This window comes from Marinobacter sp. LV10R520-4 (assembly GCF_002563815.1).
In the GTDB taxonomy this organism is placed as follows: Bacteria; Pseudomonadota; Gammaproteobacteria; order Pseudomonadales; family Oleiphilaceae; genus Marinobacter.
In genome coordinates, this window is sequence record NZ_PDJM01000001.1 from 1496554 (window position 1) to 1611896 (window position 115343).

The 115343-nt window shown below is 56.2% G+C and carries 98 protein-coding genes, 1 tRNA gene and 5 pseudogenes (2 of these 104 only partly in view); 52 read left to right on the forward strand and 52 right to left on the reverse strand.

Going from position 1 to position 115343, the window contains the following annotated elements; all coding sequences use genetic code 11:
- Positions 1-566, reverse strand: partial view of an MFS transporter gene (locus ATG98_RS07115; protein WP_098420235.1) — the 5' portion only. The gene continues 760 nt to the left of window position 1, outside the view; 566 of the gene's 1326 nt are visible here — the first part of the coding sequence; its start codon is at positions 564-566; its stop codon lies off the left edge, out of view.
- A gap of 283 nt (positions 567-849) precedes the next feature.
- On the opposite strand from ATG98_RS07115, the gene ATG98_RS07120 reads away from it, so the two are divergent.
- Both ATG98_RS07120 and ATG98_RS07125 read left to right on the forward strand, forming a co-directional pair.
- Positions 850-1752, forward strand: coding sequence for a helix-turn-helix transcriptional regulator (locus ATG98_RS07120; protein ID WP_098422503.1), 903 nt, complete (start codon positions 850-852; stop codon positions 1750-1752).
- A 21-nt stretch (positions 1753-1773) separates the two neighbouring features.
- A complete protein-coding gene (locus ATG98_RS07125; RefSeq protein WP_228706051.1) occupies positions 1774-3543 on the forward strand; it encodes an ExeM/NucH family extracellular endonuclease in 1770 nt (589 codons plus the stop codon).
- A 9-nt stretch (positions 3544-3552) separates the two neighbouring features.
- On the opposite strand, the gene queE is transcribed toward ATG98_RS07125, so the two are convergent.
- Complete coding sequence (gene queE, locus ATG98_RS07130) at positions 3553-4209, reverse strand: 7-carboxy-7-deazaguanine synthase (RefSeq protein ID WP_098422504.1); 657 nt, start codon at positions 4207-4209, stop codon at positions 3553-3555.
- Complete coding sequence (queC, locus tag ATG98_RS07135; RefSeq protein WP_098420241.1) at positions 4209-4877, reverse strand: 7-cyano-7-deazaguanine synthase QueC; 669 nt, start codon at positions 4875-4877, stop codon at positions 4209-4211. Before queC ends, queE begins: the two co-directional genes overlap by 1 nt.
- Positions 4878-4956: 79 nt before the next feature.
- On the opposite strand from queC, the gene ATG98_RS07140 reads away from it, so the two are divergent.
- Positions 4957-5505: a hypothetical protein gene (locus tag ATG98_RS07140; protein ID WP_098420243.1), complete on the forward strand. Its 549-nt coding sequence runs from the start codon at positions 4957-4959 to the stop codon at positions 5503-5505.
- A gap of 295 nt (positions 5506-5800) precedes the next feature.
- The gene (locus ATG98_RS07145) at positions 5801-6145 is read left to right on the forward strand and encodes a hypothetical protein (RefSeq protein ID WP_098420245.1); all 345 of its coding nucleotides are present in this window, start codon (positions 5801-5803) and stop codon (positions 6143-6145) included.
- 24 nt (positions 6146-6169) lie between these two features.
- Here ATG98_RS07145 and ATG98_RS07150 read toward each other — a convergent pair whose 3' ends face one another.
- From ATG98_RS07150 to ATG98_RS07160, 3 genes are all read right to left on the reverse strand, one after another.
- Positions 6170-7468 carry a serine hydrolase domain-containing protein gene (locus tag ATG98_RS07150; RefSeq protein WP_179888077.1) on the reverse strand — a complete coding sequence of 433 codons (1299 nt, stop codon included), beginning with the start codon at positions 7466-7468 and terminating at the stop codon, positions 6170-6172.
- A gap of 156 nt (positions 7469-7624) precedes the next feature.
- Entirely contained in the window at positions 7625-8593 is a 969-nt protein-coding gene (locus tag ATG98_RS07155) for a PA2778 family cysteine peptidase (protein ID WP_098420246.1), read from the reverse strand.
- Between the two features lie 10 nt (positions 8594-8603).
- Positions 8604-9005 (reverse strand): PA2779 family protein, encoded by a 402-nt coding sequence (locus ATG98_RS07160; protein ID WP_098421771.1) that lies wholly within the window; start codon positions 9003-9005, stop codon positions 8604-8606.
- A 619-nt stretch (positions 9006-9624) separates the two neighbouring features.
- Between ATG98_RS07160 and ybaK the strand changes: the two genes are divergently transcribed.
- The gene (ybaK, locus tag ATG98_RS07165) at positions 9625-10095 is read left to right on the forward strand and encodes a Cys-tRNA(Pro) deacylase (RefSeq protein ID WP_098420248.1); all 471 of its coding nucleotides are present in this window, start codon (positions 9625-9627) and stop codon (positions 10093-10095) included.
- A gap of 120 nt (positions 10096-10215) precedes the next feature.
- On the opposite strand, the gene ATG98_RS07170 is transcribed toward ybaK, so the two are convergent.
- The 4 genes from ATG98_RS07170 to ATG98_RS07185 form a co-directional block, all read right to left on the reverse strand.
- Positions 10216-12456 (reverse strand): NADP-dependent isocitrate dehydrogenase, encoded by a 2241-nt coding sequence (locus ATG98_RS07170; protein ID WP_098420250.1) that lies wholly within the window; start codon positions 12454-12456, stop codon positions 10216-10218.
- A gap of 196 nt (positions 12457-12652) precedes the next feature.
- Positions 12653-14659 carry an acetoacetate--CoA ligase gene (locus tag ATG98_RS07175; protein WP_098424399.1) on the reverse strand — a complete coding sequence of 669 codons (2007 nt, stop codon included), beginning with the start codon at positions 14657-14659 and terminating at the stop codon, positions 12653-12655.
- A gap of 55 nt (positions 14660-14714) precedes the next feature.
- Positions 14715-15986: an RNA-guided endonuclease IscB gene (gene iscB / locus ATG98_RS07180; RefSeq protein WP_098422505.1), complete on the reverse strand. Its 1272-nt coding sequence runs from the start codon at positions 15984-15986 to the stop codon at positions 14715-14717.
- 305 nt (positions 15987-16291) lie between these two features.
- Positions 16292-17071 (reverse strand): 3-hydroxybutyrate dehydrogenase, encoded by a 780-nt coding sequence (locus ATG98_RS07185; RefSeq protein WP_098420253.1) that lies wholly within the window; start codon positions 17069-17071, stop codon positions 16292-16294.
- Between the two features lie 251 nt (positions 17072-17322).
- Here ATG98_RS07185 and ATG98_RS07190 point away from each other — a divergent pair, with 251 nt between their 5' ends.
- Entirely contained in the window at positions 17323-18246 is a 924-nt protein-coding gene (locus ATG98_RS07190) for an alpha/beta hydrolase (protein ID WP_098422506.1), read from the forward strand.
- A gap of 24 nt (positions 18247-18270) precedes the next feature.
- Here the strand turns inward: ATG98_RS07190 and ATG98_RS07195 are convergent, their stop codons facing one another.
- A complete protein-coding gene (locus tag ATG98_RS07195) occupies positions 18271-18630 on the reverse strand; it encodes a DUF6164 family protein (RefSeq protein ID WP_098420256.1) in 360 nt (119 codons plus the stop codon).
- An 87-nt stretch (positions 18631-18717) separates the two neighbouring features.
- Between ATG98_RS07195 and ATG98_RS07200 the strand changes: the two genes are divergently transcribed.
- The 4 genes from ATG98_RS07200 to ATG98_RS07215 all read left to right on the forward strand — a co-directional run bounded on the left by ATG98_RS07200 (position 18718) and on the right by ATG98_RS07215 (position 23296).
- Positions 18718-20169, forward strand: a complete 1452-nt coding sequence (locus tag ATG98_RS07200; protein WP_098422507.1) for a DUF2868 domain-containing protein — start codon at positions 18718-18720, stop codon at positions 20167-20169.
- Positions 20166-21617 (forward strand): GTPase/DUF3482 domain-containing protein, encoded by a 1452-nt coding sequence (locus ATG98_RS07205; protein ID WP_098420260.1) that lies wholly within the window; start codon positions 20166-20168, stop codon positions 21615-21617. The genes ATG98_RS07200 and ATG98_RS07205 overlap by 4 nt, the downstream gene beginning before the upstream one ends.
- 85 nt (positions 21618-21702) lie before the next feature.
- The gene (locus ATG98_RS07210) at positions 21703-22098 is read left to right on the forward strand and encodes an ectoine synthase (protein ID WP_018403276.1); all 396 of its coding nucleotides are present in this window, start codon (positions 21703-21705) and stop codon (positions 22096-22098) included.
- Entirely contained in the window at positions 22088-23296 is a 1209-nt protein-coding gene (locus tag ATG98_RS07215) for a CynX/NimT family MFS transporter (protein ID WP_098420261.1), read from the forward strand. The genes ATG98_RS07210 and ATG98_RS07215 overlap by 11 nt, the downstream gene beginning before the upstream one ends.
- An 83-nt stretch (positions 23297-23379) precedes the next feature.
- On the opposite strand, the gene ATG98_RS07220 is transcribed toward ATG98_RS07215, so the two are convergent.
- Positions 23380-24555 (reverse strand): type III PLP-dependent enzyme, encoded by a 1176-nt coding sequence (locus tag ATG98_RS07220; protein WP_098420263.1) that lies wholly within the window; start codon positions 24553-24555, stop codon positions 23380-23382.
- 213 nt (positions 24556-24768) lie between these two features.
- The gene (locus tag ATG98_RS07225; RefSeq protein ID WP_098422508.1) at positions 24769-25587 is read right to left on the reverse strand and encodes an ATP-grasp domain-containing protein; all 819 of its coding nucleotides are present in this window, start codon (positions 25585-25587) and stop codon (positions 24769-24771) included.
- 150 nt (positions 25588-25737) lie between these two features.
- On the opposite strand from ATG98_RS07225, the gene ATG98_RS07230 reads away from it, so the two are divergent.
- On the forward strand, positions 25738-26109 hold the full coding sequence (locus tag ATG98_RS07230; RefSeq protein ID WP_098420267.1) for a DUF6746 family protein: 372 nt from the start codon (positions 25738-25740) through the stop codon (positions 26107-26109).
- Between the two features lie 28 nt (positions 26110-26137).
- Here ATG98_RS07230 and hrpB read toward each other — a convergent pair whose 3' ends face one another.
- The 7 genes from hrpB to ATG98_RS07265 all read right to left on the reverse strand — a co-directional run bounded on the left by hrpB (position 26138) and on the right by ATG98_RS07265 (position 34322).
- Entirely contained in the window at positions 26138-28630 is a 2493-nt protein-coding gene (gene hrpB / locus ATG98_RS07235) for an ATP-dependent helicase HrpB (RefSeq protein WP_098422509.1), read from the reverse strand.
- A 183-nt stretch (positions 28631-28813) separates the two neighbouring features.
- Positions 28814-30049: a YbfB/YjiJ family MFS transporter gene (locus ATG98_RS07240; protein WP_098422510.1), complete on the reverse strand. Its 1236-nt coding sequence runs from the start codon at positions 30047-30049 to the stop codon at positions 28814-28816.
- A 43-nt stretch (positions 30050-30092) separates the two neighbouring features.
- Positions 30093-30761, reverse strand: coding sequence for an SCO family protein (locus tag ATG98_RS07245; protein ID WP_098422511.1), 669 nt, complete (start codon positions 30759-30761; stop codon positions 30093-30095).
- Between the two features lie 19 nt (positions 30762-30780).
- Positions 30781-31749 carry a heme o synthase gene (gene cyoE / locus ATG98_RS07250; RefSeq protein ID WP_098422512.1) on the reverse strand — a complete coding sequence of 323 codons (969 nt, stop codon included), beginning with the start codon at positions 31747-31749 and terminating at the stop codon, positions 30781-30783.
- Positions 31746-32891, reverse strand: coding sequence for a COX15/CtaA family protein (locus ATG98_RS07255; RefSeq protein WP_098422513.1), 1146 nt, complete (start codon positions 32889-32891; stop codon positions 31746-31748). The genes cyoE and ATG98_RS07255 overlap by 4 nt, the downstream gene beginning before the upstream one ends.
- Before the next feature lie 11 nt (positions 32892-32902).
- Complete coding sequence (locus ATG98_RS07260; RefSeq protein ID WP_098422514.1) at positions 32903-33553, reverse strand: hypothetical protein; 651 nt, start codon at positions 33551-33553, stop codon at positions 32903-32905.
- Between the two features lie 55 nt (positions 33554-33608).
- On the reverse strand, positions 33609-34322 hold the full coding sequence (locus tag ATG98_RS07265) for an SURF1 family protein (RefSeq protein WP_323807750.1): 714 nt from the start codon (positions 34320-34322) through the stop codon (positions 33609-33611).
- A gap of 44 nt (positions 34323-34366) precedes the next feature.
- Between ATG98_RS07265 and ATG98_RS07270 the strand changes: the two genes are divergently transcribed.
- Positions 34367-34570, forward strand: a complete 204-nt coding sequence (locus ATG98_RS07270) for a twin transmembrane helix small protein (protein WP_014869383.1) — start codon at positions 34367-34369, stop codon at positions 34568-34570.
- A 54-nt stretch (positions 34571-34624) separates the two neighbouring features.
- Here the strand turns inward: ATG98_RS07270 and ATG98_RS07275 are convergent, their stop codons facing one another.
- The 3 genes from ATG98_RS07275 to coxB form a co-directional block, all read right to left on the reverse strand.
- On the reverse strand, positions 34625-35512 hold the full coding sequence (locus tag ATG98_RS07275) for a cytochrome c oxidase subunit 3 (RefSeq protein ID WP_098422516.1): 888 nt from the start codon (positions 35510-35512) through the stop codon (positions 34625-34627).
- A 2-nt stretch (positions 35513-35514) separates the two neighbouring features.
- Positions 35515-37122: a cytochrome c oxidase subunit I gene (gene ctaD / locus ATG98_RS07280; protein WP_098422517.1), complete on the reverse strand. Its 1608-nt coding sequence runs from the start codon at positions 37120-37122 to the stop codon at positions 35515-35517.
- Positions 37123-37190: 68 nt separating this feature from the next.
- Positions 37191-38321, reverse strand: coding sequence for a cytochrome c oxidase subunit II (coxB, locus tag ATG98_RS07285; RefSeq protein ID WP_098422518.1), 1131 nt, complete (start codon positions 38319-38321; stop codon positions 37191-37193).
- A gap of 161 nt (positions 38322-38482) precedes the next feature.
- On the opposite strand from coxB, the gene ATG98_RS07290 reads away from it, so the two are divergent.
- From ATG98_RS07290 to ATG98_RS07330, 10 genes and pseudogenes are all read left to right on the forward strand, one after another.
- Complete coding sequence (locus tag ATG98_RS07290) at positions 38483-39826, forward strand: MATE family efflux transporter (RefSeq protein WP_098422519.1); 1344 nt, start codon at positions 38483-38485, stop codon at positions 39824-39826.
- Between the two features lie 192 nt (positions 39827-40018).
- Positions 40019-40672: a hypothetical protein gene (locus ATG98_RS07295; RefSeq protein ID WP_098422520.1), complete on the forward strand. Its 654-nt coding sequence runs from the start codon at positions 40019-40021 to the stop codon at positions 40670-40672.
- Positions 40673-40776: 104 nt separating this feature from the next.
- Positions 40777-41163, forward strand: a complete 387-nt coding sequence (locus tag ATG98_RS07300) for a DoxX family protein (protein ID WP_098421774.1) — start codon at positions 40777-40779, stop codon at positions 41161-41163.
- Positions 41164-41567: 404 nt separating this feature from the next.
- Positions 41568-42050, forward strand: coding sequence for a methylamine utilization protein (locus tag ATG98_RS07305; RefSeq protein WP_228706052.1), 483 nt, complete (start codon positions 41568-41570; stop codon positions 42048-42050).
- On the forward strand, positions 42050-44152 hold the full coding sequence (locus ATG98_RS07310; protein ID WP_098422522.1) for an EAL domain-containing protein: 2103 nt from the start codon (positions 42050-42052) through the stop codon (positions 44150-44152). Before ATG98_RS07305 ends, ATG98_RS07310 begins: the two co-directional genes overlap by 1 nt.
- Positions 44149-44682 (forward strand): annotated as a pseudogene (locus ATG98_RS07315) (DUF3034 family protein). Before ATG98_RS07310 ends, ATG98_RS07315 begins: the two are co-directional and overlap by 4 nt.
- Positions 44657-44839 (forward strand): DUF3034 family protein, encoded by a 183-nt coding sequence (locus ATG98_RS22930; protein ID WP_416376569.1) that lies wholly within the window; start codon positions 44657-44659, stop codon positions 44837-44839. The pseudogene ATG98_RS07315 and the gene ATG98_RS22930 overlap by 26 nt, the downstream one beginning before the upstream one ends.
- 2 nt (positions 44840-44841) lie before the next feature.
- Complete coding sequence (locus ATG98_RS07320; protein WP_098422523.1) at positions 44842-45291, forward strand: group I truncated hemoglobin; 450 nt, start codon at positions 44842-44844, stop codon at positions 45289-45291.
- Between the two features lie 88 nt (positions 45292-45379).
- The gene (locus tag ATG98_RS07325; protein WP_098420292.1) at positions 45380-45610 is read left to right on the forward strand and encodes a DUF1653 domain-containing protein; all 231 of its coding nucleotides are present in this window, start codon (positions 45380-45382) and stop codon (positions 45608-45610) included.
- Positions 45611-45724: 114 nt separating this feature from the next.
- The gene (locus tag ATG98_RS07330) at positions 45725-47047 is read left to right on the forward strand and encodes a Na+/H+ antiporter family protein (RefSeq protein ID WP_098422524.1); all 1323 of its coding nucleotides are present in this window, start codon (positions 45725-45727) and stop codon (positions 47045-47047) included.
- Between the two features lie 264 nt (positions 47048-47311).
- On the opposite strand, the gene ATG98_RS07335 is transcribed toward ATG98_RS07330, so the two are convergent.
- Entirely contained in the window at positions 47312-47557 is a 246-nt protein-coding gene (locus ATG98_RS07335) for a YheV family putative zinc ribbon protein (protein ID WP_098420295.1), read from the reverse strand.
- Positions 47558-47627: 70 nt separating this feature from the next.
- Entirely contained in the window at positions 47628-49673 is a 2046-nt protein-coding gene (prlC, locus tag ATG98_RS07340; protein ID WP_098420297.1) for an oligopeptidase A, read from the reverse strand.
- Positions 49674-49880: 207 nt separating this feature from the next.
- Between prlC and ATG98_RS07345 the strand changes: the two genes are divergently transcribed.
- Complete coding sequence (locus ATG98_RS07345) at positions 49881-50432, forward strand: gamma carbonic anhydrase family protein (RefSeq protein ID WP_098422525.1); 552 nt, start codon at positions 49881-49883, stop codon at positions 50430-50432.
- Between the two features lie 41 nt (positions 50433-50473).
- Here ATG98_RS07345 and ATG98_RS07350 read toward each other — a convergent pair whose 3' ends face one another.
- The 7 genes from ATG98_RS07350 to ATG98_RS07380 all read right to left on the reverse strand — a co-directional run bounded on the left by ATG98_RS07350 (position 50474) and on the right by ATG98_RS07380 (position 56833).
- On the reverse strand, positions 50474-51313 hold the full coding sequence (locus ATG98_RS07350; RefSeq protein ID WP_098420301.1) for a flagellar motor protein MotB: 840 nt from the start codon (positions 51311-51313) through the stop codon (positions 50474-50476).
- Positions 51314-51316: 3 nt separating this feature from the next.
- Positions 51317-52090 (reverse strand): MotA/TolQ/ExbB proton channel family protein, encoded by a 774-nt coding sequence (locus ATG98_RS07355; RefSeq protein WP_098420302.1) that lies wholly within the window; start codon positions 52088-52090, stop codon positions 51317-51319.
- Between the two features lie 64 nt (positions 52091-52154).
- Positions 52155-52982 (reverse strand): shikimate dehydrogenase, encoded by an 828-nt coding sequence (gene aroE, locus ATG98_RS07360; RefSeq protein ID WP_098422526.1) that lies wholly within the window; start codon positions 52980-52982, stop codon positions 52155-52157.
- A 10-nt stretch (positions 52983-52992) separates the two neighbouring features.
- A complete protein-coding gene (gene hemF / locus ATG98_RS07365; protein ID WP_098420306.1) occupies positions 52993-53913 on the reverse strand; it encodes an oxygen-dependent coproporphyrinogen oxidase in 921 nt (306 codons plus the stop codon).
- An 8-nt stretch (positions 53914-53921) separates the two neighbouring features.
- Positions 53922-54494 carry an L-threonylcarbamoyladenylate synthase gene (locus tag ATG98_RS07370; RefSeq protein WP_098422527.1) on the reverse strand — a complete coding sequence of 191 codons (573 nt, stop codon included), beginning with the start codon at positions 54492-54494 and terminating at the stop codon, positions 53922-53924.
- Between the two features lie 41 nt (positions 54495-54535).
- Complete coding sequence (dprA, locus tag ATG98_RS07375) at positions 54536-55747, reverse strand: DNA-processing protein DprA (RefSeq protein WP_179888080.1); 1212 nt, start codon at positions 55745-55747, stop codon at positions 54536-54538.
- A 66-nt stretch (positions 55748-55813) separates the two neighbouring features.
- The gene (locus tag ATG98_RS07380; RefSeq protein ID WP_098420310.1) at positions 55814-56833 is read right to left on the reverse strand and encodes a LysM peptidoglycan-binding domain-containing protein; all 1020 of its coding nucleotides are present in this window, start codon (positions 56831-56833) and stop codon (positions 55814-55816) included.
- A gap of 421 nt (positions 56834-57254) precedes the next feature.
- Here ATG98_RS07380 and def point away from each other — a divergent pair, with 421 nt between their 5' ends.
- From def to ATG98_RS07425, 8 genes are all read left to right on the forward strand, one after another.
- Positions 57255-57758, forward strand: coding sequence for a peptide deformylase (def, locus tag ATG98_RS07390; protein WP_098420313.1), 504 nt, complete (start codon positions 57255-57257; stop codon positions 57756-57758).
- Between the two features lie 167 nt (positions 57759-57925).
- On the forward strand, positions 57926-58891 hold the full coding sequence (gene fmt / locus ATG98_RS07395) for a methionyl-tRNA formyltransferase (RefSeq protein ID WP_098422528.1): 966 nt from the start codon (positions 57926-57928) through the stop codon (positions 58889-58891).
- A gap of 1 nt (position 58892) precedes the next feature.
- Complete coding sequence (gene rsmB, locus ATG98_RS07400) at positions 58893-60191, forward strand: 16S rRNA (cytosine(967)-C(5))-methyltransferase RsmB (RefSeq protein ID WP_098420317.1); 1299 nt, start codon at positions 58893-58895, stop codon at positions 60189-60191.
- Positions 60188-61579, forward strand: coding sequence for a Trk system potassium transporter TrkA (gene trkA / locus ATG98_RS07405; RefSeq protein WP_098420319.1), 1392 nt, complete (start codon positions 60188-60190; stop codon positions 61577-61579). The genes rsmB and trkA overlap by 4 nt, the downstream gene beginning before the upstream one ends.
- A 114-nt stretch (positions 61580-61693) precedes the next feature.
- Positions 61694-62746, forward strand: a complete 1053-nt coding sequence (glyQ, locus tag ATG98_RS07410; protein ID WP_098422529.1) for a glycine--tRNA ligase subunit alpha — start codon at positions 61694-61696, stop codon at positions 62744-62746.
- A gap of 2 nt (positions 62747-62748) precedes the next feature.
- The gene (gene glyS, locus ATG98_RS07415) at positions 62749-64827 is read left to right on the forward strand and encodes a glycine--tRNA ligase subunit beta (RefSeq protein WP_098424400.1); all 2079 of its coding nucleotides are present in this window, start codon (positions 62749-62751) and stop codon (positions 64825-64827) included.
- A 23-nt stretch (positions 64828-64850) separates the two neighbouring features.
- Complete coding sequence (gmhB, locus tag ATG98_RS07420) at positions 64851-65411, forward strand: D-glycero-beta-D-manno-heptose 1,7-bisphosphate 7-phosphatase (RefSeq protein ID WP_098420323.1); 561 nt, start codon at positions 64851-64853, stop codon at positions 65409-65411.
- A gap of 35 nt (positions 65412-65446) precedes the next feature.
- Positions 65447-65523, forward strand: a tRNA-Pro gene (locus ATG98_RS07425).
- 110 nt (positions 65524-65633) lie between these two features.
- Here ATG98_RS07425 and ATG98_RS07430 read toward each other — a convergent pair.
- From ATG98_RS07430 to ATG98_RS22290, 3 genes are all read right to left on the reverse strand, one after another.
- Positions 65634-66473, reverse strand: a complete 840-nt coding sequence (locus ATG98_RS07430; RefSeq protein ID WP_098420325.1) for a PEP-CTERM sorting domain-containing protein — start codon at positions 66471-66473, stop codon at positions 65634-65636.
- 195 nt (positions 66474-66668) lie between these two features.
- Positions 66669-67409 (reverse strand): competence/damage-inducible protein A, encoded by a 741-nt coding sequence (locus ATG98_RS07435; RefSeq protein WP_098422530.1) that lies wholly within the window; start codon positions 67407-67409, stop codon positions 66669-66671.
- Positions 67410-67485: 76 nt separating this feature from the next.
- Positions 67486-67662, reverse strand: a complete 177-nt coding sequence (locus ATG98_RS22290) for a gamma-glutamylcyclotransferase (RefSeq protein WP_228706053.1) — start codon at positions 67660-67662, stop codon at positions 67486-67488.
- 617 nt (positions 67663-68279) lie between these two features.
- Here ATG98_RS22290 and ATG98_RS07445 point away from each other — a divergent pair.
- The 4 genes from ATG98_RS07445 to ATG98_RS07460 all read left to right on the forward strand — a co-directional run bounded on the left by ATG98_RS07445 (position 68280) and on the right by ATG98_RS07460 (position 72211).
- Complete coding sequence (locus tag ATG98_RS07445) at positions 68280-68672, forward strand: RidA family protein (RefSeq protein WP_098420328.1); 393 nt, start codon at positions 68280-68282, stop codon at positions 68670-68672.
- A 539-nt stretch (positions 68673-69211) separates the two neighbouring features.
- Positions 69212-70315, forward strand: coding sequence for a TRAP transporter substrate-binding protein DctP (dctP, locus tag ATG98_RS07450; protein WP_098420330.1), 1104 nt, complete (start codon positions 69212-69214; stop codon positions 70313-70315).
- Between the two features lie 67 nt (positions 70316-70382).
- Positions 70383-70883 carry a TRAP transporter small permease subunit gene (locus ATG98_RS07455; RefSeq protein WP_098420332.1) on the forward strand — a complete coding sequence of 167 codons (501 nt, stop codon included), beginning with the start codon at positions 70383-70385 and terminating at the stop codon, positions 70881-70883.
- Positions 70880-72211 (forward strand): TRAP transporter large permease, encoded by a 1332-nt coding sequence (locus tag ATG98_RS07460; RefSeq protein WP_098420334.1) that lies wholly within the window; start codon positions 70880-70882, stop codon positions 72209-72211. The genes ATG98_RS07455 and ATG98_RS07460 overlap by 4 nt, the downstream gene beginning before the upstream one ends.
- A gap of 116 nt (positions 72212-72327) precedes the next feature.
- Here ATG98_RS07460 and ATG98_RS22295 read toward each other — a convergent pair whose 3' ends face one another.
- The 4 genes and pseudogenes from ATG98_RS22295 to ATG98_RS07475 form a co-directional block, all read right to left on the reverse strand.
- On the reverse strand, positions 72328-72711 hold the full coding sequence (locus ATG98_RS22295; protein ID WP_228706291.1) for a hypothetical protein: 384 nt from the start codon (positions 72709-72711) through the stop codon (positions 72328-72330).
- A 160-nt stretch (positions 72712-72871) separates the two neighbouring features.
- Positions 72872-73186 (reverse strand): annotated as a pseudogene (locus ATG98_RS22830) (molybdopterin-binding protein); the annotation flags it as partial.
- Entirely contained in the window at positions 73146-73700 is a 555-nt protein-coding gene (locus ATG98_RS07470) for a gamma-glutamylcyclotransferase (protein ID WP_098420338.1), read from the reverse strand. The gene ATG98_RS07470 and the pseudogene ATG98_RS22830, both read right to left, overlap by 41 nt.
- Before the next feature lie 14 nt (positions 73701-73714).
- On the reverse strand, positions 73715-74536 hold the full coding sequence (locus ATG98_RS07475; protein WP_098420340.1) for a hypothetical protein: 822 nt from the start codon (positions 74534-74536) through the stop codon (positions 73715-73717).
- Positions 74537-74813: 277 nt separating this feature from the next.
- Here ATG98_RS07475 and ATG98_RS07485 point away from each other — a divergent pair.
- The 4 genes and pseudogenes from ATG98_RS07485 to ATG98_RS07495 form a co-directional block, all read left to right on the forward strand.
- Positions 74814-76526 (forward strand): annotated as a pseudogene (locus ATG98_RS07485) (DEAD/DEAH box helicase family protein); the annotation flags it as partial.
- Positions 76518-77354: a type I restriction-modification enzyme R subunit C-terminal domain-containing protein gene (locus tag ATG98_RS22835; RefSeq protein ID WP_416376591.1), complete on the forward strand. Its 837-nt coding sequence runs from the start codon at positions 76518-76520 to the stop codon at positions 77352-77354. The pseudogene ATG98_RS07485 and the gene ATG98_RS22835, both read left to right, overlap by 9 nt.
- An 85-nt stretch (positions 77355-77439) precedes the next feature.
- Positions 77440-78711 (forward strand): Fic family protein, encoded by a 1272-nt coding sequence (locus ATG98_RS07490; protein ID WP_218925846.1) that lies wholly within the window; start codon positions 77440-77442, stop codon positions 78709-78711.
- A gap of 116 nt (positions 78712-78827) precedes the next feature.
- Positions 78828-80117, forward strand: a pseudogene (locus tag ATG98_RS07495) (HsdM family class I SAM-dependent methyltransferase); the annotation flags it as partial.
- Positions 80118-81013: 896 nt separating this feature from the next.
- On the opposite strand, the gene ATG98_RS07505 reads toward ATG98_RS07495, so the two are convergent.
- The gene (locus tag ATG98_RS07505; RefSeq protein WP_179888082.1) at positions 81014-81727 is read right to left on the reverse strand and encodes a hypothetical protein; all 714 of its coding nucleotides are present in this window, start codon (positions 81725-81727) and stop codon (positions 81014-81016) included.
- 312 nt (positions 81728-82039) lie between these two features.
- Between ATG98_RS07505 and ATG98_RS07510 the strand changes: the two genes are divergently transcribed.
- Complete coding sequence (locus ATG98_RS07510; protein ID WP_098422533.1) at positions 82040-82741, forward strand: DUF433 domain-containing protein; 702 nt, start codon at positions 82040-82042, stop codon at positions 82739-82741.
- Here ATG98_RS07510 and ATG98_RS07515 read toward each other — a convergent pair.
- A pseudogene (locus ATG98_RS07515) lies at positions 82732-82911 on the reverse strand (Txe/YoeB family addiction module toxin); the annotation flags it as partial. The gene ATG98_RS07510 and the pseudogene ATG98_RS07515 overlap by 10 nt on opposite strands.
- Positions 82896-83144 (reverse strand): type II toxin-antitoxin system Phd/YefM family antitoxin, encoded by a 249-nt coding sequence (locus tag ATG98_RS07520; protein ID WP_098420351.1) that lies wholly within the window; start codon positions 83142-83144, stop codon positions 82896-82898. The gene ATG98_RS07520 and the pseudogene ATG98_RS07515, both read right to left, overlap by 16 nt.
- A gap of 143 nt (positions 83145-83287) precedes the next feature.
- On the opposite strand from ATG98_RS07520, the gene ATG98_RS07525 reads away from it, so the two are divergent.
- Together ATG98_RS07525 and ATG98_RS07530 are read left to right on the forward strand one after the other, a co-directional pair.
- Positions 83288-84430 (forward strand): XRE family transcriptional regulator, encoded by a 1143-nt coding sequence (locus ATG98_RS07525; protein WP_098422534.1) that lies wholly within the window; start codon positions 83288-83290, stop codon positions 84428-84430.
- A complete protein-coding gene (locus ATG98_RS07530; protein ID WP_098420354.1) occupies positions 84427-84918 on the forward strand; it encodes a DUF4411 family protein in 492 nt (163 codons plus the stop codon). Before ATG98_RS07525 ends, ATG98_RS07530 begins: the two co-directional genes overlap by 4 nt.
- Positions 84919-84985: 67 nt before the next feature.
- On the opposite strand, the gene ATG98_RS07535 is transcribed toward ATG98_RS07530, so the two are convergent.
- From ATG98_RS07535 to ATG98_RS07545, 3 genes are read right to left on the reverse strand one after another with little or no spacing between them, the layout of a single operon-like run.
- On the reverse strand, positions 84986-86104 hold the full coding sequence (locus ATG98_RS07535; RefSeq protein WP_098424402.1) for an ABC transporter permease: 1119 nt from the start codon (positions 86102-86104) through the stop codon (positions 84986-84988).
- Between the two features lie 2 nt (positions 86105-86106).
- Positions 86107-88920: a ribosome-associated ATPase/putative transporter RbbA gene (gene rbbA, locus ATG98_RS07540; protein WP_228706054.1), complete on the reverse strand. Its 2814-nt coding sequence runs from the start codon at positions 88918-88920 to the stop codon at positions 86107-86109.
- Complete coding sequence (locus ATG98_RS07545; RefSeq protein WP_098420356.1) at positions 88913-89911, reverse strand: HlyD family secretion protein; 999 nt, start codon at positions 89909-89911, stop codon at positions 88913-88915. The genes rbbA and ATG98_RS07545 overlap by 8 nt, the downstream gene beginning before the upstream one ends.
- A gap of 246 nt (positions 89912-90157) precedes the next feature.
- Here ATG98_RS07545 and ATG98_RS07550 point away from each other — a divergent pair, with 246 nt between their 5' ends.
- The 5 genes from ATG98_RS07550 to ATG98_RS07570 all read left to right on the forward strand — a co-directional run bounded on the left by ATG98_RS07550 (position 90158) and on the right by ATG98_RS07570 (position 94506).
- The gene (locus tag ATG98_RS07550) at positions 90158-90712 is read left to right on the forward strand and encodes a rhodanese-like domain-containing protein (protein ID WP_098420358.1); all 555 of its coding nucleotides are present in this window, start codon (positions 90158-90160) and stop codon (positions 90710-90712) included.
- 40 nt (positions 90713-90752) lie between these two features.
- Positions 90753-92381 carry a tetrathionate reductase family octaheme c-type cytochrome gene (locus ATG98_RS07555; RefSeq protein ID WP_098422535.1) on the forward strand — a complete coding sequence of 543 codons (1629 nt, stop codon included), beginning with the start codon at positions 90753-90755 and terminating at the stop codon, positions 92379-92381.
- A gap of 2 nt (positions 92382-92383) precedes the next feature.
- A complete protein-coding gene (locus tag ATG98_RS07560; protein ID WP_179888083.1) occupies positions 92384-92995 on the forward strand; it encodes a cytochrome b/b6 domain-containing protein in 612 nt (203 codons plus the stop codon).
- A gap of 176 nt (positions 92996-93171) precedes the next feature.
- Positions 93172-94047 carry an NAD(P)/FAD-dependent oxidoreductase gene (locus ATG98_RS07565; RefSeq protein WP_098422537.1) on the forward strand — a complete coding sequence of 292 codons (876 nt, stop codon included), beginning with the start codon at positions 93172-93174 and terminating at the stop codon, positions 94045-94047.
- Positions 94048-94134: 87 nt separating this feature from the next.
- Positions 94135-94506, forward strand: a complete 372-nt coding sequence (locus ATG98_RS07570; RefSeq protein ID WP_098420367.1) for a VOC family protein — start codon at positions 94135-94137, stop codon at positions 94504-94506.
- A 28-nt stretch (positions 94507-94534) separates the two neighbouring features.
- Here ATG98_RS07570 and ATG98_RS07575 read toward each other — a convergent pair whose 3' ends face one another.
- The 6 genes from ATG98_RS07575 to ATG98_RS07600 form a co-directional block, all read right to left on the reverse strand.
- The gene (locus ATG98_RS07575; RefSeq protein ID WP_098422538.1) at positions 94535-96799 is read right to left on the reverse strand and encodes an ATP-dependent DNA helicase; all 2265 of its coding nucleotides are present in this window, start codon (positions 96797-96799) and stop codon (positions 94535-94537) included.
- Positions 96796-98499, reverse strand: coding sequence for a VRR-NUC domain-containing protein (locus ATG98_RS07580; RefSeq protein ID WP_098422539.1), 1704 nt, complete (start codon positions 98497-98499; stop codon positions 96796-96798). The genes ATG98_RS07575 and ATG98_RS07580 overlap by 4 nt, the downstream gene beginning before the upstream one ends.
- 70 nt (positions 98500-98569) lie before the next feature.
- A complete protein-coding gene (locus ATG98_RS07585) occupies positions 98570-99862 on the reverse strand; it encodes a type II toxin-antitoxin system HipA family toxin (RefSeq protein ID WP_098422540.1) in 1293 nt (430 codons plus the stop codon).
- A gap of 6 nt (positions 99863-99868) precedes the next feature.
- Positions 99869-100117, reverse strand: a complete 249-nt coding sequence (locus ATG98_RS07590; RefSeq protein WP_098422541.1) for a helix-turn-helix domain-containing protein — start codon at positions 100115-100117, stop codon at positions 99869-99871.
- Between the two features lie 95 nt (positions 100118-100212).
- Positions 100213-100677 (reverse strand): DUF4864 domain-containing protein, encoded by a 465-nt coding sequence (locus ATG98_RS07595; protein ID WP_098422542.1) that lies wholly within the window; start codon positions 100675-100677, stop codon positions 100213-100215.
- 79 nt (positions 100678-100756) lie between these two features.
- Positions 100757-101191: a hypothetical protein gene (locus ATG98_RS07600; protein WP_098424404.1), complete on the reverse strand. Its 435-nt coding sequence runs from the start codon at positions 101189-101191 to the stop codon at positions 100757-100759.
- A 132-nt stretch (positions 101192-101323) separates the two neighbouring features.
- Between ATG98_RS07600 and recC the strand changes: the two genes are divergently transcribed.
- The 3 genes from recC to recD are packed head-to-tail and all read left to right on the forward strand — an operon-like array spanning position 101324 to position 111038.
- Entirely contained in the window at positions 101324-104890 is a 3567-nt protein-coding gene (recC, locus tag ATG98_RS07605; RefSeq protein ID WP_098422543.1) for an exodeoxyribonuclease V subunit gamma, read from the forward strand.
- Positions 104887-108639, forward strand: a complete 3753-nt coding sequence (gene recB / locus ATG98_RS07610; protein WP_098422544.1) for an exodeoxyribonuclease V subunit beta — start codon at positions 104887-104889, stop codon at positions 108637-108639. Before recC ends, recB begins: the two co-directional genes overlap by 4 nt.
- Positions 108636-111038, forward strand: coding sequence for an exodeoxyribonuclease V subunit alpha (gene recD, locus ATG98_RS07615; protein ID WP_098422545.1), 2403 nt, complete (start codon positions 108636-108638; stop codon positions 111036-111038). The genes recB and recD overlap by 4 nt, the downstream gene beginning before the upstream one ends.
- 219 nt (positions 111039-111257) lie before the next feature.
- Here recD and ATG98_RS07620 read toward each other — a convergent pair whose 3' ends face one another.
- Positions 111258-113069: an ABCB family ABC transporter ATP-binding protein/permease gene (locus ATG98_RS07620; protein WP_098422546.1), complete on the reverse strand. Its 1812-nt coding sequence runs from the start codon at positions 113067-113069 to the stop codon at positions 111258-111260.
- A 132-nt stretch (positions 113070-113201) separates the two neighbouring features.
- On the opposite strand from ATG98_RS07620, the gene ATG98_RS07625 reads away from it, so the two are divergent.
- The gene (locus ATG98_RS07625) at positions 113202-114941 is read left to right on the forward strand and encodes an ABC transporter transmembrane domain-containing protein (protein ID WP_098422547.1); all 1740 of its coding nucleotides are present in this window, start codon (positions 113202-113204) and stop codon (positions 114939-114941) included.
- A 96-nt stretch (positions 114942-115037) separates the two neighbouring features.
- Positions 115038-115343 carry the start of a 4-aminobutyrate--2-oxoglutarate transaminase gene (gene gabT / locus ATG98_RS07630; RefSeq protein WP_098422548.1) on the forward strand. Its footprint extends 972 nt past the window's final position, so only the first 306 of its 1278 coding nucleotides appear in the window; it begins with the start codon at positions 115038-115040; the stop codon falls past the right edge of the window.

The following is a 115343-nucleotide window of genomic DNA, read 5'->3' on the forward strand; positions in this document are numbered from 1 at the left end:
GGTGAAGGCGCAATTTCTGGCGCCTCCATTCGCGTCATTGCCAGGGGCACCAGGGCCAGCACTAACAAAATCGCAGCCAGGGAGTAAGGCACGTAATCTGCGGGATTGCCCACATTGATCAATAACTGGCCACCAACAGCCGCCAGCAAATACACCACCTGATACACCGCAAACAGGGTACTGCGATTGGCGTTGGTCGCGCGGCTGGAAAACCAGCTTTCGATGACCACCAGAACGCCAGCCATACTGAACCCCGAAACCGCTCGCAAAATTGCCCAGAAAACCATGTCAACGGCCATGGGATACAGCAACGATGCCACCGCGGCGATGGTCGCAAACACCGCAAAGGCCCGAATATGCCCTACCCGCGATACCACTTTTTGCACAAACAAAGTGCCCAGTACAAAGCCGATGGAGTAGCACACCAAAACCGTACCAATGGTATCCGGCGCCACACCCTCAATGCTCAGGCGAACACCCAGCAACGTCATCAAAAACGCGTTTCCGCCGTTCAAAAGCACAATGCTAAAAAGCAGCGCAAATAATGAGGCGACCATTCGGGTCATGGCGGAACTCCGGAATTACCAGGTGAAGACAGATTGTGATGTTGGTGATCGCAGCAACAGGTGTTTTCCGGTAAAACTGCAAAGCTTTTCGAGCGCCGCCATTAAACCAGCAGCAACATCGCCAATGCACTAGGCACTTGCCGCTGTTACTAGGTGTTACCTGGTGTTTTAGCCAGCGAGGAGACGGGATTTTACAATTTTTTACATTAATGCGCCGTAACAGATCACATGATTGCGAAAATGTACCATAATAAACTTACGCACAATTGATGAGTTCATCGTTATGAAAAAAACAGAATGGCCCATCCGTTGGGATTTGTTGGTTCGATACCGCCTGATTGAAGCCGTTGCGTTGTGGGAAGGTCGGCTGACAACCAACCACATTTGTTACAGTTTCGGCATTGGCCGCCAGCAAGCATCCAAAGACATTAACACCTACCTGCGTGAATTAGCGCCTGGTAATTTGGAATACGACCGCCACTTGAAAGGCTACGTGCCAGCCAGCAATTTCAAGCCGGTGGTTACCCGCGGCGAAATCTGCGAATACCAGGACCTGGTGGCCAGCCAGCAACAGCTCAGCAGTGTGTTTGCCTCGCTGGAAGTGCGGCTACCCGGCAGCCATTCGGTTTCAAGCCCCGGGCGGGTGATTGACCCAGCCACCATGCGCGCCGTGGTCAGCGCTATTCGCGGTGGCCGACAACTGCGAGCCAGCTACGTATCTCTCAGCCGCCCGGAAGCGGTTCACAGCGTATTGGAACCGCATACGATGGTGTGCGCAGGTAATCAATGGCATGTTCGCGCCTGGTGTGATGCCAATCGCGAATTCCGCGACTTTGCCATCAGCCGTCTACGCAGCGTTCCTGAACTGCTACGCCAGAAAGTTCGCCACGGCGTTTCCCAAGACGACGACTGGAACCGTGAGGTTACATTAGAAGTGGCGCCGGACCAGCGCCTGTCCCCGCCGCAGCAGCTTATTATTGCCAACGATTACGACATGCAATACGGCAAATTGACGGTAACAAGCCGCGCGGCACTGGCGCCCTATGTTCTGGCGCAGCTGGGCATCACCGTAAACACCCAGCACCCTGACCCACTGGTGCAACAGCTGGAACTGATCAACCCGGACAGTCTGGGCTTTGGTAGCAAACGCGAGCAGGCACTTAAAACCATCGCCGCCTGTGGTTAAGGTTAAGTTAAGCGCTCGAATGTGTCATACGTTCCGGGCGTGATCACACCTTCCGGATCGATTCTCATCCGCTTACTCTGCTGTTCGGTGTTGGTACTCCCAGCGCTGGCAGCAGCGAGTTCCTGTGGCCAATCTGCAACAGTCATTACTGAGGTTCAAGGTAATACAGACACCTCGGCGCTGGTGGGTCAAACCGTTACCGTTGAAGGCGTATTAACCCAGGACTCACGCCAGGCCGGCGGCTTTTCCGGGTTTTACCTGCAGCAGGCGAATACGCCTGCGGACTCTACTCGCTCTTCCGCACTGTTTGTATATACCCGTCATAAAGGGGGCAGCTCGGGCCAACGGCTGCGCGTTACCGGTAAGGTTAAGGAACACTATGGGCTGACAGAGCTGGTGGCGGTAAGTGATTTACAGGTGTGCGGCACCCAGGCACTCCCAGCTCCGGTGGAGGTGTCTTTGCCTTGGACAAGGGCGCCTGAAAGCCTGGAAAACATGCGCGTCCGCATTAACGGCCCGCTCAAGATTACCGACAGCCATCAGCTAACGCGCTTTGGTAACGTATCGTTGGCAGCCAAAGACCCCTTGATATCTACCGAGTTCATGGCTCCCGGAACAGCTGCCCTGCGCCACGCCAGGCTGACTTCCATGAACACACTGGTTCTCGATGATGGCCACGCTCGACGCAACCCGCCCTCACTGAACTGGCTGCCAGCCTACAACGCCACACAGCCGGGTTCAGCCGCTTCCAGTCTGGTGGCCGGCACCCAGGTTCACGGCCTGACCGGCGTGTTGGACTACCGCTACGGCGCCTGGCGCCTTCAACCCGATCAGGTGCCCAGCCTGGAACCTCCGTCGCTACCCGAGCCGGCCCCGGCAAAGCCAACCGGCTCGAATCTGCGGGTTATGACCCTGAACCTGAACAACCTGTTCAACGGTGATGGCCGCGGCCAGGGTTTTCCAACCAAACGCGGGGCAAAAACACTGGCCCAGTACCAGCGCCAGCTGCAACGTTTAAGCGCGGGCCTGAATCAGGCCGGTGCCGATCTGCTGGCGCTGTCTGAACTGGAAAACGATGGCTACGGCAGTCACAGCGCCATCGCCCAGCTAGCCGCCAGCCTTGGACCGCAATGGCGTTTCATTGCGCCAGTTAACCCGGCTGCGCAAAAAGACGCCATCCGCGACGGTTTGCTGTACCGCGAAGATCGGGTGAAGGCGCTTGGGCCAGCACAGTATCTGTCTGCTGGCGGCCGCCCCGCGCTAACCCAGCGTTTTGTACTGAAAAGCGGAGGCCTTCCGTTCAGGTTGGTGAGCGTACATCTGAAATCAAAATCTTGCCGTAACGCCCGTGGAGAAAACGCCCAACAGAACGATGGACAGGGTTGCTACAACGGGGCGAGGGTAAAGCAGGCAAACGCACTGCATCAGCAATTGGGTCAACTAGACAACAGTAACGCCTCAGCGGGCACCCTGATCACCGGTGATTTCAACAGCTACAGCAAAGAGCAGCCCATCAGCGAACTGGCCCGCGCTGGTTACACCAACATGGTCGCGCACTTCCACCCGTGCACGCCGGTGCGCTGTGAACATTACAGCTATCGCTTTAAAGGGGCTCGGGGGTCTCTGGATCACGCCTTGGCATCCGCGGCGTTAAAACCACGGGTGCTATCGGCAAGGGTCTGGAATATCAACGCGGATCAACCCCGAATGGTGGATTACCGCAGCCATTCAAGCCCGCAACCTTGGCGTTCTTCCGATCACAACCCGTTGATTACCGATATGAAGCTGTAAAGTCAGCGCTCAATCAATACCGATAATTTTGTGCATCTGCAACGTCAGGCGCCAGCGTGGATTCGCCAGGCAGTAATCGGTCGCTTTACGGGTATTACTCTGCTTGATTACATCCGTGCTGGTTTCCGGCACCGACGGCGAGGCCATGGGCGATAAAAAGAAATGCTCGGCCTGTATGTGCAAAAAGCGCTCGGGCAGGGCCTTTTGCTGCGGGTACACCAACTTGAGCTCGTTGCAGCGTTCAATGATCACTGGGGCATTGGCTTTGGGGCTCACGCACAGCCAGTCAATGCCGGCGGGCGCCGGCAAGGTGCCATTGGTTTCTACGCCAATTTCAAATCCGGCCTGGTGCAGGGCATTAATCAATGGAGCATCTAGCTGCAGCAGCGGCTCGCCGCCGGTGCACACCACATAGGGCTTGCCGGGTGCTGCAGGCCACAACCCCGCAATGTGCGCGGCCAAGGCCTCAGGCGTAGCAAAAACGCCGCCATTCTGGCCGTCGGTACCCACAAAGTCGGTGTCACAAAAATCACACACCGCGGTGGCACGGTCTTTTTCCCGGCCGGTCCACAAATTGCATTTACTGAAGCGGCAAAAAACCGCTGCTCGACCAGCCTGGGCACCTTCGCCCTGCAAGGTATAAAAGGCTTCTTTGACCCGGTACATCAATGGTGCGCCTCGTAGGCAATGGGGTCTTGCTGCTGATGCTCGGCAAACGCCTGCAGGCGTTCGACACAGGAACTGCAACGGCCACAGGCTTTGCTACGGCCGTTGTAACAGGTCCAGGTATGGCTGTAATCCAGGTTCAGCTGTAAACCGAGGGCTAGAATGTCTGCTTTGGTGAAGCGCATGAACGGAGCCTCCACTGCTACCGGCTGGTAGTTCGCAACTTTGCACACGGCGTCCATTTTTTCCACAAACTCGGGACGGCAATCCGGGTAAATCGCGTGGTCGCCACCATGGGCACCGAACCAGACTGCGCTGGCTTCTACGGTGACGGCATAGCCGGTGGCCAATGCCAGCAAGATCATATTGCGATTGGGCACCACGGTAGATTTCATAGAATCTTCCTGGTAATCCCCCTCGGGCACGTTAATAGTTTCAGACGTTAGCGCGGAGCCTGCCATCACGTCGCTCATGGCGCGAATATCAATCACCTTGTGTGGTACGCCCAGCTGCTGACAAACCTCTCGGGCACAGTCCAGTTCGCGCACATGGCGCTGGCCGTAGTTGAAAGATATGGCATGAACGTTCAAGCCGTCAGCACGTGCCTTGTGCAATAAAGTGAAGGAGTCCATGCCTCCGGAATAAATTACAACCACGGTGTCAGTCATTCAGGCGTCCGTTAGGTGGGCGGTCGATGTGCTTTGATGTGCTTTATTGTAACAGCGTGCCGGCAGTTTGGGTTCGCACATGCACCGGCGGCAAGGTAAACTCGTTTTTAAATGCATCCCAGCTATAACAGGTGACGTTATAAGTAACCAGATTCCGGCCTTTATTGATTTCGAAGCGTCCAGCCTTGATCTTATCTCAAGCTATCCTATTGAGGCTGGCCTGTGCCTTAACGGTAAATACCTGCATAGCTGGCTGATAAAACCCTGTGAGTCCTGGCTGGACTGGTCAGAGAGCGCAGAGCAAATTCACGGTATTGAACGCGATGAACTGACCCAGAACGGCGAAGATGTGGTAACCGTAGCGCGTGCGCTAAATCGCTTGCTGCCGGAACAGGTGTTCTGTGATGCCTTCACCTTCGATAGTTTCTGGCTGCACCGGTTATTTCGCGCGGCCGCCATAGAACCGGAGTTTCAGCTGGAATCCGTGTCGGTGCTACTCAACAGGCGGCAGGTTAAGCTGTGGCCCGATGCCCGCCAACACGTTATCAGCGAACTGGGTTTGCCGGTGCACCGGGCCGAAAACGATGCCCTGATTCTATCGCACACCTGGCAACGGCTTAGCCGCTAACACTCCAAAAAAAAACGCAGCCCTAAGGCTGCGTATAAAAGGAGAGATCCGCCCAATACCCGATAAACGGCATGGTGGATAGCACAACGTAAAAACATGACTAAGCTAATTATGATCGCGGGCCAGAGTGTCGTCTGTAAGGGTTTGCCACAAGCTGCAAGAGCAGATTCTTAATCCGGTCTGGCCACTCATTAGTTCACGCCAGGACGGGTTATGATTTACGCCCTTGGCCCGGCAGCCACTGCTATAATCCTATGGTTGTGTTCTGATTCATCACCCTTGCCGAGCCCGAGCCATGCCGCAAACCTCTGTTACCGATACCCTGCGCGAATACCAGTCGTTACTGGAACTGCTCGATGACGCCTATTGGGAAGCCAGCTGTATCGAACACAAAGACATGCTCTACGACATCATCAGCATTTTCAGCCAGGAAGTGGCCGAGCTGAACAAACTCAGCGTTCAGGACCACCACTACCCCTACGAAGTGATCACCGAGGGCATCCGCCGCATAGTGCCAAAACTCGAGAGCCTGGACGAAGCCCGCGAACTGATCATTCAGCGCACCCAGACCCTGACCGACTTTCGCGACATTCTTTCTTCTGTACTGGGCATTCTGGAAGACCAGCTGCGCACGCTCTAGAACGCTGTCTGAAACAGCTGTAAATTACACGCCAACGTGCACCCGCTGGCCTTCAGGCAATTGCGGAAACGCTGTGCTGACCTTGTACAGAAATTTTCCCAGCGCCGGTAAATGATGGCCCACAATCGGGAATCCGGTGGTCAGCAGGCTGACTGAAATATCCCGCGCCGAATCTGCCCAGCAAAACTTGTTGATGAGCCCCACGTGGCCAAACGCATAACGGCTGTTTGGCCCCCATACCCCGACCGGATCGCCCCCCAGCATCATCCCGGCACTGAAGCGCATAGGCAGCATCAGGATGCGATCGAGTTGTAGCGATCCGAACTGCTGGATTGCGCGCTGTACCGTAATCTCGCTGCAGATACGCTTGCCATTCCACACGCCACCATTGAGCATCATCTGGAAAAACCGCCCCATTTCCTCGGCGGTACCGTACAAGTTGCCGGCAGGTATCACCGCCTGCTGGAAGCGGGGGTCATTGGTCACCGCTTCCACCGATTTGATATCGCCGCCCAGGGCTCGCTTTACAACCCGCGACACCGGCCAGGTAGGCCGCGGGCCCGTGGCGTAGTTAGCCGCCGGTACGGTCAAATCCGCCGCTGCAACGCCATAGGTAAACCAGGTCATCTCCATGGGCTTGCGAATATAACGGTCCAGATACTGCTGTATTGTCAGGCCGGTCACGGTTTCCAGAACCCGCTGCAGCACAAATCCGCCGGTAATAGCGTGATAGAAGACTTTTGAACCGTCTACCTGCATCGCCCGTTCCTCACACAGTAGGCGCCAGACTTCTTCCGGATTCCACAGCACCTCGGGTGGCGTGTCACCGGGAATCGCCGGAATACCGCCGCGATGGGACAGTATCTGGTGCAGGGTGATGGTGCGCTTGCCGTTATGGGCAAATTCCGGGCAATAATAAGCCACCGGGTCCATCAAATTGACCAACCTTTGTTCAGCCAGCAAGTGAATCAAAAAAGCCGTCACCGCTTTCGACGCAGAGAAATAACAGACGGGTGTGTCTGTGGTCATCGCTACCCGCGGCGTATCAACGCTGTCGTCCGGGCCGTTACCGCGGGCATGACCGATAGCGCGGTGCAGCACCGACTCGCCCCGGTGACGCAATGAAATCTGGATACCCGGATGCACGCCGGTACGGTAGAGGCTCTCGACACTGCGCCATACCTGCTCCACCGACTCTGGTCGCAACCCTACAGACACAGGATTTTCCCCGGCCGTATCACGGCAGGTAACGCTGGCAAGATCCTTGGGCACTCTGCACGTGTGAAGGGCGCGGCGAGTGAGTGCGTTGATGGGGCTGAGCATGTTATTTCTCCATGAGGGCACGGCGCCGCAGCTGCGCGCTTATCGCGTGGATTAAATTGTTATACGGCCTAGCCCAAAATACACCAATTATTACGACTGAGCAGATGGCGCTGCGCAAAAGAATCCTGGTGCACAACCCGAAGCGTGAAACTTCTTTTAATACGCTGACGGTGCCGAGCAATCGCGGGTCATGCTGACATCCGATGACTTGGGGGCCGACGATTCCGGGGTGATCACAAAAAAACGGTCTGGGGCCAGCCGCTTCGCGGTGGTCGAGGCCGCCTCAGCCGCCTCGGTACAACCTTGCTTCAGCCTCGCTTCGGCGAGGTTGTTCCAACCCGATGCAATGTCTGGAAACCGATAGGTCATGGCCTGATAGTGTTCGGCTGCCGCGGCCCACCGGCCTTGCTGATAGGCAATGTTGCCCAGCCCCAATAACGCAGCGGGCTGATCCGGCCAGGCTTTTGCGGCGGCCAAATAAGCAGATTGCGCTGCAACAGGTTGCTGTGTGGTTTCCAGATCGTGGGCGGCCATCAGGTAAGGCAACGGCTGTGCGGTTATTGGGATTTGGCCCGGCGGCACTATTACTCGCGCCCACCGGCCTGAGCGGTTCCAGGTCGCCATGAAAACGGAGACGTTCTGCCGGTAGCCCTGTTCCGTTCCGGTGTGAAGAATCAACGCTTCCTGGGCACTGTCAAAACCGATAACAACAGCAAAGTGCCACTGCGGCCACCAGTTGAACCGCAGGTTTTGCAGCACCAGTACCGGGTGGCCTTCGCTCACTTCGGATAATACGCTGGTTAAGTCGGGCTCCAGCGGATACACCAGCATGCCGTATTGGCGTGCAGCGGCGACCATTTCAACCTGCAACGCTCCTTGACGCTCTGGCAGGTACACCCGGTCGATCAACTCATCAGGGGTGGCTCTCACATTCTGTGCGTTCAGCATCATCGCTAACGAAGCTGGGCCACACTGATACTGTTCCTGAGGATGAAATGGCACGTTCGTCAGCTCAGCGCTTGCGAAGCCGGTTGGCCACTGCGGCCCGTTGGCGCACCCTGAGAGCAGAACTCCCAGGAGTGCGGCGGTAAGTAGCCTGCTTGGTTTCAGTAAAAAAATGAACATGCTGAAGCCATTACCGCAGGCATCTGACGAACGGGAAGATATCCGTGGCGCAAAGCATATCGGTGATGATGAACACCAGCAAAAACAGCACGACGATTCCGACAACGCCTTCACCAGCCGGAGCCGCCGCCAGCTGTTGTTTGAATTCCGCCAGTTCAGAAGGTGTTAGGCTTTGAATACGGTCACGCACCTCCTGTTCTCCAACACCCATGCTGGCCAGAGTACCTTTTACATCATCGCGCTCCAGCATCTGCATCAGGGCCTGGCGGTCAATATCGGCACGCTGCTCTGTTAATAATTCGCCGGTGCCGACAATGCTGGCAGAGGCGGGTATTGCCCACATTGACGCCAACATCATAACCATCGCCATAATGCCTGAAATAGATTGCGTGTAGCCTCTGATTGCCTGCACGGTTTGCTCCTCATGTTCTTCTGTTGTTTCGGTGTATTGTTTCGGTGTATTTTTTTGGATCACTCAGTACGACAGTGAAGCCGCTTGTGGAACAGTTTCCGTTAAAATCAGGTTATTCACAACTAGCACCCGGCCCCATTAATAATCTTGCCATGGCCGGCACCAGGTAAGAAAATCATCGCGCCTTCACCCCTACGTCATGGGTCAGCCATAGACGTTGACGCTCAAACACAGAACGGACGGCCTGACTGAAAAAAAACCCAACGGGCTTCGGGTTAGCGTCTTGGGATGGTCGGCACTTCGTATCTTTCTTCAGCACCCCGTTCTGTACTTCCAGTTATTCGTAATTGGGGCCATACTGAATTTTGGGTCAATCAGTTGTGGCTAGAGGCAATAGACATGAGCAAAGGACAAGACAGTAAAAAAGCTGAGAAAAAGAAACCGCTTTTGACCGCAAAAGAAAAGAAAGCGGCCAAAAAATCGAAAAAAGGTGACACCAATGTGTTGGGAAACTAAAAAGCTCTGATAATAGAGAGCTCTAATCTTAGAGATTTCTGACAATAGAAAGATCAGACAACAGACAGATTGGATAATAGACAGATCGAATAACGGAAGCGGCATGACCCCTGCTATTGATGTCGCCCGCGAGGCGGGCATTGAACACCAGGTACATCAGTATCACCACGACCCAGCCAGCACTGGCTATGGCACCGAAGCCGCTGAGAAGCTCGGTCTGAATCCGGCCTGCGTGTTCAAGACTCTGGTAGTGGCGGTGGATACCAGGACTTTAGTGGTGGCCATTGTACCGGTGAATGCCATGCTCAGTATGAAGCTGATTGCCAAAGCAGCGAACGGCAAAAAAGCCAGTATGGCAGACAAGCAGCAGGTACAGCGCAGCAGTGGTTATGTTCTGGGTGGGGTTAGCCCGCTGGGGCAAAAACGGCCGCTGACGACGTTCATTGACGAGTCAGCGCAGCTGTTCGAAAGGATTCATGTCAGCGCCGGTCGGCGAGGCCTTGAAATTGAGCTGGCACCGGAAGATCTGGCTGCGCTCACCCAGGGGCATTTTGTGGCGTTGCGTCAGGAGTGATGCCCGACTGACTGGGTAAAATCTCTACCCATAAAAAAACCCGCAAGACGGTGACCGTTTTGCGGGTTTTTCAATTCAGCGGCTCGGGTTATTGACCGGGCCGCTGCCACACCAAGGGTGTTAAACCGAAGCGCGGGCTTCTTCCATCAGCTTGTTCAGCGTTGCGCTGGGCTGCATCACTTCGTTCACTTTTCCTGCGGGCGCGTGGTAGTAACCACCCAAGTTTACTGCTTTGCCTTGAATCACTCTCAGTTCTTCAAGAATCTTGTCTTGGTTGGCTCCCAGCTTTTCTGCCAGCTTGGCGAAGAAGGTTTTCAATTCCTTGTCTTCGTCCTGCGCGGCCAGTTCCTGTGCCCAGTAATGAGCCAGGTGGAAGTGGCTGCCACGGTTATCTAGCTCGCCGGTAGAGCGCGACGGAGACTGGTTGTTTTCCAACAGGGTTTCGGTCGCTTTATCCAGGGTTCGGCCCAGCAGGCGTGCACGGTGGTTGTTGTGCTTTGCACCCAGCTCGTCCAGCGATACCGCAATGGCCAGGAACTCACCCAGTGAATCCCAGCGCAGGTGGTTTTCTTCAACCAGCTGTTGCACGTGCTTGGGCGCAGAACCGCCAGCACCGGTTTCATACAAGCCACCGCCGTTCAGCAGCGGTACGACGGACAGCATTTTCGCGCTGGTGCCCAGCTCCAGAATCGGGAACAGGTCCGTCAGGTAGTCACGCAACACGTTGCCGGTTACCGAGATGGTATCCAGGCCGCGGATCAGGCGCTCCATGGTCCAGCGAATAGCACGTACTGGCGACATGATGCGGATGTCCAGGCCATCGGTGTCGTGGTCTTTCAGATAAGTGTTTACCTTCTCGATCAGCTGGGCGTCGTGGGCGCGTTCGTCGTCCAGCCAGAACACAGCCGGCATGCCGGTAGCGCGGGCACGGTTAACGGCCAGTTTGACCCAGTCACGGATGGGCAGATCTTTGGTCTGGCACGCGCGCCAGATGTCGCCCTTCTCGACGTTGTGCTCTGTCAATACCGTGCCGTCTTCAGTGATTACGCGCACAATACCGTCTTCTTGGATTTCAAACGTTTTGTCGTGGGAACCGTATTCTTCGGCTTTCTGCGCCATCAGGCCCACATTTGGCACTGTGCCCATGGTGGTCGGGTCAAACGCGCCGTTGGTTTTGCAGAAGTTGATAGCTTCCTGGTAGATAGTGGCGTAAGTCGACTCTGGCATGACCGCCTTGGTGTCTTTCAGCTTACCATCACGGGCCCACATCTTGCCGGAGTTACGGATCATCGCAGGCATGGAGGCGTCTACGATAATGTCACTGGGCATGTGCAGATTGGTGATACCTTTGACCGAGTCCACCATGGCGATTTCCGGGCGGTGCTCGTAGGTTTTGTGCAATGTTTCCTGAATTTCTTCCTGCTTTGACTCTGGCAGCAGCTTGATTTTCTCGAGCACGGATGACAAACCGTTGTTCGGGTTTACGCCGATCTCGTCAAACACGTCGCCAAACTGGTCAAACAGCTCTTTGTAGTAAATCTTCACCGCGTGACCAAACACGATCGGGTGGGAGATTTTCATCATGGTGGCTTTGACATGCAGCGAGAACATCACGCCGGTGTCTTCACAGTCTTTAATGGCCGCTTCGAAGAATGCACACAGCGCTTTTTTGCTCATGTTCATGCCGTCGAGCACTTCGCCGTCCAGCAGCGGCAGTTCGGCTTTCAGCACGGTCTGTTCGCCTTTCTTGTTCTCGAACACGATGCGGCTGTTGGTGGCCTTGTCCAGGGTGACGGACTGCTCTGAGGAGTAGAAATCGCCGCCTTTCATGTGCGCTACGTGGGTGCGCGATGCCGGGCTCCACTCGCCCATAGAGTGCGGGTATTTGCGGGCAAAGGCTTTTACCGCGGCCGGAGCACGGCGGTCAGAGTTGCCTTCACGCAATACCGGGTTTACAGCGCTGCCCAGTACTTTGCCATAGCGGGAGGTGGCGTCTTTTTCTTCGTCGGTCTGCGGGTTTTCTTTGTATTCCGGGACTTTATAACCCTGCTTGTTCAGCTCTTTGATGGCAGAGCGCAGCTGCGGAATAGAAGCAGAAATGTTCGGCAGTTTGATGATGTTGGCGTTGGGGTCTTTGGTGTATTCACCCAGTTCGGCCAGGGCATCGGGCACTCGCTGGTCTTCTGCGAGGTAATCCGGGAAGTTGGCCAGGATGCGGGCTGCCAATGAGATATCGCTGGTTTCAAAATGAATACCGGCCGGCTTAGCGTAGGTTTCCAGGATTGGCAACAGTGACCGGGTGGCAAGCGCTGGCGCTTCGTCGGTCAGTGTGTAGATAATTTTGGTTATTGACTCTGTCATGTTCGTCCTCGAGCTATAAAGGGTGGATTCAGGACGGCCACGGCCGCCAGCTGTGCTGGGCACCTCTGGCTCTGGCTGTGACTGGTTGGTGGCTTTTATTAGACCTGCTACGATAACATTTTTTTGGTAATTGCGGCTAAGATCTTAGTATAAGGGCGGATTTTGGTGGTGTCGCCTTGATGGGGCCGGCCCCGATTTAACCTTCCTGCGGCAACAACCCTGCTTCCTGCAAACACGCCTGAATAGCATCCAACGCTTCCGGATTGGCCAAGGCGTCGCGGTTGTCGCTACGGGCAGAGCCGTTGATGAGGCGGGCTACAGCGAGTTCTACCTTTTTGCCGCTGCGGGTGTAGGGGACGTCCGACACGGGAATGATGTGGCGGGGTACGTGGCGGGGGCTGGCGCCTTTGTGGATTTGGGTTTTCAGGCGTTTTAGCAGTTCTTCGTTCAGGGTTTCGCCGTCGGCCAGAACCACCAGCAACACCACTTCTACGTCGCCTTCTATCTGTCGGCCAACCACCAGGCTGTCTTTTATGGCAGCTTCCGTTTCTACCTGCCGATAGATTTCTGCGGTGCCGATGCGAACGCCACCGGGGTTTAGAGTGGCGTCAGAGCGGCCGTAGATGATAGCGCCGCCGTGTTCGGTGAATTCGATGAAGTCGCCGTGGGCCCACACGCCGGGCGCAGAATTGGCGAAGGTGTCGAAGTAGGCGTTACGATAGCGTTCGCCGCCTGGGTCGTCCCAGAAACTGACGGGCATAGACGGCAGGGGCTGGCGGCACACCAGTTCACCGCGGCCGGAGCTTACGGATTGGCCGTTGTCGTCAAAGGCGGCGGCGTCTACGCCCAAAAGGCGACATTGTATTTCGCCGCGGCGTACGGGCAGTAAAGGTGTGGAGCCTACAAAGCAGCCGCAGATGTCGGTGCCGCCGGCGATGGAGCCTAACAGGGCACCCGGTGCGCCATCTGTGTACATCCAGTCGTAGTCTTCTGGCAGCAGCGGCGAGCCGGTTGAGAACACGACTCTGAGAGCGCTTAGATCCAGATCCTTAGCCGGGGTCATGCCGTCTTTGCGGCAGCCGGCCAGGAAGCGGGCGCTGGTGCCAAAGTGGGTGACTTTTTCGTCGGCTACGGTTTGCCACAGCATGTTCAGGCTGGGATAACCTGGCGAGCCGTCTACGGTGATCACCGCTGCTCCTGTCAGCAGGGCAGATGCCTGCCAGTTCCACATCATCCAGCCGCAGGTGGTGAAATACATGAAACGGTCGCTGCTGCCGACATCGCCGTGCAGTATCAGTTCTTTAGCGTGGTTAACCAGCAGGCCAGCGGTGCCGTGTACGATGCACTTGGGTTTGCCGGTGGTGCCAGAGGAATACAGGATATACACAGGGTGATCCGGGGCCACCGGAGTGAACGACGGCTGTTTGCCTGCGCCGGCTGCAATGGCGTCGTGCCAGTCGCTGACCAAAGGGCCTTCGATGGCCGGTGCGTCTGGCAGCTGCGGCACGCTGACCACGCACTTCAGTGAGGGCAGGCCGCTGATCAATTGGGTAAATTCCTGCTGGCGCTGGAATACTTTGCCACCGTAGCCGTAGCCGTTCACGGCAATCAGCGCGGTTGGTTCAATCTGGCCGAAACGGTCCAGAATGGCGCCAATGCCGAAATCCGGCGACGCTGAACTCCACACGGCGCCCATGCTGGTGGCCGCCAGCATGCCTACCATGGCTTCGTAGCCGTTGGTAACAATACCGGCAACCCGGTCGCCTTTGGTAACGCCCTGGCTGCACAGATAGGCTTCCAGGGCGCCCACGTCGGCACGCAGTTCGGTATAGGTGCAACGCAGTACCGGGCGGGTTTCGCAGAAGGCAACAATGGCTTCGCTGTTGGCGTGTTCGCTTTCAGCGTGGCGCAGCAGGTTGGCGGCGAAGTTCAGGGTCATACCCGGAAACCATTCGGCGCCGGGCATGTCACGCTTGCCCAATATCTGTTGCGCGGGCGTGTGGCTGATCAGTCCGCAGTAATCCCAAACAGCTTTCCAGAAACCGTCCAGATCGGTCACCGACCACTGGTGCAGAGCGTGATAATCTACAAAGGGGCCGTAACCCAGACCTTCCAGCCAGTGTTGAAAGCGCCCCATCTGGCTGTCTTTTAGGACGGTGTCAGAAGGAGACCAGACTACCGGGGATTGTTCGTTGTTATTCATCATTTTGCGCGAGATACCCCGTCCTTCAGGTCGGGGAGGGATAGCGCGTCGTGCCTCAGCGCGACTCGTTTTCCCTGTCTCCCTCCTCCTTTCGTTGGTTGGGTTGGATGTGATAGCCGTAGCCATCCGCTCGTTGGGTTAATGTGCAATGCCGATATGAGACGCCTTGTATGGCACCGCCCGATGTCTGGATGTTGAAACTGCCGGTCTTGCGAACGGCAACCCTGCCTAGCCAGGTGCCAGCTTTCGTGCCTGTCGGCACAATGGCTCGCACCATGTCGCCAGTCTGAAACCCCTGTACTTGCTTCTGGCGCATCAGATAGCCGCGGGGGAAGCCGTGCTTTGTTAAGCGTGTGCGCTTATAGCTGCCGCGCCCGGTGGCTTTGATCGCCAAGGTTGGAACGTCCCAACCCTCTACGATCTCGACTTCTCCGACGCAAGCCGCATCCAGCGCGTGTGTCTTAGGAATGTTCAGTCGCCGACGATTGAACTTGGTGCGGCCGCCGGTACCTACTTCAACCGGCAGGCCCGTCTGCTTCAGTGTCTGATGCAATGCCCACCGGGTGGAGTTGACCGCTGAGGCGTCTCTTAAAGGCTTTTTGCACTGTTTGAGGATGCGATCCAGCCTGGCCTGGTGGTTCTTCAGCCGCTTGGACGATGCAAAGAAATCAGCCAGAGGCTGCCTGCCTTTCTCTTGGTTGCACGGCCGGCACGCCAAGGTCAGGTTGCTGATGCGACTCGAGCCACCGTTAACTTTTGGGTCGATATGCTCAATTTGCAGCGGTGTGTCTTTGTCGGTGCAGTAAGCGCATTCGCGCCCCCACTTCTCCAGAAGGTATTCGCGGACCTCGTAGCCGAGCAAGGTGCCTTGCTGGTACTCGACACCGCTGACTTCCGGGTTTTCCATCTTTTGCGTATCGAATCGAACCAGCTCCTGGCTGATAGACACAACCGGCACCAGAGATCGAAGCCGATTCAAGAATCTGGGTGCCCGGTAACGCAGCTGGTTGCGACGCCGGCGACGGAACGCCCTGCGTTGCTCCAGTGACTTGCTGATCTGACGACCGCGATGGGCCAACTCCATTAACACCAGAACGTGTTGCTTCTGGCCGCTTTCTCGAACCACTGCAATCCCGCTGGTTTTGCTGCCGGGATCGATCTTGATACGGACCGGCTGTGTGATGCCACCGGTACGGTCTTTCAGCCGGATTGTAAACGGATACGCACGCACCACCAAGGCTCGACCACGGCCGAGCAGAAGCCGTGAGCGCTTTTCCGAGCACGGCATTAGTGGTTGCTTGCGTCTATCCAGTACGAAGACCGACATCGTTTTCCTTTCAATGAATGCCCTTACGGGCCTTGTGACGGAGGCCGAAGCCTCTCTCCCCTCGGGAATGTCTACCACCGGCTCCCGCTTGCGCGGCAACTGAAACCTTCAGTGCTTTACCTTTCGCCAGCGTGACCCCAGTCTTCCAGAGCGCCGAACTGAGGAAGCATTCGGCGGTGGGTCTTAGCGACCTGTGATAAACGTAGCGGGTTGGTGTCCGCTTTCCCTGGTCAACCTGGCTTGCAGGGTGTTCCCTACAAGCCCCGTCCTTCAGGGCGGGGTAGTTGACCCGTTACTCCGTTTTCTTACTGCATGTGCCAGCCGTGGCTGACCACAATAGATTGCCCCGTTAGCGCCGCTGACGGGAAGGCCGCCAGGTGCACGGCAAGTTCTGACACGTCCGCCAGAGTTGTGAACTCTCCGTCTACGGTGTTTTTCAACATTACCTTAGAAATTACGTCTTCCTCGGATATGCCCAAAGCCTGTGCTTGCTCGGGAATCTGCTTGTCCACCAGCGGCGTGCGCACAAATCCGGGGCAGATAATATTACTGCGCACACCGTATTCGGCGCCTTCTTTGGCCACCGCGCGGCACAAACCCAGCATGCCATGTTTTGCAGCCACATAAGGGGCTTTCATCGGTGATGCTTCTAACGAGTGTACCGAGCCCATATACAGGATTGTACCGCCACCTTTGGCGTACATGGTTTGCAGCGCAGAACGAGTCAGCAGAAACGCGCCGTCCAGGTGCACGCTCATTACCTGTCGCCAGTCTTTAAAGCTCAGCTTATCCAGTGGCGCAATGTGTTGTATGCCGGCGTTGGCCAGCACAATGTCCAGGCCACCCCAAGCTTCGACCACCGAGTTAACACCCTGCTCCACGGCCTGTTCGTCGGTAACATCCATGGCCAGTGCCATGGCACTTCCACCGGCGCTGTTGATGATTTCAGCTACTTCCTGCGCCGTGTCGTAATCCAGATCGGCCACGGCCACTCGGGCGCCTTCGCGGGCATAGTGTTCAGCGATGGCGCGGCCAATACCACGGCCTGCACCGGTAATCAGGGCAATGCGATTGTGCAGGCGCATAGCGCTGCCTCCTTTGAATGAGAGTTGTTAACACAAGCCTTGAAAACGGAACCGGCGGGGCTCATGTCGTGCGTGGTGAAAACTCGAGTGCCAAATACACTGCCGGAGTATATGGCCGGCTTTCTCAAGGAGCAAACCGACTGTGATGGCGCCAGCAGAATGGCCTATTACACTGCAACAACGTATTAAAGAGCGTCACGGGCTAAAGTTCATACTAAGCTGAATATTTTACGAAAAGGAGTTTTCACGCCATGTCCCACGCCGCCGGTTATCCCAGAAAAATACTGGGCGCATCCATTTTTCTGCTCACAGCGCTGGCGTCATTGCCAGGCTGTAGCCATTACTCCGGCGTGGAAAACCTGACCGGACCAGAGCCGAAAACCACCGAATATGACGTGATAGAAGGCTTGGTATACACCCCGGAAAACTGGCCCCAGACACTGACCGGCGACTTATATTTGCCCCAGCAAAATGGCCCCAGCCCGGTCGTACTGATGGTGCACGGGGGTGGCTGGAACAGCCGTTCGCCGGCGGACATGGTGTGGATTGCCGAAGAACTCGCCGGCCACGGTTTTGCGGTGTTCAACATTGCCTACCGGTTTGCGCCCGAATACACCTTTCCCGCCCAGTTGCACGACTTGCAGGTAGCCCGCCAGTGGCTGGCCACCAACGGTTCGCGCTATGGCCTGGATACCCAGCGGGTCAGCGGTTTCGGGTTTTCATCGGGTGCGCACCTGATTGCACTGCTGGCGGTGGTTGCCAGCAGTGATAGCGATCTCAATCAGCCTTACGGCGGCGCAAACACCCAGCTTCAAGCGGTGGTCGCCGGCGGCACACCAGCGGATTTGACCAGGTTTAATTCGGGCAAGCTACTGTTTCAGTTTCTGGGCGCCAACAAACAACAGATACCTGAAACCTATCGCATTGCTTCGCCCATCACTCAAATAACTCCGCAAACACCACCGTTTTTTCTGTTTCACGGCGGCATGGATTCACTGGTGCCGTTTTCCCAGGCTGAAAGTTTTCATCAGGCTTTGTTGCAAAAGGGCGTGGACAGCGGCCTGCTGAAGCTGAACTTGCGTGGCCATATCACCAGTTTTCTGACCGGCGGCAATGCCGTAGAGCAGGGCCTGAAATTTCTAGCGCGTCAGCAGATGCCCGAGGCCAGCCAGTGACGTGTTTGGCTTTTTTATTAAGTATTAACCCATTCGCAGGTAGGGCAACAGGCTAACGCCCACAATTACCCCTAATGCGATAATTGCCGCCAGCATTCGCAGTGGGTGGCGCGACAGCATACTGCCGTAGCCGGTTTCGCCCCGGGCCACACGCTCCTGCCATTCCAACTGCTGTTGGGTTTGGCGCTGCTGCTGATAGCCTGCAAGTAATTGTCGCGCCCGCTCGGCTTCGTCGTCATCGTGAACCCAGAAACCGCCCATACTGATGCCCCAAAAACTGGGCGGCGTTTCGTAATAGCGCACTTTTTCACGCTCGAACAGATCACGAATGTCGTCTGCTTCGTCGTCGGGCACATGGCGTAAATTCATTAAATGGTGGGGCATGGAACCTCGTTGGGGTTGGTCGGTGGCGACCTTGGCTATATCCTAGCACCAAAGCAGGAAGCGCCGAATTCATCAACGGGTTATTCCATGGTAAAGCAGTCAGCGTCAAAACCGTCAATGACCAAGACGTCCATCACCAAACAGCCTCTTCGCCTGTTGATGGATTTCGACGCCCAGATTCAGCGGGATGGTCAGCAAACATCAGACTTTATTCATCGTCGCGACCGGAAGTTTGCGCTGAACTGCGAAGAGCACAACAGCCCAAGTGACCCGGCACACTGGCTGGCCTGGCTAGGGCGCTTTGACAACAGCTGCGAGCAATCAGCAGGCGCTGGCCAATCCACAGAGCAACGCTGGCAGCGGATCAACAGCGGTTTTATAGCGATGGGCGCGGTGCTGGGTATTATCACCATGGCCGGCCTGTTGTTTTACGACGGTGGCCAGCGCATTAACGTGACCGTGATTATTGGTTTTGTGGCTCTGCAACTGCTGCTGGCGCTGCTGACCAGCCTGCAGTCGGTGATGGGCTGGCAACCCTGGCGACCACTGCTGAACCGCTGTATGCCTGCTCCCGCCCCGGCCTTGCAGCCACTGCAGCCCGCTCTTATGGCGCGGGCTGCCCAGGGTGGCGGGCTCAGTTTTGCGGTGGCGGCTTTACTGACCCTATTGGCGATGGTGGTGACTCAAGATCTGGCGTTCGGCTGGAGCACCACCCTGAATACCGCCTCCAGCGGCTATCACCAGCTCACCAGCGCCCTGGCCACGCCTTGGGCATGGCTATGGCCGGCCGCGGTACCAGACCTGGCACTGGTGGACGCCACCCGGTTTTTTCGCGCCGGCACCAACACCGCACTCACACCGGCACGCTGGGGCCAGTGGTGGCCGTTTATCAGTATGCTGTGGTTGGTGTGGGTTGTGTTGCCACGCCTGTTGCTGCGCCTGCTGGCAAGCGCGCTGGTGCGTTTGCGGGCGCGCAAACTGCTGCTGTGCCACCCCGGGCTGCGAGCCCTGCGCGAACGCATGGCAACACCGGTGCTGGATACCGGCGCCGGTCACAATGACGCAAGCGACTTGCCCGACACCCGGCACAATACCCTATTGCAGCCGCTTCCGGAAAAAGCGCAGCTGCTGAGCTGGGCCGGCGCGGGAACCGTCACTGACAAACAAACACTGCCCGCGGCTCTGGCCGCTATCTGCCCAGGCCCGGCGCTCGATGTTGGCGGCCTGGCGAGCCTCAGCCAGGACCAGCAGGCAATTGCCCAACTGGCTGCCAACAGCGATGCAGTCACCGCCCTTATGCTGGTGCGCAGCTGGGAGCCGCCCACGGGCGAGCTGCTGGACTTTTTGACCAGCGCGCGCCAGAGCTGGCCTGCCGGCAGCCGGGTTTGTTTGCTGCCATTAGCGGCCGAAACTCGGGAGCCATCCGCCACCGCTACAGACCGCCAGCTACAACCCTGGTTACGTTTTGCAGAACGCTGCCCGCCAGGTTTTGTTACAGTCGGAGATATTGCCATCACCACAGGACTGTCGCATTCATGAATCAGGCTCCGGTATTTGCAGTGGTGGGCCACCCTAACAAAGGCAAATCTTCGATCGTCGCGACATTGTCCCAAAATGACGCCATCGCTATTGCCCTGGAACCTGGCACCACCCGCCGCAGCCACGCCTACCCGTTACAGGTAGACGGCCAAGTGCTTTACACCCTGGTGGACACGCCAGGCTTTCAACGCCCGCGACGGGTACTTGAGTGGCTGGAAGCTCACAGCGTTTCTGCCTCAGACCGAGCCGCCACGGTAGCCGCGTTTGTTACCCAGCATCGCGGTAATTCGCAGTTCAGCGACGAATGCGAACTGCTGGCGCCATTAATCGAAGGCGCCGGCATTATTTACGTGGTGGACGGTTCGGTGCCATACAGCCCGCAGCACGAAGCAGAGATGACCATATTGCGCTGGACCGGGCGCCCCAGCCTGGCGCTGATCAACAGCATTGGTGATGAAGATTACGGCGACACCTGGCAGGCGGCACTGGGGCAATTCTTTCAGATTGTGCGCAAGTTCGATGCTGTTCGTGCACCTTTCGAGCAACACCTAAGTCTTTTACGAGCTTTCGGCCAGCTCGAACCGGCCTGGGAAAAACCCCTGGAAACCGCCACCGGATTTCTGGATCGCCAGCGCCAGCAGCGCAGGCAACAAGCCGCCACGCTGATTGCGCAAACCCTGCGGCAGATGATGGGATACCGCCACAGCCGCAGCTTGGCAGAAGGCCTAAAAGAGGACCTGGCTGCCAGTGCCTCTAGCCAGAACAAAGACGCCCTTGCCTCCGAACTGCGCAAGAGCTGGTATCAGCATCAGCGCCAGCGTGAACAGCAACTGCGCGGCGAGGTTCAGCAGTTGTACCAGCACGGCCAGCTGCAGCGTCAGGAAGCCGAGCTGGAATGGCAAAGTGAACACGACCTGTTTTCCGAAGACAGCCGCCAGCTCTGGGGCGTGAACAAAGGCTACCTGGCGGGGGCCGGTTTCGGTGCTGGTGCTGTTGGGGGTGTTGGTATTGATGCACTAACGTTAGGTGCATCATTTGGCACCGGCGCCCTGATCGGCGGCATAATCGGCGCTGCCGGTAGTTATTTTTACGGCGACCGCCTGCCATTGCCTACACTGAAGATAGGGCCTCTGCGCGACGGTGTAAAAACCGCCAGCTTCGGCCCGGTGCCAGACACCCAGTTTGGCTATGTGGTGTTGGGCAGGGCGCTGAATCACTGGTGGCATGTAAGCCACCGAAACCACGCTGGACGGGCGCCGCTCGCGCTTGGTGCCACCGACAGCCACTGGTTGGAAGGCTTGTCAAAACAGGATCGCAACATCTTGCATCGGGCTCTGGAAAAAGCCCGAAAAGGTAAGGTCTCAGACCCTAGTGATCAGCACAAACTGGGGCAGGTGATCACCCACGCTATGAAGGCATACAACGACTGGGAGTTGAAAAGTATATGACAGGGGTGTTTATACTATAGGGCTATTCCATAACAGCGCACTCTGATAATTACCCGGCCGCGCTACTCTAACGTGAGGAATACTAATGAAAATTGTACGAGTTAAAGACATTATTGGCACCGAACGCGAAGTCAGCGCCCAGCAATGGACCAGCCGCCGTTTGCTGCTAAAAAAAGACGGTATGGGCTTTTCATTCCATGAAACCATCATCAAAGCCGGCTCCGAACACACATTCTGGTACAAGCATCACCTGGAAGCGGTTTATTGCGTAGCTGGCAATGGTTCCATCACCGACGTTGCCACCGGTGAAAACCACAAAATTACTGATGGCACACTTTACGCTTTGGACAAGCACGACAAGCACATCCTGTTTGGCGGAACCGAAGACATGCGTCTGATCTGCTCGTTCAACCCGCCCGTTACCGGCCAGGAAGTACACGACGAAGACGGTGCCTACCTGCCGGATACCAGTGAAGACTAATTCAACACCCGCTGCTGTTGAACACAGCAGCACCCTACCGCCACCGGCTGCTACCCTGCTCCCGGTGGCGGTTTTACTTTGGCTGGCCGGTGCTTACCTGCGCATACCCATTCTGGTGGCGCCACCTTTAGCACCGTACATTGCCGACGAACTTTCGCTGTCTCAAACCCTGACCGGCGCATTGACCACCTTACCTATTCTGATGCTGGCCATTGGCGCCATGCCCGGTTCCCTGGCTATTTCCCGCATCGGCCCGCGCAATACTCTGGCGCTGGCCATACTGATCATGACCATCGGATCTGCCGCCCGTGGCCTGGCTCCAGACACCGCGTTGTTGATGGTCGCAGGCGCCGTTATGGGCCTGGGCATTGCCATGATGCAACCGGCGCTGCCTGCGCTGCTGCCGCGTTGGCTGGCGCCCCACCATATGGCCATGGGCGCGGCAATTTACATGAACGGCATGCTGATGGGCGAGTTCATCGGCGCCGGGATAACCCTGCCGGTGATTATGCCGCTGGTGGGCGAAAGCTGGCGCGCTACCTTGATTGCCTGGTCGCTTCCGGCCCTGCTGGTGGCTGCAGCGCTTTTCCTACCCAAGCGAGATCTGGCGCGGCCCACCCGCAAAGTGGCCTGGCTACCAGATTGGAGCAATCCGCTAACGCTGCGAATTGGCCTGCTGCTAGGCGTATCCAGCTCATTATTTTTCGGTTTCAACGCGTACATGAGCAACCTGCTAGAACAGCGTGGTGAACTGGATCAGCTCACCGATGCCCTGTTCTGGTACAACTTTGCGCAAGTGGTGGCGTCTCTTCTGATGCTTAAAATGGCGCGCTTTTGGGTAGGGCGCAAAAGCCCTCTGATTATCGTGCTGATTCTAAGCCTGCTGGGAGCCGTCGGCGCCGTGCTGATGCCCGGATGGTCTGGCATTATCAGCGCTACCTTTATGAGCTTCACCGCCGGCCTTCTGCTGATCTTGATGGTGGCCGTGCCGCCGCTGTTGGTGTCCTCGGCCGAAACTGGGCGCCTGTCGGCGGGTAACTTTCTGGTGGGTTATACCGTGGCCTTCGTTGTGCCGATGATCGGCGGTTTGGTGTCAGACGCCAGCGGCGATATCCGCCACGCTTTTTGGGTGATGATCGCCTACGGCGTGCTGGTATTACCCATCGCGTTCAACCTGAAGCTGGAACGCAGCTCATAAAAAACGGGGCCTGTCTGGCCCCGTTTTTTATACTGCGACATTGCCAGTCGAGCCACTGTCTGGCTCGGCTGAATCAACGACTATTAAATGTAATAATCTTTCAGCGGCGGAAAGCCGTTGAACCCCACCGCGCTGTAGGTAGTGGTGTAAGCGCCGGTCGAGAACCAGTACATGCGGTCACCAATCGCCAGACTCAGCGGCAGCGGATATTTGTGGTCTTCATACATGATGTCGGCACTGTCGCAAGTTGGCCCGGCAATCACGCAATCTTCACCTTCGCCGACCTTTTCAGTCCAGATCGGAAACTTGATAGCTTCGTCCAGAGTTTCAATCAGCCCGGAAAACTTGCCCACGTCTGTATACACCCAGCGGTGCAGGGCAGTGCTGGATTTACGGGAAATCAGCACCACCTCGCTCACCAGTACACCGGCGTTGGAAATCAGCGAACGGCCCGGCTCAATAATAATCTCCGGCAATTCGTCACCAAAATCTTCGCGCAGAAAACGACCAATTTCATCTGCATATACCTTCACTTCATTAGCGCGGGTGATGTAATTGGCCGGGAAGCCACCCCCCATATTGATCATTTTCAATTCAATACCGTCTTCCTCCTTGAGACGCTCAAAAATCACCTTTACTGTGCCCAGCGCTGCATCCCAGGCGCCAATTTCACGCTGCTGCGAGCCCACGTGGAACGACACACCGTAGGGCACCAAACCCAGGTCACGGGCCAGAATCAGCAGGTCCATGGCCATATCTTGCTGGCAGCCAAATTTACGTGACAACGGCCAGTCGGCGGTTAACGTGCCTTCCGTCAAAATCCGCACGTAGATTTTTGAGCCCGGTGCAACCTCGGCAATATTGCGCAGATCTGCTTCCGAATCGGTAGCAAACATGCGCACGCCTTTTTCATAGAATGTGCGAACGTCTTTGGCTTTTTTGATGGTATTACCAAAACTGATGCGTTCAGCAGTCACACCCAGCGCCATTACCTGTTCCAGCTCGTACACCGAAGCGATGTCAAAATTGGCACCCTTATCTCGCAGCAGAGTCAGAACCTGCGGGGCCGGATTGGCTTTTACCGCGTAATACACCTGTGCGTAAGGGAAACCCTCAACCAATTCGTTATAGTGAGAATCGATAGTGGCGGTATCAATCACTACAAACGGTGTTTCTTTACCTTCGGCGAACTGCCGAATACGGTTGAACGTGCTTTCGGTGTAGTAGTCGGTAATACGGGCGTTGGATAACTCGGTCATGGGTGGTGTTTCCCTCCACAGGGTATTCAGCAGAAAAAAGGCTCTGCGCCTTGGCGGCAGAGCCCGTTGATTAGCGCGATCATCGGACTTTTTTTCAAGTCCGCATATCAGCATATCTACACATAAAACAGGCCTGGTGCAAATCGCATTGTTTTGCAGGATAGTCAAAATACCAGCCACTGCAAGCGCCAGCCAGCAGGACCCCAGTAAGATTTAAACCGCCACTGGCCATACCGGATCAGGCATCATCGGCTCTTCCGGGTTACGGGGTTCGTTGCACTGGCGCAGGTACGCCAATATTGCGTCCTGCAAATCAGTGCCCTGACCCAAACCCTGATTGCCAAACAGGCGGTTGAATTCCAGTACAAAGGGATAGCCTTCCACCAGCGCAATATCAAAACCGGCGTGATCTACCTCCAGCTCCCGCGCCAATCGCAGGGCCAGATCAGTCACCACCGCCGGCACCGGGCTGTAATCGATTCGCCCGCCCTGGGCCAAGTTGTTGTAAAAGCCCTGATCGGCTTGGGTGCGCCAATAGGCGGTAACGACTTTGTCGCCCACTATCACCACCCGCGCATCCCGCTCCAGGGGCAGATATTCCTGGGCATAGAGCACGTCGGTACGATCGCAATAGCGCTGCCAATCTTCACGGTTTTCAATCAGCCACACACCTTCGCCCATGCTCGCTTTTGGCAGCTTGGCCACAAAGGGCAGGGCCATATCCTGCCATATCTGTTCGCGTTCCTGGGGGCCATTGGCGGTAATCAGCGTCCAGGGCGTGTGCTCAGGCGCGATAGCCTGAAACGCCCGGGTCATTTCCACTTTGTCGTGGCCAATGCGGTAACTGGCAACACTGGGAAACACTCGGCATTTCAGACCATGTACCAGAGTGTTTAGCTGCCAATACTCCGGAAACAGCACCCAGTCAGCATCGCGCAGCAATTCTTTATGGCGCAAAAACTGATCCGGCTTGAGTACGGTGGTATCGGGAAAACCAAGAGTGCGGAAAATATCAAACGAGACACAGTGCATGAGGGTTTCACACCAGTTGAAGTGTGCGAATTTTAGGCGCTTTTTGTACGCTGGCAAGCACTATCGATATAAGTAATTTGACGCCTGTCAATGCATTCATAAAACACATCGATAATAATTCGTATTCCGTTAAACAACTGGGAACATTTTATGAAAAAGCTTCGTCATCTTGTCCTTGCCGCCGTTACGTCCCTGGTGATCGCTAACCCCGCTATGGCCGAAGACGCCAACCACTACAAAGGCGAACCCGCCAACACCCTGGATCAGGCGGTGTATCACTTTTCCGAGTACAACACCAAACTGGAAACGATTCTGGCTGGTGAGTTAACGCCAGAAACCATGAACGATGTACACCAGCTGACATACACTCTGGAAAACGCGCTGAAAAAAATGGACGACGAACTGGAACAATTGGCTGAAACCTTGGAGCGTGTACACAAGGCCTCCGAGCATTCAGACCCAAACACCGTGCGCTCAGCAGGAAAACAATATCTGGAAACCGGCCGCAAAATTGTAAAATAAGTGGTTTCAGCGCTCACCAGGCAGGACACTAGGATTTACGTTTCACGCCCTGCTGCGCCACGGCGGTCAGCGGATCTTCCGGCCAGGGATGTTTGGGGTAGCGCCCACGGGTGTCTTTGCGCACCTGTGGATACACATTGGCCCAGAAGCTGGCCAGATCTGCCGTGACCGCCAGCGGCCGCTGGGCGGGCGATAACAGGTGTATTAGCACCGGCACCTGCCCGCTCGCAACGGTGGGCGTTCGCGTCCAGCCAAACAGCGCCTGCAGTTTGGCTGCCAAAACCGGGCCGTTTTCCACGGTGTAATCCAGCGCAACAGCGCTACCGGTTGGAATAGTTAACGCCGTCGGCGCCAACTCGTTCAGGCGTTGCTGCCGGGCATAATCCAGCACACCGTTCAGCGCACCCTGCATACTCAGCTTTTGCAGTTCAGCCCAACGGCTAAGGCCCGACAGGTAGGGCGCCAGCCAATCCTCTAGCGAATTCATCAGCGCTGTGTCACTGACATCCGGCCAGTCCTCGGGGAAATGCCGTGCCAGCAGCCCGACCCGCGCCTGCCATTGCCTGGCGCCGGCAGTCCAGGGCAGGCTGTTCAGCCCTTTACGCCGCACGGCGGCCAGCAAACCCTGCTGCATCAGTTCTGCAGAAGGCTTGGCCAGCGGTTTTTCGGCCAGAATCAAAGCACCCAGGCGACGCACTTGGCGCGCAACCACGGTGCCGCGCCGATCATCCCACTCGGCTTCGTCACGTTGCTGAATGTGCGCCGCAAGGTCACTTTCCAGAGTTGCCAAATCCACCGGCGCGGCCAGGTAAATTTGCGCTTCGCGGGCCTTGCCGTCCAAATCTGCCGCCACCAGCCAGTCGTAACGGGCCAGGGCATCGTCTTCCCGTAGCAGCGCACCTTTACCATTACTAAGCTGGTAACGGGGGGCATCACCGGGGCGACGGCGCGCTATGCGGTCCGGATAGGCCAGCGCCAGTAAACGCCCCACCTCTGTCGCAGTGGGCGCCACCGAAGAAGCATGGTTGGCCGATGACGCTGCTGGTTCAAGCCGTCTGGCCTGCTTTCGCACCGCCTGAATTCGCGCCGGGTTTACCCGTGCGTGGCCACGCTCCCCGCGCAGTACCCGCACGCGCTCGTGCATGTCGGCGCCAGCACCCGGCCCCAACAGGTCCCGGTCTTCCAAAAGTGCTGCTAATTCTGAAGCCAGCGAACCTAGCCTCAATGCACGGCCCAGCAATACCATGTGCGCCAACCGCGGATGAACGCCCAGTGCCCGCGCCGCCTTGCCATGATTAGTAATGGCGCCGTCTTGACCCAGCATATCCAGCAATTGCAGCAACTCCACCGCCTGCTGCCAGTGCGCCGGCGGCGGTGACTCAACCCACTGCAGCTGATCGGGCGACCGCGCGCCCCACTGGGCCAGTTCCAGAACCAGCGGCGCCAGATCCGCTTCGCGAATCTCCGGCGGGGTAAAATCTGCCAGACCATACTGCTCGGGCTCGCTCCAAAGGCGATAGCACACCCCGGGTTGGGTGCGCCCGGCACGGCCTTTACGCTGCTCCGCCGACGCTTTGGATACGCGGCCTGTCACCAGCCGCGTCATGCCACTTCCGGGGTCAAACACCGCCCGCCGCTGCTGCCCGCTATCAATCACCACCCGCACGCCTTCAATGGTCAAACTGGTCTCTGCAATCGCCGTGGCCAGCACCACCTTACGCGTGCCATCAGCTGCCGGAGCAATCGCACGGTCCTGCTCCGCCGCCTGCAAGTTGCCGAACAACGGCGCAATCACCACATCCGACGCCACCTGCCCCGCTAATCCTTGCGCCACCCTCCGGATTTCACCGGCGCCCGGCAGAAACACCAGCACTGAACCCGGCTGCTGAGCCAGCGCCTCAAGCACCGCCGCTGTGACCTGGTCCACCACACGGGGCGGGCGCTGCGCAGACGCAACAGGCCGATATAAAACCTCCACCGGAAACGCCCGCCCTTCGCTGCTTAAAACTGGCACATCGCCCAGCAACCGCGCAATGGGCGCCGTATCCAACGTGGCTGACATCACCAGCACCCGCAAATCCTCCCGCAGCACCTGCTGCGATTCCCGCATCAGAGCCAGCCCTAAATCAGCCTGCAACGAGCGCTCGTGAAACTCGTCAAACAACACAGCGGCATAGTCTTCCAGCAGCGGATCGCTCTGAATCAACCGGGTAAGAATGCCCTCGGTCACGACTTCAATCACGGTAGCCGCCGACACCCTCGTATCCAGCCGCGTGCGATAACCCACTGTCTGCCCGGCTTGTTCGCCCAACTGCCCGGCCATATACCGTGCCGCCGAACGAGCCGCCAGTCGCCGCGGTTCCAGCATCAAAATTCGCCGCCCCTGGCGCCAGGGTGCATCCAGCAACGCCAACGGAACGCGGGTGGTTTTGCCAGCGCCTGGCGGCGCCTGCAGCAGCGCTGTGGTGTTGGTTTCCAGAATTTGTTTTAGCTGGGGGAGGATATGTTCTATTGGGAGCACGGTGTTTTGCTTCGGCTTTTTGGTTTGAGTTTAGTCTGCGGGGTTGGGAGTTGGCGCGGGAGCAAATTTTTTCGCCGGAAATGGGTGTCTGAGCGCAGCGAGTTCCATTTCCAAGAAAAAACATTCCCCGCCGCCGCGATCAATCCACCGCAACCAAAAGGCTACGCTTTACCGGCAAAAACCTCACACCGCACGAGAATGCCACTCATTAGGCCGCGGCACGAATAACAGAAACACAAATCCAAATGCCAGCGCCCCTACCCCTATACCGAACGCTGACGACAGGGTTCCACCGGCATCCAGCCACTGTTTAGTCAACCAGGGGCCGACCATTTGGGTAAATCCATACAAAGCCACCATCGCAGCAGACAGGCGCGGCCCCTGGTGCGGGTGCAGTGCCCGGCCAATGCGCTGGGTCAGCAATACCGTACCCAGGAAAGTAACGCCCACCAGAATCGCACACAGAATCAGCCCCGGCGCACCCGGAACGACCACCGCAGCAAGCACACCCGCTAACTGAATGGCAAAATTGAGTTTCAGCGCCTTAACATCACCCATGCTGGCGCCCAGACGATTCCATATCCAGGGTGCCGCAATGGTGGATAGCGCCACCAGCAACCAGCTGCCGTCCTGCAACCAATGCTCGGGTTGCAACTCTACGTTGGCCAGCAGCGGTAGAAACGTCATCGGCAGAATATAACCCAGGCCAGCGCCGGCGTAAGCCAGAAACAATGGCGTACTGGCTCGGTCGAACAGTCGGGTGCTACGCGCTTCACCACTGTTGTTAGTCGCCACCGGTGAATGCATCGGCACATCCAGCTGCATCAGCTTCCAGGTACCCCAGGCCGCCAGCGGAATGGAAATAATCGCAGCCGGCCACCAGCGTTCCGGGCCTTCCAGCCAACCCGCCGTGCCACTGACCACACCTGCGGACAACAGCAGGCCAAAACCTACGCCGAAATACACCAGCCCGCTCAGGCTGGCGCGGTTACGCAACACCAGCCACTCCAGAATAAGCGCTGGTGCCTGCACAAACACCACACCATTGGCCACGCCGTTAAGCCAGCGAGTCGTGGAAATAGCCGTCAGATCGGTTTCAACCGCCACCAGCAAACTGGTGACAATGTGCACCACCACGGCCAGCGGCAAAATACGGCGAATATGGTCAATGCGGTGCCAGCGGATGGCCAGCACCGCGCCCATCAGATAGCCCATATAATTCCAGGTGGCCACGGCCGCGCCATCTGCGGCGGAAAACAGGCCGTCATTCACCAAATAGGGCAAAAGTGGGGTGTACATAAAGCGCCCAAGGCCGTGCACCACAAGAAGAAGCACTGCACCGGCGGCCAGTGCGGTAAAAAGTTCGCGAGGAGTGGCAGGCGACGAGTGAAGTGCGGCAGAGGCCGTTTTCTGAGTCATGTGAATTACTTGTGATTATAAAAACCATTGAAGCAGGACTGAATTAATAAGCGGAGCTGTTTGTCTGACGCTGGCGGTCTGCCCAGCGGTAAATCTGTTCGAAGCCATCGGCTATTTGCTGCGGTTTATGGGGCGGCTGTATCAGCGCCACCACTTCGGCCGAGGGGCCGATCAGTGCAAAGTGGCCGCTGTGGTCCACCAATAAACCACCCTCCGTTTTACGCTGAACAAACACGGCGCCTAAGCTGGTCGCCAAGGCCCGGGTTATGTCGATATCACCACTGTAACCGTGGAAATTTTCACCAAAGAAGCCCGTATAATTTTTCAGAACTTCCGGTGTGTCGTGTTCCGGGTCGGCGCTGACCAGCAGGTAGCGTGGCTGGGGCAAGTTAGCAGGCAGCAACTTGTTGGTCTGGCGCAGGGCCGCCATAGCTACCGGACAAATATCCGGGCAGTTGGTGTAGCCTACAAAAGCAAAGGTCCAGTGGCCGCGGAGATTTTCACGGGTAACGGTCTGGCCGTTTTCATCTGTCAGTTCAAATTCGATCACCGGCCGCGGCTGCTCATACACGTAAATATTGGCGCTGGCCAGATCCGGTGGCTGTTCGACCGGTGCTGGCTCTGCCAGCCAATACCGCGCTACAGACAGGCCGAACACAGCCACTATCGCCAGTACTAGCAAGATTACCGTTGTGCGAATCTGGCGGGTCATCGGGGCTCCATATCAGGCATCAAATAAAGGCATAGTGGTCAACCAGTAACACCACAAACAGCGCCATCAGATAGGTGATCGAATATTTGAAGGTGTCCAGCGCTACGCGCCGATCGTCACCGCGCAGCAAGCGTATCGCATACTGCAAAAAGCGCAAGCCAAGCACAAGGGCGCCGACCAGATAAATCATGCCGGACATTCCAGTCACAAACGGTAGCAGGCTAACCGCAAGAAGAATGAGAGTGTACAGCAGGATGTGCAGTTCCGTGTAGTAATTACCGTGGGTCACCGGCAGCATGGGGATGCGGGCCTTGGCATACTCTTCCTTGCGGTGAATCGCCAATGCCCAGAAATGCGGTGGCGTCCAGGCAAAAATAATCAGTACCAGTAGCAGCGCATGGCCATCCACCTGCCCAGTTACCGCAGTCCAGCCCAGCAACGGCGGCATGGCGCCGGCCAGCCCACCAATCACAATATTCTGCGGCGTGGCCCGTTTCAGAAACAGCGTATACACGCCGGCATAACCCACCAGCGACGCTAATGTCAGCCAAGCTGTCAGGCTGTTCACCAGCAACATCAGTATCGCCATACCGCTCAGCGCCAATACGCCTGCGAATAACAGTCCTTCAACACCAGTAATCCGCCCTGTGGCTACCGGGCGTTTGTGAGTACGCGCCATAACAACGTCCACTTTCTGGTCAACCACGTGGTTAATCACCGCGGCCGCGCCGGCCAGTAACGCAATGCCAGCGTTGCCGAACACCAGAACCTGCAAAGACGGCAGACCGGAAACCGCCAGCAGCATGCCAATAACAGAAGTCAGAATCATCATCGCGACGACTTTGGGCTTGGTCAGCTCCAGATAGTCGCGCCAGTGCGCTGCAGCACGGTTACCGGCCGAATGGTCGACAGAATTGTCGACAGAGTTGCCTAAAGAATTGCCAATAGCGTTGGCTGGAACCGGCAAAACGTTCGCTTGCTCACTCATGCCGTTATCTCCTGATGCTTTGCTGAATTCATCGAATTGTTTTTATTGTCTTTCGCGCCCGAAAGTTGTGCCGGCGAGCCCTGGGCCAACTGACACTGGTGCCAGATCAGCTGAATCACGCTCAGCAGCAGCAGCGCACCGGTGGCGTTATGGGCCACGGCGACCGCCAGTGGAATATAGAGAATCACATTGGCCAGGCCAAGCGCAATCTGTGCCAGCAAAACAACTGCTACTACAGCCACTGACTGCCCCAGGCCATTGCGCCGGCGCCGGGCCCACAGCAGCGTCAGTAACACGCTGAAATAAACCATTACAACAACGGCGCCCAGGCGATGGCTGACATGAATAGCCACGCGGCCATCAGCGTTGAGCTGCCCGCCCAGATAATTGGGACCAACATGCTGGGTAATATCAAAGCCGTGGGCAAAGTCCATGTCTTGCGGCCACCACTGGCCACCGCAGGTGGGTAAGTCGGTACAGGCCACGGCGGCATAGTTGGCTGCTGTCCATGCGCCCAAGGCAATCTGCATAATCACCAGCAATAGCCCGCCATAAAGCCAGGGTCGAAGACGCGAGCCCGAGCGGGCAGACGTCAACCCAGCTGTTTGCGGCGACTCGCCCCGAACACGGCTGCGCAACCTTAACACCAGTAGCGCCAGCAAACTCAAGGTGGTAAAGCCTCCCAGCAAATGCAAAGCCACCACCTGAGGCCACAATTTCAGAGTAACGGTCCACATGCCAAACGCGCCTTGCAGCACAATAAAACCGGCTATAAACAGGGGCAGTTTTACCGGGACGTTCAGTTTGCGTTGGCGCACAGCGTAAGCCGCCAGCCCGAACACCAGAAGGCCCAGCATGCCGGCCGCATAGCGGTGAATCATCTCGGGCCAGCCCTTGGCGACATCCACCGGCGTTTCCGGAAAGCGCGCATTGGCGATGGCAATGCTTGTTTCGCTTTGCGGCACCGTCAGAAAACCGTAGCAACCAGGCCAGTCCGGGCAGCCCAGGCCGGCGTGTACCAGCCGGGTCCAGGCGCCGAGCATGATCACCACCACGGCCAGCCCAACGGCCAGCACGGCCAGGCGCAACATCAGGCGGGAGATCCTTGCGGATTCGGTATTGCCGGCGTCATTCTTTGTCATCATCATCCGCCTTAGCCGATTCGCGAAATTTTCAGCAGATGTTTCAGGTCATCCAACACATCGCCCCCCGGTATGCCTGCCGGGTAGCGCATCATAATGTTGCCTAAGGGGTCTACCAGCAGCAGTTGAGGCGCCTGGGAAGGCTCCACGCCCGGAGGCCATACGGGTGTTTGGGCCGGCAACGGCGTAAACCGCTCCATACGCTCAAAGTCTGCCGCCCAGCGCTGGTCCAGAGCCGGTGGCAAGCTTGTCAGGGCCGCACCACGGCTGACCCGCGTGGCGTATTTTCCGAGCGCAATGTTGGTTTGGCGTGTGGTGTACAGCAGTTGTTGGCAAACCTCTGTGCAGTTGCCCGCCACCACCAACAGCAACCACGTGGCGCTGGTTTGCGTTGGGCCGAAACGGGCTGCCAGCGGTGCGCCCTGCGCAGTTTGTAGCTGCAAATTGCTAAGCGGAACAAGAGGCGTCACCAGAGCGCCGTTGTTGGTGTGCTCAGCCGGATTGAGCCAGCCGCCGTAGAACATCGCACTGGCCAGAATAATCGGGCCAAAACCCACCGCCATAAGCAGCAGCGCCATGCGCCGCCCTTTGCGTATCTGCTGCGGACTCATGGACTTGGGCGAAGCTGTCTGGGAAGTCTGCTGGGCCACCGTTGTTGTCATTATTGGCTCCTGAACGGGTCACGGCTGTTGTGGTTAAAGTGTGGTTGATGTGTGGCTAATCTGCGGCTTTACGGTAACTCGCCACTATCGTCAATATAGTCAGCATTAGCGCCAACGCAAACCACTGGGTAGCGTAACCGTAATGGGTCGCAGCGGCCATTCGGTCTGGCGCCCAGTCGGCTCGCAGTGCGCCCGGCTGGTTCTGGTCAGCCAGGCGTAAAATCAACTCGGGCAATTCTGGGACCACGTCTTGCGCCACCTCCGGGGGCAGGCTTTGCACCCGCCTTGGCCAACCACTGCCGGCCTGAACGGCAGCCAGCACGGGTGGTTGGGGAAAGTCTGCCAGGCGTCCGGAAATTTCTATCCGTTCTTGTGTCACCGAGGTTTCCGGCAGCTGCTGACGGGTACGCGGTGCAATTACCCAGCCGCGATTGACCACCAGCGCCGGCCCCTGGAGTGGATAAAACACCGTTAACACCTCGTATCCAGCCATGCCATCGCGGGTGCGATTGTCCAGCAGCCAGGTGGTATCGCCGTATGATCCGTTAAGCTTTACGGGTCGACCTGCATCCAGGCCCTGCTCTACCAGCTGCGGCCAGGCCAGTTCAGACGTCTGCTGGTCCCATTGGCCCTGCTGTTGCTGTTTGAACTCGGCACGCTGCAGCTGCCACACTCCCAAACCCAGTAACAGCGGCAAAAACAAGCCACTGAACAGCATAAGACGCCAATCCCAGTGCCAGTAACGCCGTGGACCCTGCAAATCACCCATGCTTTGCTATAGTGAACAGACCAGCTAACCGAACGGACCTGTACATGTTAAAAACACTCATTGTTACCCTATTACTGGCGGTGATCGTCAGCCTGTTCAGCGGCCTGTTTTTTCTGATTCGCGACGGTGGAAAAACCAATCGCGTTATCAATTCCCTCGCGCTGCGCGTTGCCCTGAGCGTGCTGTTGCTGTTGGTCATTTTGCTGTCGCTCTGGCAAGGCGGCTTAACGCTGAATCCTACACCCTAACTTCAGCCCTGATAGCAGGTCTGACAGCAGGTCTGACAAAGCAGAAGAGCGATGTCAGACCACGTATACAAACACAAACAGCACCAGCCAGACCACGTCTACAAAGTGCCAGTACCAGGCAGTCGCCTCGAACCCGAAGTGGTTGTCAGCAGTGAAATGACCTTTTCTAATGCGTATTAGCATCACAATCAGCATGATGGTGCCCAAAATCACGTGAGCGCCGTGGAACCCGGTCAGCATAAAGAAGGTGCTGCCATAAATTCCGGATTGCAGGGTCAGGTTCAAATCCTGATAGGCGTGCATGTATTCTTCAGCCTGCAGACCCACAAATACCAGCGCCAGAACAATAGTGGCGCCCAGCCACAGCTTCAATTTTTTACGGTTATCGGCCTTTAGCGCATGATGGGCAACGGTAATGGTGAATGACGAGCTCACCAATAAAATGGTGTTTATCAACGGCAAGCCCCACGGCCCTATGACGCCCTTGGGCGCTGGGTACAAGCTGGGGTCGGGCGTGTTAATCAGCGGCCAGGTCGCCTGAAACCCTTCCCACAACATATTCGAGCTACCGCGATCGCCCTCGCCCCCCAGCCAGGGAATGGCAAACACCCGGGCGTAAAACAGGGCGCCAAAAAACGCTGCGAAAAACATGATTTCAGAAAAAATAAACCAGCTCATGCCCCAGCGGAAAGACCGGTCCATTTGTGGGCTGTAAAGGCCAGCGCGGCTTTCACGCACCACGCTGCCAAACCAGCCGAAAATCATATAGGCCATCAATAACAGGCCCACAGTAAAGATCATCCAACCACTGCTGGTACTGGCACCCTGACCGCCGTCGACCATAATAGTGGCTGCGCCGAACAGCGTCGTACCCAGCCCAAACGTAGCAATAATCGGCCACTTGCTTTGATCCGGTACGTAATACTCCTGGTGTTCCGACATAATCAATGCACCTCCGGTGGTGTGGAGAATGTGTGGTAAGGCGCAGGTGAAGGCACGGTCCATTCCAGGCCCTCCGCGCCGTCCCAGGGATTGGCCGCCGCTGGCTCACCGACGCCGCGGGCGCATTTCACGACAATGAACAGGAACAGAAGCTGCGTAGCCCCGAACAGGAAGGCACCTATGCTGGACACCATGTTGAAATCGGCAAATTGCAGGGCGTAATCCGGGATACGCCGCGGCATGCCCGCCAGTCCCAGAAAGTGCATGGGGAAAAACGCCAGGTTCATACCCACGAACGACAGCCAGAAATGGGTCTTGGCCAGGGTTTCGTCATACATGTAGCCGGTCCACTTGGGCAGCCAGAAGTACGCAGAAGCAAAGATGCCAAAGATTGCGCCTGGCACCAGCACGTAGTGGAAATGCGCCACCACAAAGTAGGTGTCGTGGTATTGGAAATCGGCCGGAGCAATGGCCAGCATCAGCCCAGAGAACCCCCCCACAGTGAACAGAATGACGAACGCGATGGCGAACAGCATCGGCGCCTCGAAGGTCAGCGAACCACGGAACATGGTCGCCACCCAGTTAAACACCTTAACCCCGGTGGGTACCGCAATCAGCAAAGTGGCATACATAAAGAACAGCTGGCCGGCGACGGGAATACCCACCGTAAACATGTGGTGGGCCCATACCAGGAACGAAAGCAGCGCAATGGCGCACGTTGCGTACACCATAGAGGCATGGCCAAACAGCGGTTTACGGGAAAACGCCGGAATTATGTGGGAAATAGCGCCGAACGCCGGCAAAATCATGATGTACACCTCGGGGTGCCCGAAGAACCAAAATATATGCTGGAACAGCACCGGATCGCCGCCACCGGAGGCGTCAAAGAAGCTGGTACCGAAGTTGATGTCCATCAGCATCATGGTCAACACGCCTGCCAGCACCGGCATAACCGCCAGTAAAAGAAACGCGGTAATCAGCCAGGTCCACACAAACAGGGGCATTTTCATCAGGGTCATGCCCGGCGCACGCATGTTCAAAATGGTGGCAATCACGTTAATGGCGCCCATAATCGACGACGCACCGGCAATGTGCAGGGCAAATATGAAGTAAGTGGTGCTAGGTGGACCGTAAGTGGTCGACAGCGGCGCGTAGAAGGTCCAGCCGAAGTTGGGGCCGCCGCCGTCCATAAACAGAGTGGATAACAGAATCAGGAAGGAGCAGGGCAGCAACCAAAAGCTCCAGTTGTTCATCCGCGGCAGGGCCATGTCCGGTGCGCCGATCATCAGCGGTAACATCCAGTTAGCCAGGCCCACAAAGGCCGGCATCACCGCACCAAACACCATAATAAGGCCATGCATGGTGGTCATCTGGTTGAAAAATTCCGGCTGTACGATTTGTAGCCCGGGCTGGAACAGTTCGGCGCGGATGACCATGGCCAAGGTGCCGCCCAACAGGAACATAGCAAAACTGAACATCAGGTACATGGACCCGATGTCTTTGTGGTTGGTCGTGAAGAGCCAACGAGTCCAACCCCTGGCTGGGCCGTGATGATCGTGGTTCTGCCCTAAAGAATGCTCTGAGGTGTGAGCGTCTGCAACCGTACTCATAGTATCTCCCGTAACCGCCGTTTTATTCTTGTAGGAGCCTGGGTTGGCAGCGTGACGCCGCCAACGGATCACTGTTGTTGCTGAATCTTGTAATCAAAAATGTCCTTGGGCGTCACCATGTCGCCCACGTTATTACCCCAGGCGTTACGCTCGTAGGTGATGATCGCCGCAATATCGACTTCGCTAAGCTGCTCGCCAAAGGCCTGCATGGCGGTACCGCGTTTGCCGTTAACCACAATATCGATATGGCCAGCTATGTCGCCGACGGCGATAGCACTGCCACGCAGCGCCGGAAACGACGGCGGCAAGCCGCTGCCATCGGCCTGGTGGCAGGCGGCACAAGCGCTTTGATAACTTTGCTCACCGCGCTCCATCAGTTCGTCCATGGTCCATTCTTTTTGTGTCAGTTCTTTTTCTTTCTGCGCTGCCTCGCGCTGCTCACCCATCCAGGTCTGATACTCAGCCAATGGCACGGCCTCTACCACGATCGGCATAAAGCCGTGGTCTTTACCGCACAGCTCGGTGCATTGGCCGCGATAAGTACCTGGCGTATCTACGCGAATCCAGGCTTCGTTGATAAACCCGGGAATGGCGTCTTTTTTCAGGCCAAACTCAGGCACCCACCAGGAGTGGATGACATCGTTTGCAGTCATCAGTAACCGCACTTTCTGGCCCACCGGCACTACTAACGGGTTGTCAACTTCCAGCAGGTAATTCTCACCCTTGGCCTGGCGGTTGTTGATCTGGTCGCGGGGGGTGCTCAGGCTGGAGAAAAAACCAACCTCTTCGTCCAGATAATCGTACTTCCATCGCCACTGGTAGCCGGTGATCTTGATGTCCACATCGGCTTCGGTGGTGTCATACATATCAATCAGCGTAGCGGTGGCTGGAATTGCCATAGCCACAAGAATAACCAAAGGAATGATGGTCCAAAGCACTTCCACCGTGGTGTTCTCGTGGAAGTTCGCGGGTTTGTGACCGCGAGACTTACGATGGGCGAAGATCGACCAGAACATGACGCCGAACACCACAACACCGACGACAACGCAGATCCACAGAATGGTCATGTGCAAGCCGTAAATGTCGTTGCTGGTTTGGGTAACACCGGGGCTCATGTTCATGGTCCAGTCCGCCATGGACATCACCGGGAACAGAGCCAAGCCGCATAGGGCCAAAGCCCGTTTTGCGTGCACACGCATATTGCGTCTCCACATGGATTATTATTGTCGGGTGAAAGACTGCTTTCGAATATCTAGAACACCATTATAGACATAGATAACGAAAAGGCTAACAAACAGCTGAAATTTAACAATGTTATGATTCCAGCGCTTTACCGCTGTGACTATTCTGGATAGCCGTTATGAGGCCCTTGCACCGTTTAACCCGCCTGGATCGCCGATTATGGGCGTTGGCGTGGCCGTTGATGCTCACCAACCTGACTGTCCCGATGCTTGGCCTGGTAGACACCGCCGTGCTGGGGCACCTGCCAGATCCGCAATATCTTGGCGCCGTAGCTTTAGGCGCCAACCTGTTCAGCATTCTGTACTGGACCTTCGGCTTTATGCGGATGGGCACCACCGGTTTGGCGGCTCAAGCCTGGGGCAAACGTGACGAGTACGAGCAGGTGGCACTGCTGGTGCGCTCGCTGTTGCTGGCGGTGGCCATCGGTCTGTTGCTGATTATTTTTCAACAGCCATTGATACACACAGGCCTGGCGCTGATGAACCCCAGCGCCGGCGTGCTGGAACTGGCCTCCGAATACGCCGCCATACGCATCTGGAGCGCGCCGGCGGTGCTGTGCCAGTACACCCTGGTGGGCTGGCTAATTGGTACCCAGTATTCCCGCGGCCCAATGATCATGCTGGTAGTGGCCAACGGCGTGAATCTGGTGCTAGACGTACTTTTTGTGACCGGATTCGGCTGGAACAGCCGCGGTGTGGCCATGGCGACGGTTATCGCGGAATACGGTGCGGCGCTGATTGGGTTGGCGATCGTGTTAAGGCGCATGCCCGAGGGCCAGCGCATGACCCGCGCGCTGATCGGCACCCTTGCAGACTACCTGCGCATACTTCAGGTAAACCGTTTTATTATGGTGCGCACCATCACCTTGCTGCTGGCGTTTGCCTTTTTTACCGCTCAAGGCGCGCGCCAGGGCGACGCTATTCTGGCCGCCAACGCGGTACTGTTTACTTTTCTGCTGGTTATTTCCAACGCTTTGGATGGCTTTGCCAACGCCGCTGAAGCTCTGATAGGCGAGGCCGTCGGCCGTGGCAGCCGGCGCCAGTTCAAAAGGGTATTCGACACCGCCCTGCGCTGGTCGGTTTGGGGTGCCCTGCTGCTGACAGCGCTTTTTGTGCTGGGTGGCCAGATGCTGATCGGGTTATTAACCAGCATCGAATCCGTGCAAATTAACGCCTGGCAGTATTTGCCCTGGGTGTGGCTGCTGCCTTTCACCGCGGTGTGGGGGTTTCTGTTTGACGGCGTTTTCATTGGTGCCACCCAAACCCGCGCCATGCAGAACACCATGCTGTTTGCCGCCCTGGGCGTGTATTTGCCGGTGTGGTGGCTGACCACCGGCTGGGGAAATCACGGGTTGTGGTTTGCGATGATCAGCCTGATGCTGGCGCGAGCCTTGAGTATGGGATTGGTATACCTGCATTTTAATCGTCAGGGGCGCTGGTTTCGTAGAAATGAGGACCCATAACAGCTGCCCGCATCCAGATTAAATTGTTGACGCCCTGGCCGGCAAGGCTGAAATAGTCGTCTACACTTTATTAACATCACAGGCTTCACCCTGCGCCTAACTAGGCCATTTGCCTGCACAACCCATGTACCCGTGACATGAACGGGAGGCGCCTTGCGATCCTTTTACGTATCGACACCGGCAACCGCGCACATGACTCCGAAGGTAGTCTTGGACATCATTGACACTGCAAGGTGCAGGGAAGCCCGCTCAGGCGCTTTTTTGCGCCACCTGCAGCTGCGTGCCCAGGCGCTGCCAACGTGCATCAGCTTTAACAGTCGAGCGCCGGCTAGCTGCCTGTTCCAGTTTTCGGTGGAATACATCGAAACGGCCCCGCGGCTGATTCACGCGGTTGACACCTGCGCCCGCGACGCCGGCCACGAAGGTCTATTCACGCCCTTTCTAGACGCCGCCATCCGTTTTTTTACCAACCCGTCGGTGCTTCTTAGTCGCTATATAGGCCTTGACGGGCTTCTAATCAGCGCCTATCTGTGCCACCGCCTGATGGAAGACATGTACGACAACAACCACAGCTTCCGCCGCAGCCAACTGGTGGATCTGGAGGCCACACGGGCCAACCTGCTGGTACACGAACTCATTGGTGAGCCGTTCGCCAATGAGTTGGACGATGCCGTAGCCATCACCGTGCGGCAGATTGCGGGCAGCCCGGACTACTATGATCTTAACCTGGACCCGTTTGTGGCACAGGCCAACAACGCGGCCTGGGACTCAATGCGACAGTATTGGGAAAACCTGCTAGTGCGTAATCACATTCGCTTTACTCTAGGCAATCGTCGCCGGCGCTAGCCTCTGCTACCTTTAGCATTTGTTATATGACATTCACTAGCTTGCGCCTGACGCCGAAGCGGTTAAGCTGTGCGCTGTTTTTTACCTGCCTCGGGACCAAAACCATGCTTGCCAATACCGATCTTGGAAAACTGATTATCCGCCTCACTCTGGGCGGTCTGCTGCTGTTTCACGGCATCGATAAACTGATGAATGGCGTGGGCTTTATTGAAGCCCAGTTAGTCAGCCATAACCTGCCGGCGTTTCTGGCCTGGGGCGTGATTATTGGTGAAGTCCTGGCCCCGTTGATGATTATTCTGGGTTTTCACACCCGCATAGGCGCCCTGTTGATTGTCGCAAACATGTTGGTGGCCCTGGCCTTGGTGCACAGCCATCAGTTAATGACCCTCAGTGGCAATGGCGGGTTGCAGCTAGAACTGCAGTTTTTCTTTCTGATGAGTGCGGTGGCGGTTTTTTTCTTCGGCTCCGGCCGTTATACCGTCCGCAACTGAGTGCCAAAGAGAAATTCCGTATCTGCTGAAGCTTCACTGAAATCCGACCGCTATTGCCACTTTAAAGGTAAAGGCTGGTGAGCTTGTCGATATGGAAGCAACTCGTGCTAGTCTGCTGGTATACAAGTTCATGGGCGAACCTGGCCGTACCTGACCCCGCCCGGCCCTGCAGGTTCTGCTCCATCGAAAGATTCTGCCCAACCGAAAAGTTCATAGCCAAAATGAAAAATCAAACCGTTTTGCTGCTAGCCTGTTGTCTTTTGCCGGCTTCTTTACTGGCAGATGAGTTGACGGTCAGGGTTCAGCTTGCTGACGGCACTGGTCCGGTCGCTGGCGCTGTGGTGTATATGAATGACGGCAGCAAGCCATCTCCTGTGCGGTCAGCAGTGTCTCAGAGAGACCGAATGTTTCATCCCCACGTGTTGATTCTGCCTGTAGGTTCTAGCGTGGACTTCCCCAATCGAGACAACACCCAGCATCACGTCTATTCTTTTTCGCCGGCAAAAACCTTTAATCTTGAGCTTTATGCTAATAGGCTCGAAGCGCCGGTTGTGTTTGATCAGCCCGGAATTGTAGAGCTTGGCTGTAATATTCACGACCATATGCAGGCTTTTATTGTCGTGGCTAACACTCGTGCAATAGGCCAAACCAATGAGCAGGGCGAGGTAACGATCGCGCTGGACTTTGGCGACGCTCAGGTACCCGGCTCGCTGAACCTGAATATCTGGCACCCACGCCTGCCAGACAATACCAAGCCGGTGGTTCGGGAAATTACGGCCGCCAGCCTGACCAACGCCGGTATCGAAACCGTCAGCATTGAGCTTACGCCCGAGCCAAGTCTCGAAGGCCCGATGAATAATCTTCAAAAGCGATTTCAGAACCTTTGATGGGCGGACTGACTAGCCGCATAGGATTTCGCGGTCGCCTGGTTACGGCCATGGTTGCGCTGGTTGCTCTGGTAAGCCTGCTGATCGGTGCGCTGATGATGGTGTACCTGTTTGAAGACGAAAACCGCCGCGCCCTGGAACAGCTCACAATCGCCGAGCGCCTTACCACCGAAGTGCTTGAACGCCGCACTGATCTTGAGCTTTCCCGTCTGAATGTCGTTGTCCGTGACTTTGGTTTTCGCTCTGCGATTGCCAGCGGCGATCCGGCAACTCTAAACAGCGCTCTTGAAAACCACAGCGGGCGCGTAGACGCGGATTTTGCATTGCTGCTGGACAGCCAAGGACAGCTGCTGGCCTCTACGCTGACCCAAAAGGCGCCCGACATCAACGAAATGCAACTGGCTACGGCGCGTAAAAGCGGTGTTGCCCGTTCACTGCTGACTATTGATCAGCGTGGCTATGAGATGCTGGTCATTCCCATAGAAGCGCCTGGGTTAAGAGCCTGGCTGGTTGCCGGTTTCGAACTGGATCAGGAACTGGCAAACATCATCACCCGGCTAAGTGGCAGTTCGGTTATTTTCCGAGCGAGTCCGAACGGCCCTGGCGGTTTCATCAACTTTGCTACGTCCTCCGATATCGACAGTACCGAAGACCCCGCACTAAACGGAACTGAGAGTAACCAGAACTTTATCAAAAGCGATCGCTACTTCACCCGCATACTGGATCTGGGAGGTTTCGGGCAAATTTCATTCGAAGCGGTTCTTCTGACCAGCCGGGAAGCGAGCCGGCAAAACTACTGCAGCCGAGCCTTGGAAATAGCCCTGCTGGTCACTGTCATCATGGCACTGGCGATATTACTGGCACTCCTTACCGCCAGGCATCTCGGCCGGCCAGTGTTACAACTTGCCGATTATGCCCGGGCAGTGGGCCACGGAGACAACCCTCCGGCTCCTGATATCCGCACTGGCGGCGAGCTGAGGCAGCTCAGGGATACGCTTCGTGACACCTTGGCCCGGCTTATCCGGCGCGAAGGAGAAATCCGCAATGCCGCAACCCATGACGAAGTCACCGGGCTAGGCAACCGCAACGCTTTGATGCAATCAGCCAAAGATAGCTTTGACGCCGGTAAACCCTGCAGCCTGATCGGCCTGCGCGTGAGCGACCTATCGGACATCAACGATACACTCGGTTTGGCATTCGGCGACAAAGTCCTGCTTGGCCTCTCACAACGGCTGCGTGATGAACTTCCCGATGCCGGCATAATTGCTCGCACGGGGGGCGGAGAATTCCTGACATTGATTCCACAGCTCGGCCCGGAAGCACTGGCTCTGCGAGCGCAAGCTCTGCATGACACCGTAGTAGCGCCGCGGAATATTGAAAATACCCCGTTTTCCCTGCGCACTCATCTGATAACACTGCAATTGCCCGCAGACGCCAGCAATAACAGCGAGCTGAGAAGGCGCGTAAACCTGACCTTCGAACACGCCTTCCGGCAGGGCGTTGCGGTCACACGGTACGAGCGTGGGCGGGATGAAGACCATCTACGTGAGCTGAAACTGGTTTCTGACCTGCACAGTGCCGTTCGCAACAATGGCCTGCACATGAACTACCAACCCAAACTGGACAATAGCACCGGGCAGCTACTTCAGGTGGAGGCCCTGGTGCGCTGGATACACCCGGAGTTGGGCTTTATATCACCGGAAGAAGCCATGGCGACACTGAATCGCCTGCGTAACCTAGGCGTAACTCTTTCCATTGACGACTTTGGCACCGGCTATTCCTCGCTATCACAGCTGCGCAAGCTACCCGTTCAGGAACTGAAGATAGACAAATCTTTCGTTCTGAAGTTGAACGCCGAACCTCAGGATCCGTTGATTGTAAAATCCACTATCGATATGGCCCACGGGCTTGGACTAAAAGTAGTTGCCGAGGGTATCGAGAATCTGGAAACCTGGAAATTGCTGCAGGCCTGGGGCTGCGATGTCGGCCAGGGGTTTTATCTGAGCCGTCCGGTTTCTGCGGATAAGCTTGCGCAGACGGTTGCGGCCCTGGCAGAACGCCAGCAGGAACTAAGTGGAATTACGCCGGAGCATTCGCCATGACACGTTTTTCCAGCAAACCGGGTGTTGTGGTATTCCCGCTCTTGCTGACCCTGGGGATTATTGCAACGACCCCGGTCTCTGCGGATGTTGGCAGTCGCCTCTGGGCAACCGGCGGCGTCACTGCTATAGAAGGCAGCGCCGGCGGCGGGTTAGTGCCTTGGGCTTTGCTTGGAAGCTACGCAAGTGATGAAGAATGGGGTGGAACTGTGGCCATAAGTCGGGCCGAGGTGGATGACTACACGCTCGCGGTTGTGGGTGCCGGTTTGGACTGGAACAATCGGATCGAAGTTACATTTGCTCGGTAGACCCTGGATCTGGGCAGCCTGAAACAGGATGAACTCAATCAGGATATTTTCGGGGTGAAAGTACGGCTGATGGGAGACGCTCTCTACAGCCCTTGGGGCCAGTGGTCTGCCGGCGTACAACATAAACGGCAGCGAGATTTCACGGTGCCGGAAGCCATCGGTGCACGGGACGACAGCGGCGGCGACCTCAATAATAGCTATGAGTTTATGGCCGAAGCCGGATAACCTGAGCTTTGCCCGCGAAGACGACTGGTGGGACCTGTTTATTGCCTGGGTACCGGACCGTAGACTGGCCGTAACGGCAGCGTTCGTTAATCTGGATGATGTCGCAACCCTAAAAGACCAGCAGGGTGTTTATCTGTCTCTGCAGGGGGGTTTCTGATCATGCGCTTAGGCACAGTGAAGACCCACTTCGCCGCTCTTGTTGTTCTGGTCAGCCTTGTTCTAACGGGCTGCCAAAGCTTTCACCGCGAACCCGACAATCGCCTCTATCTTCAGTTAGGCGAGCGGGCAGGCATTGCGGATGTGGTGGAAGATCTGCTGTATCTCATCGTGGATGACACGCGAATTAGTCATCAGTTCAAGGGCATAAACGTTGCGCAGTTTCATCGCAACCTGACAGACCAGTTGTGTGAACTCAGCGGCGGCCCATGCCAGTATTCCGGTCGCGAGATGCGCGAATCCCACGCGGCCATGGGCATTACAGATACCCAGTTTAACGCCCTGGCAGAGAACCTTATTCTCGCTATGGAAGAAAACGATGTGCCAACAGCGGCGCAGAACCGGCTGATTAAAAAACTGCTACCGATGTACCCGGATATCCGGCATCTTTAAAAACCCGCAGTGAAAAAAAGTCACAAAAAGGGCTATAAAGACAAAGGCAGCAAAGACAAGTGCAACGAAAACGAGGCACGACACCCGCATGACTGAAAAAAAAATAGATATCCTTCCGGGCCGCTATCGGCACTACAAGGGCAAAGATTACGAAGTGATCGACATTGCCCGCCACAGCGAGACCGAGGAAAAACTGGTGGTCTACCGCTGCCTCTACGGCGATTACAGCCTTTGGGTTCGCCCCCTCAGCATCTTCCGCGAAACCGTAAACGTTGCAGGAGAGCAGCTTCCGCGTTTTGCTCGTATTGACCAACCCTAAACGTTACACAAGCCCTTTGACTAAGCTGGCAAATTACTGCACATTACCGCGTTTTTATAATCTCAGCCTTCGCAAGAAGGCCTGATAGCCCATTACGCGTACCCGGAGTTTGCCATGAATGCCGTTGTTGCTGCGGTGCTGATCATGCTTGTATTAAGCTTGGCCCGCATTCACGTTGTTGTTGCCCTGATAGTAGGCGCCGTATCCGGCGGCCTGATTGCCGGAATGTCGCTGAACGACACCATTGATGCCTTCAACAATGGATTGGGCGGAGGCGCCAAAGTGGCGCTGTCGTACGCCGTTCTGGGCGCCTTCGCGGTAGCCATCGGTAAGTCCGGCCTGGCCAACTTACTGGCGGAAAAAATCCTCGCCAAGGTCGGGCGCAGCGAAGATCATACCGCCGTAAAGAGCGTGCGCTTCATGATCATCGCCATTCTGGTGGCCATTGCGCTGTCGTCCCAGAACATCCTGCCGATTCACATTGCGTTTATTCCACTGGTGGTTCCGCCGCTGCTGTATGTCATGGCCAAGCTGAAAATGGACCGCCGCATGGTGGCCTGCGCACTTACCTTCGGCCTGATTACCCCATACATGTTCATTCCCATAGGTTTTGGTGGCATTTACCTGAACGAAATCCTGATGGCCAAAATCAGCGCCAATGGTGGCGATGTCGAAGGTCTGAGCGTCATGAAAGCTATGGCGCTGCCTGCCTTGGGTATGCTCTGTGGCCTGCTGGTCGCTATTTTTATTACCTACCGCGGCGAACGTAACTACAACCTGAGCGCCATAACCCGCGTCGAAAAAGTCAACACCACCTATAAGCCCATGACTCTGGTCATGGCGCTGGCGGCCATTGTGGTCACCTTTGTGGTGCAGTTGTGGCTGGGTTCCATGATTCTGGGCGCACTGGCCGGCTTCCTGCTGTTCAACTTATCTGGCGTGGTGAAGTGGAAAGAAGCCGACGACCTGTTCACCGAGGGCATGAAAATGCTGGCGATGATTGGTTTTATCATGATCGCCGCCTCCGGCTTTGCCGAAGTCATGCGCGAAACCGGCGAAATTACCACCCTGGTGCAAAGCTCGGTCGACATCATCGGCGCCAACAAAGCCCTGGCGGCTCTGCTGATGCTCTTGGTGGGACTGATGATTACCCTGGGTATTGGTTCGTCCTTCTCCACCATTCCCATCATTGCGGCGCTGTACGTGCCGATGGCGCTGGAAATGGGTTTCAGCTCCATGGCCATCATTGCTCTGGTCGGCACCGCCGGCGCTCTGGGTGACGCAGGCTCGCCAGCATCCGACTCCACGCTAGGGCCCACCGCCGGCCTGAATGCCGACGGCCAGCACAATCACATATGGGATTCAGTGGTGCCCACGTTCTTGCACTTCAACTTGCCGTTGCTTGGGTTCGGGTGGGTTGCGGCGATGGTTCTTTAAAGCTTGGGGACAGATTTGAAATCTGCCCCCTTAAACTTGGGAACGGAAGACCGGGGACGGATTTCAAATCCGTCCCCTTTACGGAAAACTGGCTATGTTATTTGCCAGCCTATCTCTACAGTCAAATGGGAAGGGTGTGGGGTGTCTTTTCTGTCGGGAAAAATATGTCTGAGCGCAGCGAGTTGTTTTTCCCAGAAGAAACGACACCCCGCACCCTCGACCCTCCACCAAAACAAAAGGCTACGTAAACTTCTACCCAGCCACCTAATCCCCACCTTTAAAAAACACCACCTGCTTAACCGTATGGTCATCTTCGTTTTTGCGTTTGTTTACGCGGGTTTGCAGTTCCGGGGCTGCCGGAGCTTCTATGTCAGAAATGCCGTCGGTGAAACCGCAGGCTATACATTCGCGGATTTGTTCGTCAGCGTCGTCGGTGTACATAGTAATTTTGTCCATCTCCGCACAGCGGGGGCAAACGGCTCCGGCGATGAAACGTTTCGGGCTTGGCATTTGATAACTCCATATTAAATGGCCCCTGCCGGCCTTGGCCGGCGGGGCGGGTTGCCTATGGCAAATGGAGTCAGGCGACTTGCGGGCTGATGCCGGTTTGCTGCAGCAGCGCGTCTACCTCGGGTTCGCGGCCGCGGAAGGCTTTGAACAGCTCCATGGGTTCTTGTGAACCGCCTTTTTCCAAAATGTTTTGCAAGAACGACTTGCCGGTTGCCGGGTCGAAAATGCCGTTTTGCTCAAACAGCGAGAACGCGTCTGCAGCCAGCACTTCGGCCCATTTGTAGCTGTAATAGCCCGCTGCGTAGCCACCGGCAAAGATGTGGGAAAACGAGTTGGGAAAGCGATTAAACTCTGGCGACTCAATGACCGCTATTTCATCACGTACCTGACGGTGAACGTCCAGCGGATTGGTTGGCGCTGTGTCCACAAATTCGGCGTGCAGGCGGAAATCGAACAGCGAAAACTCAAGCTGACGCACCAATCCCATGCCGGACTGAAAGTTCTTCGCGGCTAACAACTTTTCCAGCATATCCTGAGGCAGCGGCTCACCGGTTTCGTGGTGGGCAGCAATAAGCGCCAACGATTCCGGGTTCCAGCACCAGTTTTCCAGGAACTGGCTCGGCAGTTCCACCGCATCCCACGCCACACCATTAATACCCGATACGTCCATTACCTCCACCTGGGTCAGCATGTGGTGCAGGCCGTGGCCGAATTCGTGGAACAGGGTGGTGACTTCGTCGTGGGTCAGCAGTGATGGTTTGCCATTCACCGGTGGGGTGAAGTTGCAGGTCAGGAAAGCCACCGGCAGCTGCAGAGTGCCGCGCAGGTTGCGCCAGCGTACTCGGCAATCCGCCATCCAGGCACCGCCACGCTTGCCTTGGCGGGCAAACAGGTCTAGGTAGAACCAGGCAATGGGCTCGCCGTTACGGCTGATGCAGTAAGCGGTGGCGTCTTCGTGCCAGGTTTCTACGTCTGGCTTGGCTTCAATCTGGATATCGAACAGCTTTTCTGTCACGCGGAACAGGCCAGGTACCACTTTGTCCACCGGAAACCAGGGGCGCAAGGCTTCCGGGGAAATGTCGTAGCGCTGTTGGCGCAATTTTTCGCTGTAGTAACCAATGTCCCAAGCCTGCAAGTCGTCCAGGCTATGTTCATCTTTTGCAAAGGCCTTGAGTTCGGCGAATTCCTGCTCTGCCACCGGTTTGGCTTTGTTCGCCAGCTCCGTCAGAAAGCCCAATACTTCGTCGGTATCGCGGGCCATTTTGGTGACCAGGGAACGCTCGGCGAAGTTATTGAAGCCGAGGAGTTGGGCCAGGGCGTGGCGGCGTTTGAGGATTTCCGCCATCACCGGGGTGTTGTCCCAAGTGCCAGCGTCTGGCCCCATATCGGACGCGCGGGTAACAAAGGCTTCATACACTTCGCGGCGCAGCTCTCGGTTGTCGCAGTAAGTCATTACGGGGTGGAAACTGGGGAAATCCAGGGTGATTACATAGCCATCCAGCTCTTTCTGTTTGGCCGCCGCTTTGGCACCTTCCAGCGCGCTTTCGGGCACGCCGGCCAGCTCGCTTTTATCGGTGATCTGTTTGAACCAGTGCTGGGTGGCGTCCAGTACATTGTCACTGAAGCTGTTGGACAGCTCCGAAAGCTCACGGGTCAGATCGGCGTAGCGCTTTTTCTGATCATCGGGCAGGTCAACGCCGCCCAGGTGGAATTCCCGCAGGGTGTTTTCCACGGCTTTGCGCTGGGCTTCACCCAGCTCGCTGAAATCATCGCGGGCTGCCAGCTTTTTGTAGGCCTCGCACAAAACCGCATTCTGGCTCAGCTCGGTGCTGTACTCGGTGAGCTTTTCCAGGCAGTTCTTATACACCTTGCGCAAGTCGTCGTTGTTCATCACGCCGTTCAAATGGGAAATCACCGACCAGGCGTTGCTCAGTTTGTTCTCAAGCGACTGCATGGGCTGAACCAGGGTGTCCCAGTCGGGTTCTTCGTTCTGGGCCAGGCTGTTAATTTTCACGTGGTTTTCACTGAGAATCTGGTCGATCGCTTCTTCCATATGCTCAGTGCGCACGTGTTCAAATTTCGGTAGCAGATCATTGGTCAGTAGTGGATTATTCATGGTTCCCCTTCTCAGCGGTTCAAATGTCAGGTAATTTCAGGTGACTCCGATAATGCGGGGAGTATCCGGGGGAGGCCTTTCCGAAACTGTGCGTAGCCATGGATGGCGGAGCCCAAGCGCCACATGGATGTGCTTGAGCGTGTTTCGGAAAGGCCTCCCCCGGATACTCCATACTCCAGAACAAAAAAGCACCTAAAGGACTATGTAATGGCGAATGTACGTTCTCACAAGGGTAGCACGCCACAATTTGGCGAGCGCACCTGGGTAGACCCCAGCGCAGTCGTGATTGGCGATGTGATTACCGGCGAAGATTGTTCGATATGGCCGATGACGGTGGTACGCGGTGACATGCACAAAATTCGCATTGGCGCGCGCTGCAGTGTTCAGGACGGCTCGGTGCTACACATCACTCACTCCAGTGATTTCAACCCCGGCGGTTGGCCGCTGATTATTGGTGACGACGTTACCATCGGCCACAAGGCGCTGCTGCATGGCTGTACTGTGGGCAGCCGGGTGCTGCTAGGCATGGGCTGTATTATCATGGACGGTGCAGTGGTGGAAGACGAGGTGATTCTCGGCGCAGGCTGCCTGGTACCCCCGGGCAAGCGTTTGGAATCTGGCTACCTGTACGTGGGTTCGCCGTGCAAGCAGGCAAGGGCGCTGACCACTAAAGAACGCAGCTTTTTCCCTTATACCGCCAGCAATTATGTGAAGCTCAAAGACGAGTATCTGGCTGAGGTAGACAATTACCCGTACTGATTAGAAATAGAAACGTAAAGTGCCGATGCCCGCTCTCGCCCTCACGGAACAATTTCCGCTGGAAGTTGTTCCGCGGGGGTGTCGGCGTTGCACTCCGGATCGCGGATAGCAATTTCCACTCGCCGGTTCACGGCACGGTTTTCCGGGCTGTTGTTGGGCACCAGCGGGTTGGTTTCAGCACGGCCGGCGGCCATCACCCGATCGGCCGGCACATCACGGTTCAGAACCAACTCGTGTACCACCGACACCGCCCGCGCCGCTGAAAGATCCCAGTTGGAACGGTAACGGCTGCTGGCGATGGGCCTGTCGTCTGTATAGCCGGCCACCACCACATCGCCACGGCAATTTTTCAGCACGTCCACTACCCGCTCGATAATGGGCAACATATCTTTCTTGATAGTGGCGTCGCCCGACAGGAATGTGGCGTCGTCAGAGAAACGTATAATCACTTGGCGCTGGTCGTAGTTGATGCTCAAGGCGCCGCTAGCCACTTCGTTTTCCAGTTCCTGAATCAAACTGCTAGCCAAAGTAATGACGCCTTCAGACACCGGAGTAACGCCGTCGCTGGTCACGCGTTCGTTGATCAATTCAGGCTCAGCCTGCAACGGTTTGTCTGGATCCAAGCTGCTGTTTTCGTCGGAAATCTTGATCGGCAAGCTGCCACCACCGTCCGCGATCAGGTTGCCTGAACCGAACGCAACCGACAACGAGCCGGCCATCACTTTGTATTTCTCGATGTCCATTTCAGCGAACGACAACAGCAGTATAAAAAACGTCAGCAGCAACGTGGCCAGGTCGGCAAAGGTCACAATCCACGCTGGCGCGCCAGCAGCGCCTGCTTTTTTACGTTTGGGTAGGGTTGCAAGAGATAAGCGGGCCAATGCTCAGGCTCCCTGTTCGCGTTTCAGACTGGCACGCTGCTCGGGGTTCAGAAACGATGACAGCAGTTCGGTCATTACACGCGGATTTTCGCCCTGCAGGATTTTTTGAATTGAAGTGGTAATCAAAAGTTGGTTACGCATCTCGTCTTCGGCTTTTAACTGCAGTTTATCCGCCAGGGGCAAGGCGATCAGCTGGGCAATAAAAGCGCCGTAAAGCGTGGTCAACAGCGCAACCGCCATGGCCGGACCAATGGAAGAGGGGTCATCAAGGACATTGAGCATTTGCACCAGACCTACCAGAGTACCAATCATTCCTATAGCTGGAGCCGATTCGCCGATGCCACGGAACACTCTTTCTGCGACTTCGTAACGTTCGGAGCTTTGCTGGATTTCATGATGCAGGGCCTCTTCCACCAGTTCTGGCGAATGGCCATCAACGCACAGATTGATAGCTTTTTGCAGAAAAACATTGTCGGTGGTGTGGTTTTCAAGGCCCAAAATACCTTCTTTACGCACCACCATGGCCAACGCGCCCACTTCGCGAATCAGCTCGTCGGGACGCTCTACGCGGTCTATAAACGCCGCACGTGACGCCAGGCGGATAGCGCTCATCACCGAACTCAAACGGAACTTTATCAGCGTCACCGCAAAGGTTCCGCCCAGCACAATGGCCAAACCAGGCAAGTTAAGAAAGGTGAGCAGGGAGGCGTTCGCCAGCATGGCCAGTATCACCACCAGCACCCCGGTAACTAGCCCTACCAGCGTTAGTATGTCCATGCATTAACCTTCGTGTTGTCCATTTGCTTCGCTTGATTTACGTCTGGCTTAGCCTGCCTTGGCCTCAATTAAGGGTGCGCAGGCCCGCGATAACCGGCGCAGTTTGCGGCCGCACCCCACGCCATACTTCAAATGCCTCGGCTGCTTGCTCTACCAGCATGCCCAGGCCGTCGTACACGCGCTTTGCCCCGTTATCCAGCGCCCACTGGTTAAACGTGGTGTTGCTGGCAGCGTACATCATGTCGTAAATCACCGTGTCAGCACCGATCAACGTTTTAGACAGCGGCGGCAAATCGCCCTGCAGGCTAGCGCTGGTGCCATTGATAATCACATCAAATTCGCCAGCGATACTGTCAAACGCTTTGCTGTCGAGCAGAGTAATACCGGCAACGCCGGCAAACAGCGACACCAGATTCTGCGCTTTGGCCGGCGTACGGTTAGCAATCACCAACGTATGCGGCTGTTCCAGCAACAGCGGCGCAAGAACACCCCGTACCGCGCCACCAGCACCCAATATCAAAATACGGGCGCCCTTTAATGCCACTTGATGATTGTGCAGCAAGTCTTGTACCAGGCCTGCGCCGTCGGTGTTGTCTGCCACCAACACGCCGTTGTCCTGGTACAGAGTGTTGGCCGCGCCAGCCTTGAGCGCGCGGGCGCTGTGTCGACCAGCCATCTGCCAGGCCGCTTCTTTAAACGGTACCGTCACGTTCAGGCCTTTGCCGCCGCGCGCAAAAAACCCGGTTACGGTGTTTTCAAAACCGTCCAATGGCGCCTGAATGGCCGTGTACTCCAGCGCTTCGCCGGTCTGGCTGGCAAACAGGTTGTGAATCCGCGGCGACTTACTATGGCTAATGGGGTGGCCAATCACCGCATACAGATCATTGTTCATTGTCGCCCCTTCAGGAAGCTGTGAGCCAGTCGCGACCGGTCAGAAAGTGCTCCAGCAGGCGCGCTTCTTCGCTACCGGGTGCCGGCGTTTGATTATAATCCCAGCGTACCAGAGGCGGCAGCGACATCAGAATGGATTCGGTACGCCCGCCGGACTGCAGCCCGAACAGGGTGCCGCGGTCATACACCAGGTTGAACTCCACGTAGCGGCCACGGCGAAAAAGCTGAAACTGACGCTGAGCATCGCTATAGGGCTGATTTTTACGGGCCTGAACAATGGGTTCGTAAGCGTCAATGTAGCTGTCGCCGATGGCACGCATAAATTCGAAATCACGGGCAAAGTCACCGGTATTGTAATCATCAAAAAACAGCCCGCCCACGCCGCGGGGCTCGTTGCGGTGTTTCAGAAAAAAGTACTCGTCGCACCAGTGCTTGTAGCGCGGGTACACGTCGTCACCAAAGGGCGCACAGGCGTTCGCGGCGGTGCGGTGCCAATGCTCGCAGTCTTCGTCAACGCCGTAATAGGGGGTTAGGTCATAGCCGCCACCAAACCAGTACACCGGTTCGGCGTTTTCCGGGGTCGCGATAAAAAACCGCACGTTGGCATGAGAGGTCGGCACGTGGGGGTTGTGGGGGTGCATCACCAGCGACACCCCCATAGCCTGCCAGGGCGCGCCTGCCAGGTGAGGGCGGTGAGCCGTCGCCGAGGGCGGCATGGTATTGCCCATCACATGGGAAAAGTTCACACCGCCTTTTTCAAACACCTTGCCGTTGCCGATCACCCGGCTAATACCGCCGCCGCCTTCCGTGCGATCCCAGGCGTCGTGAATAAATTCACCGCCACCGTCGGCCACGGCCAGGCGCTGGCAAATGGTATCTTGCAGCTGTAACAGATAGTGTTTGACCGCTTGCGGGTCTGGTTGCTGTGGCATGTTTTCTCCTAGCGTAGCTGCTGGCCGGTAACGATATCAATAATACGGCTGGGTTGGCGATTTCCACCCAGTTCACCGGGCACCACCCAGTCCAGCTGGCCGCGAAAATAGCCCTGGACCTGCCAGGGTGACCGGGCCGGCGCACGCTCCGCGGGGTTGCACGAGGTGGAAACCAGCGGCCTGCCTGCAGCGTTACACAGGGCTTTTACCACCGGGTGTGCACTCACTCTTACCGCAATGGAGCTGTGCTCACCGCGCACCCACTCGGGCACCCGCTGGTGCACATCGGGTAACAGGCAGGTAACGGGGCCAGGCCAATGCTGCAGGGCTCGCTGCTGGAGGTCTTGCGGCAGGGGGTTCAGCAAAAAAGCAATCTGCTCCACCGAAGCCGCCACCAGAATCATGCCTTTGTGCACTGGGCGCTGTTTCAGATCCAGAATGCGCTGCACCGCAACCTGGTCCCAAGGGTCACAGCCAAGACCCCAAACGGCTTCCGTCGGATAAGCGAGCACGCCGCCTTGGTGCAGAGTGCGGCGTGCGCAATGTAATTGCCAGTCGGTCAGCGGGTGGTCTGTTGCCATAGGGGAGTCGAGCCTGAATAAAATCACTGTTGGCACCGGGTTCAGGCAATGCGGACATATCCGCCAGGCGCCGCTGTGACAAGGCCCTGCAGCTCTAACAAAAGCAGGGACTGCATCAGTTGATCAGCGCTCAACCCGGTACTCGAACCCAGTACGTCGGTTGATTGCGAATCATACCCTAAAGCCTCCAGCACGGCGATTTCACGGGCGTCCAGGCCCTCGGTGGCAGAACTTCCCAAGCTTTCCGTATTTGCCCCCGGTGTTGTCGGCTCACTCCACCAGCCCCCCAGTTCCTGCAAAATGTCGGCCACGCTTTCTACCAGCGTGGCGCCCTGGCGAATCAGCTGATGGCAACCCCGGGCTACCGGGCTGTGCACCGACCCCGGTATGGCGAACACATCGCGGCCTTGCTCTAAAGCCAGCCGGGCGGTAATCAGCGAGCCGCTTTTCAAACCGGCCTCTACCACCAGAACACCCCGGCTCAAGCCGCTGATGATGCGATTACGTTGGGGGAAATGTGCGGGGCGAGCCTGAGTGCCCGGCGGGTACTCAGACACCAGCAGGCCATTGGCAATCACTCGCTCCCCCAGACGCTGATGTTGGCGCGGATAGATTTTATCAAGCCCGCTGCCAATCACCGCCAAAGTAGGGTGGCCGGCATCCAGCGCACCGGCGTGGGCAGCACCGTCGATGCCCAGCGCCAGGCCGCTGTTAACCAACAGATTGCATTGGCCAAGCGCAGCGGCAAAGCCCCGGGCGTGGTCCAGCCCGGCGCGAGTGGCGTGGCGGCTGCCAATAATCGCCAGTTGGTCACGGCCGAGCAAGCTGGTATCGCCACGAACGTACAACAACATGGGAGGGTTATGAATGTGGCGCAGCGGTAACGGATAGGCCGACGACTGCCAGTGCACAAGGCCAATACCAGCCCGCTCACAGGCGTTTTCTATAACTCGCAAAGCCACCATCACCGGGTGTGCAGCGTTACCACTGCGCCAGGCAGCAAGGGCTTCACAAGCCTCTGCTGGCAGGCCCATGGCTTTATGGCTGGCACTGTCCAGGTTCAGCAGGTCGGGCAGCTGCAGAACCTGCGCCGCCAAACGGCGTCGCACTCTCAGGCCAAAACCCGGCAACTGGCTCAGAAATAGCCATTGCCGGGCCAGCTCCGGGCTGTCATTACAGGGCTGCTCAACGTTGAGGTCAGCAGGGTAGGCGCCGGGCGGCGTATCAAACGAGAACAGGGGTACCTGGGGCATGGCATCTTCCTTGCGCGCAGAAAAAAGCCGGGCATTCCATGCCCGGCTCGGGGTTTTACAAGGCTATCAGGGGTTGGTTACCTGATCACCCACCGCCAGCGGCCGGCTGGCTTGCAGCATCAGGCCGTAGCTCATTTTTTCGTAAGCCTGGAACACCATTAGCAGGCCGGCGCGTTCAGACGGCAGCTCAATGGTTTCACCAGTGACCGGGTCGCGCACCAGATTGCCGCTTTGCAGCACGGCCATCACGTTACCCGGCTCTACGCCTTCACGCAGGCCCAGGTTAATAGCAGCCACATCGTACTGGCCAATCTGGTTAACGCCGCCATCTACCGCCATCATTTGCCCGCTTACCGGTTTCGCCGGCGCGGTGGGCATAAAGCTGGTCGAAAGGAGCCGACTGGCATTCACCAGCAAACGGTCACCTATGTGAATTTCTTCGTTGGACTGGCTCAGCAGCAGCGTCAGCACATCACCGTTAGTGGCAGTAACCTTGGCGGTGCCGATACTGCGGGCCTCCAAGCCTAAAAATTCACCGGTTTTCGGGTCTACAAACTCCTTACCACGGCGAAAAACACCAACCGTGTTCGCTGGCTTCTGGCCGCGAGCGTAAACGCGATCGCCGGCGCCGGTAACAATTCGGCTGTCCTCACCTTCCAGCACGTAAGGCGCAGCTGCTATCTGCTCCGGAGTAACAATGCGGGTGTCGGTTAAAAAGCTGGCAATGGCGTCCAGCGGTATGGCAGGAATCGGCGTATTAATGGCCTCGGAGCGCACTTGCGGCGACAGCTTGATCACGCCGTCACCGTTGGCCATTTTCATGATTTTTGGCTGGCCATCAATGTACACCAACGCCAAACGGTCACCGGGGTAAATCAAATGAGGATTGGCTACCTGGGGATTTACCTGCCAGATTTCCGGCCAATACCAGGGGTTGTTCAAAAAGCGGGCGGATATATCCCACAGAGTATCGCCCTTAACAACGGTATAACGTTCGGGATGATCCGACCGCAGCTCCGGTGCTGCTTGAGCCCAAGCGGTAAACAGCAGCGTTGTAGCTGCCAGAGCGTACAGCAGTTTCCTCATGGTTTAAGTCCTTGATCCCGTGCCTTGATGCTTAAATTCGGTCGGCTGGCGCCCGAAGTCCGGTTGGCTTTCGCCCGCTGTTTTCAGCTTAATCTGTTGTTATTCCCGTTACTATAGAAGAAGCTCGGTTATTGTAGTGTTATCTGCTCACCGCCGGGGACTTTTAACATTTGCCCGCCCGTACAGGTATCCTTCATAGTTTTTCTCAATTAACTGATCAGTTTGTACTCAATCGCCAAATTGTTAGATAATACGGTTATAGAGCCAACACGCAAATGCCCCGACCGGGTAAGTATGTCCCGCATCATAAACACCCCGGGGTTGAAAAGCGCAGTACAAGGTCGCATTTCAGACATCCTTTGTACGCGAACGAACGTTGGCATTCACTGTCCAAAGCACGCATTTAAAAAAGTAACGCACTATGATTCTAGACATTCTTGAATATCCGGACCCACGTCTGCGAACTCTCGCCAAGCCGGTTACCACCGTAACTGACGAGATCCGCACCCTGATCGACGACATGTTCGAGACCATGTACGATGCGCCCGGCATCGGCCTCGCAGCGAGCCAGGTAAACGTGCACCAGCAGATCATCGTGATGGATCTGTCGGATGACAACAGCGAACCCAGGGTGTTCATCAACCCTAAAATTAAGATACTCGACGGCGATCTGGAAGCCATGCAGGAAGGCTGCCTGTCGGTACCAGGATTTTATGAAGATGTTGAGCGTATTGAGCATTGCCTCATTAACGCTCTGGATCGCAATGGCGAAGCTTTTGAAATAGAAGCTCGCGGGCTGTTGGCGGTGTGCATCCAGCACGAGATGGATCACCTGAACGGCAAATTGTTTGTGGATTACTTGAGTTCGCTAAAGCGTACCCGCATCCGCAAGAAGCTGGAAAAGTTGCAGAAGAAGAGCGCTTGAAACGAGTGCCTGAGCCAGCATTTATCAAGGTGGTATTGGTGCCACAACAGCCATAAAACTGATGACCGGGCCTTTGCGCCCGGTCTTTTCGTATTGGATGGATCAGCGAATCCGACTGAGAATTCGACGAAAAGTCCAACAGAGATGACAACAGAGAGCCAAACACTGTGCGTATTGTTTTTGCCGGAACCCCTGATTTCGCCGCCACTGCCCTGAAAGCCCTACTTGCCGCCAAATACAACGTGGTGGGCGCGTATAGCCAGCCAGACCGGCCAGCAGGCCGTGGCCGAAAACTGCTCCCGGGGCCGGTAAAACAAGCGGCGCTGGATGCCGGCATCGCGGTTTTTCAGCCCGACAACTTCAAAATGGAAGACGCCCGCCAGCAGCTGGCCGACCTAAAGCCAGACGTGATGATTGTTGCCGCCTACGGCTTGATTTTGCCAGCTTCTGTGCTGTCAATACCGGTTCACGGCTGCTTGAATATTCACGCATCGTTGCTACCGCGCTGGCGCGGCGCGGCGCCCATTCAGCGTGCTATCGCAGCAGGCGACGATGAAAGCGGCATTACTATCATGCAGATGGATGAAGGCCTGGACACCGGCGCTATGCTTTTGAAAGTGTCTACACCCATTCAGCGTGAAGACACCGGCGGCAGCCTGCACGACCGGCTCGCGGAACTGGGCGGCGAGGCCATTGTAACCGCACTGCAATCGCTGGAGCAGGGCACGCTGCAACCGCGGGTACAGCAGAATGATCAGGCCTGTTACGCCCACAAACTGGCCAAGCAGGAAGGCCAGATTGACTGGCACAGCGATGCCCAGAGCATCGAACGGCTCATTCGCGCGTTTAATCCCTGGCCTGGCACGTTTACCGATCTGGGCGACCAGCGTATTCGCTTGCATCTGGCTCAGGCCCAAAAACATGAAGAGAAACATAAACAACAGCAGAGCAGCGAAAAAACCAGCCCCGGCACCGTTATAGCGCTCCAGCGCAAAGGCATTGATATCGCCTGCGGCGATGGCACTATTTTAAGAGTGAGCCAGGTGCAGTTGCCCGGCGCCCGCGCGCAGAGCGTGAGCGACCTGATAAACGGCGGCAAACAGATTCTGCTACCCGGCCAGGAGCTGCAATAACATGCAATCACATGCCCCGTTACGCGTCATTGCTGCCGAGGTTCTGCTGTCGGTAGAGCAGGGCCAGTCGCTGTCGCAGTGCTTACCGCCTTCGCTACTGCGCCTGCCGCTGAATCTGCGGCCACAGCTGCAGGCTTTGTGCTACGGCACCTGCCGCTGGTTTCACCGGCTTGATGACGAACTTCAGGGACGCATGAAAAAGCCCTTAAAACATCACGACCGGGTAGTGCACCACCTGATGCTGGTAGCGCTGTTCCAGCTTCGTTTCAGCCAGCAGGCCACTTACGCGGTGCTGAACGAAACCGTAGAAGCCTGCCGCGCCATGGACAAACCCCACCTGACCGGCCTGGTAAACGGCGTACTGCGCAGCGCCGAACGTGAAGGTGCCCCGGCGACGGCCAAAGACACAAGCCGTTACAGCCATCCTGGCTGGATGATCAAAAAACTGCGCCACAACTGGCCCGATGACTGGCAGGCCATTGTTGACGCCAACAACACCCAAGCCCCAATGACCCTGCGGGTAAATGCGCTGCGTTTCAGCCGCGACGAATATCTGCAACTGCTGCTAGACGCCGGCATTGACGCCAGCGCCACGCGCTTTGCACCACACGGCATTCAATTGGCACGGCCGGTACCGGTGGATGCACTGCCGTGGTTTGCCGAAGGCGCCGTCAGCGTGCAAGACGAAGCCGCCCAGCTGTGCACGACTCTGCTAGACCTGGCCCCGGGCCAGCGCATTCTGGACGCCTGCGCCGCCCCCGGCGGCAAAACCTGCGCCATACTGGAAAGCTGCCCCCAGGCAGCGGAAGTCGTCGCTATTGACGAGTCCGCCCAGCGCTTGCCGCGAGTGCAGGAAAATCTCGACCGACTGGATCTGCACGCCAGCCTGCTGCAAGCCGACGCGGCCGATATTGATCAATGGTGGGACGGCCAGGCGTTTGACCGCATATTGCTGGACGTACCCTGCAGCGCCAGCGGCGTGATTCGCCGCCACCCAGACATAAAATTGCTGCGGCGGGAATCCGACGTAGTACCTCTGGCGCAAATCCAGCTGGGCCTGTTGGCTGCCATGTGGCGCATACTGCAACCAGGCGGACGCCTTGTATACGCCACCTGTTCGGTGTTCCCACAGGAAAATCACCGCATTGTGCAGCGCTTCTGCAAACAGCAGGCCGACGCTGAACTGATTGCCACTGAAGCTCTGTGGGGCCGCTTCATGCCCGCTGGGCGCCAACTACTGCCGTTGAACGACGGGCACGATGGCTTTTTTTACGCCGTTCTGGAGAAACCTGCGCTATGAACATTCTGATTCTCGGAGCCGGACAAGTCGGTGCTTCACTGGCAGAGAACCTTGCCAACGAAGCCAACGACATCACCATAATTGACAGCAATGGCGCGCGCCTGCGGGAACTGCAGGACCGGCTCGACATACGCACAGTGCAGGGTAAAGCATCGTATCCGTCGGTGCTGAAACAGGCCAACGCTGAAGACGCTGACATGCTGATTGCGGTCACCAACAGCGATGAAACCAACATGGTGGCGTGCCAGATTGCCAGCATTCTGTTCAAAACCCCAAAAAAGATCTGCCGCGTACGCGCCGCCTCTTATCTAGGCCAGCAGGCGCTGTTTTCCAGCAGCGACAGCGAAAACACCAAAGGCTTTCCGATCGACGTATTGATCAGCCCAGAACAGCTGGTTACCCACCACATTACCCGGCTAATCGAAAACCCCGGCGCCCTGCAGGTGCTGGAATTCTCCAAAGGTCGTGCCGGGCTGGTGGCTATTCGCGCTATTCAGGGTGGGCCACTGGTAGGCCAGGAGCTGGGGTATCTGCGCACCCACATGCCGCGCATTGAGACCCGGGTGGCCGCGATCTTCCGTAAAAACCGCGCCATCATGCCCAAAGGCGACACGGTGATTGAAGACGGCGACGAGGTGTTTTTTATAGCCGACACCAACCACATCCGTTCGGTAATGAGCGAACTGCAACCCCTGGAAAAACCCTATAAGCGCATTTTCATCTGCGGTGGCGGCAACATCGGCCAGCGCCTGGCGCAAACTCTGGAAGGCCGCTACCAGGTGAAACTGCTGGAACGCGACCACGAACGCTGCATCATGCTGTCGGAAAATCTGCGTAAAACCGTGGTGCTGGAAGGCAACGCCGCCGACAAAGACATACTGCTGGAAGAAAACATCGAGAACACCGACGTGTTCTGCGCCGTGACCAACGACGACGAAGCCAACATCATGGCTTCCCTGCTGGCCAAACGCCTAGGCGCGCGCAAGGTACTCACCCTGATCAACAACCCGGATTATGTGGATCTGATTCAGGGCGGCGAAATAGACGTTGCCATATCGCCTCAGCAAACCACCATTGGCAGCCTGTTGACACACGTTCGCCGCGGCGACGTGGTGAACGTGCATTCCTTGCGGCGCGGCGCTGCCGAAGCCATTGAAGCCATCGCCCACGGCGATCACCGCTCTTCTAAAGTGGTGGGCCGCCGGCTGGACGAAATCAACCTGCCCCAGGGCACCACGATCGGAGCGATTGTGCGCCACAACGAGGTGCTGATCGCCCACGACCACCTGCGAGTGCAACCAGACGACCACGTTATCCTGTTCCTGGTGGATAAATCTCGGGTTAAGGAAGTGGAAAAACTGTTCCAGGTGGGACTGACTTTTTTCTGATCTGGTTTTAGAAATGCTGGCGTGACCAGCGTATAATGCCCTCGTTTTCAGCGTGCCCAGCAGCAGAACAGGGCGCCGGGGCACCACACACAGACTGAATAGCAGGCAATCGTCGTGACAGACAAGGCAACGAACACCCCTAGGCCACACATCAAGACCTTTCAAGGGCTGATCCTGGAGCTACAGACATTCTGGGCAAAGCACGGCTGCGTTGTTCTGCAGCCGCTGGATATGGAAGTGGGCGCTGGCACATTCCACCCCGCCACTTTCTTGCGCGCCATAGGCCCGGAAAGCTGGAACGCCGCCTATGTGCAACCTAGCCGCCGACCTACCGATGGCCGCTACGGCGAAAACCCCAACCGTCTGCAGCACTATTATCAGTTTCAAGTGGTGTTGAAACCGTCGCCAGACAACCTGCAGGAACTCTATCTGGATTCCCTGAGAGCACTGGGGCTGGACCCGCTGGTTCACGACATCCGTTTTGTGGAAGACAACTGGGAATCGCCCACCCTGGGCGCCTGGGGTCTGGGCTGGGAAATCTGGCTGAACGGGATGGAAGTCACCCAGTTTACCTACTTTCAGCAGGTTGGTGGTCTGGAATGCTACCCGGTCACCGGCGAGCTGACCTACGGCCTTGAGCGCATTGCCATGTACCTGCAAGGCGTAGACAGCGTGTACGACCTGGTGTGGACCGAAGGCCCCAACGGCGTTGTGACCTACGGCGACGTGTTCCTCCAGCAAGAGGTGGAAATGTCCACCTACAACTTCGAATACGCCGACACCGAATTCCTGTTCCACAGCTTTGACGTGCACGAGCGCGAAAGTGCCAAACTCATTGAAGCCGGCTTGCCGCTGCCTGCTTATGAGCAAGTGCTGAAAGCCTCCCACACCTTTAATCTGCTGGACGCCCGCCACGCTATTTCCGTCACCGAGCGTCAGCGTTACATCCTGCGGGTACGCACCCTGGCGCGGGCCGTGGCCCAGTCGTACTTCGACAGCCGCCGCAAGATCGGCTTCCCGCTGGCCAGCGACAGCATTCGCGCGGAAGTGTTAGCCGCGGCCGAAGCCACCGAGGCGAAAACCGCAAACAAGGAAGGCAAGGCCGACGGCAAAGGTAAGAAGGCAAAAAACGCGAAGCAGGCACAGCAGGAAAAAGGTAAGGCATGATGATGGCAACACAAGATTTTCTCGTTGAACTGGGCACGGAAGAACTGCCGCCAAAAGCGCTGAAGCCGCTGTCTGACGCGTTCACTCAAGGTATTGTCAGTGGTCTGCAAGCCGCCGGCATTGAATTTGGCGCGGTAGAACCTTTCGCCGCACCAAGGCGCCTGGCCCTGCGTATTCGCGACCTGGCCCACGCCCAACCTGACAAGCCGGTGGAAAAGCGCGGCCCAGCCGTAAAAGCCGCGTTTGACGACGCCGGCAACCCCACCCGTGCACTCACCGGTTTTGCCACCTCCCTGGGCGTTACCCCTGACGAACTCGATACCCTGGAAACCGACAAAGGCGCCTGGCTGGTGTTCCGCACCGTAGAGCAGGGCAGAACCACCGCCGAGCTGATGCCAGAGTTGATCGAACAGTCACTGGCTGCGCTACCGATTCCCAAGCGCATGCGCTGGGGGGCTCACCGCACCGAATTTGTGCGCCCGGTACACTGGCTGGTTATGCTGTATGGCAGCACGGTGATTGATCACCCGATCATGGGCCTGAAGCCCGGCAACAAAACCCGTGGCCACCGCTTTCACTGCCCGAAATCGCTGATCATTCCCACCCCGGCCGACTACGAAGTGGTGCTACGCCAGGAAGGTTATGTGCTGGCCCATTTTGCCCAGCGTCGGGAGCAGATTCGCAAGGGCGTGAACGCCCTGGCACAGCAACAGAACTGCGTTGCCGTGATTGATGAAGCCCTGCTGGACGAAGTCACCGGTCTGAACGAATGGCCGGTGCCGCTGATGGGGCGTTTTGAAGAGCGCTTCCTGAAAGTACCCGCCGAAGCACTTATTTCGTCCATGAAAGAACACCAGAAGTACTTCCATCTGGTGGATGACAACGGCCAGATGCAGCCATTTTTCATCACCGTCGCCAACCTGGAAAGCAAAGACCCGGCCCAGGTGATTGCCGGTAACGAAAAAGTGATTCGCCCGCGCCTGTCCGACGCAGCGTTCTTCTACGAAACCGACCGTAAAAAGCGCCTGGACCAGCGCATTGATCGGCTCAAGCCCATCGTATTCCAGGATAAGCTGGGCAGCGTTTACGACAAAGCTGTGCGCGTTGCCGCTTTGGCCGGCAAGATTGCCCAAGCCATTGGCAGCGACCCGGCACTGGCCGAACGCGCCGCCATGCTGGCGAAAACCGATCTGGTCACCGAAATGGTGCTGGAGTTTACCGATCTGCAAGGCATCATGGGCCAGTACTACGCCACCAACGACGGTGAACACGCCGACGTGGCCAGCGCTTTGAACGAACAGTACATGCCGCGCTTTGCCAAAGACAACCTGCCCACCACCCTGACCGGCTGCGCCCTGGCCATTGCCGACCGGCTGGACTCCCTGGTCGGCCTGTTTGGTATCAACCAGCCACCGTCTGGCACCCGTGACCCGTTCGCCCTGCGCCGTGCTGCTTTGGGCGTGCTACGCATCATCATCGAGCGTCAGTTGCCTTTGGACCTGCAAACCTGCTGCGACTGGGCGGCGCAACAGTTCACTGACTTGCCTGCCGAAAACCCCGCCACCAGCGTGGTGGATTATATGCTGGAACGCTTCCGCGCCTATTATGATGAGCAAGGCATTAGCGCCGAAGTGTATCTGGCCGTTCATGCTCGCCGGCCCACCCGACCACTGGATTTCGACCGCCGGATAAAAGCGGTTGAAGCCTTCCGCCAACGGCCTGAGGCCGGAGCGCTGGCCGCTGCTAACAAACGGGTGTCCAACATTCTGGCCAAGCAGAGCGATAGCACCGTGCACGACACAGTCGATGCCAGCCTGCTACAAGACGCCGCCGAACTCGCTCTGGCCGAACAGGTTAACCATCAGACCGACACCGTGCTGCCACTGTTCGAAAAGGGTGACTACACCGCTGCTCTGCATTCGCTAGCCGATTTGCATCAACCGGTGGACCGCTTCTTCGACGAAGTGATGGTGATGGCAGACGACGAAGCCGTGCGTAATAATCGTTTGGCACTGCTGAACCGACTGCGCAATCTGTTCCTGCGGGTAGCCGATATCTCCCTGCTACCCAGCGCGAGCTAACAGGATAGAGGTGAAATAGCACTGTGCTCATCATTCTGGACCGGGACGGGGTGATCAACCAGTACGAAGGCGGGTATATCTGCTCGCCGGGCGACTGGCACCCCATTCCGGGCAGCATCAAAGCCATTGCCCGCCTGTGCAGTGCGGGGCACCGGATTGCCATTGCCACCAACCAGTCCGGTATTGCCCGTGGCTACTACGACCGCGATACGCTAGACGCCATGCACCGAAAGCTCGGCCGCCTGTTAAGGATTGCCGGCGGCCACATCGACTTCATTGCCTACTGTCCCCACCACCCCGATGAACACTGTGCGTGTCGCAAGCCCGAGCCGGGTCTGCTGCAGCAAATCCAACGACATTTCAATTTGAAAACACTGGCAGGTAGCGTGATGGTTGGCGATAGCCGAAAAGACCTGGAAGCCGGCGCCAGAAAAGGCTGCCAGCCGATTTTGGTGCGCACCGGCAACGGCCTGGACACCGAACAGGAGCTGCAAACCCGGCCACTGACAGAACCTGCCCAAGTGTTCGTTTATAACGATCTGCGCAGCTTTACCGATGCATTTTTATCCGGCAAAGGCTGGTAAAATAACGGCATATCCGTATAATACTGGCCGTTGATCGGCGTGTGGCGCAGCTTGGTAGCGCACTTCGTTCGGGACGAAGGGGTCGCAGGTTCGAATCCTGCCACGCCGACCAGATCTCAATGACTTAGGGCACATCTTCGGGGGGGCCCTTTTTCGTTTCTAGCTGGGTATTTAAACCCAGTGCTGAGAACTCTAAGTGAGGATTCGGTTCGTGTCGCTCATTTACGAATGGCGACGAAACCTCTTTGCGGCCATCCCAAGCAACCCAATCAAGAGCAATGGCAGTGATGCTGGCGCTGGTACTTCGACCGCGGCCTCGAAATCAAATGTCTTCGAGTAATTCCCGGCGTTGATACTGACATTATCGACGTAACCAATCTGGTTGGGGGTATTCGTGCCCATGCCCAAACTGATACCGAATAAATTAGCGTCACCGAAGTCGGCATTTAGCGTAGACAGCCAATCCTCTAGGGAACGTAATGGCGGCCCGCCTGCACTATTGCTCGCACCAAAACCACCGGTGCTCCACAGCAGTCCGCTAGTAAAATTGACGGTATAGTCAGTCCAGTCACCAGCCGGTACCGCAGAGCTTGAACCTTCAGCACCAAGCTGGTTCCAGTAAGGTTCAAAAATCAGCTGAGTATATCCACCTTGATTTAAAGTTGGGGAAGAATTGTAGAACTGCATTTTGAACGAAGGAGCTGGTTCTGCAGCACCGGTGCTACCCTTGTACATCGAATAACTAAACGAGAGGTTCGTATCAAAAAGGTCATTGACAGTCCCAAAACCGCCAATAGGACGAAGCTGAATTTCAGCACGTGAACCAGTTGTCGACCCGGTCTGAAGCTTTACCGCCCCCGTTTGCAATGGCGCATTGTTTTCAAGGTTACCGCCGAACCCGGTCAGATCAACAATTTCCGCTGTTCCATCTGCAGCAGTCAGGCTTGTTTGCCAGGGTTGGTTGTCGAGGTCCGATATAGGTGCCGCCAACGCAGCTGCAGGCATTGCGAGTATGAAGGTCGTTGCTAGGACGATATCGGCTTTCTTTTTATTGCTTATCATATTCACTCTCCAATTTATTTTGTACCCATAAACCGCCGGGACTGAATATAAATAATGCAAATATTGCGCCGCATATTAATCCTTTTTATTTTCAGTTGCTTACACCCATCGATTGGCGATCAATAATAAATATGTAAATATTTCTGACACTCAGCACCCCAGTAAGGAATGTCTGTTGCCCCTTAAACGCCAGCATCAGCCTTCAAGATCCTGCAATAACTCTCGCAAACGGCTCATCCCTGCGACTACTTGTGCCGGGTCGCCCTTCAGGCTCAGCTCCACCTCGCGTCGACCGTCCGCATGGGGCAGGCAGGCCAGGCGTAAATCCGGATACTCCGCCAACAGCAACTCCATCAATGGAATCAGCGGCACTTCCGACGTATCGGTCAGCACCAGGGTCTGGCTCACGGTGCGATTGACCGCTTGATAGTCGACGTAATCATGATCCAGCACCCACTCCACCATCGGCCAGGCCATTCTGGGAAAGCCGGGCACAAAATGATGGCGATGAATGGCGAAACCGGGAATGCCGTTGATCGGATTAGGAATGATTCGGCTGCCGACCGGAAACTCCCCCATGCGCAGATGCAGCGGATTCAATCGTGAACCCAGCCGTGACCGGATTTCCGCCTCGGCTTCGCGATGCAGGGCAAGGCCTAACCCCAGGGCCGCGGCCGCGCACTGGCGGGTCAAGTCGTCCGGAGTCGCACCAATGCCGCCGAAGCTGAACACCACGTCCGGGCTGGCAAAGGTTTGCGCCAGGGTCTGGATGATCAACTCACCCTCATCCGCGATCGTGCGCACCCACGACACCTCCAGTCCACGCTCTTCAAACCGCGTAATCATGGCGGCCAGGTGGGCGTCCTGCTTGCGGCCGTTCAACAACTCGTCACCGATGAGAATAAGACCAAAACGGGGTATAGGTGTGCTATTCATCATGACTCCTATAGGGCGATGCCTTAAACCGTTGGGTCAACCCGAAACTCTATGGCTGGTGGGAACGGGGAGCGATTCAGCGCAAGTAGCTTTCAAGTGCGAACACATGGGGGTCATCGTCACCCAGTGCTCGCAACGCGGTGGCCAGGTTCAGCAGATAATCGCGATTACGACCGCTCGGGCCTTCAGAGGCAGCGATCTGCCTGGCGATATCCACCAGGCCATCTTTGCGGGTGTCATCAGCAAAAATCATCGGAGTGACAAATCGTAGATAGCTATTTTCTCCCGCACGTCCAGGTGCGCAAAAACGTCAGGCGAGACCCGGTAAGCCATACGGACCTTACCCCATCAAAGCAGTAGCGCCGGCGGTTATGTTCGGTGGTATCAAAAGACATGGGTGGTGTGTCCTTTATTCTGATGCGGCCAGTGCCGTCCCCTCACCAACAACCAGGTAAGCTTTGAATGGGTCGAAAACCGGTCTTAAGACGATCTGGCAGCCGTCAGCCATTTCTCAGCTCTTTTATAGCTATTCTACACGGAACCTTAGGTACTGATCGGGGACAGATGATGGCCCCGTTACCTGTTGGGCACCCATGAAGCGCGTTGCATCCATCGGAACTCAATCCACACACAAATATTCTATTAAAAATCTTTAAAAACCGAAACATATATGTAACAGAATAAAATGGAAAAAAGCTACCTTGAATGAACCGAAATCAAACACTACAATAATTTATTCAAGACGAAGAGGTCGCAGGTTGAAATTCTGCCACGTCGATCAGAATTCAACGATTTAAAGCATACCTTCCGGTAGACCCTTTTTCGTTTCTGGCTGGGAACACAGCCCCACTATTGCGAGATAAAAATAAAATGACTGCACCCATATTTCATATGGTTAAGAAGGCACCAACGCCCGTCGGACCGTTTTGTCACGCCACCGAAGTAGACGGATGGGTGTTTTTGACCGGGCAGATGCCAACTGACCCTAATGATGCAGACGCCGCGCTTCCTGAAGGCATCGAGGCGCAGACACGCCGCGTCATGGATAACCTTATACTGGTACTTGAGGGCATGAGTCTGGGCTTTCCGGACGTGGCTTCAGTGCGGATTTTTCTGACCGAATTTAAACGCGATTTTTATCCTATGAACGATGTTTACACATCGTATTTTCCGAAAGAGAAATTACCTTCCCGGACCTGTATCGGTGTTACGGCACTAGCGGTGGACTCACTGGTCGAGATAGATGTAATCGCCCGTCGATAACAAATTTTAATTCACGGCCTGATCTAGAGCTCAGTATGTCGGATTTCTAGCGTTTCAAATTACCGGTGGCAAAAAGAGGTGTGACTGTAACGCGGCGAGAGCCATGCTGCTCTCAGTATCCTCGTCCACCTCTCAGCCTCGGTCACCGTAAGGTCACGTCAGTCCTCGGCGACTGCAGCTTTGGAAGGGATCGCTTTAATTGACATGCTGGCATGCTTGGTCAACAATCATAATTCGCTTATATAGGCACAATTCATATTAATATAAGTGGATTTTTAGATTTGCAACAATGCCAAAGCGTAGCTAATTGCTGCGAATACCAACAAAAGTGAGGCTGTGCAGATGATTTACTCCAAACCAAGCAAAAAAAGTCTTTACTAACAGTTAAATCCTCTCATTAAAACTTCATTAACGGTGAGCATGACGAGGCAGAAAGATGATTATAAAAACCTTTTTTTGAAGTTTACGTCAACTGCGAGACTCGATTTCCTGACAATCAAAAACAACAATTTCAAAAGCCAAGTACTAGGGAATATGACATGAACAAAAAAATTCAATTTGCCATCGCCGGTCTAGCTACCGGTATCGCCCTTGCATCCCTTGCCGCTACTGCTCAAGCCCAGGAAAAGTGGACCATGACCACCACTTGGCCGGACAACTTGGCGCTGATCGAAATCGATCGCCATTGGGTTGACCTAGCCAACAAGCTGACCGGTGACGAGCTGGAAATCAACTTCCGTGCCGGCGGCACCTTGATGCCTGGCACCGAAGTGTTTGATGCCACCGAAACCGGCAGCATTGAAGCCTCGGGTGATTGGCCCGGTTACTGGGCAGGCCGCAGCCCCGCCTTCTCGCCGCTCGCCACCACCACCAGCCTGTTCAACGGCGTGGATTATCTGAACTGGATTCAACAATGGGGTGGTTTCGAGCTGTACCAAGAAGTCTACGGCAAGTACAACATGGTCTACCTGCCGTACGGTATCACCAATAACGAGTCCGGCTTCATGGGTCGTACCCCCATCAAAGGTCTAGCGGACCTCGACGGCAAGCGCATCCGTCTTTCTGGACGTGACCAAGGACGCGTTCTGGAGGAACTCGGCGGCTCACAGGTCACCCTCGCCGGCGGTGAAATCTACCAAGCCATCGAGCGCGGCGTGATCGACGCCGGTGAATTTTCCACGCCAGGCGTCGACTACGAGGCCGGCTTTGCTGAAGTGGCGGAATACTGGGCCACGCCTGGCTGGCATCAGTCCGCCAGCGTATTCGGTGTCATGATCAACAAGGATGCCTGGGACGCACTTTCCAAAGAAACCCAAGAGAAGCTGAAGATTGCGGCTGACGCCACCCTGGCCTGGTCACTTTCCTGGTCCGAGCGCGGCTCCACCGAAGGCACCATCAAGTTCCAGGAAGCCGGTGTCGAAATCAACCAATTCTCCGAGGCAGACCTGGCACGCATTCAGGACATCACCAATGAAGTGATCGTTCGCGGGGCCTGTGAAGATAAGATGCACGCCAAGATTTACCATTCCATGATCAGCTACATGGAGCATTACGCTAACTGGCGTGATCTTACCGTACCCTTCAACATGAGCCGCACCATCGACAATCTGCCCTCTCTGAAAGAAATCGAAGCCTGCCTTTAAGGCATTCACCGCCGTCTCGATGCCTCGCATCGGGGCGGCTTTTTGGTATTGATTGCGGAGTTTCTCCATGAATGCAATTGCCAAGGCGATCGATAGGCTCAATGATGTTTTCGGGCGAATCATTGCGCCACTGATTGCCATCATCGCGCTAATCGTTCTTTACGATATCGCGTTGCGCTTTTTTACCGATCGCCCCAGCGACTGGGCTTTCGACATCACCAAGATGCTTTTCGGCGCCCATTTCATGCTGATGGCAGCTTACGGGCTGCGCCACCATGTTCACGTCGAAGTCGACGTGATCAAACGGCTACTCTCACGCAAGAAGCAGGCGGTATTGGATATTATCGGCTATCTGATCTTCTTCGTGCCCTTTATGTGGGTGTTAACAAGCCTCGGCTGGAACTTCTTTATGCGTTCGTTCAGCCGCGGCGAAACCACCTATGGCATGGTGTCAATTCCGGTTTACCCTATTAAAGGCGTCATCTTCGTTGCGGCAGCACTGATTCTGCTGCAGGGTATCGCGATCTTCATTCGGGCTATTCAGCAACTGCGTGAGGAGCGAACATGAATTTAAGTCCGGAAATGCTCACCTTGGTTATGTTCGCGGGATTGATAGTGGGTCTGTTCATGGGCCACCCTCTGGCGTTTGTTCTGGGTGGCGTCGCGGTCATCGGTGCCCTTTTAGGGCCCGGATTGAATGTGATGGGCACGCTGATCAACAACATCTATGGCAATGCCATGGATAACTACGTGCTGGTAGCGATCCCGTTATTTGTATTGATGGCGCGGTTTCTGAACGACTCGGGGGTCACCGAGAAAATGTTCGATGCCATGCGCCTGTTACTGGCGAACCTGCGTGGTGGTCTGGCATTGACGGTGGTCATAGTCTCAGTGCTGTTGGCTGCAACCACCGGCATCGTGGGCGCCTCGATAGCGGTGATGGGCATGATCGCTCTTGTGCCGATGCTCAAGTATGGCTACAACAAGGAGCTCAGTGCCGGGGTAATCATGGCCAGCGGTTGCCTGGGAATCCTGATTCCGCCCAGTATCATGCTGATCCTGATGGCTAGCTACTCGCCGGTCTCGGTAGGGGCTCTGTTTGCAGGTGCCTTGGTACCGGGGTTGATATTGGGGGTAATGTACGCGCTTTACGTCTTGATCATCTGTTACCTCAAGCCCGATTATGGCCCGAAGGTGCCTGCTGAAGAGCGCGCCCAAACGAGCACCGGCCAACTGGTCGTCATGCTGTTCAAGTATGTTCTTCCGCCTATGGCATTAATTCTTGGGGTATTGGGGGCCTTGTTCACCGGTTTGGCCACGGCCACGGAAGCCTCAGCCATCGGGGTATTCATCGCCTTTTTGCTGTTCATGATTTTCGGGGACCGCAAGCTCAAGACCTGCTACAACACCCTGATCGATGCCAGCAAGACCACTACCATGGTCATGCTGGTACTGGTAGGGGCCACGGCGTTCACCGGGGTTTTCTCCCGGGGTGGCGGTATGAGCGTGATCAGCGATGTGGTGTTAGCCATGCCCGGCGGCACTACAGGGGCATTGATTCTAATGCTGTTCTTAGTGTTTATTCTGGGTATGTTCCTCGACTGGACTGGCATTGTGCTGCTCAGCTTCCCGATCATGTTGCCTATCGTTGAAGCCATGGGGGTTGATATGTTGTGGTTCGTGGTGATGGTCGCCGTGGTACTGCAAACCTCGTTCCTGACGCCGCCGTTTGGCTACGCCCTGTTCTATTTGAAGGGGGTGGCGCCGCCCGGAGTGGAAATCGTCGATCTGTATAAGGCGGTAATTCCGTTCGTAGCCTTGATCGTCTTGGCATGTCTACTGCTGGCAATCTTCCCTTGGTTGATTACCGGTTTACCGGCCATCATGTTGGGTTGATCTCTTTTCCCTGGGGCTGGCCCCATTCAGGTTGATAACCACAACGCCCGCCATTAAACATGGCGGGCGTTGTGGTTCTGAGTTCAACGATTTAGAGCGCCTTTCCGGCACTGGCATCAGCCCGCCAGCTTCTGCAATAACTCTCGCAAACGGCTCATCCCTGCGACCACTTGTGCCGGGTCGCCCCTCAGGCTCAGCTCCACCTCGCGTCGACCGTTCGCATGGGGCAGGCAGGCCAGGCGCAAATCCGGATACTCCGCCAGCAGCAACTCCATCAATGGAATCAACGGCCCTTCCGACGTATCGGTCAACACCAGGGTCTGGCTCACAGTGCGATTGGACGCCTGATAGTCGATGTAATCATGATCCAGCACCCACTCCACCATCGGCCAGGCCATTCTGGGAAAGCCGGGTACAAAATGATGGCGATGGATGGCGAAACCGGGAATTCCGTTGATCGGGTTGGGGATAATTCGGCTGCCGACTGGGAACTCCCCCATGCGCAGGTGCAATGAATTTAACCGTGAGCCCAGTTGTAACCGAATTTCCGCCTCGGCTTCCGGATGCAGTGCAAGGCCTATCCCCAGAGCCGCGGCCGCGGCTCTGGCGGGTCAGATCGTCTGGAGTCGCGCCAATGCCGCCGAAGCTGAACACCACGTCTGGGCTGGCAAAGGTTTGCGCAAGCGTTTGGGTGATCAGCTCACTGTCATCCGCAATGGTGCGCACCCAAGACAACTCCAGCCCGCGTTCTTCAAACCGCGTAATCATGGCGGCCAGATGAGCGTCCTGCTTGCGGCCGTTCAACAGCTCGTCACCAATAAGAATGAGACCGAAACGGGATATGGGTGTGCTATTCATCATTATTCCTATGGGGCGATGGCTTACGCCGCTGGATAAACCCGAAACTCTATGGATGGTGGGAACGGGGAGCAACTCAGCGCAGATAGCTCTCAAGCGCAAACACGTGAGGGTCATCGTCACCCAGCGTTCGCAATGCGGTGGCCAGGCTCAGAAGATAATCACGGTTACGACCGCTGGGGCCTTCAGCGGCCGCAATCTGGCTGGCGATGTCCGCATCGTCGGCGGGACCGAGAAAAGCCGCGTTGTCTTCGGTGGCGATATACACCAGGCCCTCTTCGCGGGTGCCATCCGCAAACATCATCGGCGTAGCAAACCGTAGATAGCCATTTTTCTCCCGCACATCCAGGTGCGCAAACACCTCAGGCGAGACCCGGTAAGCCATACCTTTGCAGCAAATGTTGGGCGCTTCGATCAGAGTGACCACGCGGCCTGGCGCATCGGGTGTGCCACGGTGATCATGGGACCCCTGCCAGAACCGGCGAGCCCAACCTTCAATGGCTGCCGGGCGCTGCTCCAGAAAGGGAAAGTCGACTTTGTAGATAAGCGAGCCATAACCAAACAACCACACCGACTCTAGCCCATCAAAGCAGTAGCGCCGGCGGTTATGTTCTGTGGTGTCAAAAGACATAAGTGCTGTGCCCTTTATTCTGATGCAGCCAGTGCAACTTTTCGTGCGCGTAGCCAGCCCTGAACCCGCATCCAGCCCAGCAGCCATAAAGTAGCCGCGCCGAATCCCAGGAGCGTGCCCACATTCAGGCCCAGGCTGTCGTAAGTCAGCGAAATGCAGAGGGCGTAGCAAAGCAGCGAACCCAGGCCTGCCGGGTAGTGCTTGATCACCGCAGCGACCGTGGCTCGCCCGTGGGTCAGGTGCAGAATTACGAGGAAGGGATACATGGTCACCGGGAAAGCGGCCATAACCCCGGCCCAAGCCGGGGGCAACACATGAGCCAGCCCCGTGATCACAAAAATGATGCCCGCAGCAAGGCCGGAACGCAACGCCAACGCAGGCCACGACAGGCCGCGGCGAGCGCCAACCGCCACATCCGGTACACGGCGGTAAAGGCGAACAAATATCAGAATGGCGACGAAGGTGGTCAGCGTGCCAGTGATTCGGTTGAAGTCGATACTGGTCAGTACCAGGCTGGTTAACAGCCAGGCCAGAATACCCAGGGCTGTGCCACTAAGAGCACCCGCCAAGCCATCACGCCTGGCGCCCAACAGGTAGCCCCCGCTCAGCGCCAGAGTGGCCGAGAACCCGGCAAGCGTGTGCACTGCGCTTTCGGTGGCAAAGGCCGGAGAAATCTCCAGGCCAATGAAGTACAAAGCGATGGCCGTGCCCAGCGGATAGCCTGCCAGCATCCCCGCCGCGCGTGCACTCACACGCTCCGCCACCAGCGACAGCCCCAGCACAATACCAATCGAGATAATTAACTTGGCTAGCTGCCAGCTCAGCGGAACATCCACGTTCTGTACTTCCTGTTTACTGATTAAGACGCGTGATAGTAAATCAAATCGTAACGTTGATCTTTAACTTTGGTAAAAAGTGGCTGCTCAGTCTTCGCCGATCACGCCATCACTACACGCCGTTTTTCGCTTTTTCAATCTACCCACCGCTCTTACCAGTTGTTCCCAATTGATATTAACCATCGTTCTGACCAGTCGTACTTTTCTGTCGTTTTTGTATCCGTAACAAGTCTGGTAATGTTCTGGCTTCAGGCTGTCGCGGAGAAATGCCTTGAACATGGACATAGCCACGGAAACAAGCAACACATCAGGCAACTTTGTCTTTCTGGCCGAACACGACGCTTTGTTTGTGGAACTTGCCACAGCCGCAGAACGCGCTTTCTCAAGCGACCCCAACACCACCCTGATAAAACTGCGCCAGCTGGGTGAAGCCCTGGCCCAGCACCTGGCTGCGCTGTCCGGTATCGAGTTTGACCAACAAACCAGCCAGTCTGATTTACTGTGTCGCCTGCAACGCGAACTTCGTTTAGAACCCCAGATTAAAGAGCTGTTCCACACCCTGCAGCTACAACTTGCCAATCAAGGCGAAAACAGCGCTAACCAGCAGCGCCAAAAAGTGGCCAAGCAAACAAAGGCCGCAAGCAACACCTTGGTACTTAGCGAAGAACTCACCCGCATCCGGATAGACCAACAGCTGAACGAAGCCGGCTGGCAAGCCGACAGCCAGGAGCTCACCCACCAAAAAGGCACGCGCCCGGAACCTGGCGTAAACCGCGCCATCGCAGAATGGCCCACCAACCATCAAGGCGCCAAGGGCAGGGCGGATTACGTGCTGTTCGCCGGCCTGACGCCCATCGGCCTGTTGGATTTACTGGAACGCTGCCGGGAACACGCCGAACAACAGCTGAAAACCGAGCCCTTCGGTTATCTGAAACTGCGCGGCTACCAGCAAAAAGCCATAATCGCGACCGAGAACGTGTTAGCCAAAGGCGTGCGCGCGGCATTACTGGCCATGGCCACCGGCACTGGAAAAACCCGCACCGTTATTGGCCTGATGTACCGCTTCCTGAAAGCCGAACGCTTCCACCGCATTCTGTTTCTGGTGGACCGCAGCGCGCTGGGCTAGCAGGCCATAGATGCTTTCAATGAAGCACCGCTGGAACAAAACCATATCCTCAGCAAAATCTACAACGTTGCCGAACTTGGCGATATGGCCGCCGAGGCCGAAACCCGTATCCAAGTCGCCACCGTGCAGGCCGTGGTGAAACGCATCATTATGAGTGACCAGCCGCCGCCCATCGACCAGTTCGACTGCATTATCACCGACGAAGCCCACCGCGGTTACACCCTGGATCAGGAAATGACCAAAGGCGAACTGGCCACCCGCGACGCCAGCCAGTACATTTCCAGCTATCGGCGCGTACTGGACTATTTTGACGCGGTGAAAATCGCTCTTACCGCAACCCCAGCCAAACATACCAGCGACATTTTCGGCAAATCCGTTTACACCTATTCCTACCGCGAAGCCGTGGCCGACGACTGGCTGATAGATCACGAACCGCCCATCCGCTACGAAACCCTGCTGACCCAGAACGGCATTCGCTTTGAAAAAGGCAAACCGGTAGACGTCATCAACGAGAACTTCAACCGGGTGATTTGCGAACAACTGGTGCAGGAGCTGGACCCCTTCGGCGATGAAAAAACCCTGATATTCTGCGCCACCGACCTGCACGCCGATATGGTCAAACGCCTGCTGGACGACGCCTTCAAAGACCTTTACAACGGTGATTACCACCAGGCCGCGGTAGCTAAAATCACCGGTAAAAGCGACAAAGTTGACCTGCTGATTCGCCGCTATAAAAACGAGCGCTACCCGTCTATTGCCATTACCGTAGACCTGCTGACCACCGGCATAGACGTGCCAACAATCTGCAACCTGGTATTTATGCGCCGGGTACGCTCGCGCATTCTGTACGAACAAATGGTAGGCCGCGCCACACGCCGCTGCGACGACATTGGCAAAACCGTATTCCGCATTTACGACCCGGTGGACATCTACGCCGCACTGCAAGACGTCAGCACCATGAAGCCCTTGGTGAAAAATCCCGACATTACCCTAGAGCAGCTGGCCGAAGAACTCACCGACCCACAAAAACTCGAAGCCGCGCTGCACAGCCCTGGCGAACAACAGGGCGAAACCCAAGCCGACGTGGTGTTAAGCCAGCTCAGCCAAAAACTGGTGCGGGTGCTGCGCAAAGCCAATAAAAAAGCCGAAAACCGCGAGCGCAACCAAACCTACGGCACCCACAAACGCCCCGAAGACTACCTGGACGAGTTCAGCCGGTTCATCAGCGAACAACTCAACCAGTCAGCGGCCCTGTCCGTTGTCGTCAACAAACCCCGCGACCTGACACGCCAGCAACTACGCGAAGTAAAACTGCTGCTGGATAACCACGGCTACTCCGAAGCCCACCTGCAAAGCGCCGTGCGTAAACAAACCAACAAAGACATCGCCGCCAGCATCATCGGCCACATTCGCCGTGCCGCCCTGGGCGAGGCGCTGATTCCTTTTGAACAGCGCGTAGCCACCGCCATGGGCAACATCTACACCCGCCACAGCTGGACCCCCGCCCAGCGCAAATGGCTAGACCGCCTGGCAAAACAGCTGGTGCACGAAGTGATCATCGACCGCGACTTCGTCAACAATCGCTTCGCCGAAGACGGCGGCGCCAAACGCATGGAAAAAGTGCTGGGGGATCAGCTAGATGTGGTGCTGGAAGAGTTGAATGATGCCATGTGGCCGTTGCAGTCGGCGTAAGCGGAAAATCTATGTCGATGGCATAAACATAGCGGTCATTTGTGTATGAAATGTTCTGTTTTGCCATACGCAATAACAGCTGTGTATGGTAGAACCGACACAAATAAGCTTTTGTATGATATTTTTAAAACCATCATACACAACCAATTTTCTGTATGATGGACTGAACACAAGCAGATTTGCATCTGCTAGAACGCAAAATAGTATACAAAAAGAGGCGAATCTTGCCATGGAACCTTACACCCCAGATGCCTTACCACTACAGAATCTTGACTACGGACAGCTGATTACACTGGTCGGTGAGGCCAACTCTAAGCTGGCAGAATACAGCGGGTTATTGCAGGGCATCGTCAATCCTGCCGTTATGCTCTCGCCTCTGACCCAACAAGAAGCCGTACTTTCCTCGAAAATAGAGGGTACACAGGCAACCTTTGAAGAAGTTCTCGAACGAGAGGCCGGGCAGAAGTTCGATAGCCGTAAAAACGAAGACATCAACGAAATTCTGAATTACCGAAAAGCTCTGATGCTGTCTCAGGATTACCTGAGGGATGGCCGCCCCATCACACTCAGCCTGTTACTTCAGCTACACGGCATTTTGCTGGACAGCGTGCGCGGGCAAAACAAATCGCCAGGGCAGTTCAGAAAAGAACAGAACTGGATTGGCCGCGCAAACTGCGATATTGAACAAGCCACGTTCGTACCACCAAACCCTTTGCAGCTTCCAAACTACCTTGAAGCTTGGGAACACTATTTAAAACACAGCGATTTTGATGTGCTGGCACAGGCTGCCATTGTCCATGCACAGTTTGAATTATTACACCCGTTTCAAGATGGCAACGGTCGTATCGGGCGTTTGCTGATCCCTCTTTTTCTTTTTTCAAAGCAACGGCTCTCAAGCCCAATGTTTTACCTGTCCGAATATATTGAATCCCACCGTGACGAGTATTATCAACGCCTTGCAGCCATTTCACAGCAGGCGGACTGGACCGGGTGGATCAAATTCTTCTTGGGCGGCATCATCGAACAGGCAGAAACCAACCTGCTCCGGGTTCGACGCATCATGGCGCTTTACGAAATCACCAAAGCCTGGATTCGGGAAACCACCCACTCCCAACACGCAACCTTGCTATTGGATGGAATTTTTGACCGCCCAATCTTCAGCACCAGCGACTTTGCCAAATGGACAGGTATACAACGGCAAACCCTACATGGCTTGCTGCGCCAACTAGTACAAGACGATGGCCCCCTGATTGTGATTAAAGAAGGCCAAGGCAGCAGAGCGGCAATTTACGCCTTTCCCGAACTGCTTAACATTTGCGAGGGGCGAGACGTTTTCCCGACGACCAATAACGGTTAATATCGATTTTTCACTTTTCTATACATATCCATGCTGACGTGTATAGATTTTCGCGTTTTCTATACATAAGCACCTAACTGGCAGCTTTCACAGGAACCACCATGACCAACAACGACAGCGCCCAGAAAGACGGCCTGGGCGACCTGTACGAAGGCCTGCTGGAGAAGAACGCCAACGAAACAAAATCCGGCGCCGGTCAGTACTTCACGCCACGCGCACTGATTAATTCCATGGTGCGCTGCCTGCGACCCTAGCATGGTGAAATCATTCAGGACCCGGCAGCGGGCACCGCAGGATTTCTGACCACCGCCCATGAATACATCAAAACCCAAACTGACGACCTGTACGATCTGACCGACCAGCAAAAAGTTTTCCAGACCACCCGCGCTTATACCGGCATCGAACTGGTGCCCGGCACCCGCCGCCTAGCGCTGATGAATTGCCTGTTGCACGGCATGGAAGGCGAGGCAGAAGGCGTCGTACACTTGGGCAATGCTTTGGGCCTGACTGGCTCAAGCCTGGCAAAAGCCGATGTGATACTGGCCAACCCGCCGTTTGACACCTCCAAAGGCGGCGACACCAGCATCACCCGCGACGACCTGACCTACAAAACCGGCAACAAACAGTTGGCCTTTCTACAGCACATATACCGCAACCTGAAACCCGGTGGCCGCGCCGCCGTGGTGCTGCCAGACAACGTACTGTTTGAAGCCGGCGTAGGCACCGACGTCCGCCGCGACCTGATGCACAAGTGCAACCTGCACACCATTTTGCGCCTGCCCACCGGCATCTTTTACGCCCAGGGCGTGAAAACCAACGTTCTGTTCTTCACAAAAGGCAGCGCCGCTAAAAAGCACCAGGAACAAAACTGCACCGAAAACGTCTGGGTGTACAACCTGCGCACCAACATGCCCAGTTTCGGCAAACGCACCCCCTTTGGCGAGCAGCACCTGAAGCCCTTTGAAGGCGTATTTGGTGAAGACGCCAACGGCCAAAGCTCACGCACAGAAGGCGAGTGGAGCTTTCACGCCGACAACATCGAGCTGCCGGAAGAAACAAAAGCCACCGAAGAAAACCAGGACGTAAACGAACGCATGCTGCACAACCGTTGGCGCTGTTTTTCACGCCAGTGGATCAGCGACAGTAAAGGCGACTCGCTGGATATTTCATGGTTGAAGGATAGTGACAGCGTGGATGCTGCCAATCTGCCGGAGCCAAGCGTGTTGGCGGGAGAGGCGATGAGTGAATTGGTGCAGGCGCTGGGTGAGCTTGATGGCTTGATGCGGGAGCTGGGGATGAGGCGGATGGGCGGCGACAACAGCGCCGAAGCGCTGCTGGCAAGAATCAAAGTCGAGCGAGCGGCAATGAAGCCGTTAAAGCACACACGGAGAAAGAACAGTGCCTGAATCGAACCGGAGAATGACCATGCGGAGCCAACGCATCTTAACTCTGCTGGGACTCTGCTTGACCTTGATTTTCACCACCCCTGTAAACGCCGTTTCAAAATGTGTCGCCGCAGACGGATCGGTTTCCTACGTTCAGGGAAATTGCCCAAATCTAAACCAGAAAAAAGAAGACGTGAGGGTGTGGGATTCCGGCCGCGGCATGAGAATTGGGCCAGACCCATCAAATACGATGGACTATTCCGAACCGGACACTATCGTCCAGCCAGTCCAACCTGCCCGTAAAGCGGCGTCACACCCTTGCAACACCACATCTACAGGTCTAATTGAGCGCAAGTTTGAAATTCGAGCCTGCGCCGTTCTCAGTAGTCCTCACGACCCACAGAACCGAGTATGCAAAGCGTTGGCAACAGGAAGCTGGAGATACGACGCAGGAGTAACTGCTATCGGTTTAAAGATGTTAATAAAACAGTGCCAAGCGACAGGAGGCAGTTCAAACGCTCTCGGAAATACTACGTTTTCAAATAGTGGAGTCACTTCGCAGAAAAAACAGGGGTGTTTCGAAACAGGGATTTCTAGGCCGACTCCCTTCCAGGGCAACCGGGGCGAATTATTTAGGCTTAACGACGGCTCTATCTGGGAAGTTTCTAATGGCGCCAATTACTTGTACAAATACTATCCACAAGTGCTTATTTGTCCTGGGAGGAGCCAACTCATCGTTGATAAAAAAGTGATCGATATTCGCAGAATAAATTAGTGCGTATCTAAGGCGCACTGACGCCACGAGCATAGGCATGTTTGGAACTAGAATTAGGATTTCGTCTTCAGGAAGGAAAGGTTGAGAGAATTCTTTGCAGTCCGGTACCAGACCAATTTCGATAGTGAATGCTGTACCGAATTCAGCCCCTCATATCCCTGGCAACTCCATGCGGATCGTCCATCTCCGCCCATTTCAAACCGCCGAGTGATTGGAGCTTCACGAGCACACTGCTGGCTTTTGCGGTATCCAATTCCTGGAATGATTCAATTTTTAGCTTTCGAAGCCGCCAGCGGCCTTCTGGTAAACGCTCCCATGCTCCCCAGCCACTTACACGTACCTGCTTGAAAAGAAGAGCAGACAGCTGCTGAGCAATACCTATGGAGGACTCGCAATGAAGCGTTTCCCCATTAGCGCCCTCGAGCCGCACAGGAACGGTTTCATCTTTTCCTCCGACTATATAAAGACGACCTTGAACAGAGCCCGCCTTGTTAACCACTAATGGTTTTTCATCATCCGACCGTTTTCGAAAAGATAAAACCGGCGCTTGCGAGTTGTCCAAAATCGCACCACCTGTGCCATCTTCATCCATCAGTTTTTGCAGCGCTTTGTAAGCAGACTGGTTTTTTTTCGGCCCCATGCTGTTAGGCACTTCCCGAACGTGGGTTAATACCTGCTGATAGTGCAGATCTTCAATATCCACATTCAGCATGGCACTGCCTTTACCTACTGAAGAAAAATGTACGTGCTCCACTTCCCCGAGCATGTCAGAAAGGTGGGTCAGATACTGGCCCAACCGCTTCATGGCGATTGTTTCAGGGGTGCAGTCGTTTAACTTCAGAGTTAGCTTTTTCATGAATATGATTATAGAAGCCCGATACGCCACTTGCTAGCAATGTAGATGTCTGTGCCGGGAAACTTAATCCGGGTTTGGACGAAAGCGAAGGTTTCATCAAGATTGGGTGCGATCGCGCATCTATATGGCTGAATGACTGACCATTTTCGTGGCGCTACGAAAATGGTCTTTTGTCACGAGCCCGCAATCTGAACTCGTCCGCAAAGTGGGTCAGCCATCGTGATCCAGAGAGGATAGTACCTCTGAGCTGAACCACGGTATGCTAGACTTTCAAACAATATATCGGGTTAAATCGCAGTGCGCAGGTGGTTTGTGGGAAGTCATATTAGTATCAATAATTTAGAGACAAGCCTACTGGGAGTAGGGCTCTACACGCCCGCGGAAGCGACGGCCTACACCGGGATTCCCGCCACGCAGATCCGCAGGTGGTTGTTCGGCTATACATCTGGCGGCAAACAGTATGCAGGCCTGTGGCAGCCTCAACTTGAAGGCCAGGCTACGCAGGCCTTGGGATTCCACGACTTATTGAAAATTCGCTTTGTGCATGCATTCCGGCGCCACGGCGTCAGTTTGCAAGCCATTCGCCGGGCCTCCGCTCACGCCCAGGAGCTTTACAATCAGCCCTACCCGTTTACCTGCAAGCGCTTCCAAACAGATGGACGCAGTATTTTCGCCACCGTTCTGGAAGAAACCGGCGATGACACTCTCCTAGACCTAGTCAAAAAACAATACACCTTTAAACAAGTGACTACTCCGTCGCTGTACCGGGGTATTGAATACCACAATGACACAGCCCAGCGTTGGTATCCCCTCAGCCGCAACCGTCGCGTGGTATTAGACCCGGCCCGCAACTTTGGCAAACCTGTCCTGACTGAAACGGGCATGACAGTAGATGCCATTGTCAGCGCCTGGCACGGCGAAGGGCAGGATATAAAGCGCGTCGCCGCGCTGTATGAAGTGCCCGTGGCTGAAGTGGAGGCAGCCATTCAGTTTGAGCAAATGCATTATTCGTAATGGCTCCAAAGCCGAAGAACTTTAACTATTCGCTCATCTTCAAGCACCTGATAAACAATGCGGCGCTGGATGTTGATGCGACGTGAATAGGCCCCCGAAAGATCACCGATGAGTTTTTCAAACGGAGGCGGCTTGCGGTAGGGGTCTTCCGCCATTAGCGCCAGAAGTTCAGCTCCCCATCGCATTCGTCCATAGGGGTTTCCATCCCCTCACGAATAGACTCTCGCATACCCGGTACAGACAGCAGGTAAAGCGTCTCTTGGATAGCCGTCCAATCGTCCTCGGAAACCAAAACGGCTTTGTTTCGCTTACCCATAATAACGATTGGCTGATGAGATTCGGCGGTTTCGGCAATCAGCCGGTAAAGTTTGCTACGAGCTTCAGTTGCTGTAATTTCGCTCATGACGCACTTTTGATATGTTCAAATATTGATCAAAGCGTATGCCGTTAAGTACGCATATCAAGACGTTGGCAATCTGCCTTTGCCACAGTGTAGTGTTGTGCGTTAAGTGGCTATAATTAAGCCAATTATTTTAGGGTAAACCAATGTCCAAAGCTCACATCAATACCAAAATGCTGATCTGGGCGCGCAAGCGCTCTGGCATTGATGTGTCTGATTTTGCCCGCAAATGCGGTGTCAGCGAGGAGCGCTTGCAGGAATGGGAGTCTGGCGAGCGGCCAATGACTTTTAATCAGGCCATGAGCTACGCCGCCAAAGCCTATGTACCTTTCGGCTATTTGTTTCTCGCGCAACCGCCGCAGGAAGGGCTGTTGATTCCCGACTTACGCACGCTGGGCGGCCAAGGGGTTCAACGGCCAAGCTCCGAGCTACTAGACCTGGTCAAGCTGATGTTACAGCGCCAAGAATGGTACAAAGACTATCTGCAACAGCAACTAGCAGAACCTAACGCCGTTGTCGGCCGCTTCTCTGCTCGTGACAGTGTCGATGCCATTGTTCAAGATATGCGCACTCAACTTGGCGTGCCGGAGCACCCGAAACGCGGAAAGTGGGATGACTACTACCGTGATTTGGTTGAGCGCATTGAATCCAAAGGCATTATGGTGATGCGACAAAGTAATCTGAAGCATCACACCCGCCCCCTGAACGTGGACGAATTTCGCGGTTTTGCAATCGTCGATGAGTTCGCTCCGGTAATTTTTATTAACCACGCCGATGCCATGGGTGCACGCCTATTCACATTGATTCACGAACTTTGCCACATATGGATCGGCCAATCCGGCATCTCCGATGGCAGTACCAATACCCACCGGCAAGAGGAAATACTGTGCAACGCGGTCGCCGCCGAGTTTCTAGTGCCCGCAACTGAGTTCAGCCGTTTATGGCATCAAGATGAAAATCGCTGGGAAGAGAACCTACCTCCTCTCGAGGCGCATTTTCACGTGAGCACTTGGACACTCGCCAGAAGAGCTCTAACCCTGGGCTTTATTTCTGAAGGCGAGTATGGCCGGTATATAGCGGAACAACAGGCTGCTTATCGTCGCCGAAAGCAAAGTGGTAGTGGTCCCACTTATTACCAAACCAAAAAGGCGCAAATCAGTAGTCGGTTTTCTCACGCCGTAGTCAGTGAAGCGCTGAGCGGTCAAATGCTGCTCCGCGACGCAGGCGAACTCTTGGGCGGCATGCAGCCCGCGAAGATCAAACACTTTGCTGAGGAGCTCGGTCTTTGAGATATTTGCTGGATGCGAATACTTACATACAGGCAAAAAACCAATATTACGGTATGGATATTTGCCCAGCTTATTGGGATTGGCTGGATCAGCAGTTTCAGCAAGGCTTGGTTGCTAGTGTGAATTTTGTAGGCCGGGAGCTGCGTGACGGTAATGATGATCTGGCGGAGTGGGCTCGCGCGCGGCCTGAGCACTTTATCCCCAACGACGACGAAGAAACCCAAGCTGTTTTTTCATCTATTGTTCAGGCTGTTATGCAAGGCGACTATAATCAGGGCAACAGGGACAGTTTTTTGGCCAAAGCAGATCCGTGGATTATTGCCAAAGCCCGTGTAATAGGCGCAGCAGTGGTTACTCACGAGTCTGTTTTGGCTCCTAACACTCGCAAGGTAAAAGTACCCAACATCTGTCATCAATTCGATGTTCCCTGCGTGAATACCTTTCAATTTCTTCGCGAGCTGAAAGCCCGATTTGTGCTGGGAAACTGATTACTCACGTTTATCTCTATTTTGTGTAATTACACATTTCATAGGTAAACATGAGTAATTCCCCTCTTCATACCGCCAGATGCCTCCGAAACAGCGCCAGCGCCACACTAAAAAACACCACCCCAATACCAACCAACGCCAGCATTTGCGGCCACACCACCTCCAGGCCTGCTCCCCGGTAAAGTATGGCTTGCGCCAAGCTGACGAAGTGGGTGGTGGGCGCCACCAGCATGATGTTCTGCACCAGGTCAGGCATGCTTTCCCGCGGGGTTATGCCGCCAGAGAGCATTTGCAGGGGCAGTATGGTGAGTATCAGCAGCAGGCCGAACTGGGGCATGGTGCGGGCCACGGTGCCAATCAGGATGCCGATGGCAGTGGTGGAAAACAGATGAATCAGGGTGCCGAACATAAACAGCATTATTGAACCCTGCACCGGCACTTTTAATATCAGCTGAATCACAAGGGTTACCGAAAGGGTTGCCGCCAGCATCACAACCAGGCCGTTAGCCCACACTTTGGCGGCCATGATTTCAAACGGCTTTATCGGCATCACCATCAGGTGTTCCACGGTGCCGTGTTCACGTTCGCGAATCAGCGCAGCGCCGGTCAGTATGATGCTGATCATGGTGATCATATTGGTCAGCTCCATCACTCCGCCAAACCAGGTGCCGTCCAGATTGGGGTTAAAACTCACCCGGGTTACCAGGTTGATGGGCAAGGCACCGCCAGCGCTGCCAGTCTGCATAAATTCCGCCACTTCGGTGGTCAGCAACTGTTCAATGTAGCGCGAACCGATGAACGCCTGGGTCATGCGGGTAGCGTCGATATTCAGCTGCACGCTGGTGACTCGGCCCTGACGGATGTCGCGCTCGAAACCGTCGGGAATCACCAGAACGAACGTGTGACTGCCTTTGTCCAGAACTTCGTCAATCTGACCATACTGGATCTGGTCCGGTGGCATAAACCAGGGTGGTTGCAGGGAATCGATCATGTGGCCAGCCAATGCGCTCTGGTCTTCATCCACCACCGCCACTGGCGCGTTGTGCAGTTCCATCGAACCGGCAGAGCCTGCGGTGTACACCATCAAGGTAAACGCCATCAATACGAACGCCAGCAGCACTTTGTCGTGCCAGATACTGCGCAGCTCTTTGACACCCAGATTCCAGATATTGCCGAGAGTTTCCATCATCAGCGCCCCTGTTTACGAAGTAACAGCACGGACATCAAGGTAAGCACCGGGATGAACGCCGCCAGCACCAGGAACGCGTGTTGCATATCACCCAGGGTCAGGCCCTTGGTAAACACGCCGCGGCTGATCTGCAGGAACCAGGTAGCAGGCCAGAACTGGCCAATGACCGCAGCGGCGCCGTCCAGAGAAGATACCGGCTCCGTCATGCCAGAGAACTGCACCGTGGGCAGTATGGTGATGATTGCGGTAGCCGCCAGCGCGGCAATCTGGGTAGACGCAAACGCCGAAATTACCTGGCCCAGACCGGTGGTGGCGGTCACGAACAGCAGCGCGCCAAAGGTCAGGGTTAGCACGCCGCCTTTGATGGGCACGTCAAACAGGAAAATCGCCAGCAGCACCAGGCTGACGTAGCTGACCATGCTAAAGCCGATGTAGGGCAGCTGTTTACCGAGCAAAAATTCCAGCCGGGTCACCGGGGTTACATACAGATTGGTGATAGATCCCAGCTCTTTCTCCCGCACAATCCCCAACGCCATCAGAATAGCCGGGATGAAAATCAGCAGTATGGGAATCACCGCCGGCACCATGGCGTCCAGGCTGCGGAAGTCCTGGTTATAGCGGTAGCGGGCTTCAACGGTCACCAGGCTAAAAGCCGGCACACTGCCGTAGGTGCGCTGGGCCAGATCTTTCAGGTAGCTGAAATGCAGGCCTTGCATATACCCCAGTATGGTCTCACCGCGAAAGGGCATAGCGCCGTCTACCCACACGGCGATTTCGGTAGGCCGGCCGCGTTTCAGGTTTTTGCCAAAGCCCGGCGGTATCGCCAGAACCAGGCTCAGTTCGCCGGATTTCATCCGCTGTTCCAGTTCGGCCATGGTGGCCACCGGTGGTTGCTCTAAAAAGTAGCGGGAACCCGATACGGCGGTGATGTAGTCGCGGCTTTGCGGAGTCTGGTCCTGGTCCAGCACCGCGAACGTCAGGTCTTCCACGTCCATGGTAATGCCGTAACCCAGAATCATCATCAGCAAGGCCGAACCAATGAACGCAAACGCCATGCGGATAGGGTCACGCAGCAGCTCGCGGGTTTCGCGGCGACCATAGGCCATCAAGCGCTGAAAACTGAAACCGCGATAGCGCGGCCGGTCGCTGGCGTCTTCGCCCAGCACGTTTCCGTTGTTGCTGCTTTCGGGTTCTTTATCCACAGCCTCGAGGGTTTGCATAAACGCGGCTTCCAGATTGTTTACCCCGGCTTGTTCTACCAGCGCCGCCGGGGTATCGCAGGCCAGTACTTCGCCGGCGTGCATCAGTGAAATGCGGTCGCAGCGCTCGCCTTCATTCATAAAGTGAGTGGAAATAAAAATGGTCACGCCGTCTTCGCGGGACAAACGCAGAAGCAACTGCCAGAAGCGGTTGCGAGCACCGGGGTCTACCCCGGAGGTTGGCTCGTCTAAAATTAGCAGTTCCGGCGAATGCACCACGGCTACTGCCAGCGACAACCGCTGGCGCACGCCCAGGGGCAAGTCACCAGCAAACCGGTCCATCACGTCTTCTAAACTAAATTCTTGGGTCAATTCATCCATTCTGGGCTGAATGCGTTCGGCTGGCAGATGAAATAGCTTGGCGTGCAGTTCCAGGTTCTGGCGCACGGTCAGCTCGTTGTACAGCGAGAACGACTGCGACATGTAGCCCACACGCTGGCGGGTTTTCAGGTCTCTGGCATCCAGAGTGGCGCCAAACAGCAACACCTCGCCTTCGGACGGCGTTAGCAGCCCGGTGAGCATTTTCATGGTGGTGGTTTTGCCACAGCCGTTAGAGCCTAAAAAACCAAATATTTCGCCTTTCGGGATGGTGAAGCTAACGTCTTTTACCGCGGTGAAGTCGCCAAAGCGCAGGGTGAGATTATGGGCTTCAATGGCAGGCACGTCGGCGTTATCGGTTGCCGCGCTCGCCGAAGCCGTAGTCGCAGCATCGCCACCGGTTTCCTGCCGGTCTTTTGGCAGCAGCGCGATAAAGGCGTCGTCCAGATTGTCTGTTTCAGTTTGCTGTTTTAATTCCTGCGGCGAACCCGTAGCCAGAATGGCGCCGTTGTCCATGGCCACCAGCCAGTCGTAGCGCTCAGCTTCTTCCATGTAAGCCGTGGCCACCAGCACGCTCATGCCCGCTTGCTGGCTGCGAATGGTATCAATCAAGTCCCAGAATCGCTTGCGGGATAGCGGGTCTACGCCGGTGGTGGGTTCATCCAGAATCAGCAGGTCCGGGTTGTGAATCAAAGCGCAGCAAAGGCCCAGTTTCTGCTTCATGCCGCCAGACAATTTGCCGGCGGGCCGGCTGCGGAATTCCAACAGGCCAGTGGCGTCTAGCAGGCGGTCGATCTGTTCGCCACGGGCCTTGCCACGCAGCCCGAACAGGTCGGCAAAAAAGTCGATGTTCTCGTCCACCGTCAGGGTGTGGTAGAGGTTGCCGCCCAGCCCCTGGGGCATATAGGCAATGCACGGGGCGACTTGACTGCGAAAGTGCGAATCGGCCATATTGCCGCCCAGCACCTCAAGCCGGCCTTGCTGCAACTGGCGGGCACCCGCCACCAAACCCAGCAAGGTCGACTTACCAACACCGTCTGGGCCAATCAGCCCGACCATACAGCCGGCGGGCAGGTCCAGGCTAATATCCCGCAAAGCATGGCGGGCACCGTATTGATGATTAACCGATATCAGCCGGGCCACAACCGCTTTTTCGCCCGGGTTGATGCCTGTCCGGGTAACGGTTTTGGCAGCTTTTTTGACAACTAAAGAGCTGTCGCCAGGCCGATTATCCATTAGGAAGGGTTACTTGCAGCTGTTCTGGCCAAGGCAGACTTTCATCGAGACGAACATAGGCAACACCCGGCACGCCGGTTTTCACCCGATCGCGATAGGCCTCTAGCAATTCGGGGTCGATGCGAATGCGCACTCGGAACATCAATTTCTCGCGCTCGGTGCGGGTTTCCACCGCCTTGGGCGTGAACTGGGCTTCTGCAGCCACAAAACTCACCTCCGCCGGCACCACAAAGTCGGGCAGGGCGTCCAGAACAATGCGGGCATCGGAACCCACCCGCACTTTACCAGCCTGGGCGGTGGGCAGAAAAATAGTCAGGTACACGTCGGTTACGTCCAACACCGTGGCCACTTTGCCGCCAGCCGGCAGCACCTCACCCGGCTCGGCCAGCCGGTAAAGCACACGGCCGCCTACCGGGCTGTTCAGGTGGCTATCATCAATAGTGGTTTCAATTTTGTGGATGTTGGCTTTCGCAGCGTTGATGCCAGCTTGAGCTGACAATACCTGAACCTTTGACGCCTGCAATGCGGCGTCTGCGGTTTCTGCGGTGGTGCGTGCGCGGTCCAGCTGTTCGCGAGACACGTGGCCCTTGGCAACCAGAGATTCAAACCGCCCCAGCTCGGCCCGGGCCAGGCGCCGTTCACTTTCCCGCTGGGCCACAATGGCATCGGCCAGGCGTTCGGCTTGAATCGCCTGGCTCAGATTGGCCTGGGCAGCCGCCAAGGTTGCCTGAAGTTCCGCTGTGTCCATCTCTGCCACCGGGCTACCGGCATCAATCAGATCGCCCTCGGCCACAAAGAAGGTCAGCAGGCGGCCGGGAATGCGGGTGGCAATATCAACCTGAGTGGCTTCTATGCGGCCATTTCCCGACGCAATATGCGCAGCAAGGGTGTTTTCCTTTGGCACAAAATACCAGGCGACAAGGGCGAGCAAAGCAATAACCGCCAGAGTTATTATCAGTCTCGAGCGGACTTTAGGGCTTGAGCCAGGCATAGATCGTCCCCGATAAAAATTGGATTAGTTCAACTATAATGAAGCTGAAATCAGTATAGCGGGGCTTTTAGTAACGTGGGTGACACGCGTCAAAAGCGCAGGACATGCCTGCGCTAAACGCTTCAGTCATTTTTGATCCCGGTCAACGTTCTAGTTATAAGCTTATTCTAAAAAAGAAATTCAGCGCACTTTGGGCTATAGTGAAAGGTGGATACAAACCCGTTTCATTGCAGGAGAAAGCGCGAAATGAAGCAGCTATTAATCGCATTTTTTATAATTTTCGGACTCAGCGTTCATGCCTTCGCAAATGATGAAGCTTTGGCCGTCACCCCCCAGCAAACTTTTGATCTGGTACAAACACAGCCTGACCAAATGCTGTTTGTGGATGTGCGCGACCCCATCGAAATCATGTTTATCGGCTTTACCGATGTGGCTCAGGCCAACATTCCGTTCTTGCTGGCCGATCGCAGCCGGTTTCTGGACGACAAGCAGCGCTTTGCCATGGACAAAAACCCGCAGTTCGCCGCACAAATTGAAGCCGCTCTGAAAGCCAAAGGCCTGAACAAGGACGCGCTGATTATCACCATGTGCCGCTCGGGTTCTTCACGGGGTAAGCCCAGTGCCGATTACCTGCTGTCCCAAGGTTTTACCAATGTGAAATACATTGATCACGGCTTTCAGGGTAGCGGCGCCAAAGAGGGCAAAAAAGCCGGTATGCGCATCGTTAACGGCTGGCAGAATGACGGCTTGCCCTGGTCTATGGAGATCAATCCGGAAAAGATTTATCGCCCAGGTCAGTAATAACGGTTCATAAGCGGTCAGCACCGCAAGGAAGGCGATTATGGAAGGCTTGTCCCAGCTTTTATCCCAACGAAGGGCAGTGGCAATCCTGCTGTTTTCGCTCCTGTTGTTGCCGCTACTATCCTCAGAAGCACTGGCGTCTGCAGAGCGGGCGCCGACTACCGCAGACCACACCAAATTCGAGGCGCTGAAGGGCCCGTTCAATTCAGCGCCGGAAGTGACCGCCGCCTGCCTGACCTGCCACACCGAAGCTGGCGAGCAAGTGCGTGCTACAACCCACTGGACATGGCTATACGATCACCCTGAAACCGGCCAGCAGCTGGGTAAAAGCAAGGTTATTAACAGCTTTTGCGGCATGGTCGTCACCAACGAAGCGCGCTGCACGTCTTGCCACGTTGGTTATGGCTGGGAAGACATGAGCCAGCCGCCACCGGCGGCCAAAAATGCAGTGGATTGCCTGGTGTGCCACGACACCACCGGCGAATACTGGAAATTCCCCACCCTGGCCGGCTTCCCCACGGATATTCCTCGCGAATGGCCAAAAGGCAGCGGTACGCTGGTGCTGCCACCCGACTTAGTAAAAGTTGCCCGCAACGTAGGCGCCAGTGACCGCGAAAACTGCGGTAGCTGCCACTTTTACGGTGGCGGCGCTGACGGCGTTAAACACGGTGATCTGGATTCGTCACTGGTAGACCCAAGCCACGAGCTGGACGTGCACATGGCCAGCGACGGCCTGGATTTCAGCTGCTCCGACTGCCACACCAGTTGGGGCCATAATGTAGCTGGCAGCCGCTATCAGGTAAATGCCAAAGACACCCTGGGCATCGATGTACCCGGCCACACTGACCTGGGTCGCGCCAGTTGTGAATCCTGCCACGGCAGCGAACCTCACCCGCAAGCCAAGTTGAATGACCACGTTGAAAAACTGGCGTGCCAGACCTGTCATATTCCAGCCTTCGCCCGCGGCGGTGTCGCCACCAAAATGTGGTGGGACTGGTCCACCGCCGGCAAACTGGACGAAGACGGCCAGCCTATGGCGTTAAAAGACGAGAATGGCCACGTCAGCTATCTGAGCGAAAAAGGCAATTTCCGCCACGGCGAAAACGTCACCCCAGAATACGCCTGGTTCAACGGCACGGTGGAATACACCCTTATAGACGCCAAACTGGATTTGACCCAGTCACCGGTGCACATCAACCGGGTGGAGGGCAGCCCAGGCGATGGAGATTCCCGCATCTGGCCATTCAAGGTGATGCGTGGCAAACAGCCTTACGACACCGTTTACGAAACCCTGTTGGCCACCCACGTGTTCGGTAAAGACGACTCCTCGCTGTGGAGTAACTACGATTGGCCCAAAGCACTGAAAACCGGCAGCGAATGGTCCGGCATTCCTTTCAGTGGAGAATACGACTTTATTGAAACCACCATGCACTGGCCCATTACTCACATGGTGGCGCCGGCAGACCAGGCTCTGGATTGCGCCGCCTGCCACAGCGCGAACAGCCGACTGGCCGGATTGCCGGGAATTTACATGCCGGGGCACAGCAGCAACCCTTGGCTCAACCGCATTGGCTGGTTGGCCGTGCTTTTAACGTTGCTAGGCGTAGCCCTTCATGGTTTAGCTCGCAGATTCTTCCGCCGCCGTCGCGAACATACCAAGGAGCGTTGATTATGGCCAAGGTAATGATTTTCAAACGTTTTGAACGCTTCTGGCACTGGTCCCAGGCGCTGCTGATTTTCAGCCTGCTGTTGACCGGTTTTGAAATTCACGGCAGCTACCAGCTGTTCGGATTTGCGGACGCAACCCAGTTACACACCATCGCCGCCTGGGCCTTAATTGTACTTTGGCTTTTCGCCATTTTCTGGCACATAACCACCGGCGAGTGGCGCCAGTACATACCCACTCGCGACGGCCTTTGGGCCGTGGCGCATTACTATCTGATTGGCACCTTTACCGGTGCCAGCCACCCCTACCGCAAAACCAGCAAAGCCAAGCACAACCCGCTGCAACGGCTGGCCTATCTGTTTTTCAAACTGATGATTTCGCCGGTTATCTGGGTGTCTGGTCTGCTGTATCTGTTCTACAGCCAATGGCCCGAAGCGCTATCAAGTGTTCTATCACTGCAGGCCGTGGCCACCGTCCACACAATCGCCGCGTTCGCCATGATGGTGTTCATCATCGGCCATGTGTACATGACAACTCTGGGGGCCAGCCTGTTCAGTCACATAAAACCGATGGTGACCGGTTACGATACGGTGGATGAACCCAGCAAAAAGCCGTGACACATCCGGTCTCCGTTTTACTCCATAAGAATCGCCGTACCCCTTAAGACTGTTCATAGAATGAACAGTCTTTTAATATTCTTAATAGGTATAACGATAGAACCCATTGTTTGGTAAGATTTGACGTATCTCAAGAGAAATCTGTCCATCCAAATAATGACAAGAGGTTCAGAGGCATGCAAACCAACACCGCAGAGCAGGGTAAAGAGCAAGGCAAAGAGCAGGGCAAACAGCACACCGTAGTTATTGTTGGGGGCGGGGCCGCGGGCATTTCCGTTGCTGCAAGCTTGCACAAACGAGACAGCACCCTGGATATCGCGATTATTGAGCCGGCACACAGCCACCATTACCAGCCCGGCTGGACCATGGTTGGGGGCGGTATTTTCAAGCCGGAAACCACCTCAAAACCCATGGCCAGTGTTATGCCGGGATTTGCCTCATGGTACAAGCAAACGGTGTGCTCTGTAGACGAGCTGAACAATCAGGTTACGCTGGCCGACGGCTCTGTGATCGGGTACCAGGCCTTGGTGCTGGCACCCGGGTTAGAACTGAACTGGGCCGGTATTGACGGCCTGAAAGAAGCGCTTGGCTCGAACGGTGTTACCTCCAACTACCAGGAGGGCATGGCCAGCTACACCTGGGAAATGGTCCAGAGCCTTAAAACCGGGCGCGCGTTGTTCAGCCAACCCCCCATGCCCATCAAGTGTGCCGGTGCGCCACAAAAGGCGATGTATTTGTCAGCAGACTACTGGCTGCGCAACGGGGCTTTGAAAAACATCGACATTCAATTCCATAACGCCGGCGCTGTACTGTTTGGCGTCCCCGATTATGTGCCGGCGCTGCAAAGTTACATTGAAAAGTACGGCGTTGAGCTTAACTACCAGAACAACCTGGTGTCGGTTAACGGCCCTTCGCACAAAGCAACGTTTCGCCGCACCAAAGCCACAAGAGCCGCCTGGTTTCTGAAAGCCAAGCAGCTGCCGGGCCTGTACTGGCATGTTATGCTAAAAGGCCACGAATGGATGGCAAAGCCGGCGCGCCGCTCGGTCTGACAGACCAAAAAAGACCGCTCGTTCGTAATGCTTGAGCCAGACACGACCGACAACACACCTGGCTAAGCCAGAACAGGAGAATAGAGCATGATCGGATACGTCACGATTGGTGTCAGCGATATGGAAAAAGCCAAGAAATACTACACGGATCTTCTGGGCGACATGGGCGCAAAAGTCCTGCTGGATTTGGGCCGCATTGCCTTTATTGGTAAAGATATGAAATCCCCCATGATGGCGGTTTGTACACCGCATGACGGTTCGCCGAACCACCCCGGTAACGGTAATATGCTGGCGTTTCAGCCAGGCTCAAAAGAAGCGGTTGATACCTACTATCAGAAAGCCATCGAATTGGGTGCAAGCTGTGGCGGCGAACCCGGCCAGCGTATTCCCGACCAGTTTTACGGTGCCTACGTGAAAGACCCAGACGGCAACAAGGTAGCTTTTTACCACTTCGGCTGATTCAGCCCTGCCGTAAGCTGAGGCCGCTTTAATCGGCGGTCTCGGTTTCAAACCACCATCGCGGTAACAACTCTCGAATCTGCAGCTGTAAAAATCGATCGTCAATCAGCCATATCACCCCTTCGTCTTCTGGCGTCCGAATAACACGACCCGCGGCTTGCGCCACTTTCTGTAAGCCAGGAATCAGATAAGTGTAGTTGTAACCGGCGCCAAAGCGTTTCTGCAGGCGCTGTTTCAAAATTTCGTGCCAGGCATCAAAGGGCGGCAGCCCCAGGGTGGCCACAAACGCGCCAATCAGCTGGTCCCCCGGTAAATCAATACCTTCACTGAACACGCCCCCCAAAACTGCAAAGGCCACACTGCCGGATTCTTCGCGGAAGCCTGCCAGAAAATCTTTGCGCTGCTGTGGGCTCATGCCTGGCTGCTGTGAACGTTGGGGCACATCTGCGGCGCTGCTGCTCAACGCCACATTGACCTCATTCAGATATTTAAAACTGCTGAAAAACGCCAGATAATGACCCGGCCGCTGGCGATACTGCTGTGCGATCAGCTCGGCAATGGGCATCACCGACGACTCGCGGTGGGCCTGGCGGGTGCTTATTTTGGGCGTGAAGTTCACCTGTAACTGCTCGGCGCCGAACGGGCTGGGCAGGGAGGTAAAACAGCTGTCTTCCGGCAACCCCAGCAAATCCCGGTAATACACGCCGGGGCTCAAGGTCGCGGAAAACAGCAACACCGATGACGCCGCCTGAAACCGGTCACGCAGGAAATCCGCCGGCACCAGATTCTGAATCGTCAGGCTGGCGCGGCCGCGGCCTTCGCGGCGAAATTCACAAAGGGAATGGTCGGCGAAAGAATCCGCCAGTTTCATAAAGGCAACCGACTCGAACAGGACTTCCTGCAACGCCAGATCCGGCGGGTTATCCGCCAGATAATCCGTAAGCCCGGACACCAGGCCCTGCAGGCTGCCGGTCAGCGATACAGGCAAAGCACTTAGAAACACCGGTGCTGTGCCAGCTTCGGCTTGGTCACGAATCACCCCCTGCCAGGCCCGGGCAGTGCGGTCCAGATGGGATTTTAGAACTTTGGGCGCGGTTTTACGCAGCTTCAAAAGCCGCTGTTGGTCCAGCTGCACCGAATACATACCGCGGCCGCGATCCACCAGATTGTGGGCTTCATCCAACAGCACCGCGGTTCTCCACTGGTTCTGCCGGGTCAGGCCGTGGAGCAGGGCAGACTGGTCAAACATCCGGTTTACATCGCCAATCACCAGATCACACCAACGCGCCATTTCCTGGGCCAAGAAGTAGGGGCAGATGTCATGGCCGGCGGCGATCTTCGCCAGCGTCTCCTGAGTCAATGTGGAATCGGCCTGGGCGGCTTCGGCGCGGGCGTCTGGCAGGCGGTCAAAAAAACCTTTGGCCAGGGGGCAGGAATCGCCGTGGCAGGCTTTGTCCGGGTGCTCGCAAGCATCGGCTTTAGACACCAGTTCCAAGGTTCTTAACGGCCAGATTTGCGGTATTTCCTGCGCTAACCGCAGGCGATCCACCGCGTCTACCGCCAGCTGGCGAGCGGTGTTACGGCAGGTGAGATAGCACAGCACGTCCTGATTCGCCGCCGGCATGGCCATAAGTGCAGGGAACAAAGTACCCAAGGTTTTGCCCAGGCCGGTAGGCGCTTCCAGCAGCAAGGTGCCGCCCTTCACCGTATTTTTGTAAACGGTTTCCGCAAGCTGGCGTTGGCGCGGGCGAAACTGCGCAAACGGAAAACGCAGTCCAGACAGGCGAATATTCCGCTGCTCCCGGTGATGGGCTTCCTGCTCTGCCCACAGCCGGTAGCGATCACACAGCACTTCCAGCTCTTGCCAGAGTTCATCGGCGCGGGCGGTTTCGCTGATCGACGTTTCCCGGTTGTTGCCAATATCGAAGTACACCAGTGCCAGCTTTACGGTTTTACGCTTTTCCTGGCGGCACAGCAGAGCACCGTAAGCCCGCAGCTGAGCCCGGTGAAGTGCGCGCTGATGGGAGCGAATGCGCGACAAGTCGCCACGGTGGGTTTTGATTTCTTCCAGCAGTCCGGAGTGCGGGTTATACACATCGGCACGGCCAGACAGCGCCAAGCCCAGGCATTCGCCGCTAATCGGGTACTCGCTTTTGTAGCCGTATCCGCGCTTTGCCTGAATCGCCTGGTGGCCGGCAATGCCCTCTTCGGCGCTGGGCGCCGGGGTGTAACGAAAATCCAGATCGCCTGCACGGGCAGCAAACTCGCAGAGTGTGCGTACCGCCACCTTCATGGCGTGGCCTCGCCGGTTTGCCAACGCAGATAACACACGCTGGCGGCGATGCCCTTGCTGGCGAAAAAATGAAGCCAGCGAACCTGGTGATCCTGTAGGCGATCGCCAGGGCCCTTCACTTCAATCATTTCGTATCGCGGCCTGGTATGCGGATTTTCAGGGTAAAAGCGGACAAGATCGGGAAAACCGCTGCGATGTTCGCGAATATTCAGCAAAAGTCGCTCAAAAAGAATGTGTAAATCCAGCGCTGGAATACAATCCAGCGCCAGCGTCAGCAGCTCCTCATTCAGCGCAGGCCAGGTCACAAAGGGGTTGGTAATGCCCTGCTTTGCGGCGTAGGTGTTCAGTATCTGCTGGCGATAGCCGCCATCGTGCAGCGCCGCAAAGCACTGATCAAACGCGGCCTGGCGCCGGCTGACAAAATCTTTCCGCAGCAGGTCCGCCGGGCCACTGTGAAACGGATGAAAAAAAGCGCCGGGTATGGGCTTGAAGATGGTGTTCCAGCACAGCAGACCAAACAGGCTGTTTATCAGGGTGTTTTCCATATAAAACACCGGTGCTTCAGGACTCGAAAGATGGTCGCGCACCGCCCTCTCCACAGAGCGACCCGTTTGCGGCAGCGTCAACGTGAACTCGTCAAGCGGCGGCGGTTGTGGTGCCAAAGGAGCGGGCTGTTTCACTTTGGCTGCCAACCGCTTCAGAATCCGCGCCAGACCCTGGGCTTCGGCGTCGCTGAGTTCGGCGTGCTGCCAGTCAGAGGCAATCGCCCAGGCTTCGTCAAAGCGTTTCATCCGCTCCAGCAGCCGCAGTTGTTTCAACCGGGCTTCCCTATGGCCACTTGAGGCAAGTGCTTCCAAAGCTACTTCCCGCTCGCCCTGACGTTCCGCCTGTCGGCCCAGCTCAAGCAGCAGGCGATCGCGGCGACTGCTCAGCCACGGGTTGTCAGAAGGTTGCGGCACCTGGGCCCACACTTCAGCGGCCGGCATTCCAACGTCCAGACATTCGCGGCAGTGGTGCATGGCCAGATAGGTATCCACTTGGCTGCGTTCGGAGAAAGCCCGGGCTTCAGAGGTGAATTGCACCTGCTCGTAGCGTTGGTGGCCCAGCTCCACCAGCACAAAATCCGACCAGCTCTGGCGCAGGTTGCCGAAGAACATCAGGCGAACGCGGTCAAACAGTGCCATTGAGCTCACCCGCACTACCGGCGAACCAGAGTCACCCAGCCAGTCGATCACGGTACGGGCATCGGCGTAGGTACCCTTCAACACATCGCGCATCTGGGCTTTGGCCAGGTTTTTGCTGAAACCGGCCTGCACCAGAGCCGGCGCAAACGCCGGGCGAAGTTCGGCCAGGGTAAACAGGCGAAACAGATCGTCCAGAGTCAGCAAGGGAGCACAATCCAGCCAGTCATCTCTAATCAGGTTGTTCAACGCATCCGCTTCCGAACTTCCCAACTCTGGGTACTTCAGCTTGTCAGTGCGGAACAGCTCACCGCTGCGCATCACCATCCGGGCCAACAAAGCTCGGGCAGGACGGGGCAAATCAAGGAACTCGCTTAGCCGGGCATTCTCCGGCGCCGACAGCAAATCGGAGTGGTGGTTAGCCACCCACGCCACCACCGTTTCCATGTTTTCCAGGTAGTACAGGGGGTTTTCAAGATTCGCCGCGGCGGGCCTGAAATCCTGGTGATGCTTGCTCATAAAGACACGGACAGACCTAATTGAGGAGGTGCAATGCAACCACTCGAATTTAATGAGTTAACGCCTGAATTTACTTTATTTTTTTAGCTTGGTTTTTCACACCGTCCAAAATGGATTCACTAATGCGCGATGGAAAATCAACGGGCAACAGGGCTTCTACGGCACTGATTGCACGGGGCACCTGTTCGGCGATCTCGTCGAGGAGCTCGCTCGCCCTCTCGCGGGAGAAGCCAACTTGATGAGCCGCACTTATGAAATGCCTTTGTTGAATTCGATCCCAATGGTAATGGCGGTTACGGCTTTTAACAGACATCGCCATTTTTGCTTTTTGCGACGCCAGACTGCCTTGCGCCATCAGCGGATAGGCTGAGATCACGTCGTACAGCGGTGTCATCCGATAGGCTGAGCCAGGCTCTATAAAAAGACTGAAATTTTTTGCATGGCCATCAATCGCCGCCATCAGCCAAAACAATATCTGAGCTTTGAAGAAGGTTTCGCGATCCCTTTGAACCTCCTGGGAACCAAGAAGAAGCTTCATACCATCGTGAATTCCCGGGCCGCCATCGCTCTCGTACTTGATCGCAGGTGCTACGCCGAGGGCCTGACAAAAGTCTTCCTGAGGCAATCGCATTAGCCAAGCGGAATCCTTCGACCAGCGCCGATCAAAGCGTTCGACAATTAATACTTTCTGACGGCCAAACTGCCCAAGTTCCGCATTAGCAGTGGACAACCCAAAGGCTTTTAAAAGCTGTAAACAGAGCCATTCATTCTCACCGCTTTCACGAAGATCAATATTGCTATGATCCAGAAAACCGATTGGGAGCTTGAAGATATGACTGGTGGGCGTGCTCCCGGTGGGGAGTTGCCAATGCTCCTGATGCCAGAGTAACGCCGTTTTTTCCTGAGCACCCGCCAGTGAAATGCGAAAGTCATTTTCCCGCGCCATGCCTAGCGGTGCGTCTTGATAATTGCCCAGCAAGAACTCGATCGCGGTGGTGTCAACTGGTTCAGCCGTCACCTTTCGGACATTCGGCACTTCGCAATCTTGAGGATAGAGCTGAATGGCGCCAATACAGTCTCGACCAACACTCCAAAGTAGATCAAAAGGATGGCGGGTAGGAGCGCTGAAACGTGCTTGCATGCGAGATCTTATGGCATTCGAGTCTGGCAGAAGGTTATCGAAAAAATTTAAGACCAACGCCCCGCGATACGCCTTCGAAGACAGCGGCAGTGAAAGAGAGATAGCTCGGGCACCGGGCCGATTTTGCCAGGCAGGAGAATACTGGAAAACCATAGCACCGGAGGTTTCTAACGTTAACTTTCCGACTTCAATACCGTTCAAGGCCACAAGTAAATCAGGCATGGACAATCACCATTCTTCGCCCCAGCCGATTACAGGATCCGAAGCACCGCGCTCTACCACACGCAACTCAAGGTCAAGAGCGGAAAGAAGCTTGAATAGAGTCTCGATTCGGCTTTTCTCCGGATGATTCTCAAAGTTGGAAACCGTGGCTTGTTTTACACCGACTTTAGACGCAGTGGCCTGTTGGCTCAGGTCTTGGTGATAGCGGGCATTTTTAATGGCAGTAGACAGCGCTTCGGGCGAAGTAATTTTCATAAACATACCCCTTAGACGATAAATTAAATCTTATACCTTTCAGGGTATAAGATCAATAATATCCTTTACAGGGGATTAAGCAGCTCCATACCACTTCAAATGCCTATGTCAGCCGGCTGCAGGCGCACGCCAGCGACTTTCCACACGTTTTCTACCTGTACCATTCTGTAATAGGCGTCCCAGGATTTGCCCTCGGGGCCTTTGAGCTTCACGACCTGAATGTGAAAAATACCGTGAGGCACATTTTCGGTGAACTCAATCTGGGTGGCATTGTGTACGGCAGGATAGGCCTCGCGCACCATTTCCACAAACACCTGTGACGATCCAAAGCGACGCTTGATACCCTCGGACGCATAAGCCCAGGCTTGCTCACCGTCGTTGTTAGCGAACGCTTCGATCTGGCGCAAGATAGAGTCTTGAATCTGGATCGTGTCCTGAATTCCGGCTTCTTCATCATTATCGTTGGCAAAAGACTGGGATGCCCAAACAAGCGCAAAACCCAAACTTATTATCAGAAACAGAACAACGCTCTTTGTGGTGCGGGTAAGTTGCTGGCCCATGACGAAACCCTTTTGTTGACCATATTTTAACCAATACGGGAAAAACGGTGCTGCGGACTCCCCAAGTGTAAGCCCGGCTTTACTTACGGCCGGCCTTTTCTGGCCAAATGATGTTGATCAGCGCCTGTCGCTGCCGATCAGGAAAGGCAATGGTGTTGTCTGAGCGAGCAATGGCAAGCGCCTGACCCAGCATGCGGAACAACTCAACGTTCTGGTGCACACATTTCGGAATGGCCTGGCTGCGCAAATATTTCAGGTAACGCTGCAGATTTTCTTCATCCGACCGCCAGTGCTCGCCAAAGGCATTACGAAACAGGGCGCGTGTCGCAATGGCGCGCCACTCGTCGCAATAACCGCTTTCAAGCCTTTCCGGATAAACATACAAATCCTTGATTTCCTTTTGTATGTTTACAACAGCGTGCTCTGGCGAGAACAGCAGTCGCATGGCCAGCAGATCATAACTGTCGTTCAGCTGTTCGTTTACGGCGCTTTTGACCAATCCTATTCTGCTCATAATCACCCGTTCAGTAAGGTATTTACCTTGCGATGATTTTCCATCGCGCACGGTTTCAGACTGTCCGCTTCTGTGGTCACATACGTTAAGCTGACGCATCGGGATTGAACCCCATACCAGACAAGGAAGACCATGGCCGCTTCATCCACAAATGCCACAAGTGACAACCCGCATATTACCCCCGGTTTTCACGCGGTTCACGCCAATCATTTAGAAGATCTGCGCCGGGCCGTGGTGTTTATCTGCCAGCAGAACCCGCTACCGCCGCTGCAAAGCGAAACGTTTCTAGTGCAAAGCAACGGTATTGCCCAGTGGTTAAAACTGGCGCTGGCGGAAAAGCGTTCAGAGGATGGCAGCGAAGGCGGCTTGGGCATTGCCGCCGGTATGGATTTTTTGTTCCCGGCGCGGTTTATCTGGCAGGCCTATCGCGCCGTGCTGCCAGACGGCGAGGTGCCAGAGCAATCCCCCTTTGATAAACGCCGACTGGTGTGGCGGCTGTACCGGCTGTTACCGGAACTTGTTCTTACAGATGAGGCGTTCAACCCGCTGGCGCGTTTTCTGGACGGCAGCGACACCGATTTGCGGGCGTTCCAGCTGGCCGAAAAAGTCGCGGATTTATTTGACCAGTATCAGGTGTTCCGAGCCGATTGGCTGGCAGCCTGGGAGCAGGGCCGGGATGTAGTCATCAGCACCCGTAACGGCGAAAAACCGATTGAGGAAGACACCCGCTGGCAGCCAATGCTGTGGCGCAAGCTGGTGGAAGACACCGGTACCGAAGCGCACACCAGTCGCTCACAAATTCACACCCGTTTTATGACGCAGGGCCAGCAAATCACCGCACCCGCCCATCCGAGCCGCTTACCAAAACGCATTGTGGTGTTCGGTGTATCGTCTTTGCCACGCCAGGCGCTTGAAGCCCTGTACGTGCTTAGCCGCTTTAGCCAGGTGGTGCTTTGCGTTCACAACCCTTCGCAGTTTTACTGGGCTGATATTGTCAGCGATCGCGAACTGCTCAAAGCCGAGCGCAAACGCGGTGCCAGCCACCCTACGCTGTCGCAGATTGACGACGCCGACCAGCTGCACCAACACGCCAACCCGCTGTTGGCAGCCTGGGGTAAACAGGGCCGGGATTATATTCGCCTTCTGGACGAATTCGACAACCCCGACGAGTACCGCAACAGATTCCAGACGCCGGATCAGAAGATCGACATCTTCTCCGAGCACGGTGCAGGTCAGGCAACCTGCCTGCTGCACCAATTGCAGAACGATATTTACAACCTGACCCCGCTGCAGGAGATTCGCGCTGAACAGCGCGAGCTGAATCTGCAAGATGACCATTCCATGGTGTTTCACGACGCCCACAGCCCACAGCGTGAAGTGGAAATATTGCATGACCAGCTGCTGGCTTCGTTCAACGCCGATAGCACCCTGCGCCCCCGCGACATCATGGTAATGGTGCCCGACATCAACGTGTATGCACCCCACATTCAGGCGGTGTTTGGCCGCTATACCGCCGGGCGCAAACGCCATATTCCGTTTACCATTTCCGATCAGGGTCAGCGCAACCACGAGCCGGTATTGATAGCCCTGGAAACCCTGATGTCGCTGCCGCGCCACCGCTTTGGGGTGAGCGAAATCATCAGCCTGTTGGAAGTGCCCGGCATTCGCGATCGGTTCGAGATTGCCGAAGAGGAAATCCCCTTGGCGCGGCGCTGGGTGGAAGGCGCCAATATTCGCTGGGGCCTGCACGGGGCCCACCGGGAAAGCCTGGAGCTGCCAGCCGATCTGGATCGCAACACCTGGCAATCTGGCCTGCGTTCCATGCTGTTAGGTTATGGCATGGGCGACGACGAGCCCTGGGCCGGCGTTCAGCCCTACGGCGAGATTGGCGGCTTGCAGGCCAGCCTGGCCGGACGCCTTGGCGAGTTTATCCATCGTTTGGAAATTCTGTGGCAAGACCTACAGGCAAGCCGCACACCGCAACAGTGGGAAGCGCTGTTCGCCGCCATGCTGGAACAGTTTTTCCACAAAGTCGAAGGCCATGACCTTTTGCTGCTGAACCGCTTTCGCCGCCAGCTGGAACAATGGCTGGACGACACACTGGCCGCGGGGCTGGAACACCAGCCGTTGCCATTAAACATTGTAAAAGACGTGCTATTGGACGGCCTGGATGAAGGCGGCCTGAACCAGCGTTTTCTGGCCGGCAAGGTGAACTTCGCCACCTTGATGCCTATGCGCGCCATACCGTTTCGCACGGTGTGCCTGCTGGGCATGAACGACGGCGACTACCCGCGCTCGCGGCCGCCGGTGGATTTTGACCTGATGGCACAGGATTATAGACCGGGGGACCGTTCCCGCCGGGAAGACGACCGCTATCTGTTTCTGGAAGCCATGCTGTCGGCCCGCGAACAGCTTTATATCAGCTGGGTAGGGCGCAGCATTCGCGACGATTCGCCACGGCCGCCATCGGTGCTGGTGGGCCAATTGCAGGATCACTTGAACGGCTTATGGCATCTGCCAGGGCAGCCCAATGTCGCGGTAACGGATGCACTGACCACCTGCCACCCGCTACAACCGTTCAGCCGCGACTATTTTCCCCAAACCCGACACGCCCGCAGCCTGTTCACCTACGAACACGAATGGCGCAGTGCTCACGGCACTGTCTCGACAGACGCGCAACAGCAGGCGCTGGCGTACCAGCAGCCGGAAGAACCCATCACCCTGAATGATCTGGCCGGCTTTTTGAAAAAACCGATAGACACGTTTTACCAGCGCCGCCTGCAAGTGCGCTTTGAAGACGTGGAAGACGACGACACCGACACCGAAAACTTTGATTTGAACGGCCTCGACCGCTGGCGCCTAGACACCGAACTGATTGAACAGGGCGTGCTAAAAGCCAGTAACGAGGAAGATCTGGAACAACGCTTGGAAACGACCCTCGACCGCATGGCCCGGAGCGGCGACCTTGGCATGGGCATCACCGAGCACCGGCTGCGCGGCGAGCTGTCTGGCCGTCTGCCAAATTTGTTCGAACGTTATCGGAGCGCCCTGGCCGAATGGCCCGAGGAAATCCGCGAACCCCTGCCATTTAATTATCATTTAGCCACCAGCACCGGCTCGGTGGAGGTGCTGGATCTGATTGACCATCTGCGCCGCAATTCAGAGGGTAAGCTCTGCCGGGTGGTCATCGCCGGCTCCAGCCTGCTCACGGGCAGCGGGCAGTCCAAAAAAATTCGCTACGCCAATCTGATACGCGACTGGGTGATTCACCTAGCCGGGCAAATCGCAGCGCAGCCTTTTGAAACCCTGATTCTGGGCAAAGAAGAAAAACGCAATGTGCGCTTCGCACCTCTGGCAAAGGAAACCGCACGCAAGCATCTGGACGCCATTTTGGCGCGCTGGATGGACGCCAATACGCGCGCATTACCGGTGCACTGTGAAGCCGGTTTCGCCTGGATTTATAGCTTTTATCAAAGCAAAAAATTTCTCGGTGAGCACGAACGCGCCATCAGCGACGCCGAGCAGGCCTACACCACCGCGCTGGAACGCGACACCGGCTATTTACGCGGCGCCTTTGACAGCGCTGAATTATTGTTGGAAAGCGGCGAATTTGAAGCCCTGTTGCACGAACTCTATGTGCCCCTGTGGGAAGCCGAACAAGGCAAATCCGCCGCCGGTCAGTTCGAGGACGAGGTATGACAGCTACTACACCTTTTATAGCGCCCTTAATGGCGAAGCCAAACCCCAATCTTGACCCATTGGCGCTACCCCTGAACGGCAGCACCCTGATTGAAGCCAGCGCCGGAACCGGCAAAACCTTCACCATTGCGATTTTGTACGTGCGCCTGGTACTGGGCCACGGTCAGCCGGAAGGCGGCGCCCTGGCCGCGGGCCTGGTACCGCCAAACCTGCTGGTGGTGACCTTTACCGACGCTGCGACCAAAGAGCTGCGGGATCGCATTCGCATTCGGCTGACCCAGGCCGCCGAGGTGTTTTCCAATGTCGCCGATAGCATACCGCCCACAGCAGAAACCGCGCTGATTCACCAGCTGCGGGATGACAGCTATCCAGACCCGGCCACCTGGCCAGACTGCCGCAAAAAACTGCTGCTGGCAGCGGAATGGATGGACGAAGCTGCAGTATCCACCATTCACGCCTGGTGCAACCGCATGCTTAGCGAGCACGCATTCGACAGCGGCAGCCTGTTCCGACTTACCCTGGAAACCGACCAAAGCAGCCTGATGGAAGAAGTGGTGCGGGATTACTGGCGCACATTTATTTATCCGTTATCGCCAGAGCTGATGGACGAGGTTATCGACCATTGGAAAACCCCTGACCAACTGCAAAAGGCGGTGCGCAATCTGCTTCTGGCTGCTGATTCCCTCGACGCGACCAGCGGCAGTGTAGAACAGCTGATTGACGCCACAGTACAACAGCGTAAAAAGCAGTCGCAAACGCTGAAAGCCCACCCTTGGGCTGAGTGGAAGCCCGAAGTAACCGACATGTTGCTGGCACTGAACAAAAGCAAACGCCTGCACGGCGGCAGTATGAAGCCGATGGTTACGGCCTGGGACACCCTGCTGGACTGGACAAACTCCGATGAGTTTTTCCCTGCCGGAATGGAGAAAGCCGGCTTTCAGAACCAGACACCCGAGGTGCTTGCGACAAAACTCAAAGGCGATGGCGATGTCCCACACCACAAGGCGTTTGACGCTATCGCAGAACTGATCGCCTTTAGCGAAAACCTGCCCAGTGCCGAGGCCGATATTCTTCGCCACTCAACTCATTGGATTGCGGCGCGGTTGGAATCGGAAAAACAGAAACGCTCAGAAATGGGTTTTGATGACCTGCTCACCCGGCTGGACGACGCTTTGCACGGCCCCCGTGGCGACCAACTGGCGGCCACCATTCGCCGCCAGTTCCCGGTCGCGCTAATAGACGAGTTTCAGGACACCGATCCGGTTCAGTACCGCATCTTCGACCGCATTTACCGGGTGGCAGAGAATCGCCCGGATACCTGCCTGCTGATGATCGGCGACCCAAAACAGGCCATTTACGGCTTCCGCGGCGCCGACATTTACACCTATCTGGACGCCCGCACCGGCGCCCGCGACCGTACCTGGACACTGGGCCGAAACTTCCGCTCGTCACGGCCAATGGTGGCAGCGGTGAACCGGGTGTTCGAGTATGGCGACCAACACAGCCCCGAAGGCGCTTTTCTATTCGGCAAAGGCGATGCCTCAGCGCTGCCATTTCAGGCGGTAGAGGCCAACGGCACCAAGCGCCTGTGGGCCGTCAACGGCGAGCTGAAGCCCAGCCTGACGCTGTGGGCCAGTGAAAGCGAAAACACCGACAAAAGCGGCAATCGCAAAGGCCTGGCCAAAGGCAACGCCACCCTTGATGTGGCCGGCACCTGCGCCAGTGAAATTGCGCGCCTGCTGACGTTAGGGCAACAGAGTTTGGCCGGTTTTGCGCTGGAAACCGACCTGAATGACATCGAGCCGGTAGAACCCAAGGACATCGCTATTCTGGTGAACAACCGCAAGGAAGCGGCGGCCGTGCGAAATGCGCTTGGGCAACGGGGCATAAAAAGCGTGTACCTGTCTGACCGGGATTCGGTACTGACGTCTCAAGAGTCAAAAGAAGTGCTGTGCTGGCTAAAAGCCTTCGCCGAACCCCGCCAGCTGGCCTATGCCCGCGCGGCCCTGGCCACACCAACCTTGGGCTTGCCTTGGTCCTATCTTGATCAGCTACTGACCAACGAGATGGCCTTGGAGCGTGAAATCGAGCGCTTCATGGGCTACCAGCAGCAGTGGCAAAGCCAGGGCGTGCTGCCCATGTTGCGCAGTTTTCTGATGGACTTTGACGTGCCCGGCAGGCTGCTGCAGCGCGTCGGCGGCGAGCGCCGGCTAACCGACATTCTGCACATTGCCGAACTGCTGCAACAAGACAGCCTGCAGCTAGACGGCGAACACGCACTGGTGCACCACTTCACCGCCATTCTGCGGGCCGCCGACGACGAAGACGAGCACCGCACCCTGCGCCTGGAAAGCGACGCGGGGCTGGTAAAAGTGATCACCGTGCACAAATCCAAAGGCCTGGAATACCCGCTGGTATTTTTACCCTTTGGCACCGCCTACCGCGCGGAAAACGAAAAACAGGCGTTTGTGCGTTATCACGACGACAAAGACCAGCTGATCACCGTGTTCGACCCCACACCAAACGACGTCGAGCAGGCGGACAAAGAACGCCTGGGTGAAGACATCCGCAAACTCTACGTCGCCTTGACCCGCGCCCGGTTTGCCACCTGGGTGGGCGTGACCGAAATTGAGAACTGGCAGCTGAGCGGCCTGGGGCATCTGCTCAACGGTAACCCTGCCGCCACACAATCGCTGGGTGACGCCCTGCAACAACTGGCCGCTGACCACAGCGAGCTTTTCGTAGAATCCTTGCCCAAAGCCACTGACGAGCACTATGCGGAACCTGCGCCCGCCGCCCTGGGACCGGCATTGGTGTCCACCCGCGAGGCGCGCGAAGACTGGTGGATTGCCAGCTACTCGTCGCTGGAATACAGCGGCCTGTCTGGCACCGGTATTATGTTTGCCAGCGAGTTTGAAGATGCCGAAGCCCAGAACCTGCTGGAAGAAGGCACCCAAACCAGCGATGAAGAAGACGCCGCCATGCTGCTCAGCCACAGCCTGCACTATTTCCCCAAAGGCGCAGGCCCCGGCACCTTTCTGCACGATATTCTGGAATGGTGCGTGCAGCAGGGCCTGCAACACCTTGTGGATAACCCACCGCTGCTGCGAGAGCAGCTCACCCGCCGCTGCAGTACCCGGGGCTGGAGCGATTGGGTAAACACCCTGGAGCATTGGCTACTCGCGCTGATGCGCCAGCCGCTGCCGCTAAACCGCAGCAACAGTGAAAGCACCAGCCTGGCCCGCCTGAACACACTGCGTCCGGAACTGGAGTTTTGGTTTGAAAGCCGCAATGTCAGCACCCGCGCACTGGACAAGCTGGTGACTCAACACACGCTCAATGGCGCTGACCGCCCACGAGTGGAGGGCGGGCGCTTCAACGGCATGCTCAAAGGCTTTATTGATCTGGTGTTTGAACACAACGGGCAGTATTACGTGCTGGACTACAAATCCAACGTGCTGGGCGACAGCGATAGCGCTTACACCAATCAGGCCATGGGCGAAGCCATCCTGGAAAAACGCTATGACCTGCAATACGTACTTTATCTGCTGGCCCTGCACCGGCTGCTGAAAGCCCGTCTGCCAGATTACGATTATGACCAACACGTGGGCGGTGCGGTCTATCTGTTTTTGCGCGGCATCCATGCGCCCGGAGCCGGGGCGTTTTGCGACAAGCCACCGAAAGCATTGATGGAGCAACTGGATGCCATGTTTGATGGCAAAGCCACGGCCGCGGAGGTGGCAGCATGAGCAAAACCCGGAATTTCGACAACCAGTTTGCCTTTGATCTGGACGAGACGACACCTGTTATCGCCAGCTCCCCTGACAACAGGCTTGCCCTGCAGCACACCGATGCTCTGCTAGAACAGCTGGACGTATGGCAGCAAGCCGGCTGGATTCGCCCGCTGGACGTACGCTTTGCGCAGCTGATCCGGGATTTATCAGACGAACAGGGTAAAGCACCAGCACCCCTGGTTTTGCTGCTCGCCGCACTGGTATCCCATCAAGTGGGCCGCGGCCACGTGTGCGTGGACCTTGCAACTCTGATGGCTGATGCCACAACAACATTGTCACTGCCACCGGAAGAGTCAACGGCAACCCGCAGCCAGAACAAAGCAAACCAGGCCAGCTCTGATAAAGAGCTTTTCGTAGATCCAACAAACACCGACCCTGGCCAAACTCAGCCAAGTGATTTGCTGGCACATGTGTCCGTGCAGGAGTGCCTTGCCCTACTGAACGATGCGTTAGCGGTCAGTGATGGCTCGCACACCACGCCGCTGGTGCTAAATGGAACCCGGCTGTATCTGCGCCGCTTCTGGCGCTACGAGCAATACATTGCTGCCGGCATTCAACAGCGCCTGGCGCAGCCGTCCCCGCTGGCTGACCCGCTATCGCCCGCGGCGGCCACTTTGAGCCAGGCTCTGGACGTACTGTTTAAACCGCAGGGCTCTTTAAATCCTCAAAGCTCTCAAGATTCTCAAAGCACTTTAAACTCGCAGAATCCCCAAAACTCTGTCGATTACCAAAAACTGGCCTGTGCCCTGGCGGCCCGCAACCGCTTTGCAGTGATTACCGGCGGCCCCGGCACCGGCAAAACCACCACTGTGGTCAAGCTGCTGGCGGCTTTGCAGTCCGTCGCAGGCGAGTCACCGGAGCGGGAAGGGGGGGATGGGAAGAAAGGTAGAAAGTACCGTATTCGCCTGGCCGCGCCGACAGGCAAAGCCGCTGCGCGACTGAACGAATCCATCGGCGGCGCTGTCAGCCGGCTGCCCTTGGCACAATTACCGGGGCAGGTCGCATTGGCGGATATACCCACCAAGGTAACCACCCTGCACCGGCTGCTGGGCAGCCGTCCGGACACTCGCAAGTTCCGCCACAACCAGGATAACCCCCTGTTGGTGGATATTCTGGTGATTGACGAAGCCTCCATGGTGGATCTGGATATGATGGCGTCGGTGTTCGATGCACTGCCGGCAAGCGCCCAGCTCATTCTGTTAGGTGACAAAGATCAGCTAGCCTCGGTAGACGCCGGTGCGGTGCTGGGCGAACTCTGTCAGCGTGCGCCTGACGGGCATTATCTACCAGCGACTGTGCAGTGGTTGAAAGCCATCACCGGCACCGACATTCCAGCGGTCTTGCAGGATTCAAACGGCCAGCCTCTGGACCAGGCGGTGGCCATGCTGCGCAAGAGTTATCGATTTGCCGAAGGCAGCGGCATTCGCCACCTGGCCGAAGCGGTTAACACCAACACCCTGAGCGCCGACACCCTGCAGCAGGCCCGTGACGCAACTTTTGAGGACGTAGTCTGGCTCAATGGCCGCAGCAAAAAACCCTCTCTGGAGAGTGCTCAGGCGCTGATCTGTGGCCATGCGGTCAGTGGTAGTCGGCAGGCATTCAGCAATAACGGAGACGGGCGAATCGATGGCAACGGGCAGCCTTTACCGCCACCGGTGGGTTACCGCCATTACTTAACGCTGATGCAAAATCACAATCTGGACGGCAACAGCACAATCGGGCAGTGGGACCAACTGGCTAAATCGGTATTGCAGGCTTTCAGCGATTTTCAAATACTCTGCGCCCTGCGCCGCGGGCCCTGGGGCGTGGAAGGGCTGAACGATTTGATCGCCAGTCACCTGCTGGCGCAACGGCTGATTCCGCGAGCCGAAGGCTGGTACGCCGGCCGGCCGGTGCTGGTTACCGGTAACGATTACAACCTGGGCCTGATGAACGGCGACGTAGGAATAACCTTCAGCGTTGCCTCGAACATGGGCAAAGGCATGGGGATGGGCACGGATCCGCAAAGCGATGACGAGAAAACACAGACCGTGTTGCGCGTGGCCTTTCCCACCAGCGACGGCAGCGGCGACATCCGCTGGATTTCACCTAGCCGGCTGCAACAGTTGGAAACCGTGTACGCCATGACCGTGCATAAATCCCAGGGTTCGGAGTTCAACCACACCTGCCTGATACTGCCGGACCGGGTAAGCCCGGTACTCACACGGGAACTTATTTACACCGGCATTACCCGGGCGAGAAACTGGTTCAGCCTGATAACCGGTGACGCCAGCGTATTCAGCGACAGCGTGGAGCAGAGTGTGGTGCGGGCTTCCGGGTTGGGTGCGGTGCTTGATGGCGATTCGGTAAATTGATCGTTCAGCTCTGGCGTTAACGCCGGCATGGAGGATCCCGCCAGTTTTAAAAACTTCAGTCGCCGCAAAAGCACGGGCAAACCTCCGTGTCGGAGTTCCGAAAATTTATGCAGCCATGGATGGCTGCAGTTAAGCCCTACAGGGACGTACTTGCGGGCGATTTTCGGAACTCCGACACGGAGGTCTGCTTACTCAAACGTGTGGTGAATCCTTGTTCATCTATTCTTTTTCAGTCGTCTCTTCATCATCACTATGCTGTTGCTGCAACCACAACCGGGCGTAATAGCCATCCTTTTCCAACAGTTCATTGTGGCCACCACTCTCCACAATCTGGCCCTCGTCCATCACCAGAATGGTGTCCGCGTCGCGCACGGTGGATAAGCGATGCGCGATTACCAGCGTCGTGCGCTGCCGGGTAACCGCGTTAAGAGCATCCAGAATGGCCTGCTCGGAAATTGAATCCAGTGACGACGTGGCTTCGTCCAGAATCAGCAGCGGCGGGTTTTTCAACAGAACTCGGGCAATGGCCACGCGCTGTTTTTCGCCACCGGAAAGCTTCAGTCCACGTTCTCCCACTCTGGTTTGATAACCGTCTGGCAGGCTGCGGATAAACTCATCCAGGTTGGCCTGGCGGGCCGCGTAGTGTATCTCGGCTTCACTGGCGCCGGGGCGGCCGTAGGCCAAGTTGCTGTAAAGGGTGTCGTTAAACAGCACGGTGTCTTGCGGCACTACGCCAATAGCCGAGCGCAGACTATCTTGGGTAATGTTGCGAATGTCTTGCCCATCAATGGTGATGCTGCCGCTGTTTACGTCAAAAAAGCGGAACAGCAACCGTGCCAAAGTGGATTTACCCGCACCGCTGGCGCCCACCACCGCGATGGTGTGGCCGGCGGGTATGGTGATGTTCACGCCTTTCAGAATCTGCCGTTCCGGGTGATAGCTGAAGCGCACATCGCGGAACTGCACTTCGCCCTTGGTAATGGTCAGGGCTTTGGCGTCGGTGGCGTCTTCAATGGCCGGTTCGTCGCCAAGCAAGGCGAACAGACGCTCTACATTCACCAGTGACTGGCGGATTTCGCGGTACACAAAGCCCAAAGCATTCAGTGGAATGAACAACTGAATCAGGTAAGCATTCACCATGGTGAAGTCGCCCAGGGTCATCTGCCCGCTGGCCACCTCGCGCACAGCCATGGCCATAATGGCCACCATGGAAGCGCCGATAATAAACGCCTGGCCAATGTTCAGCACCGCCATAGACGTGCGGTTCTTAAGACGCGCCTGCTCCCACAAATCCAGATCTTCGTCGTATTGTTCGGCTTCAAAGCGCTCGTTATTGAAGTATTTAACGGTTTCGTAGTTCAGCAGGCTGTCGATTGCGCGGGAATTAGACTGGTTGTCGCGGTTGTTGGCTTCGCGCACGAAGGCCGTGCGCCATTCGGTCACGCGGATGGAAAAAACCACGAAGACCACCACCGACACCAGTATCGCTATAACGTAACTGACGTTGAAGGCCACCAGCAGAATGCCCGCCACCATCGCGATTTCCAGCAGGGTGGGCACAATATTGAACAGGGTAAAACGCAGTAAAAAGCTGATGCCGTTGGTGCCGCGCTCTATATCCCGCGCCAGGCCACCGGTTTTGCGATCCAGATGAAACGCTAATTCGCGAGCGTGAAGGTGGTTAAACACCCGCAATGACACTCGCCGCATGGCACGTTCGGCCACACGGGCGAAGATGGCGTCACGCAGCTCGCTGAACAGGGTGCTACCAAAACGCAGCGCGCCATAGGCCAGCACTAACATCAGCGGAATCCACAGCATCATGTCAGCGCCGCGATTTTGATCCAGATAATCGACGATGTATTTCAATGCAATCGGCGTGGTGACTATGGCCACTTTCGCCATGATCAGCATGCTCACCGCAATGATCACCCGGCCGCGGTATTCCGCCAGGTAGGGCCACAGGCCAGCGATGATTTTCCAGTCCGGCTTATGGTTGGCGGGGTAGTCGTTATCGGCGTAGGGGCGCACAGAGATTCCTTAATGGTCACAGAGCAGAGGGGCGTATGATAAACCCTTAGGCAATACAGATCGTAAGTCTGCGGAAGTTTACAGTACCCACTCGTCAGGAGGCACACTATCAACAACGTTCATCGCGAAGCTTTGAAACTGGTTGTCGGGTTTATTCATCCTTATCGCAAAGCCGTTGCAGGTGCGATAGTTGCCCTAGTTATTACGGCGGGAATTACCCTTGGATTAGGTCAGGGGCTACGTATTCTGGTGGACCAAGGATTGGCCACCGAGTCACCGGCCAATCTGGCGCGGGCTGTGGGGTTGTTTTTTGTTTTGGTTCTTGGCCTGGCGGCGGGTTCTTTCGCCCGGTTTTATCTGGTGTCGTGGATTGGCGAGCGGGTGGTGGCCGATATCCGTAAACGGGTGTTCAATCACTTGATTGACCTGAACCCGGGATTTTTCGAGAGCAATCGGGCGCTGGAAATACAGTCGCGGTTTACGGCTGACACCACGGTGCTGCAATCGGTGATTGGTTCAACGGTGTCCATTGCCCTGCGTAACGCGCTGATGTTGATTGGCGGCTTGCTGCTGTTGTTTATCACCAACGCAAAGCTGGCGTCTGTCATAGTACTGGGTTTTCCGCTGGTAATTGTCCCCATCGTCATTTTTGGCCGCCGGGTGCGGCAGTTGTCGCGCCTGAGCCAAGACCGTGTGGCCGATGTAGGTAGCTACGTGGGTGAAAACCTGACTCAGATAAAAACCCTGCAGGCGTTTAACCACCAGCCCCACGACCGCCGGCATTTTTCTGAAGTGTCTGAAAACGCCTTCGATATTGCCCACGCCCGCATTCGCCAGCGCGCCTGGCTAACCACTATGGCCATTACTCTGGTAATGGGGGCCGTGGGCTTAGTTATATGGATTGGTGGCTTAGATGTAATCTACGGCCGCATTACGCCGGGCGAGCTAGCTGCCTTTGTGTTTTACAGTTTGTTAGTGGGTGTTGCCGCCGGCGCTATCAGTGAAGTGATCGGAGAACTGCAACGGGCAGCAGGGTCGGCCGCAAGGCTATTTGAGCTATTGCAGACCAAGTCGGAGTTTCAGCGCCCGGTCGATTTACCCGAGCAGTTTCCCCAGCCGGTGAAAGGTGGAATACGTCTTGAGCACCTGACGTTCAGCTACCCGGGTCGCAGCGCTCAGCCCGCCCTGCAGGATGTGTGCCTGGAGGTGCGGGCAGGCGAGACGTTAGCGATCGTGGGGCCATCAGGGGCAGGCAAATCCACCTTGTTTGATCTACTGCTACACTTTTATCAACCCATCAGCGGTTGCGTGCGCATTGATGGCACGGATACCCGTGATGTATCACTGCAAGCCCTGCGCAGCTGCTTTGCCTTGGTGCCACAGAACCCTGCGCTGTTCCACGGTACGGTTGCCGATAACATTCGCTACGCACGTCCGCAGGCGACTCAGGCAGATGTCGAAGAGGCCGCAGGCATTGCCCACGCCCATGAGTTTATCGTGGCTCTGCCCGACGGCTACCAAACCCGACTGGGTGACGGCGGTTTGGGTCTGTCCGGTGGCCAGAAGCAACGCCTGGCCATTGCCCGTGCGCTATTGGCGGATGCGCCCATTTTGCTGCTAGACGAAGCCACCAGCGCGCTGGATGCCCATAGCGAGAACCTGGTTCAGCAGGCCATGCCGGCACTCACAACCGGCCGTACCACGCTGGTGATTGCCCACCGCCTGGCCACGGTAAGAGATGCAGATCGCATCGCGGTATTTGACCAAGGTCGCTTGCTGGCGGTGGGCAGTCACCAGCAGTTAATGCATGAAAACAGCCTCTACCAGCGCCTGGCCCAGCTTCAGTTCCGCAGCCAAACTGGTGAGCAATGATGCTTTGTGCTACCGTAGTTGATAAAATTTTGCAATGAAACGAGCCAAATTTATCGCAGGTTCGACCAAATATACCCACTCGGGGAGAACAGAGACATGAGTAACAAAGAACTTCAAGCACTTAAAGAACGTTACGTAGCAGCCGGCGCCGCAAGCCCTAACGAACAGTTTGCAGACCACGCCACCAACGCTGAAATCTGGGATGCCGACGGTAAGCGTATGATCGACTTCGCCGGCGGCATTGGTGTACTGAACATCGGTCACCGCCACCCGAAAGTGGTAGAAGCGATAAAAGCCCAGCTGGATAAGTTGATGCACACTTGCCAGACAGTCATGCCCTACGAGGGTTATGTGCGGCTGGCGCAGAAACTCAGCGACGTGGTACCTGTTCGCGGCCACGCC

Excerpts from the sequence above, each read along its gene's own strand:
- ATG98_RS07120 (WP_098422503.1), top strand. The coding sequence starts at position 850 with ATGAAAAAAACAGAATGGCCCATCCGTTGGGATTTGTTGGTTCGATAC.
- queE (WP_098422504.1), bottom strand. The coding sequence starts at position 4,209 with ATGTACCGGGTCAAAGAAGCCTTTTATACCTTGCAGGGCGAAGGTGCC.
- queC (WP_098420241.1), bottom strand. The coding sequence starts at position 4,877 with ATGACTGACACCGTGGTTGTAATTTATTCCGGAGGCATGGACTCCTTC.
- ATG98_RS07140 (WP_098420243.1), top strand. The coding sequence starts at position 4,957 with ATGCACCGGCGGCAAGGTAAACTCGTTTTTAAATGCATCCCAGCTATA.
- ATG98_RS07145 (WP_098420245.1), top strand. The coding sequence starts at position 5,801 with ATGCCGCAAACCTCTGTTACCGATACCCTGCGCGAATACCAGTCGTTA.
- ATG98_RS07150 (WP_179888077.1), bottom strand. The coding sequence starts at position 7,468 with ATGCTCAGCCCCATCAACGCACTCACTCGCCGCGCCCTTCACACGTGC.
- ATG98_RS07155 (WP_098420246.1), bottom strand. The coding sequence starts at position 8,593 with ATGTTCATTTTTTTACTGAAACCAAGCAGGCTACTTACCGCCGCACTC.
- ybaK (WP_098420248.1), top strand. The coding sequence starts at position 9,625 with ATGACCCCTGCTATTGATGTCGCCCGCGAGGCGGGCATTGAACACCAG.
- ATG98_RS07170 (WP_098420250.1), bottom strand. The coding sequence starts at position 12,456 with ATGACAGAGTCAATAACCAAAATTATCTACACACTGACCGACGAAGCG.
- ATG98_RS07175 (WP_098424399.1), bottom strand. The coding sequence starts at position 14,659 with ATGAATAACAACGAACAATCCCCGGTAGTCTGGTCTCCTTCTGACACC.
- iscB (WP_098422505.1), bottom strand. The coding sequence starts at position 15,986 with ATGTCGGTCTTCGTACTGGATAGACGCAAGCAACCACTAATGCCGTGC.
- ATG98_RS07185 (WP_098420253.1), bottom strand. The coding sequence starts at position 17,071 with ATGCGCCTGCACAATCGCATTGCCCTGATTACCGGTGCAGGCCGTGGT.
- ATG98_RS07190 (WP_098422506.1), top strand. The coding sequence starts at position 17,323 with ATGTCCCACGCCGCCGGTTATCCCAGAAAAATACTGGGCGCATCCATT.
- ATG98_RS07195 (WP_098420256.1), bottom strand. The coding sequence starts at position 18,630 with ATGCCCCACCATTTAATGAATTTACGCCATGTGCCCGACGACGAAGCA.
- ATG98_RS07200 (WP_098422507.1), top strand. The coding sequence starts at position 18,718 with ATGGTAAAGCAGTCAGCGTCAAAACCGTCAATGACCAAGACGTCCATC.
- ATG98_RS07205 (WP_098420260.1), top strand. The coding sequence starts at position 20,166 with ATGAATCAGGCTCCGGTATTTGCAGTGGTGGGCCACCCTAACAAAGGC.
- ATG98_RS07210 (WP_018403276.1), top strand. The coding sequence starts at position 21,703 with ATGAAAATTGTACGAGTTAAAGACATTATTGGCACCGAACGCGAAGTC.
- ATG98_RS07220 (WP_098420263.1), bottom strand. The coding sequence starts at position 24,555 with ATGACCGAGTTATCCAACGCCCGTATTACCGACTACTACACCGAAAGC.
- ATG98_RS07225 (WP_098422508.1), bottom strand. The coding sequence starts at position 25,587 with ATGCACTGTGTCTCGTTTGATATTTTCCGCACTCTTGGTTTTCCCGAT.
- ATG98_RS07230 (WP_098420267.1), top strand. The coding sequence starts at position 25,738 with ATGAAAAAGCTTCGTCATCTTGTCCTTGCCGCCGTTACGTCCCTGGTG.
- ATG98_RS07240 (WP_098422510.1), bottom strand. The coding sequence starts at position 30,049 with ATGACTCAGAAAACGGCCTCTGCCGCACTTCACTCGTCGCCTGCCACT.
- ATG98_RS07245 (WP_098422511.1), bottom strand. The coding sequence starts at position 30,761 with ATGACCCGCCAGATTCGCACAACGGTAATCTTGCTAGTACTGGCGATA.
- cyoE (WP_098422512.1), bottom strand. The coding sequence starts at position 31,749 with ATGAGTGAGCAAGCGAACGTTTTGCCGGTTCCAGCCAACGCTATTGGC.
- ATG98_RS07255 (WP_098422513.1), bottom strand. The coding sequence starts at position 32,891 with ATGACAAAGAATGACGCCGGCAATACCGAATCCGCAAGGATCTCCCGC.
- ATG98_RS07260 (WP_098422514.1), bottom strand. The coding sequence starts at position 33,553 with ATGACAACAACGGTGGCCCAGCAGACTTCCCAGACAGCTTCGCCCAAG.
- ATG98_RS07265 (WP_323807750.1), bottom strand. The coding sequence starts at position 34,322 with ATGGGTGATTTGCAGGGTCCACGGCGTTACTGGCACTGGGATTGGCGT.
- ATG98_RS07270 (WP_014869383.1), top strand. The coding sequence starts at position 34,367 with ATGTTAAAAACACTCATTGTTACCCTATTACTGGCGGTGATCGTCAGC.
- ATG98_RS07275 (WP_098422516.1), bottom strand. The coding sequence starts at position 35,512 with ATGTCGGAACACCAGGAGTATTACGTACCGGATCAAAGCAAGTGGCCG.
- ctaD (WP_098422517.1), bottom strand. The coding sequence starts at position 37,122 with ATGAGTACGGTTGCAGACGCTCACACCTCAGAGCATTCTTTAGGGCAG.
- coxB (WP_098422518.1), bottom strand. The coding sequence starts at position 38,321 with ATGCGTGTGCACGCAAAACGGGCTTTGGCCCTATGCGGCTTGGCTCTG.
- ATG98_RS07290 (WP_098422519.1), top strand. The coding sequence starts at position 38,483 with ATGAGGCCCTTGCACCGTTTAACCCGCCTGGATCGCCGATTATGGGCG.
- ATG98_RS07295 (WP_098422520.1), top strand. The coding sequence starts at position 40,019 with ATGACTCCGAAGGTAGTCTTGGACATCATTGACACTGCAAGGTGCAGG.
- ATG98_RS07300 (WP_098421774.1), top strand. The coding sequence starts at position 40,777 with ATGCTTGCCAATACCGATCTTGGAAAACTGATTATCCGCCTCACTCTG.
- ATG98_RS07305 (WP_228706052.1), top strand. The coding sequence starts at position 41,568 with ATGTTTCATCCCCACGTGTTGATTCTGCCTGTAGGTTCTAGCGTGGAC.
- ATG98_RS07310 (WP_098422522.1), top strand. The coding sequence starts at position 42,050 with ATGGGCGGACTGACTAGCCGCATAGGATTTCGCGGTCGCCTGGTTACG.
- ATG98_RS22930 (WP_416376569.1), top strand. The coding sequence starts at position 44,657 with ATGAGTTTATGGCCGAAGCCGGATAACCTGAGCTTTGCCCGCGAAGAC.
- ATG98_RS07320 (WP_098422523.1), top strand. The coding sequence starts at position 44,842 with ATGCGCTTAGGCACAGTGAAGACCCACTTCGCCGCTCTTGTTGTTCTG.
- ATG98_RS07325 (WP_098420292.1), top strand. The coding sequence starts at position 45,380 with ATGACTGAAAAAAAAATAGATATCCTTCCGGGCCGCTATCGGCACTAC.
- ATG98_RS07330 (WP_098422524.1), top strand. The coding sequence starts at position 45,725 with ATGAATGCCGTTGTTGCTGCGGTGCTGATCATGCTTGTATTAAGCTTG.
- ATG98_RS07335 (WP_098420295.1), bottom strand. The coding sequence starts at position 47,557 with ATGCCAAGCCCGAAACGTTTCATCGCCGGAGCCGTTTGCCCCCGCTGT.
- prlC (WP_098420297.1), bottom strand. The coding sequence starts at position 49,673 with ATGAATAATCCACTACTGACCAATGATCTGCTACCGAAATTTGAACAC.
- ATG98_RS07345 (WP_098422525.1), top strand. The coding sequence starts at position 49,881 with ATGGCGAATGTACGTTCTCACAAGGGTAGCACGCCACAATTTGGCGAG.
- ATG98_RS07355 (WP_098420302.1), bottom strand. The coding sequence starts at position 52,090 with ATGGACATACTAACGCTGGTAGGGCTAGTTACCGGGGTGCTGGTGGTG.
- aroE (WP_098422526.1), bottom strand. The coding sequence starts at position 52,982 with ATGAACAATGATCTGTATGCGGTGATTGGCCACCCCATTAGCCATAGT.
- hemF (WP_098420306.1), bottom strand. The coding sequence starts at position 53,913 with ATGCCACAGCAACCAGACCCGCAAGCGGTCAAACACTATCTGTTACAG.
- ATG98_RS07370 (WP_098422527.1), bottom strand. The coding sequence starts at position 54,494 with ATGGCAACAGACCACCCGCTGACCGACTGGCAATTACATTGCGCACGC.
- dprA (WP_179888080.1), bottom strand. The coding sequence starts at position 55,747 with ATGCCCCAGGTACCCCTGTTCTCGTTTGATACGCCGCCCGGCGCCTAC.
- ATG98_RS07380 (WP_098420310.1), bottom strand. The coding sequence starts at position 56,833 with ATGAGGAAACTGCTGTACGCTCTGGCAGCTACAACGCTGCTGTTTACC.
- def (WP_098420313.1), top strand. The coding sequence starts at position 57,255 with ATGATTCTAGACATTCTTGAATATCCGGACCCACGTCTGCGAACTCTC.
- rsmB (WP_098420317.1), top strand. The coding sequence starts at position 58,893 with ATGCAATCACATGCCCCGTTACGCGTCATTGCTGCCGAGGTTCTGCTG.
- trkA (WP_098420319.1), top strand. The coding sequence starts at position 60,188 with ATGAACATTCTGATTCTCGGAGCCGGACAAGTCGGTGCTTCACTGGCA.
- glyS (WP_098424400.1), top strand. The coding sequence starts at position 62,749 with ATGGCAACACAAGATTTTCTCGTTGAACTGGGCACGGAAGAACTGCCG.
- ATG98_RS07430 (WP_098420325.1), bottom strand. The coding sequence starts at position 66,473 with ATGATAAGCAATAAAAAGAAAGCCGATATCGTCCTAGCAACGACCTTC.
- ATG98_RS07435 (WP_098422530.1), bottom strand. The coding sequence starts at position 67,409 with ATGAATAGCACACCTATACCCCGTTTTGGTCTTATTCTCATCGGTGAC.
- ATG98_RS22290 (WP_228706053.1), bottom strand. The coding sequence starts at position 67,662 with ATGATTTTTGCTGATGACACCCGCAAAGATGGCCTGGTGGATATCGCC.
- ATG98_RS07445 (WP_098420328.1), top strand. The coding sequence starts at position 68,280 with ATGACTGCACCCATATTTCATATGGTTAAGAAGGCACCAACGCCCGTC.
- dctP (WP_098420330.1), top strand. The coding sequence starts at position 69,212 with ATGAACAAAAAAATTCAATTTGCCATCGCCGGTCTAGCTACCGGTATC.
- ATG98_RS07455 (WP_098420332.1), top strand. The coding sequence starts at position 70,383 with ATGAATGCAATTGCCAAGGCGATCGATAGGCTCAATGATGTTTTCGGG.
- ATG98_RS07460 (WP_098420334.1), top strand. The coding sequence starts at position 70,880 with ATGAATTTAAGTCCGGAAATGCTCACCTTGGTTATGTTCGCGGGATTG.
- ATG98_RS22295 (WP_228706291.1), bottom strand. The coding sequence starts at position 72,711 with ATGGGGGAGTTCCCAGTCGGCAGCCGAATTATCCCCAACCCGATCAAC.
- ATG98_RS07470 (WP_098420338.1), bottom strand. The coding sequence starts at position 73,700 with ATGTCTTTTGACACCACAGAACATAACCGCCGGCGCTACTGCTTTGAT.
- ATG98_RS22835 (WP_416376591.1), top strand. The coding sequence starts at position 76,518 with ATGGTAGGCCGCGCCACACGCCGCTGCGACGACATTGGCAAAACCGTA.
- ATG98_RS07490 (WP_218925846.1), top strand. The coding sequence starts at position 77,440 with ATGGTAGAACCGACACAAATAAGCTTTTGTATGATATTTTTAAAACCA.
- ATG98_RS07505 (WP_179888082.1), bottom strand. The coding sequence starts at position 81,727 with ATGAAAAAGCTAACTCTGAAGTTAAACGACTGCACCCCTGAAACAATC.
- ATG98_RS07520 (WP_098420351.1), bottom strand. The coding sequence starts at position 83,144 with ATGAGCGAAATTACAGCAACTGAAGCTCGTAGCAAACTTTACCGGCTG.
- ATG98_RS07525 (WP_098422534.1), top strand. The coding sequence starts at position 83,288 with ATGTCCAAAGCTCACATCAATACCAAAATGCTGATCTGGGCGCGCAAG.
- ATG98_RS07535 (WP_098424402.1), bottom strand. The coding sequence starts at position 86,104 with ATGGAAACTCTCGGCAATATCTGGAATCTGGGTGTCAAAGAGCTGCGC.
- rbbA (WP_228706054.1), bottom strand. The coding sequence starts at position 88,920 with ATGGATAATCGGCCTGGCGACAGCTCTTTAGTTGTCAAAAAAGCTGCC.
- ATG98_RS07545 (WP_098420356.1), bottom strand. The coding sequence starts at position 89,911 with ATGCCTGGCTCAAGCCCTAAAGTCCGCTCGAGACTGATAATAACTCTG.
- ATG98_RS07550 (WP_098420358.1), top strand. The coding sequence starts at position 90,158 with ATGAAGCAGCTATTAATCGCATTTTTTATAATTTTCGGACTCAGCGTT.
- ATG98_RS07555 (WP_098422535.1), top strand. The coding sequence starts at position 90,753 with ATGGAAGGCTTGTCCCAGCTTTTATCCCAACGAAGGGCAGTGGCAATC.
- ATG98_RS07560 (WP_179888083.1), top strand. The coding sequence starts at position 92,384 with ATGGCCAAGGTAATGATTTTCAAACGTTTTGAACGCTTCTGGCACTGG.
- ATG98_RS07565 (WP_098422537.1), top strand. The coding sequence starts at position 93,172 with ATGCAAACCAACACCGCAGAGCAGGGTAAAGAGCAAGGCAAAGAGCAG.
- ATG98_RS07570 (WP_098420367.1), top strand. The coding sequence starts at position 94,135 with ATGATCGGATACGTCACGATTGGTGTCAGCGATATGGAAAAAGCCAAG.
- ATG98_RS07575 (WP_098422538.1), bottom strand. The coding sequence starts at position 96,799 with ATGAAGGTGGCGGTACGCACACTCTGCGAGTTTGCTGCCCGTGCAGGC.
- ATG98_RS07580 (WP_098422539.1), bottom strand. The coding sequence starts at position 98,499 with ATGAGCAAGCATCACCAGGATTTCAGGCCCGCCGCGGCGAATCTTGAA.
- ATG98_RS07585 (WP_098422540.1), bottom strand. The coding sequence starts at position 99,862 with ATGCCTGATTTACTTGTGGCCTTGAACGGTATTGAAGTCGGAAAGTTA.
- ATG98_RS07590 (WP_098422541.1), bottom strand. The coding sequence starts at position 100,117 with ATGAAAATTACTTCGCCCGAAGCGCTGTCTACTGCCATTAAAAATGCC.
- ATG98_RS07595 (WP_098422542.1), bottom strand. The coding sequence starts at position 100,677 with ATGGGCCAGCAACTTACCCGCACCACAAAGAGCGTTGTTCTGTTTCTG.
- ATG98_RS07600 (WP_098424404.1), bottom strand. The coding sequence starts at position 101,191 with ATGAGCAGAATAGGATTGGTCAAAAGCGCCGTAAACGAACAGCTGAAC.
- recC (WP_098422543.1), top strand. The coding sequence starts at position 101,324 with ATGGCCGCTTCATCCACAAATGCCACAAGTGACAACCCGCATATTACC.
- recB (WP_098422544.1), top strand. The coding sequence starts at position 104,887 with ATGACAGCTACTACACCTTTTATAGCGCCCTTAATGGCGAAGCCAAAC.
- recD (WP_098422545.1), top strand. The coding sequence starts at position 108,636 with ATGAGCAAAACCCGGAATTTCGACAACCAGTTTGCCTTTGATCTGGAC.